At 66.2% G+C, this 109266-nt stretch carries 116 protein-coding genes, 3 tRNA genes and 1 pseudogene (2 of these 120 cut by a window edge); 84 read left to right on the top strand and 36 right to left on the bottom strand.

Features of this window, described 5'->3' with window-relative positions:
- The 4 genes from AC2D9V_RS00850 to AC2D9V_RS00835 form a co-directional block, all read right to left on the bottom strand.
- Positions 1-366, bottom strand: partial view of a lytic murein transglycosylase gene (locus tag AC2D9V_RS00850; protein ID WP_484712137.1) — the 5' end (the start) only. The gene continues 432 nt to the left of window position 1, outside the view; only the first 366 of its 798 coding nucleotides appear in the window; the start codon lies at positions 364-366; the stop codon falls past the left edge of the window.
- Between the two features lie 108 nt (positions 367-474).
- Positions 475-549 (bottom strand) — tRNA-Glu (locus AC2D9V_RS00845).
- Between the two features lie 71 nt (positions 550-620).
- Positions 621-2360, bottom strand: coding sequence for a single-stranded-DNA-specific exonuclease RecJ (recJ, locus tag AC2D9V_RS00840; RefSeq protein WP_484712136.1), 1740 nt, complete (start codon positions 2358-2360; stop codon positions 621-623).
- A 191-nt stretch (positions 2361-2551) separates the two neighbouring features.
- Positions 2552-2635: transfer RNA gene (locus AC2D9V_RS00835), tRNA-Tyr, on the bottom strand.
- Between the two features lie 132 nt (positions 2636-2767).
- Between AC2D9V_RS00835 and rlmB the strand changes: the two genes are divergently transcribed.
- Both rlmB and AC2D9V_RS00825 read left to right on the top strand, forming a co-directional pair.
- The gene (gene rlmB, locus AC2D9V_RS00830; RefSeq protein ID WP_484712135.1) at positions 2768-3556 is read left to right on the top strand and encodes a 23S rRNA (guanosine(2251)-2'-O)-methyltransferase RlmB; all 789 of its coding nucleotides are present in this window, start codon (positions 2768-2770) and stop codon (positions 3554-3556) included.
- A gap of 156 nt (positions 3557-3712) precedes the next feature.
- The gene (locus AC2D9V_RS00825) at positions 3713-4120 is read left to right on the top strand and encodes a CoA-binding protein (RefSeq protein WP_484712134.1); all 408 of its coding nucleotides are present in this window, start codon (positions 3713-3715) and stop codon (positions 4118-4120) included.
- Positions 4121-4133: 13 nt separating this feature from the next.
- Here the strand turns inward: AC2D9V_RS00825 and AC2D9V_RS00820 are convergent, their stop codons facing one another.
- Both AC2D9V_RS00820 and hisF read right to left on the bottom strand, forming a co-directional pair.
- Complete coding sequence (locus AC2D9V_RS00820; protein ID WP_484712133.1) at positions 4134-4442, bottom strand: phosphoribosyl-ATP diphosphatase; 309 nt, start codon at positions 4440-4442, stop codon at positions 4134-4136.
- 7 nt (positions 4443-4449) lie between these two features.
- Positions 4450-5211 (bottom strand): imidazole glycerol phosphate synthase subunit HisF, encoded by a 762-nt coding sequence (gene hisF / locus AC2D9V_RS00815; RefSeq protein ID WP_484712132.1) that lies wholly within the window; start codon positions 5209-5211, stop codon positions 4450-4452.
- A 461-nt stretch (positions 5212-5672) separates the two neighbouring features.
- On the opposite strand from hisF, the gene AC2D9V_RS00810 reads away from it, so the two are divergent.
- A complete protein-coding gene (locus AC2D9V_RS00810) occupies positions 5673-6302 on the top strand; it encodes an HNH endonuclease (protein WP_484712131.1) in 630 nt (209 codons plus the stop codon).
- A gap of 174 nt (positions 6303-6476) precedes the next feature.
- The gene (locus tag AC2D9V_RS00805) at positions 6477-7382 is read left to right on the top strand and encodes a hypothetical protein (RefSeq protein ID WP_484712130.1); all 906 of its coding nucleotides are present in this window, start codon (positions 6477-6479) and stop codon (positions 7380-7382) included.
- Here AC2D9V_RS00805 and hisA read toward each other — a convergent pair.
- Positions 7374-8090, bottom strand: a complete 717-nt coding sequence (gene hisA, locus AC2D9V_RS00800; protein ID WP_484712129.1) for a 1-(5-phosphoribosyl)-5-[(5-phosphoribosylamino)methylideneamino]imidazole-4-carboxamide isomerase — start codon at positions 8088-8090, stop codon at positions 7374-7376. The genes AC2D9V_RS00805 and hisA overlap by 9 nt on opposite strands.
- Before the next feature lie 141 nt (positions 8091-8231).
- Here hisA and AC2D9V_RS00795 point away from each other — a divergent pair, with 141 nt between their 5' ends.
- Positions 8232-8621, top strand: coding sequence for a DUF2147 domain-containing protein (locus AC2D9V_RS00795; RefSeq protein WP_484712128.1), 390 nt, complete (start codon positions 8232-8234; stop codon positions 8619-8621).
- A 65-nt stretch (positions 8622-8686) separates the two neighbouring features.
- Positions 8687-9574 (top strand): DMT family transporter, encoded by an 888-nt coding sequence (locus AC2D9V_RS00790; protein ID WP_484712127.1) that lies wholly within the window; start codon positions 8687-8689, stop codon positions 9572-9574.
- Positions 9575-9586: 12 nt separating this feature from the next.
- Here the strand turns inward: AC2D9V_RS00790 and hisH are convergent, their stop codons facing one another.
- The 5 genes from hisH to AC2D9V_RS00765 all read right to left on the bottom strand — a co-directional run bounded on the left by hisH (position 9587) and on the right by AC2D9V_RS00765 (position 15957).
- Positions 9587-10225: an imidazole glycerol phosphate synthase subunit HisH gene (hisH, locus tag AC2D9V_RS00785; protein WP_484712126.1), complete on the bottom strand. Its 639-nt coding sequence runs from the start codon at positions 10223-10225 to the stop codon at positions 9587-9589.
- A gap of 66 nt (positions 10226-10291) precedes the next feature.
- Positions 10292-10879, bottom strand: coding sequence for an imidazoleglycerol-phosphate dehydratase HisB (gene hisB, locus AC2D9V_RS00780; RefSeq protein ID WP_484712125.1), 588 nt, complete (start codon positions 10877-10879; stop codon positions 10292-10294).
- Positions 10880-10978: 99 nt separating this feature from the next.
- Positions 10979-12064, bottom strand: a complete 1086-nt coding sequence (locus tag AC2D9V_RS00775; protein WP_484712124.1) for an AI-2E family transporter — start codon at positions 12062-12064, stop codon at positions 10979-10981.
- 176 nt (positions 12065-12240) lie between these two features.
- Positions 12241-12315 (bottom strand) — tRNA-Gly (locus tag AC2D9V_RS00770).
- Between the two features lie 180 nt (positions 12316-12495).
- Complete coding sequence (locus AC2D9V_RS00765) at positions 12496-15957, bottom strand: pyruvate carboxylase (protein ID WP_484712123.1); 3462 nt, start codon at positions 15955-15957, stop codon at positions 12496-12498.
- A 195-nt stretch (positions 15958-16152) separates the two neighbouring features.
- On the opposite strand from AC2D9V_RS00765, the gene AC2D9V_RS00760 reads away from it, so the two are divergent.
- Complete coding sequence (locus tag AC2D9V_RS00760) at positions 16153-18525, top strand: ATP-dependent helicase (RefSeq protein ID WP_484712122.1); 2373 nt, start codon at positions 16153-16155, stop codon at positions 18523-18525.
- A 65-nt stretch (positions 18526-18590) separates the two neighbouring features.
- On the opposite strand, the gene AC2D9V_RS00755 is transcribed toward AC2D9V_RS00760, so the two are convergent.
- Together AC2D9V_RS00755 and AC2D9V_RS00750 are read right to left on the bottom strand one after the other, a co-directional pair.
- Positions 18591-19745 carry a benzoate/H(+) symporter BenE family transporter gene (locus AC2D9V_RS00755; protein WP_484712121.1) on the bottom strand — a complete coding sequence of 385 codons (1155 nt, stop codon included), beginning with the start codon at positions 19743-19745 and terminating at the stop codon, positions 18591-18593.
- 352 nt (positions 19746-20097) lie between these two features.
- Positions 20098-20313, bottom strand: a complete 216-nt coding sequence (locus AC2D9V_RS00750; RefSeq protein ID WP_484712120.1) for a DUF1127 domain-containing protein — start codon at positions 20311-20313, stop codon at positions 20098-20100.
- 252 nt (positions 20314-20565) lie between these two features.
- Between AC2D9V_RS00750 and AC2D9V_RS00745 the strand changes: the two genes are divergently transcribed.
- From AC2D9V_RS00745 to mraY, 12 genes are all read left to right on the top strand, one after another.
- The gene (locus AC2D9V_RS00745) at positions 20566-21639 is read left to right on the top strand and encodes an Mrp/NBP35 family ATP-binding protein (RefSeq protein ID WP_484712119.1); all 1074 of its coding nucleotides are present in this window, start codon (positions 20566-20568) and stop codon (positions 21637-21639) included.
- A 136-nt stretch (positions 21640-21775) separates the two neighbouring features.
- The gene (locus tag AC2D9V_RS00740) at positions 21776-22249 is read left to right on the top strand and encodes a VOC family protein (RefSeq protein WP_484712118.1); all 474 of its coding nucleotides are present in this window, start codon (positions 21776-21778) and stop codon (positions 22247-22249) included.
- Positions 22250-22253: 4 nt separating this feature from the next.
- Positions 22254-22853: a dihydrofolate reductase family protein gene (locus AC2D9V_RS00735; RefSeq protein ID WP_484712117.1), complete on the top strand. Its 600-nt coding sequence runs from the start codon at positions 22254-22256 to the stop codon at positions 22851-22853.
- Between the two features lie 23 nt (positions 22854-22876).
- On the top strand, positions 22877-23335 hold the full coding sequence (locus tag AC2D9V_RS00730) for a VOC family protein (protein WP_484712116.1): 459 nt from the start codon (positions 22877-22879) through the stop codon (positions 23333-23335).
- A gap of 16 nt (positions 23336-23351) precedes the next feature.
- A complete protein-coding gene (locus AC2D9V_RS00725) occupies positions 23352-23972 on the top strand; it encodes a TetR/AcrR family transcriptional regulator (RefSeq protein WP_484712115.1) in 621 nt (206 codons plus the stop codon).
- A 600-nt stretch (positions 23973-24572) separates the two neighbouring features.
- Positions 24573-25076 (top strand): division/cell wall cluster transcriptional repressor MraZ, encoded by a 504-nt coding sequence (locus AC2D9V_RS00720; RefSeq protein WP_484712114.1) that lies wholly within the window; start codon positions 24573-24575, stop codon positions 25074-25076.
- A 4-nt stretch (positions 25077-25080) separates the two neighbouring features.
- Positions 25081-26085: a 16S rRNA (cytosine(1402)-N(4))-methyltransferase RsmH gene (rsmH, locus tag AC2D9V_RS00715; RefSeq protein WP_484712113.1), complete on the top strand. Its 1005-nt coding sequence runs from the start codon at positions 25081-25083 to the stop codon at positions 26083-26085.
- Positions 26085-26438, top strand: coding sequence for a cell division protein FtsL (gene ftsL / locus AC2D9V_RS00710; RefSeq protein ID WP_484712112.1), 354 nt, complete (start codon positions 26085-26087; stop codon positions 26436-26438). Before rsmH ends, ftsL begins: the two co-directional genes overlap by 1 nt.
- Positions 26435-28228 (top strand): peptidoglycan D,D-transpeptidase FtsI family protein, encoded by a 1794-nt coding sequence (locus AC2D9V_RS00705; RefSeq protein WP_484713387.1) that lies wholly within the window; start codon positions 26435-26437, stop codon positions 28226-28228. Before ftsL ends, AC2D9V_RS00705 begins: the two co-directional genes overlap by 4 nt.
- A 12-nt stretch (positions 28229-28240) precedes the next feature.
- Positions 28241-29722 (top strand): UDP-N-acetylmuramoyl-L-alanyl-D-glutamate--2,6-diaminopimelate ligase, encoded by a 1482-nt coding sequence (locus tag AC2D9V_RS00700; protein WP_484712111.1) that lies wholly within the window; start codon positions 28241-28243, stop codon positions 29720-29722.
- On the top strand, positions 29722-31158 hold the full coding sequence (locus AC2D9V_RS00695; RefSeq protein WP_484712110.1) for a UDP-N-acetylmuramoyl-tripeptide--D-alanyl-D-alanine ligase: 1437 nt from the start codon (positions 29722-29724) through the stop codon (positions 31156-31158). Before AC2D9V_RS00700 ends, AC2D9V_RS00695 begins: the two co-directional genes overlap by 1 nt.
- Entirely contained in the window at positions 31159-32241 is a 1083-nt protein-coding gene (mraY, locus tag AC2D9V_RS00690; RefSeq protein WP_484712109.1) for a phospho-N-acetylmuramoyl-pentapeptide-transferase, read from the top strand. It abuts the gene before it with no gap.
- A 3-nt stretch (positions 32242-32244) separates the two neighbouring features.
- Here mraY and AC2D9V_RS00685 read toward each other — a convergent pair whose 3' ends face one another.
- The gene (locus AC2D9V_RS00685; RefSeq protein WP_484712108.1) at positions 32245-33048 is read right to left on the bottom strand and encodes an FkbM family methyltransferase; all 804 of its coding nucleotides are present in this window, start codon (positions 33046-33048) and stop codon (positions 32245-32247) included.
- A gap of 140 nt (positions 33049-33188) precedes the next feature.
- Between AC2D9V_RS00685 and murD the strand changes: the two genes are divergently transcribed.
- Positions 33189-34592, top strand: a complete 1404-nt coding sequence (murD, locus tag AC2D9V_RS00680) for a UDP-N-acetylmuramoyl-L-alanine--D-glutamate ligase (RefSeq protein WP_484712107.1) — start codon at positions 33189-33191, stop codon at positions 34590-34592.
- A gap of 191 nt (positions 34593-34783) precedes the next feature.
- Here murD and AC2D9V_RS00675 read toward each other — a convergent pair whose 3' ends face one another.
- Both AC2D9V_RS00675 and AC2D9V_RS00670 read right to left on the bottom strand, forming a co-directional pair.
- Positions 34784-35839 carry a Gfo/Idh/MocA family protein gene (locus AC2D9V_RS00675; RefSeq protein ID WP_484712106.1) on the bottom strand — a complete coding sequence of 352 codons (1056 nt, stop codon included), beginning with the start codon at positions 35837-35839 and terminating at the stop codon, positions 34784-34786.
- Positions 35839-36624 carry a ThuA domain-containing protein gene (locus AC2D9V_RS00670; protein WP_484712105.1) on the bottom strand — a complete coding sequence of 262 codons (786 nt, stop codon included), beginning with the start codon at positions 36622-36624 and terminating at the stop codon, positions 35839-35841. The genes AC2D9V_RS00675 and AC2D9V_RS00670 overlap by 1 nt, the downstream gene beginning before the upstream one ends.
- 143 nt (positions 36625-36767) lie before the next feature.
- On the opposite strand from AC2D9V_RS00670, the gene AC2D9V_RS00665 reads away from it, so the two are divergent.
- The 8 genes from AC2D9V_RS00665 (at position 36768) to AC2D9V_RS00630 (ending at position 44182) form a co-directional block, all read left to right on the top strand.
- The gene (locus AC2D9V_RS00665) at positions 36768-37130 is read left to right on the top strand and encodes a winged helix-turn-helix domain-containing protein (protein WP_484712104.1); all 363 of its coding nucleotides are present in this window, start codon (positions 36768-36770) and stop codon (positions 37128-37130) included.
- Between the two features lie 53 nt (positions 37131-37183).
- Positions 37184-37951: a molybdate ABC transporter substrate-binding protein gene (modA, locus tag AC2D9V_RS00660; RefSeq protein WP_484712103.1), complete on the top strand. Its 768-nt coding sequence runs from the start codon at positions 37184-37186 to the stop codon at positions 37949-37951.
- A 25-nt stretch (positions 37952-37976) separates the two neighbouring features.
- Positions 37977-38675 carry a molybdate ABC transporter permease subunit gene (gene modB / locus AC2D9V_RS00655; RefSeq protein ID WP_484712102.1) on the top strand — a complete coding sequence of 233 codons (699 nt, stop codon included), beginning with the start codon at positions 37977-37979 and terminating at the stop codon, positions 38673-38675.
- Entirely contained in the window at positions 38672-39754 is a 1083-nt protein-coding gene (gene modC / locus AC2D9V_RS00650) for a molybdenum ABC transporter ATP-binding protein (protein ID WP_484712101.1), read from the top strand. Before modB ends, modC begins: the two co-directional genes overlap by 4 nt.
- Positions 39755-40057: 303 nt before the next feature.
- Entirely contained in the window at positions 40058-41185 is a 1128-nt protein-coding gene (locus AC2D9V_RS00645) for an extracellular solute-binding protein (protein WP_484712100.1), read from the top strand.
- Between the two features lie 107 nt (positions 41186-41292).
- Positions 41293-42384, top strand: a complete 1092-nt coding sequence (locus AC2D9V_RS00640; protein ID WP_484712099.1) for an ABC transporter ATP-binding protein — start codon at positions 41293-41295, stop codon at positions 42382-42384.
- Positions 42385-42386: 2 nt separating this feature from the next.
- The gene (locus tag AC2D9V_RS00635; RefSeq protein ID WP_484712098.1) at positions 42387-43322 is read left to right on the top strand and encodes an ABC transporter permease; all 936 of its coding nucleotides are present in this window, start codon (positions 42387-42389) and stop codon (positions 43320-43322) included.
- Positions 43319-44182 (top strand): ABC transporter permease, encoded by an 864-nt coding sequence (locus AC2D9V_RS00630; protein WP_484712097.1) that lies wholly within the window; start codon positions 43319-43321, stop codon positions 44180-44182. Before AC2D9V_RS00635 ends, AC2D9V_RS00630 begins: the two co-directional genes overlap by 4 nt.
- Before the next feature lie 18 nt (positions 44183-44200).
- Here the strand turns inward: AC2D9V_RS00630 and AC2D9V_RS00625 are convergent, their stop codons facing one another.
- From AC2D9V_RS00625 to AC2D9V_RS00615, 3 genes are read right to left on the bottom strand one after another with little or no spacing between them, the layout of a single operon-like run.
- Positions 44201-44998, bottom strand: coding sequence for an alpha/beta hydrolase (locus AC2D9V_RS00625; protein ID WP_484712096.1), 798 nt, complete (start codon positions 44996-44998; stop codon positions 44201-44203).
- Complete coding sequence (locus AC2D9V_RS00620) at positions 44995-45765, bottom strand: class I SAM-dependent methyltransferase (RefSeq protein ID WP_484712095.1); 771 nt, start codon at positions 45763-45765, stop codon at positions 44995-44997. The genes AC2D9V_RS00625 and AC2D9V_RS00620 overlap by 4 nt, the downstream gene beginning before the upstream one ends.
- Positions 45762-47273: a UxaA family hydrolase gene (locus AC2D9V_RS00615; RefSeq protein WP_484712094.1), complete on the bottom strand. Its 1512-nt coding sequence runs from the start codon at positions 47271-47273 to the stop codon at positions 45762-45764. Before AC2D9V_RS00615 ends, AC2D9V_RS00620 begins: the two co-directional genes overlap by 4 nt.
- A gap of 47 nt (positions 47274-47320) precedes the next feature.
- On the opposite strand from AC2D9V_RS00615, the gene AC2D9V_RS00610 reads away from it, so the two are divergent.
- Genes AC2D9V_RS00610 through AC2D9V_RS00600 form a run of 3 tightly spaced genes read left to right on the top strand, consistent with a single transcriptional unit; the run spans position 47321 to position 49952 of the window.
- Positions 47321-48067 carry a GntR family transcriptional regulator gene (locus AC2D9V_RS00610; RefSeq protein ID WP_484712093.1) on the top strand — a complete coding sequence of 249 codons (747 nt, stop codon included), beginning with the start codon at positions 47321-47323 and terminating at the stop codon, positions 48065-48067.
- 6 nt (positions 48068-48073) lie between these two features.
- Complete coding sequence (locus tag AC2D9V_RS00605; protein WP_484712092.1) at positions 48074-49039, top strand: sugar phosphate isomerase/epimerase family protein; 966 nt, start codon at positions 48074-48076, stop codon at positions 49037-49039.
- The gene (locus AC2D9V_RS00600; protein ID WP_484712091.1) at positions 49032-49952 is read left to right on the top strand and encodes a PfkB family carbohydrate kinase; all 921 of its coding nucleotides are present in this window, start codon (positions 49032-49034) and stop codon (positions 49950-49952) included. Before AC2D9V_RS00605 ends, AC2D9V_RS00600 begins: the two co-directional genes overlap by 8 nt.
- Positions 49953-49989: 37 nt before the next feature.
- Here the strand turns inward: AC2D9V_RS00600 and AC2D9V_RS00595 are convergent, their stop codons facing one another.
- Positions 49990-51030 carry an aldo/keto reductase gene (locus AC2D9V_RS00595; RefSeq protein ID WP_484712090.1) on the bottom strand — a complete coding sequence of 347 codons (1041 nt, stop codon included), beginning with the start codon at positions 51028-51030 and terminating at the stop codon, positions 49990-49992.
- A gap of 76 nt (positions 51031-51106) precedes the next feature.
- Between AC2D9V_RS00595 and AC2D9V_RS00590 the strand changes: the two genes are divergently transcribed.
- From AC2D9V_RS00590 to AC2D9V_RS00570, 5 genes are read left to right on the top strand one after another with little or no spacing between them, the layout of a single operon-like run.
- Positions 51107-51919 carry a BtpA/SgcQ family protein gene (locus AC2D9V_RS00590; protein ID WP_484712089.1) on the top strand — a complete coding sequence of 271 codons (813 nt, stop codon included), beginning with the start codon at positions 51107-51109 and terminating at the stop codon, positions 51917-51919.
- Positions 51916-52998: a M42 family metallopeptidase gene (locus tag AC2D9V_RS00585; RefSeq protein ID WP_484712088.1), complete on the top strand. Its 1083-nt coding sequence runs from the start codon at positions 51916-51918 to the stop codon at positions 52996-52998. Before AC2D9V_RS00590 ends, AC2D9V_RS00585 begins: the two co-directional genes overlap by 4 nt.
- On the top strand, positions 52995-54467 hold the full coding sequence (locus AC2D9V_RS00580; protein WP_484712087.1) for an FGGY-family carbohydrate kinase: 1473 nt from the start codon (positions 52995-52997) through the stop codon (positions 54465-54467). The genes AC2D9V_RS00585 and AC2D9V_RS00580 overlap by 4 nt, the downstream gene beginning before the upstream one ends.
- Positions 54464-55009 carry an SIS domain-containing protein gene (locus AC2D9V_RS00575; protein WP_484712086.1) on the top strand — a complete coding sequence of 182 codons (546 nt, stop codon included), beginning with the start codon at positions 54464-54466 and terminating at the stop codon, positions 55007-55009. The genes AC2D9V_RS00580 and AC2D9V_RS00575 overlap by 4 nt, the downstream gene beginning before the upstream one ends.
- 4 nt (positions 55010-55013) lie before the next feature.
- The gene (locus tag AC2D9V_RS00570; RefSeq protein ID WP_484712085.1) at positions 55014-55748 is read left to right on the top strand and encodes a creatininase family protein; all 735 of its coding nucleotides are present in this window, start codon (positions 55014-55016) and stop codon (positions 55746-55748) included.
- A gap of 76 nt (positions 55749-55824) precedes the next feature.
- On the opposite strand, the gene AC2D9V_RS00565 is transcribed toward AC2D9V_RS00570, so the two are convergent.
- The 3 genes from AC2D9V_RS00565 to AC2D9V_RS00555 all read right to left on the bottom strand — a co-directional run bounded on the left by AC2D9V_RS00565 (position 55825) and on the right by AC2D9V_RS00555 (position 57382).
- Positions 55825-56280: an RbsD/FucU family protein gene (locus AC2D9V_RS00565; protein WP_484712084.1), complete on the bottom strand. Its 456-nt coding sequence runs from the start codon at positions 56278-56280 to the stop codon at positions 55825-55827.
- Between the two features lie 113 nt (positions 56281-56393).
- Positions 56394-57074, bottom strand: a complete 681-nt coding sequence (locus AC2D9V_RS00560; RefSeq protein WP_484712083.1) for a glutathione S-transferase family protein — start codon at positions 57072-57074, stop codon at positions 56394-56396.
- Entirely contained in the window at positions 57071-57382 is a 312-nt protein-coding gene (locus tag AC2D9V_RS00555; RefSeq protein WP_484712082.1) for a Rieske (2Fe-2S) protein, read from the bottom strand. The genes AC2D9V_RS00560 and AC2D9V_RS00555 overlap by 4 nt, the downstream gene beginning before the upstream one ends.
- A 104-nt stretch (positions 57383-57486) precedes the next feature.
- Here AC2D9V_RS00555 and AC2D9V_RS00550 point away from each other — a divergent pair, with 104 nt between their 5' ends.
- The gene (locus AC2D9V_RS00550; RefSeq protein ID WP_484712081.1) at positions 57487-57951 is read left to right on the top strand and encodes a MarR family winged helix-turn-helix transcriptional regulator; all 465 of its coding nucleotides are present in this window, start codon (positions 57487-57489) and stop codon (positions 57949-57951) included.
- A gap of 27 nt (positions 57952-57978) precedes the next feature.
- Here the strand turns inward: AC2D9V_RS00550 and AC2D9V_RS00545 are convergent, their stop codons facing one another.
- The 3 genes from AC2D9V_RS00545 to AC2D9V_RS00535 all read right to left on the bottom strand — a co-directional run bounded on the left by AC2D9V_RS00545 (position 57979) and on the right by AC2D9V_RS00535 (position 61083).
- On the bottom strand, positions 57979-58983 hold the full coding sequence (locus tag AC2D9V_RS00545; protein WP_484712080.1) for a DUF1214 domain-containing protein: 1005 nt from the start codon (positions 58981-58983) through the stop codon (positions 57979-57981).
- 79 nt (positions 58984-59062) lie between these two features.
- Complete coding sequence (locus AC2D9V_RS00540) at positions 59063-59983, bottom strand: carbohydrate ABC transporter permease (protein WP_484712079.1); 921 nt, start codon at positions 59981-59983, stop codon at positions 59063-59065.
- A complete protein-coding gene (locus AC2D9V_RS00535; RefSeq protein ID WP_484712078.1) occupies positions 59980-61083 on the bottom strand; it encodes a carbohydrate ABC transporter permease in 1104 nt (367 codons plus the stop codon). The genes AC2D9V_RS00540 and AC2D9V_RS00535 overlap by 4 nt, the downstream gene beginning before the upstream one ends.
- Positions 61084-61277: 194 nt before the next feature.
- Between AC2D9V_RS00535 and AC2D9V_RS00530 the strand changes: the two genes are divergently transcribed.
- The gene (locus AC2D9V_RS00530) at positions 61278-61763 is read left to right on the top strand and encodes a hypothetical protein (protein WP_484712077.1); all 486 of its coding nucleotides are present in this window, start codon (positions 61278-61280) and stop codon (positions 61761-61763) included.
- Positions 61764-61842: 79 nt separating this feature from the next.
- On the opposite strand, the gene AC2D9V_RS00525 is transcribed toward AC2D9V_RS00530, so the two are convergent.
- Positions 61843-62559, bottom strand: coding sequence for a DUF6065 family protein (locus tag AC2D9V_RS00525; RefSeq protein ID WP_484712076.1), 717 nt, complete (start codon positions 62557-62559; stop codon positions 61843-61845).
- A gap of 461 nt (positions 62560-63020) precedes the next feature.
- On the opposite strand from AC2D9V_RS00525, the gene pufB reads away from it, so the two are divergent.
- The 4 genes from pufB to AC2D9V_RS00505 all read left to right on the top strand — a co-directional run bounded on the left by pufB (position 63021) and on the right by AC2D9V_RS00505 (position 65757).
- Complete coding sequence (pufB, locus tag AC2D9V_RS00520; RefSeq protein ID WP_484712075.1) at positions 63021-63176, top strand: light-harvesting antenna LH1, beta subunit; 156 nt, start codon at positions 63021-63023, stop codon at positions 63174-63176.
- 10 nt (positions 63177-63186) lie between these two features.
- Positions 63187-63495, top strand: a complete 309-nt coding sequence (locus AC2D9V_RS00515; protein ID WP_484712074.1) for a light-harvesting protein — start codon at positions 63187-63189, stop codon at positions 63493-63495.
- A gap of 137 nt (positions 63496-63632) precedes the next feature.
- The gene (locus AC2D9V_RS00510; protein WP_484712073.1) at positions 63633-65078 is read left to right on the top strand and encodes a PucC family protein; all 1446 of its coding nucleotides are present in this window, start codon (positions 63633-63635) and stop codon (positions 65076-65078) included.
- A gap of 46 nt (positions 65079-65124) precedes the next feature.
- A complete protein-coding gene (locus AC2D9V_RS00505) occupies positions 65125-65757 on the top strand; it encodes a hypothetical protein (protein WP_484712072.1) in 633 nt (210 codons plus the stop codon).
- 100 nt (positions 65758-65857) lie between these two features.
- Here AC2D9V_RS00505 and AC2D9V_RS00500 read toward each other — a convergent pair whose 3' ends face one another.
- Positions 65858-67486, bottom strand: coding sequence for an extracellular solute-binding protein (locus tag AC2D9V_RS00500; RefSeq protein ID WP_484712071.1), 1629 nt, complete (start codon positions 67484-67486; stop codon positions 65858-65860).
- 280 nt (positions 67487-67766) lie between these two features.
- Here AC2D9V_RS00500 and AC2D9V_RS00495 point away from each other — a divergent pair, with 280 nt between their 5' ends.
- From AC2D9V_RS00495 to AC2D9V_RS00465, 7 genes are all read left to right on the top strand, one after another.
- Positions 67767-68822 (top strand): ABC transporter ATP-binding protein, encoded by a 1056-nt coding sequence (locus AC2D9V_RS00495; protein WP_484712070.1) that lies wholly within the window; start codon positions 67767-67769, stop codon positions 68820-68822.
- Between the two features lie 66 nt (positions 68823-68888).
- On the top strand, positions 68889-69341 hold the full coding sequence (locus AC2D9V_RS00490) for an RbsD/FucU family protein (RefSeq protein ID WP_484712069.1): 453 nt from the start codon (positions 68889-68891) through the stop codon (positions 69339-69341).
- 1 nt (position 69342) lies between these two features.
- Positions 69343-70278 (top strand): ribokinase, encoded by a 936-nt coding sequence (locus tag AC2D9V_RS00485; RefSeq protein WP_484712068.1) that lies wholly within the window; start codon positions 69343-69345, stop codon positions 70276-70278.
- A 114-nt stretch (positions 70279-70392) separates the two neighbouring features.
- Positions 70393-71190 (top strand): phosphate ABC transporter ATP-binding protein PstB, encoded by a 798-nt coding sequence (pstB, locus tag AC2D9V_RS00480; RefSeq protein WP_484712067.1) that lies wholly within the window; start codon positions 70393-70395, stop codon positions 71188-71190.
- 11 nt (positions 71191-71201) lie between these two features.
- Positions 71202-71915: a phosphate signaling complex protein PhoU gene (gene phoU / locus AC2D9V_RS00475; protein ID WP_484712066.1), complete on the top strand. Its 714-nt coding sequence runs from the start codon at positions 71202-71204 to the stop codon at positions 71913-71915.
- On the top strand, positions 71915-72607 hold the full coding sequence (gene phoB, locus AC2D9V_RS00470) for a phosphate regulon transcriptional regulator PhoB (protein ID WP_484712065.1): 693 nt from the start codon (positions 71915-71917) through the stop codon (positions 72605-72607). The genes phoU and phoB overlap by 1 nt, the downstream gene beginning before the upstream one ends.
- Positions 72608-72819: 212 nt before the next feature.
- Positions 72820-73224, top strand: coding sequence for a nuclear transport factor 2 family protein (locus AC2D9V_RS00465; RefSeq protein ID WP_484712064.1), 405 nt, complete (start codon positions 72820-72822; stop codon positions 73222-73224).
- Here AC2D9V_RS00465 and AC2D9V_RS00460 read toward each other — a convergent pair.
- Complete coding sequence (locus AC2D9V_RS00460; protein WP_484713386.1) at positions 73221-74516, bottom strand: aspartate aminotransferase family protein; 1296 nt, start codon at positions 74514-74516, stop codon at positions 73221-73223. The two genes, AC2D9V_RS00465 and AC2D9V_RS00460, sit on opposite strands and share 4 nt — an antisense overlap.
- A gap of 14 nt (positions 74517-74530) precedes the next feature.
- Complete coding sequence (locus tag AC2D9V_RS00455) at positions 74531-75559, bottom strand: phosphotransferase (protein ID WP_484712063.1); 1029 nt, start codon at positions 75557-75559, stop codon at positions 74531-74533.
- Between the two features lie 152 nt (positions 75560-75711).
- Here AC2D9V_RS00455 and AC2D9V_RS00450 point away from each other — a divergent pair, with 152 nt between their 5' ends.
- Positions 75712-75834, top strand: coding sequence for a hypothetical protein (locus AC2D9V_RS00450; protein ID WP_484712062.1), 123 nt, complete (start codon positions 75712-75714; stop codon positions 75832-75834).
- Positions 75831-75989: a hemin uptake protein HemP gene (gene hemP, locus AC2D9V_RS00445; protein ID WP_484712061.1), complete on the top strand. Its 159-nt coding sequence runs from the start codon at positions 75831-75833 to the stop codon at positions 75987-75989. The genes AC2D9V_RS00450 and hemP overlap by 4 nt, the downstream gene beginning before the upstream one ends.
- A gap of 22 nt (positions 75990-76011) precedes the next feature.
- On the opposite strand, the gene moaA is transcribed toward hemP, so the two are convergent.
- Entirely contained in the window at positions 76012-77013 is a 1002-nt protein-coding gene (gene moaA, locus AC2D9V_RS00440; RefSeq protein WP_484712060.1) for a GTP 3',8-cyclase MoaA, read from the bottom strand.
- An 87-nt stretch (positions 77014-77100) separates the two neighbouring features.
- On the opposite strand from moaA, the gene AC2D9V_RS00435 reads away from it, so the two are divergent.
- Entirely contained in the window at positions 77101-77559 is a 459-nt protein-coding gene (locus AC2D9V_RS00435; protein WP_484712059.1) for a D-galactarate dehydratase, read from the top strand.
- A 5-nt stretch (positions 77560-77564) separates the two neighbouring features.
- Here AC2D9V_RS00435 and AC2D9V_RS00430 read toward each other — a convergent pair whose 3' ends face one another.
- The 3 genes from AC2D9V_RS00430 to glmU are packed head-to-tail and all read right to left on the bottom strand — an operon-like array spanning position 77565 to position 81402.
- Entirely contained in the window at positions 77565-78233 is a 669-nt protein-coding gene (locus AC2D9V_RS00430; protein WP_484712058.1) for a DNA alkylation repair protein, read from the bottom strand.
- A complete protein-coding gene (glmS, locus tag AC2D9V_RS00425) occupies positions 78230-80047 on the bottom strand; it encodes a glutamine--fructose-6-phosphate transaminase (isomerizing) (protein ID WP_484712057.1) in 1818 nt (605 codons plus the stop codon). The genes AC2D9V_RS00430 and glmS overlap by 4 nt, the downstream gene beginning before the upstream one ends.
- A 5-nt stretch (positions 80048-80052) precedes the next feature.
- Positions 80053-81402: a bifunctional UDP-N-acetylglucosamine diphosphorylase/glucosamine-1-phosphate N-acetyltransferase GlmU gene (gene glmU, locus AC2D9V_RS00420; protein WP_484712056.1), complete on the bottom strand. Its 1350-nt coding sequence runs from the start codon at positions 81400-81402 to the stop codon at positions 80053-80055.
- A 93-nt stretch (positions 81403-81495) separates the two neighbouring features.
- Between glmU and AC2D9V_RS00415 the strand changes: the two genes are divergently transcribed.
- The 32 genes and pseudogenes from AC2D9V_RS00415 (at position 81496) to AC2D9V_RS00260 (ending at position 108780) form a co-directional block, all read left to right on the top strand.
- The gene (locus tag AC2D9V_RS00415; protein WP_484712055.1) at positions 81496-82146 is read left to right on the top strand and encodes an HAD-IA family hydrolase; all 651 of its coding nucleotides are present in this window, start codon (positions 81496-81498) and stop codon (positions 82144-82146) included.
- Positions 82147-82313: 167 nt separating this feature from the next.
- Positions 82314-83597, top strand: a complete 1284-nt coding sequence (locus AC2D9V_RS00410; RefSeq protein WP_484712054.1) for a TCR/Tet family MFS transporter — start codon at positions 82314-82316, stop codon at positions 83595-83597.
- Entirely contained in the window at positions 83594-84826 is a 1233-nt protein-coding gene (locus tag AC2D9V_RS00405) for a DegT/DnrJ/EryC1/StrS family aminotransferase (RefSeq protein ID WP_484712053.1), read from the top strand. The genes AC2D9V_RS00410 and AC2D9V_RS00405 overlap by 4 nt, the downstream gene beginning before the upstream one ends.
- 1 nt (position 84827) lies before the next feature.
- Positions 84828-85352 (top strand): thermonuclease family protein, encoded by a 525-nt coding sequence (locus AC2D9V_RS00400; protein ID WP_484712052.1) that lies wholly within the window; start codon positions 84828-84830, stop codon positions 85350-85352.
- Positions 85352-86155 carry an MBL fold metallo-hydrolase gene (locus AC2D9V_RS00395; RefSeq protein ID WP_484712051.1) on the top strand — a complete coding sequence of 268 codons (804 nt, stop codon included), beginning with the start codon at positions 85352-85354 and terminating at the stop codon, positions 86153-86155. Before AC2D9V_RS00400 ends, AC2D9V_RS00395 begins: the two co-directional genes overlap by 1 nt.
- 200 nt (positions 86156-86355) lie before the next feature.
- Positions 86356-86721 carry an NADH-quinone oxidoreductase subunit A gene (locus tag AC2D9V_RS00390; RefSeq protein WP_135450650.1) on the top strand — a complete coding sequence of 122 codons (366 nt, stop codon included), beginning with the start codon at positions 86356-86358 and terminating at the stop codon, positions 86719-86721.
- Entirely contained in the window at positions 86712-87242 is a 531-nt protein-coding gene (locus AC2D9V_RS00385) for a NuoB/complex I 20 kDa subunit family protein (RefSeq protein WP_484712050.1), read from the top strand. The genes AC2D9V_RS00390 and AC2D9V_RS00385 overlap by 10 nt, the downstream gene beginning before the upstream one ends.
- A gap of 2 nt (positions 87243-87244) precedes the next feature.
- Complete coding sequence (locus AC2D9V_RS00380) at positions 87245-87865, top strand: NADH-quinone oxidoreductase subunit C (RefSeq protein WP_484712049.1); 621 nt, start codon at positions 87245-87247, stop codon at positions 87863-87865.
- Positions 87862-88302, top strand: coding sequence for a thioesterase family protein (locus tag AC2D9V_RS00375; RefSeq protein ID WP_484712048.1), 441 nt, complete (start codon positions 87862-87864; stop codon positions 88300-88302). Before AC2D9V_RS00380 ends, AC2D9V_RS00375 begins: the two co-directional genes overlap by 4 nt.
- The gene (locus AC2D9V_RS00370; RefSeq protein ID WP_484712047.1) at positions 88299-89537 is read left to right on the top strand and encodes an NADH-quinone oxidoreductase subunit D; all 1239 of its coding nucleotides are present in this window, start codon (positions 88299-88301) and stop codon (positions 89535-89537) included. The genes AC2D9V_RS00375 and AC2D9V_RS00370 overlap by 4 nt, the downstream gene beginning before the upstream one ends.
- Before the next feature lie 46 nt (positions 89538-89583).
- On the top strand, positions 89584-89943 hold the full coding sequence (locus AC2D9V_RS00365) for a hypothetical protein (RefSeq protein WP_484712046.1): 360 nt from the start codon (positions 89584-89586) through the stop codon (positions 89941-89943).
- A gap of 8 nt (positions 89944-89951) precedes the next feature.
- A pseudogene (gene nuoE, locus AC2D9V_RS00360) lies at positions 89952-90782 on the top strand (NADH-quinone oxidoreductase subunit NuoE); the annotation flags it as partial.
- Between the two features lie 72 nt (positions 90783-90854).
- Positions 90855-91535, top strand: coding sequence for an NADH-quinone oxidoreductase subunit E (locus tag AC2D9V_RS00355; protein ID WP_484712045.1), 681 nt, complete (start codon positions 90855-90857; stop codon positions 91533-91535).
- A gap of 2 nt (positions 91536-91537) precedes the next feature.
- Complete coding sequence (locus tag AC2D9V_RS00350) at positions 91538-91765, top strand: DUF5337 domain-containing protein (RefSeq protein ID WP_484712044.1); 228 nt, start codon at positions 91538-91540, stop codon at positions 91763-91765.
- A 10-nt stretch (positions 91766-91775) separates the two neighbouring features.
- Positions 91776-93071, top strand: coding sequence for an NADH-quinone oxidoreductase subunit NuoF (gene nuoF / locus AC2D9V_RS00345; RefSeq protein ID WP_484712043.1), 1296 nt, complete (start codon positions 91776-91778; stop codon positions 93069-93071).
- A 5-nt stretch (positions 93072-93076) separates the two neighbouring features.
- Positions 93077-93316 carry a hypothetical protein gene (locus AC2D9V_RS00340; RefSeq protein ID WP_484712042.1) on the top strand — a complete coding sequence of 80 codons (240 nt, stop codon included), beginning with the start codon at positions 93077-93079 and terminating at the stop codon, positions 93314-93316.
- Positions 93317-93423: 107 nt separating this feature from the next.
- The gene (locus AC2D9V_RS00335; RefSeq protein WP_484712041.1) at positions 93424-93828 is read left to right on the top strand and encodes a DUF5333 domain-containing protein; all 405 of its coding nucleotides are present in this window, start codon (positions 93424-93426) and stop codon (positions 93826-93828) included.
- A complete protein-coding gene (locus AC2D9V_RS00330) occupies positions 93825-94328 on the top strand; it encodes a DUF3291 domain-containing protein (RefSeq protein ID WP_484712040.1) in 504 nt (167 codons plus the stop codon). Before AC2D9V_RS00335 ends, AC2D9V_RS00330 begins: the two co-directional genes overlap by 4 nt.
- Before the next feature lie 4 nt (positions 94329-94332).
- Entirely contained in the window at positions 94333-94515 is a 183-nt protein-coding gene (locus tag AC2D9V_RS00325; protein WP_484712039.1) for a hypothetical protein, read from the top strand.
- Positions 94508-96529: an NADH-quinone oxidoreductase subunit NuoG gene (gene nuoG, locus AC2D9V_RS00320; RefSeq protein ID WP_484712038.1), complete on the top strand. Its 2022-nt coding sequence runs from the start codon at positions 94508-94510 to the stop codon at positions 96527-96529. Before AC2D9V_RS00325 ends, nuoG begins: the two co-directional genes overlap by 8 nt.
- A 106-nt stretch (positions 96530-96635) precedes the next feature.
- Positions 96636-97673, top strand: coding sequence for an NADH-quinone oxidoreductase subunit NuoH (gene nuoH, locus AC2D9V_RS00315; protein WP_484712037.1), 1038 nt, complete (start codon positions 96636-96638; stop codon positions 97671-97673).
- A gap of 3 nt (positions 97674-97676) precedes the next feature.
- The gene (nuoI, locus tag AC2D9V_RS00310) at positions 97677-98171 is read left to right on the top strand and encodes an NADH-quinone oxidoreductase subunit NuoI (protein ID WP_484712036.1); all 495 of its coding nucleotides are present in this window, start codon (positions 97677-97679) and stop codon (positions 98169-98171) included.
- Positions 98172-98186: 15 nt separating this feature from the next.
- A complete protein-coding gene (locus tag AC2D9V_RS00305) occupies positions 98187-98609 on the top strand; it encodes a carboxymuconolactone decarboxylase family protein (protein WP_484712035.1) in 423 nt (140 codons plus the stop codon).
- A complete protein-coding gene (locus tag AC2D9V_RS00300) occupies positions 98606-99220 on the top strand; it encodes an NADH-quinone oxidoreductase subunit J (protein ID WP_484712034.1) in 615 nt (204 codons plus the stop codon). The genes AC2D9V_RS00305 and AC2D9V_RS00300 overlap by 4 nt, the downstream gene beginning before the upstream one ends.
- Positions 99220-99861: a hypothetical protein gene (locus AC2D9V_RS00295; protein ID WP_484712033.1), complete on the top strand. Its 642-nt coding sequence runs from the start codon at positions 99220-99222 to the stop codon at positions 99859-99861. The genes AC2D9V_RS00300 and AC2D9V_RS00295 overlap by 1 nt, the downstream gene beginning before the upstream one ends.
- Positions 99862-99920: 59 nt before the next feature.
- Complete coding sequence (gene nuoK, locus AC2D9V_RS00290; RefSeq protein WP_103258174.1) at positions 99921-100226, top strand: NADH-quinone oxidoreductase subunit NuoK; 306 nt, start codon at positions 99921-99923, stop codon at positions 100224-100226.
- Positions 100227-100230: 4 nt separating this feature from the next.
- On the top strand, positions 100231-102534 hold the full coding sequence (gene nuoL, locus AC2D9V_RS00285) for an NADH-quinone oxidoreductase subunit L (protein WP_484712032.1): 2304 nt from the start codon (positions 100231-100233) through the stop codon (positions 102532-102534).
- A 10-nt stretch (positions 102535-102544) separates the two neighbouring features.
- Positions 102545-104098 carry an NADH-quinone oxidoreductase subunit M gene (locus AC2D9V_RS00280; RefSeq protein WP_484712031.1) on the top strand — a complete coding sequence of 518 codons (1554 nt, stop codon included), beginning with the start codon at positions 102545-102547 and terminating at the stop codon, positions 104096-104098.
- Positions 104095-105531, top strand: a complete 1437-nt coding sequence (nuoN, locus tag AC2D9V_RS00275; protein ID WP_484712030.1) for an NADH-quinone oxidoreductase subunit NuoN — start codon at positions 104095-104097, stop codon at positions 105529-105531. The genes AC2D9V_RS00280 and nuoN overlap by 4 nt, the downstream gene beginning before the upstream one ends.
- On the top strand, positions 105521-106270 hold the full coding sequence (locus AC2D9V_RS00270) for a biotin--[acetyl-CoA-carboxylase] ligase (RefSeq protein ID WP_484712029.1): 750 nt from the start codon (positions 105521-105523) through the stop codon (positions 106268-106270). The genes nuoN and AC2D9V_RS00270 overlap by 11 nt, the downstream gene beginning before the upstream one ends.
- Positions 106271-106333: 63 nt before the next feature.
- Positions 106334-107107: a type III pantothenate kinase gene (locus tag AC2D9V_RS00265; RefSeq protein WP_484712028.1), complete on the top strand. Its 774-nt coding sequence runs from the start codon at positions 106334-106336 to the stop codon at positions 107105-107107.
- Positions 107104-108780 carry a ribonuclease J gene (locus AC2D9V_RS00260; RefSeq protein WP_484712027.1) on the top strand — a complete coding sequence of 559 codons (1677 nt, stop codon included), beginning with the start codon at positions 107104-107106 and terminating at the stop codon, positions 108778-108780. Before AC2D9V_RS00265 ends, AC2D9V_RS00260 begins: the two co-directional genes overlap by 4 nt.
- Before the next feature lie 84 nt (positions 108781-108864).
- On the opposite strand, the gene AC2D9V_RS00255 is transcribed toward AC2D9V_RS00260, so the two are convergent.
- On the bottom strand, positions 108865-109266 hold the 3' portion of the coding sequence (locus tag AC2D9V_RS00255) for a DEAD/DEAH box helicase (protein WP_484712026.1). It continues 1191 nt past the right edge of the window; only the last 402 of its 1593 coding nucleotides appear in the window; the start codon falls outside the window, past its right edge; its stop codon occupies positions 108865-108867.

Below are 109266 nucleotides of genomic sequence, written 5' to 3'. Positions count from 1 at the left end.
GATCGCGATGATCACGCCGGCGGGCACGCCATACTGCGCCTCTAGCGAGGCATAGAACTCCGGGTTCTTCGCCTTGCGCTTGCGCCCCTGCGAGACGATGGCGTCTGCCCCGCGAACCTGCATGAACTTGTCGAGGCTGTACTTGAAGCTTTTCTGATTGCGGTCCGCCCCGATCGTGGCTTTGGAATACGAACTGTCCATCAGCGCCGCGATCCCGCGCTTGCCGACCCCTTCCGCCTTTGCCGCGGCGGCCATCTCGGATTTCCAGGCCTCGTACTGGCCGCCTGTGTCGCTGCAGCTGGTGGCATGGGCGGCAAACGGGAAGGAGACAAGGACGGCGAGCGCCGACAGGCGAAGGGAATGCATCACGGCGGGGACCTCAAAAAAGACTTTTCAGCACTTTATGAAGTAGCGCCAAACAATCAAGCGCGCGACCATTCAGCTATGGCGCGCGCATCTGACATGTTGGTGAAGTGGCAGCCCGTAGGGGAGTCGAACCCCTCTTACCTGGTTGAAAACCAGGTGTCCTAACCGATAGACGAACGGGCCGCGCTGTCGATGGGGGGGTGTCTAATTCGGCTCCAAGGGTTCTGCAAGGGGAATCTTGCGGTGAAATTGCATCACGCGAAGGCAGCGTCATCCAGCCGAAGCTGCACCCGCGTGCGGCCGTTCCAATGGTTCAGTTCCAGCTTGCCGGCAACATGAAACCGCCGATGCCCTGCGGACTCGAGCGCCGGGCCAAGCGGGCCGTCGAATGCGCCGAAGGCGATCGCATCAAGACCCGGCCCACTGCCATCCGACAGCGTCAGCTTCAGATGGCTTTCCCCGATCCGCCGGGTGCTGACGGCGACATCGGCGAAGGCAAAGCGCGGCGCCGGGGCAGCCGATCCGAAGGGACCGGCGTTCTCGATCTCTTCGACCAGCGCGACGGTTGCGCCCCCGGTCGTCAGCAGGCTGTCGATCCACAGTTCGTTCGGGCCGGCCGCACCAGCCCCCTGCCGGCCCAGAAGCTCGCCAAGCCGCGCCATCGCCGGCTGCAACTGCGCGCGGGTCAGTGTCAGGCCGGCGGCCATCTTGTGACCCCCGCCCTTCGTGATCATCCCTTCCGTCGCCAGCCGCTGGATTGCCGCCCCAAGGTCAACGCCCGGAACCGACCGGGCCGAGCCCTTGCCCGTATCGCCCTCGAATCCGATGACTACCGACGGGCGGTTCGACGCCTCTTTCAACCGGGCCGCGACGATCCCGACCACGCCGGGATGCCAGCCATCCGCCGCCGCCCAGACAAGCGGGCCATCCAGCCCCCGCGCCTCTGCCTGGGCAAGGGCCTCGGCGCGCACCGCTTCGGTGATCAGGCGACGGTCCGAGTTCAGCTGGTCCAGACGCGCAGCAAGGGCCGAGGCTTCCTGTTCGTTCGCGGTCGCCAGAAGCCGCGCGCCCAGATCGGCCTGCCCGATTCTGCCGCCCGCATTGACCCGTGGCCCCAGAAGGAAGCCCAGGGCATATGCCGTGGGGGCCTGGTCCATCCGCGCGACATCGGCAAGGGCCCGCAGGCCCGGCCTTTCGCGGCGGGCCATGATCTTCAGACCCTGCCGGACAAAGGCCCGGTTGACCCCGACCAGCGGGGCGACATCGGCCACGGTCGCAAGGGCCACCAGATCCAAGAGGCCCATCAGGTCCGGCACCGGCGCGCCCTCGGCCTTCAGGCGGCGATTGGCCTCGACCAGAAGCAGGAACACCACGCCTGCCGCGCAAAGATGGGCCAGCGCGCCATCCTCGTCCTGACGGTTGGGGTTCACGATCGCAAGGGCATCCGGCAGCGTCTCAAGCGCAAGGTGATGGTCCAGGATCACGACATCAGCCCCTGCCGCCGCGGCAATCGCGCCATGTGAAAGGGTGCCGCAATCGACGCATAGGATCAGGTCATGTGACGCCGCAAGGGCCTCCATCGCCGGGACGTTCGGCCCGTAGCCTTCGTCGATCCGGTCGGGGATATAGAGCGTGGCAGCCAGTCCGAAATGGCGCAGCCAGACCAGAAGCAGGGCGGCCGAGGCACCCCCGTCGACATCGTAGTCGGCGAAGACGGCGATCCTCTCCCTCTGCCTGACCGCGGCAAGCAGGCGTTCGGCGGCCGGTGCCATGTCCCGCAGGGTCAGGGGGTCCGGCAGAAGATCGCGCAGCGAAGGGGCAAGAAAACCCGGGGCAGCCTCGGGCGCGACCCCGCGGGCGGCAAGGACCCGGCACAGGGGCAGGGGAAGCCCGGTTTGCTGGGTCAAAGCCTCGGCCAGCCGGTCCTGTGCCGCATCGGGGCCGGCCCATCGGCAGCCGGTAAGCGAGGTTTCGACATTCAGGAAGGCTTGCATGGGACAGGGGTGCCGCAAAGGCCGGCATCTGGCAAGAGGCACTTTCCGCTTGGCGCACAGGGCGCACAATAATCAATTAATATCAATTGTTTACATCAGAGTGCGGATAGCGGGATGCGATAGGAGTCACGAATACTCCTCGATCCGGAGGTACTGCTGCCGGACGACCGATCATGCCAAAATGAGGAGACTGGTGGGCGACCCTGGAATCGAACCAGGCATGGGTCGCCCCGGGGGAGTTACAGTCCCCTGCCGCACCTTGCAGCTCGTCGCCCGCCGGGGGGTCGTGTAACCAAGGGGGCGGGGGGCGTCAAGGGCAGAACGCGACGCCGGTGGGGTGCTTTTCAGCTTGCATCGGGGCAAGCGGCTGACGCACTGTCCGGGCCGGAATTTCAAAGGGGTCGCCAATGGCAGCGGGCGGAAAGAAGCCGGCCTGGGTGGTAGAGAAAGAGCGCGGCCAGAAGGCCGAGGCGCGCGAAACGCTGTGGCTTTTCGGCCTTCACGCGGTGCGCGATGCGCTTGCCAACCCCCGGCGCGAGAAGCTGCGGCTGGTCCTGACGAAGAATGCGCTCGACAAGCTGGAAGACGCCGTTGCGGCCTCAGGCATGGTGCCGGAAGTGGTGGAGCCGCGCCGCTTCGACGTGCCGATCGACGAAGGCTCGGTCCACCAGGGGGCGGCAGTCGAGGTCCGGCCCCTGAACTGGGGGCGGTTCCAGGACGTCTGCGCCGCGGGCGAGGGCCTGCCCCTGGTCGTCCTTCTCGACCGGGTGACCGACCCGCACAACGTCGGCGCAATCCTGCGGTCGGCCGAAGTCTTCGGCGCCCGCGCGGTGATTGCACCACGGCACCACTCGGCCCCGGAAACCGGGGCCCTGGCGAAGACTGCGAGCGGGGCGCTCGAACGGCAGCCCTACCTGCGGGTGACCAACCTTGCCGAGGCGATGGAGGCCCTGAAGGATATGGGGTTCACGCTGATCGGGCTTGATGGCGAGGCTCCGGTGACTCTCGAGGCTGCGGTCGCCGGCGTGGGTGGCAGGCCCATCGGCCTTGTCCTTGGCGCCGAAGGTCCGGGCCTTCGGGAAAAGACGCGCGAGACCTGTGATGTGCTGGCCCGGATCCCTTTCGCCGGGGCCTTCGGCAGCCTGAACGTCTCCAACGCTGCCGCCGTGTCGCTCTATGCGGCCAGCCGTAAGTGATCACAACTCTGCGACAGGTCTTTAACGGTGGCTGGCCCCTTCCTACATGTCAGTGTGGAGGCACGGGCCGGAACCCCGTCCTTGACTTCACTGTCCCTCGTTCCGCGACTTGGCGCTCAGGGCTAGCTCTGGGCGCCTTTTTCATCGGGTGACTTGATGACCGACGACAGCGAGATCCGCGACATCCTGAGCAGCGCGAAAACGATTGCGGTCGTCGGCTGGTCACCGAAGCGCGACCGGCCCAGCCACGGGGTTGCGGCCTTCCTCAAGCGCCGCGGTTACCGGGTGATCCCGGTCAATCCGGGACAGGCCGGGCAAGAGGCTTTGGGCGAAACCGTTGTTGCAAGCCTGGCCGAGGCCGGGCCGGTCGACATGGTCGACATCTTCCGCCGCAGCGAAGAGGCCGGGGCCGTGGTGGATCAGGCGATTGCCGCAGGAGCCAAGGTGGTCTGGATGCAGCTTGGCGTGATCGACGAGGCCGCCGCTGACCGCGCCCGCGCCGCGGGGCTGAAGGTCGTGATGGACCGCTGCCCTGCGATCGAGATTCCCAGGCTGGGGCTGTGAGGCTCCGCCGCGCCTAGCCCCGCGCGTTCTTTTCGGCGATGCCCGAGGTACCCTCGCGGCGCTCGAGTTCCGCCATGACTTCGGCAAGGGTCACATCGCGTGAGGCGAGCATCACGAGAAGGTGGTAAAGGACGTCCGCCGCCTCGGCCATCAGGCGGGCGCGGTCGCCCTTCACCGCCTCGATGATGGCCTCGACGGCCTCTTCCCCGAATTTCTCGGCGCATTTCTCTGGCCCCTTAGCCAGCAGTTTGGCGGTCCAGGAGGTTTCCGGGTCGGCCCCCTTGCGGGCGGCGATCGTGGCGGCGAGGGTCTCCAGGCTCATGTCGGCCTCACGTCAGTCGAACGGGGATGCCGGCGGCGGCCATGTGGGCCTTGGCCTCGCCGATGGTGAAGGTGCCGAAGTGGAAGATTGAGGCGGCGAGGACGGCTGAGGCATGCCCCTCGGTGATGCCTTCGACAAGGTGCTCCAGCGTCCCGACCCCTCCGCTTGCGATGACCGGGATGTCGACGGCGTCGGCGATGGCGCGGGTCAGGGGGATGTTGAAGCCCTGCTTCGTGCCGTCGCGATCCATCGAGGTGAGCAGGATCTCCCCCGCCCCCTTCGCGGCCACGGTGCGGGCAAACTCCACCGCGTCGATCCCTGTCGCCCGGCGGCCGCCGTGGGTGAAGATCTCCCACTTACCGGGCTCGACCGTCTTGGCGTCGATCGCCACCACGATGCATTGGCTGCCGAACCTGTCAGCGGCACGGGCCACCACGTCGGGGTCGGCAACGGCGGCGGAGTTGAAGCTGACCTTGTCGGCCCCGGCCAGAAGAAGCTTCCGCACATCCTCGGGCGTGCGGACGCCGCCGCCCACGGTGAGGGGCATGAAGCACTGCTCGGCGGTGCGGGTGACGAGGTCGTACATCGTCGCCCGGTTGTCCTCCGTCGCCATGATGTCGAGGAAGCAAAGCTCATCCGCCCCGGCGGCGTCATAGGCCTTGGCGGCCTCGACCGGGTCACCCGCATCGACGAGATCGACGAAGTTGACGCCCTTCACGACGCGGCCATCGGCCACGTCCAGGCAGGGGATGATGCGGGTCTTGAGCATGGGCGGAGGAATGGCCCGGGCGGGCGTCAAAAGCAAGCGGGATTGCAGCGGCGTGGTGACCACAGTGGTCAAGTCTGGATATTTTATGTTAATCAATATGATAGCAGATTTCATTAACCTTTTGGCAAGGTTTGTCCACGCTGCCATCTGAGCCCACCGGGCCGCCATCGGGCTTGCTTTTCCGCCGGGGTCGGATTTCCTGGGGCCATGACCAAGCTTGTTCTGCTGCACAAGGCAGGGTCGATCTACGACGACCTGCCCGATGCGCGCTATGACTTCCCCCGTCAGTATCTGAAGGCGGTCGAGGAGGGCGTGGGCGACTGGGTGGTCCATTACGAGCCGACGAAAGCCGGACCTCGGGGCTACTTCGCGGTGGCGAAGATCGCGGCGGTGATCCCGAAACCGGGCGAGGAAGGGCGGTTTCTCGCGCTGATCGAGGATTACCTGCCCTCGACCGCGAAGTGCCGCGCCTTCTGGACGGGCGACCCTTCGAGACGGCGCTTCAGGAGCCGGACGGAGGCCCGAAGTCGGGCGGGCTTGTCCAATCCGCCGTGCGCCGCCTGCCGGAGGCCGAGTTCGCTACAATCGTCCGACGGGGCCTGCCCGACGATCTGGAGCGGATCGAGGCGCGGGCCTACGATCCCGCTGCCGCTGGCTTTGACGACCCGGTTATCCCCTTCGAACGCCCTGTGATCGAACGCCTGACGAGCCGTCCCTATCGCGATGTCGCGTTCCGAAGGAAGGTGCGCGAGGCCTATGACTACCGCTGTGCCATGTCGGGACTGCGCCTTCGCAACGGCGGCGGACGGCCGGAGGTGAACGCGGCGCATATCATCCCGGTCGAGCGGCAGGGAAGCGATGCCGTCCACAACGGTCTGGCGCTGTCCGGCACGCTGCACTGGATGTTTGACCGGGGTCTCGTCAGCGTGGCCGAGGACTGGAGCATCCTTGTGTCGCGCAACAAGGTGCCGGGGGATGTGATCGACCGGCTGATCGTGCCGGGCGCAGGCTGGTCCTGCCGGCCGAGAGGCGTGATTGGCCGAATCCGCGCTGCCTGCGCTGGCATCGGGAGAATGTGTTCGGACAGATGAGCGCCGAGGGGCCGCAGCCCTGGGACTGATCCCGGGGGCGCTTGTCGGTGACTTCGTCCCTCCTCGCTGGCCTTGCGACGAGAAGACGAAGTTGCACGAGGAGCGGTGATGCGGGGCTTGGCCCGTCCGGCGGACCGGCGCTAGGCTGGCCGGAACGCAAGCGGGCGGGGGGCGATGGAGACTCTGCGCTATGTGCTGGCCTGCCTTGCCTGCGGCATCATCGCCGTCTGGGCGGGGGAGAACATGTTCTGGTTCATCCCGCCAGAGAACCTCCGTCCGTCCGATCTTGTCCTGACGGTCGTCGCCTATTCCATCGCCAGCGGCGTGGGGCTGAGCCTGGTCATCCTGTCCGGCCTCCGGGGTTTGCCTGCGGCCTTCTTGGGCGGGGCGGTCATGGGCTACATGGCCGAAGGCGTGATCGTCGGCACGATCTACGACCCCTTGCCGTTCTTCTGGGTCTGGACACCCCTGGCCTGGCACGCGCTGATCAGCGGCGGGCTGGTCCTTGGCCTTGGCCGGGCGGCGAGGGCGCTGGGCCCGCTGCGGATGGCGCTGATCTGGGGTGCCCTAGGGCTGGCATCGGCCTTCTGGGCGCAATACTGGCCCAGCGAAGCCGACGTCTTGCCGGGCCGTGCCGTGCTGGCGTTGTATCTGATCGGCTTTGGATGCCTTGTCGTGCTGGCGCAGGTGGTGCTCGACCGGATCGGATACCTGCCGCAGCCGCCCAGGGTGGTGCTCTGGATCGCGCCCGGGATCGCGCTGGCCGTCTGGGTGGCGCAGGGGATGGCGGACCTCAACCCGTTGCGGGTGCTTCTACCGCTGGTCATGGCGCTTCTGTGGTGGACCATGCGGCGGCTGGGCCAGCCCGGGGGCCCTGTCCCGCTCGGCCGGCCTGTCCCCGTCTGGCACCATGCGCTGGTGCTGATCGCGCCAGCCGTAGCGGTCGCGCTGGCCCAGCTGGGTTGGGCGCAGGGCTGGGGGACGCTTGGCGCAAATGTGGTGGTGGCGGCCGTTACCTGCCTTCTGTCGCTGGTCTGGCTTGGGCGGCTGATATGGCGAGCTCGCGCCGGGTCAGCCTAGCGCCTTGAGGGCCTGGGCCAGATCAATCGCCCCGTCATAGAGCGCCCGGCCCGAGATCGCCCCGGCGATGACGCCTGTATCGCGGAGCGCGATCAGGTCTTCCATCCGGCTGACGCCGCCGCTTGCGATCACGGGGATCGAGACCGCGCGGGCCAGCGCCTCGGTCGCTTCGATGTTGGGGCCTTGCATCGCGCCGTCACGGTCGATGTCCGTGTAGATGATCGCGGCGACGCCGGCGTCCTCGAAGGAGCGGGCGAGGTCGGTCGCGAGGATGTCGGTTTCGGTCGCCCAGCCCTTGGTCGCAACGCGGCCCTTGCGGGCGTCGATGCCGACGGCGACCTTTCCGGGGAAGGCGCGCGCGGCCTCGCGCACCAGCGCCGGGTTCTCGACCGCGACAGTGCCGAGGATGACCCGGGCAAGGCCCTTTTCCAGCCACATCGCGATGGTGGCCATGTCGCGGATGCCGCCACCAAGCTGGGCGGGGACGCTGATCGCCTTCAGGATCGCCTCGACCGCCGCCCCGTTCACCGGTTGGCCCGCGAAGGCGCCGTTGAGGTCGACAAGGTGGAGCCATGCGCAGCCCGCAGCCTGGAACTTCAGCGCCTGGACGGCGGGGTCATCACCAAAGACGGTTGCCGCCGCCATTTCGCCGCGCAGGAGGCGGACGCATTGGCCATCCTTCAGGTCGATCGCGGGGTAAAGGATCATGGGCGGCGCCTCTCTCGTGGTCGGCGCGTCTTTGGCATGGGGCGGAGCGAAAGGAAAGGTCCGGGTCGCGACCCGACGTCACGCTTGATCGGCAGGCGATCCTTGGCAAAGCCTGACGCATCATTCCGGGAGGAGGACCCCATGAAGACCTATCTTATCGCCGCACTCGTCGCGACATTCGGAACCGCTGCCCTGGCCGACCCCGTCGAGGGTGTCTGGCAGACCCGCAAGGACGACAACGGCAACTTCGGCCATGTCGAGATCAAGCCCTGTGGGCAGGCGTTCTGCGGCACGCTGATCCAGGCCTTCAACGGCGAGGGTCAGCCGATCGAAAGCCCGAATGTGGGGCGGCAGATCGTCTGGGACATGGTGGCCAAGGCGGACGGGCTTTATGACGACGGGCAGATCTATTCGCCCGACCGGGACAAGACCTACAGCGGTGACATGACGCTTTCGGGCGACAGCCTGAAGGTGCGGGGCTGCGTTCTTGGGATCTGCCGCGACGGCGGGACCTGGGCGCGGGTGAAGTAAGCGCAAGGATCGGGTTGCCCGAGGCCCTTGGTCCGGACAGCGTCCGGAGCGAAGGAGATCTCGCAATGGCACGCCCGGACTGGCTTTTTCTCGTGACCCTCTCCATCCTGTGGGGAGGGTCGTTCTTTTTCGTCGAAGTGGCGCTGGAGGGACTTCCCGCGCTGACGATCGTCTGGCTGCGGGTTGCGCTGGCGGCGGTTATCCTGTTCGGGGTGTTGCGGCTGTCCGGCATGGCGCTTCCGGCGCGGCAGGTCTGGCCGGCGATGGTCGTCATGGGCTTTCTCAACAACGCGGTGCCCTTCACGCTTTTCGCGCTGGCGCAGGGCGAGATCAGCGGGGCGCTGGCCTCGGTCCTGAATGCGACGACGCCGCTCTTCACCGTGCTGGTGGCGCATGCCGCGACGCGGGACGAGAAGATCACGCCGGCAAAGGCGGTGGGCCTCGGGTTCGGATTCCTCGGGGTCGTTGTGATGATGGCGGGGGCCGAACTCTCTGGTGCGCTTGCGGCAAAGCTGTTCTGCCTTGTCGCGGCACTGTCCTATGCCTGCGCCGGGGTTTGGGGGCGACGGTTCCGAAGGCTGGGCGTTGCGCCCCTGGCGACGGCTTTCGGGCAGGTCACGGCGGCGGCGCTGCTTTTGTTGCCGCTCTGGCTATGGGTCGACGCGCCCTGGATTCTGGGCTGGCCCGGGGCCCGGGTGGCCGGAGCGGTCGCAGGGATCGCGGCGCTGTCGACGGCGCTGGCCTATCTGATCTATTTCAGGCTCCTCGCCTCGGCCGGGGCGACCAACCTTCTCCTGGTCACCTTCCTGATCCCGGTCAGCGCAACGGTCCTTGGCGCAATGTTCCTGGGCGAGAGGCTTCTGCCCCAGCATCTGGCAGGGTTCGGGCTGATTGTGCTGGGACTGGTCGCAATCGATGGTCGAGTCGTTCGAAAATGGAAAGAAATCCGGTAGCAGACCGCTCTTTCAGGGCTTCCAGCGCAGGAAATTTGCAATAAGGCGCAGGCCGGCGGATTGGCTTTTCTCGGGGTGGAACTGGGTGCCGACGATGGTGTCGAGGCCGATAATGGCCGTGACAGGGCCGCCGTAGTCGCAATGCGCCAGGAGATGCGCAGGATCGGCGACGCGGAAGTGGTAGGAGTGGACGAAGTAGGCGTGATCGCCCGTCGTGATCCCGGCGAGCACAGGGTGCGGGCGGTCGATCACCAGGTCGTTCCAGCCCATATGCGGAACCTTGAGCGTCGCATCGGTCGGATGGATCCGCACGACGTCGCCGGGGATCCAGCCGAAGCCCGCGGTCTCGCGGTACTCATGGCCACGGGAGGCGAGCATCTGCATGCCCACACAGATGCCGAGGAAGGGGCGGGCCTTCATGGTCACCGCTTCGGCGATGGCCTCGTAAAGCCCGCCGTAGCTGCCAAGGGCGGCCCGGCAGGCCGGGAAAGCGCCGTCTCCGGGCAGGACGATCCGGTCGGCGCGGGCGACATCCTCGGGGCGGGAGGTGACAAGGATCTCGCCGCCGTCAACCTCCATCGCCATGCGCTGGAAGGCCTTTTCGGCGGAATGAAGGTTCCCGGAATCGTAGTCGACTAGGACGGTGAGCATCTTGGACCGGCGGGTTGGCGGAGAGGGCGGAGCCTCCGGCGGTGATATTTGGGGACGAAGAATGGGCTAGAGCGCGCCCTTCGTGGACGGCAGCGCGCCGCCGAGGCGGGGGTCGATCTCGACGGCCATGCGCAGGGCGCGCGCGACGGATTTGAACGCCGCCTCGGCGATGTGGTGGCTGTTCAGGCCGTGGGTGAGGTCGACATGGAGCGTAATCCCGCCGTGGGTCGACAGCGCCTGGAAGAATTCGCGCACAAGCTCGGTGTCGAAGCTGCCGATCTTCGGGGTCGGGAAGGACAGGTTCCAGACCAAATAGGGCCGGCCCGAAAGGTCAAGCGCGGTCGTGACCTGCGCGTCGTCCATCGCGAGCGCGAAATGGCCGTAGCGGCGGATGCCGGCCTTGTCGCCAAGCGCCTTTGCCAAGGCCTGCCCGAGGGCAATGCCCGTATCCTCGACCGTGTGGTGGTCGTCGATGTGCAGATCGCCCTTGGCGCGCACCGTGAGGTCGATCAGGCTGTGCCGGGCCAGCTGGTCGAGCATATGGTCGAAGAACCCGACGCCGGTCCTGCAGTCATAGCGACCTGTGCCGTCAAGGTTGACGGTGACCGAAATCTCGGTCTCGGCGGTCTTGCGGGTGATCTCGGCGCTGCGCATGGGCGGGCCTTTCGTCCTGAGTTCAACGGGCTGGTAAACCCTTGGACCCAATGGGGCAAGCCCCAGATCGGCACAATCCTGCAAGGCGTTGCGGCGCGGTCAGCTGGCCGGGTCACGCTCGGGTGTGTTCGAGATCAGAACGGCGATGAAGCGGGTGGCCGGGAAGGCATTGCACAGGATCGCCAGCATCGCGGTCAGGGGCACGGCAAGCAGCGCGCCGGGCAGGCCCCAGAGCGTGGACCAGATGGCAAGGGCCACGAGGATGACGAAGGGGCTGAGGTTCAGCGCGCGGCCCATCATCCGCGGTTCCAGAACGTTCGCCACGTAGGTCTGCACCGCGATGAGGAGGGTTCCAAGCACCGCAGATGTCCCAAGCGAGCCGAACTGGGCCAGCGACAGGATAACCGGCAGCATGACGCCCGCGGCGGACCCGACATAGGGGATATAGTTCAGAAGTCCGATCATCACGGCCCAGAAGACCGCGAAGTCGATGCCCATGTACCACAGGATGACGAAAGACAGCGCGCCGAGGATGACGTTGACCGCCGTCTTGATCGCCAGGTAGTCCCCGATCTTGCCGTTCGCCTCGCTGAGGAGGCGCCAGGTGCGCTCGGCCCGGTCGCCGTGCGGCAGCGCGATCGCCAGCTTGTCGGCGAAGGTGCGCCGCTCGATCATCAGGAATCCCGAGTAGATCAGCACGATGACAAACAGGAGGCCCAGGCTGGAGACCCCGCCCAGGATGCGCAGGGTGAGGGCCTGGAAGTTCAGGTTTCCAAGGGTCATGTCGACGAGTTCGTCCCAGGTCGGACTGTCCATCCCGGCCATGTTGGCGACAGAGTCAGCCAGCAATTCAAGATTCTGCTGGTAGCGCGGCATCGCGGCCACGAGGTCGTTCACGGTCATCGAGACGACAAGGCCAAGCGCCACGAGGATCAGCGCAAACAAGAGCAGCACCAGAGCGTGCACCAGGATCACCGGAACGCGGCGCAGGCCCGGCAGGCGCCGGAGCGCCTGGGCCGCCGTGGTCAGGATATAGACCGCGATGATCGCAAGGATGATCGGCAGGATCACGCCCTTGCCGATGACCAGAAGCCAGCCGACCATCAGGACCAGCGCAAGGGCAAGCACCAGGGTCAGAAGCGGCTGCCCCGCTTCGGCCTTCGCGTGCTGATCCTCTTCCGCCATGGCTCGATTCCCTTCGTTTGGGCGCAGCAGATGACACTTCGCGCCATTGGTCACGCGCAGATGAAGAACGGCAATCGTTTTTGGTGTCAAAGGTGCCGGGGACAACGGATTTGCTGCATCAGGGCCGGCGAAAACGAAAAGACCGCCCGAAGGCGGCCTTGTCGGATGGTCCCAACTGGAGCGGGCGATGAGATTCGAACTCACGACCCTAACCTTGGCAAGGTTATGCTCTACCCCTGAGCTACGCCCGCGCCGGTTGGACGAGGGGTGATTTATTGCGCGGCGCCGGGGGCCGCAAGAGGGAATTTGCACCGCCGGCGGTTTTTTCCGCTGCCCGGCCGGGGACCCGGGAATTTTCGTCGAAAATTCTTGGGCTTGGGCCAGGTCGGCGCGGATCAAGCCTGCCGGGAGGACCGGCAGGGCTGCCCGGCCTACTCCAGCTCCACCAGAAGATCCTTCGCCTCGATCTGCATGCCGGGCTGGACATGGACCGCCTTGACCGTGGCCTCTCGGTCGGCGTGAAGGCCCGTCTCCATCTTCATCGCCTCGATGTTGAGAAGAAGGTCACCGGCGCGGACCTTCTGGCCGACGCTGACCGCGATAGAGGCGATGGCACCCGGCATCGGCGCGCCGACATGGGCGGGGTTGCCGTCCTGCGCCTTGGGCCGGGCGGCGGTCTTGGCCTTGACCGCACGGTTCGGCACCCGGATCACGCGCGGCTGGCCGTTCAGTTCGAAGAACACCCTGACCTCGCCTTCGTCGGTCGTCTCGCCCACGGCCTGCAGACGGATCTCCAGCGTCTTGCCGGGGTCGATCTCGGCGGTGATCTCGTCGCCGGGTTCCATGCCGTAAAAGAAGGTGCGGGTCGGCAGGACGCGGACCGGGCCATAGGTGCGGTGGCGGGCGCGGTAGTCCATGAAGACCTTGGGATACATGAGGTAGCCGTTCAGGTCCTCGTCATCCACCGTCTCGCCTTCGGCTTCCTCGTCGCCAAGACGCAGGTCCTGCGCCAGTTTCTTGCGCGTGGCCTCAAGATCGACGGGGGGCAGGTGCTTGCCGGGCCGGTCGGTCAGGGGCGTTTCGCCCTTGAGCACCTTCTTCAGGATGCCCGCGGGCCAGCCGCCCGGGGGCTGGCCAAGATTGCCGCGCAGCATGTCCACCACCGAGTCGGGGAAGGCCACGTCGACGGCAGGATCCTCGACCTGCGCGCGGGTCAGGTTCTGCGCCACCATCATCAGCGCCATGTCGCCCACGACCTTCGACGAAGGCGTGACCTTCACGATATCGCCAAACATCTGGTTCGCGTCAGCATAGGCCTGCGCCACTTCGTGCCAGCGCTCCTCCAGCCCAAGGGACCGCGCCTGCGCCTTGAGGTTGGTGAACTGGCCGCCCGGCATCTCGTGCAGGTAGACCTCGGAGGCGGGGGCGGGCAGGCCGGATTCGAAGGCGGCGTATTGCGCGCGGACTTTCTCCCAGTAGTTCGAAATCTCGCGGATCGCCTTGATATCAAGGCCGGTATCGCGGTCGGTGTGCTTCAGCGCCTCGACGATCGAGCCAAGGCAGGGCTGCGAGGTCCCGCCCGAGAAGGCGTCCATCGCCGCGTCCACTGCATCCACCCCCGCATCGCAGGCAGCAAGGATCGTGGCGGCCCCGGCACCAGAGGTGTCATGGGTGTGGAAGTGGATCGGCAGGCCCACCTCCTGCTTCAGCGCCTTGATCAGGACGCGGGCCGAGGCGGGTTTCAGTAGCCCCGCCATGTCCTTCAGCCCCAGCACATGCGCGCCCGCGGCCTTCAGGTCCTTGCCCATGGTGACGTAATACTTGAGGTCGTACTTCGACCGGGCGGGATCAAGAATGTCGCCGGTATAGCAGATTGCGGCCTCGCAGACCTTGTTTGCTGCGACCACAGCGTCCATCGCGACGCGCATGTTCTCGACCCAGTTCAACGAGTCGAAGACGCGGAACACATCCACGCCGGCCTTAGCCGACTGGGCCACGAAGGCCTGCACGACGTTGTCGGGATAGTTGGTGTAGCCGACCCCGTTCGAGGCGCGAAGAAGCATCTGCGTCATCACGTTCGGCATTGCGGCGCGCAGGTCGCGCAGGCGCTGCCAGGGGCATTCCTGCAGAAAACGGTAGGCGACGTCGAAGGTGGCCCCGCCCCAGCATTCGACGCTGAAAAGCTGCGGCAGGTTCGCGGCATAGGCGGGTGCGACGCGGATCATGTCGATCGACCGCATTCGCGTGGCGAGAAGGCTCTGGTGCCCGTCGCGCATCGTGGTGTCGGTGATCAGCACCTTCTTCTGCGCGCGCATCCAGTCGGCCACGGCCTGCGGCCCCTTCTGTTCCAGAAGGTTGCGGGTGCCCATCGCGGGTTCCGCCTTCAGGGCAGGCGGCTTCGGCGCCTTTGCCTCGGCATGGGGCTTCGGGCGGCCGGCGGTTTCAGGGTGACCGTTCACCGTGATGTCGGCGATGTAGGTCAGGATCTTCGTCGCCCGGTCCTTGCGGCGCTTGAAGTTGAAAAGGTCGGGCGTCGTGTCGATGAACTTGGTGGTGTAGGTGTCGTTCAGGAAGGTCGGGTGCTTGAGGAGGTTGACCACGAACTCGATGTTCGTCGCCACCCCGCGGATGCGGAACTCGCGCAAGGCCCGGTCCATCCGGGCGATGGCCTTTTCCGGCGTCTGGGCATGGGCCGTGACCTTCACCAGAAGCGAGTCGTAGTAGCGGGTGATGACCGACCCCGCATAGGCCGTGCCGCCGTCCAGCCGGATGCCGTTCCCGGTGGCGGAACGGTAGGCGGTCAGGCGGCCATAGTCGGGGATGAAGTTGTTCAGCGGGTCTTCGGTCGTCACCCGGCACTGGAGTGCATGACCGTTCAGCTTCACATCGGCCTGCGACGCGACGCCGGTCGCCTCAGGCAGGGACTTGCCCTCCTCGATCAGGATCTGGGCCTGGACGATGTCGATGCCGGTCACCTCTTCGGTGACGGTATGTTCGACCTGCACCCGGGGGTTCACCTCGATGAAGTAGAACTTGCCCGAATCCATATCCATCAGGAACTCGACGGTGCCCGCGCATTCGTAGGCCACATGGCTGCAGATGCGCTTGGCCATTTCGCAGACTTCCTCGCGCTGGGCCTGCGTGAGGTAGGGGGCCGGAGCGCGTTCCACGACCTTCTGGTTCCGCCGCTGCACCGTGCAGTCGCGTTCCCAAAGGTGCCAGCAGTTACCCTGCTTGTCGCCAAGGATCTGCACCTCGACGTGGCGCGCGCGCTGGATCATCTTTTCAAGATAGCCCTCGCCGTTGCCGAAGGCGGCCTCGGCCTCGCGCCGGCCCTCGCGCACCTTGGCCTCAAGCTCGTCCTCGTTCAGGATCGGGCGCATCCCGCGGCCGCCGCCGCCCCAGGAGGCCTTGAGCATAAGGGGATAGCCGATGGCCTTTGCCTCGGCCTTGATCGCGGCGAAATCGTCGCCCAGCACCTCGGTCGCCGGGATGACCGGCACGCCCGCCTCCATCGCCACGCGCCGTGCGCTGGCCTTGTCGCCAAGGGCACGCATCGTCTCGGCCCGGGGGCCGATAAAGGTGATCCCGGCCTGATCGCAGGCATCGACGAAATCTGGGTTTTCCGACAGAAGGCCATAGCCCGGGTGGATCGCATCCGCCCCCGCCATGCGGGCCACACGGATGATCTCGGGGATACTGAGGTAGGCACCTACCGGCGACAGCCCCTCGCCGATCCGGTAAGCCTCATCGGCCTTGAAGCGGTGGAGGCCAAGCTTGTCCTCTTCGGCATAGACCGCGACGGTCTTCTTGCCCATCTCGTTCGCCGCGCGCATCACGCGGATCGCGATCTCGCCCCGGTTGGCGATGAGGATCTTCTTGAATTCGGGCATCATGGCCTCCCCAGGCAGGACCCCAGCACATTAGGGGCGCTGCGGTGCGGCGCAAGGGGGATTGCCGCCGATTCCTGACAGAAATGCGACAGCTTGCCCCGCTGTGGTGTTAGCGCCAACATCCCGGGCTTTCATGCCCGAACAATCCGCGAACGCAGGCCTTCCTTCGGGCGCGGTTCAGGCTATACTGGCCAGATGAACGCTTGGGACGAAGACGAGGCTTTTGCCGCCGCCGCCGCACCGATCCCGCTGTCGCAGCGGGCGCTGGCGGGGCGGGGCGCGCCCTATCTCGACGACCTGAACCCTGCGCAGCGCGCGGCGGTTGAGGCGCTGGATGGGCCGGTCCTGATGCTGGCCGGGGCGGGGACGGGCAAGACCAAGGCACTGACCGCGCGGATCGTCCATCTTCTTCGGTTGTCGAAGGCCCGTCCGAACGAGATCCTCGCCGTGACCTTCACCAACAAGGCCGCGCGCGAGATGAAGGAGCGGGTGGGTCGGTTGCTGGGCGAGGTGGCGGAAGGGATGCCCTGGATGGGCACCTTCCACTCGCTGAGCGTGAAGATCCTGCGGCGGCATGCCGAACTGGTCGGTCTGAAGCCGAACTTCACCATCCTCGACACGGATGATCAGCTGCGTCTTCTGAAACAGCTCGTGCTGGCCGCGAACATCGACGAAAAGCGCTGGCCCGCGCGGTTGCTCGCCAGCCTGATCGATGGCTGGAAGAACCGCGCCTGGACGCCCGAGAAGGTGCCGTCGACGGAAGCCGGGGCCTATAACAACCGGGGAACCGAGCTTTACGCGGCCTATCAGGAGCGTCTGAAGACGCTGAACGCGGTGGATTTCGGCGACCTTCTTCTGCACTGCGTGACGATCTTCCAGACCCGCCCGGACGTACTGGAGCAGTACCAGCGCTGGTTCCGCTATATCCTCGTCGATGAGTATCAGGACACCAACGTCTGCCAGTATCTCTGGCTGCGGCTTCTCGCCCTGGCGCACCGGAACATCTGCTGCGTCGGTGACGACGACCAGTCGATCTACGGCTGGCGGGGGGCCGAGGTTGGCAACATCCTGCGGTTCGAGAAGGACTTTCCCGGCGCGCAAGTGATCCGGCTGGAGCAGAACTACCGCTCGACCGGCCATATCCTCGCCACGGCCAGCGGGATCATCGCGAAGAACGCCGGACGGCTGGGAAAGACGCTATGGACGGCGGGTGACCTTGGCGAAAAGGTCCGCCTCATCGGCCACTGGGACGGCGAGGAAGAGGCGCGCTGGATCGGGGAAGAGATCGAGGCGCTTCAGCGTGGCACTCGCGGTCGCGATCCGGTGGACCTGAACCACCAGGCGATCCTCGTCCGCGCCTCCCACCAGATGCGGGCCTTCGAGGACCGGTTCCTGACCATCGGCCTCCCCTACCGGGTGATCGGCGGGCCGCGGTTCTATGAGCGCCAGGAAATCCGCGACGCGATGGCCTATTTCCGGCTGGCGGTCAGCCCGGACGATGACCTCGCCTTTGAGCGGGTTGTGAACCTTCCAAAGCGGGGGTTGGGGGACACCGCGCAGGCAAAGATCAATGTGCTGGCGCGGGCGGCGGGGGTGTCCCTGCTCGACGGCGCGCGGGAGGCCTTTGCGAAGGGGGTGATCCCGGGGAAGGGGGCCTCGCAGCTAAGGGCCTTTGTCGACGGGGTGGATCGCTGGCATCTGGCGACGCTGCACCCGGAATACGACCACATCCGGCTGGCCGAGACGATCCTGGACGAGAGCGGCTACACCGAGATGTGGCAGAACGACAAGACGCCGGAGGCGCCCGGAAGGCTCGACAACCTCAAGGAACTCGTGAAGGCGCTGGAGCAGTTCGACAACCTGCAGGGGTTCCTCGAGCACGTCTCGCTCATCATGGACAATGAGACCGAGGGGGCGGAGGAGAAGGTCACGATCATGACCCTTCACGCCGCGAAGGGGCTGGAGTTCCCCGTCGTCTTCCTGCCGGGATGGGAGGATGGGCTTTTCCCCAGCCAGCGGAGCATGGATGAAAGCGGGCTGAAGGGGCTGGAGGAGGAGCGGAGGCTCGCCTATGTCGGGATCACCCGCGCCGAGGAGGTCTGCACGATCAGCTTTGCCAGCAATCGCCGTGTCTATGGCCAGTGGCAGTCCCAGCTCCCGTCCCGATTCATCGACGAGCTGCCACCGGAGCATGTCGAGGTGCTGACGGCCCCCGGCCTTTATGGCGGGGGCTACGGGGCGGCGGCTCAGGTCGGATTCGGGTCGGGGCTGGAAGAGCGGGTCTCGCGGGCGGACGTCTACAACTCGCCGGGGTGGCGGCGGATGCAGGAGAATGCGGGCAACCGGCCGATGCGGCAGCCGCAGGAGGCGCGGCATGTGGTGATCGATATGGAGGCGGCCTCGCCATACGTCATCGGGGACCGGGTATTCCACCAGAAGTTCGGCTATGGCGAGATCATGGGGATCGAGGGCGACAAGCTGGACGTGGAATTCGACCACGCGGGCACGAAAAAGGTCGTCGCGCGCTGGGTGATCCCGGCGGACCAGGCGGATGACGTGCCGTTCTAGGCCACGGTGACCACAGTGGTCAAAATCGGATTATTTAATGATCGCAAAGGCTTGCTTGTGGGCGTTCAGGAAGCCTTAACCTTTGGCCGCAGCCGTTCCAGCGCCTGAACCGCGATCCCTGCGACCAGCCCCCAGAAGGCCGCGCCGATGCCGAAGGCGGCGACGCCGGATGCCGTGACGGCGAGGGTCAGGGTGGCGGCGAAGCGCTGGTCGGGGGCCGCGAAGGCCCCGGCCAGAGCACCCATGAGGGGCGAAAGCAGGGCCAGCGCGACAAGGGCCAGCACCACGGGGGCGGGAAGCGCCGCGAGAAGCTGGAGGACCATGGGCGAAAGAAGGCCGAGCACCACCCAGGCCCCGGCATAGGCTAGGCCGACGATCCAGCGGCGGTCCTTATCCGGTTGGACGTCGGGGCCAAGGCAGATCGCGGCGGTGATCGCGGCCATGCTGACCGTATGCGCCCCGAACGGCGCGGTCAGGGCCGAGATCAGGCCGGTTACGGTAAGGGCGGGGGCGACGGGCGGCTCATACCCCGCGGCGCGCAGCGTGGCGAAGCCGGGCAGGTTCTGGCTGGCCATGGTCACAAGGTAAAGCGGCAGACCGAGGCCGAGGATGACCGACAGGCGGAACTCGGGGACCACGGGTTCGAGATGGGGCGCGGCGAGGGAGAGGGTCGTCAGGTCGCTGCCGGTGAAGAGTGCCAGGACGATCCCGGCGGCGAAGGCGGCAAGCACGGCCATCGCGGGGTTGAAGAGGCGCACGACAAGGAAGACCGCGACCATCGGCAGGACGACCATCGGCAGGGCCTCGGCCGCGCCGGCACCCTTGAGGCAGAAGGGCAGGAGGACCCCGGCCAGCATGCCCGCGGCGATACCGTCGGGGATCTTTGCCACAAGCGTTCCAAGCGGCCGGATGAGGCCCGTCGCGGCGATCAGGAGGCCAGCAACGACGAAAGCGCCCACGCCTTCGGCCAGCGTGATGCCGGAGGTCGCTGCGATCAGCGCCGCCCCCGGCGTGGACCAGGCCAGCACCACGGGCACCCGCGACTGCCAGGAGAGAAATGCCGAGCCTGCGGCCTTTCCAAGCGAAACGGCCAGCAGCCAGCTTGCGGCCTGTTCGGGCGTTGCCCCGAGCGCGGTGGCGGCGGCCAGCACGATGGCGACCGAAGCCGCGTAACCGACAAGCGCGGCCACGGTTGCCGCCGAAAGTACCGAAAGCCGCATCAGCGCCTCGAACAGGGTGGGCCACTATCGGGGGATGTCCGGGGAGGTGCAAGGGGAGGGGGTGCGGCGGTGCCTGGGAGGAGGAGTGGCACCGCCGCGTTATGGAGCGCCCAGGGAGGAGGAGAGGGCGTCCAATCACGTTGGACCCGAAGGCCCGGTGGGGGTTACGGCGGCGCCAGGGAGGAGGAGAGGCGCCGCCGCAGTGTCAGATGGCCCGAGGGAGGAGGAGAGGGCCATCCGATGACTTGGGGCAGTTTGCCCCGGAGTAAAGAGGCGGCGATGCCAGGGAGGAGGAGGGCATCGCCGCTTATCGCAAAGGTCCCAGGGAGGAGGAGAGGGACCTTACGAAAACTCACTTGCCGTAAGCGGCCTCATGCGCAAGCTCGGGGATCGCGAGGCGCGAAATGCCGAGGTCGTTCAGCTCACGGTCGGTCAGGGCGTTCAGCTCGGCCAGCGTGCGGGAATACACGCGGCGCTGCTGGATGGCGGTTGCGATGCCGTCCTTCAGAAGCGCCAGGCGGGCCATCAGGCCGCCACGAGCAATCTGGGTGGTGTTTGCGTATGCCATGTCTCTCAAGCCTCTATTCAGTCTGGTCAGCAACGTTCTGTCGCGCTGTTAGGGGTAACATGGGCCACTTGCTGCATGTGCACAATAGCGCCCCATCGCAATGCTGCCATGCAGCATCCGCATGGCTGAGGTCACGGAAATGTCATGATTTGTCAGCGGCTTCGCCGGAATTTTGAGCGTTTGGTCAACAGACCTTGCCCTTCTGCGCAAAGATCACGACCTTAGTGGAAATCTTGTGCAGCGAGGAAACAGATGTCGGTAGATCGCGAGGCGGTGATGCGGGTCCTGGCGGGGGTGGCGCACCCCGGTGGCGGCGATCTGGCGGGCCGCGATCTGATTCGCGCCCTGACCGTCGAGGGCGGTCTGGTGCGCTTTGTGATCGAGGCCGCGACCCCGGACGAGGCCCGCGCGCTTGGGCCCGCGCAGGCCGAGGCCGAGGCGCGGCTGAAGGCGCTGCCGGGGGTGACCGGCGTGCAGGTGGTGATGACGGCGCATGGTCCGGCACCCAAGGCCCCGCCGCCGACGCTGAAGATCGGCCAGCATCCGACGCCGCAGCAGGGCGGCCCGCAGCGGATTTCCGGGATCGACCGGATTATCGCCATCGCAAGCGGAAAGGGTGGAGTGGGCAAGTCGACCGTCGCCTCGAACCTTGCGGTGGCGCTGGCGCGGGCGGGGCGGAAGGTGGGCCTTCTGGATGCCGACATCTACGGGCCGAGCCAGCCGAAGATGATGGGCGTGTCGAAGCGGCCCTCGTCGCCCGATGGCAAGATCATCGAGCCTTTGGTCGCGCATGGGGTTACGATGATGTCGATCGGGCTGATGCTTAAAGAGGACGAGGCGGTCGTCTGGCGCGGGCCGATGCTGATGGGGGCGCTTCAGCAGCTTCTGGGGCAGGTGGCCTGGGGCAAGCTTGACGTGCTGATCATCGACCTGCCGCCCGGAACGGGGGATGTGCAGCTGACGCTCTGCCAGCGGACGCAGCTGACCGGGGCGATCGTGGTCTCGACGCCGCAGGACGTGGCGCTTCTGGATGCGCGGAAGGCGCTGGACATGTTCCAGAAGCTGAAGACGCCGGTGCTGGGGCTGGTCGAGAACATGTCGACCTATGTCTGCCCGAACTGCGGGCATGAGGCGCATATCTTCGGGCATGGCGGTGTGGCCGCCGAGGCGGCAAAGCTGAACCTGCCCTTCCTGGGCGAGCTTCCCCTGGCGCTGGATACTCGCGTTGCCGGTGACAGCGGCACGCCCATCGCGGCGACCGATGGTCCCCTGGCCGAACCCTATGCGCGGCTGGCCGAACGGCTGATCGCCGGCGGGATGGGCTGAGCGCCTTTCACCGGATTTTCGTTGCGTGATGGCGGGGTTTTGGCCGATGGCGTGAGTTTGCGTTGAAAACATACCAACTGGTTGGTATTCTGCTCCTCCAGATGATGAGTCGTTTGTCATGGGGGAGGAGACACACATGGCCAACAACATTCGGACCTGCCTTTGGTTCCGCGACGGACGCGGCCCCGAGGCCGCCGCTTTCTATTGCGGCCTGATCCCGGGCAGCCGGGTTGAAAAGACCTTCGCCGGTGACAACGGGATGGGCGGCTTTTCGGTCACCGATTTCACCCTTGGCGGCGTGCCCTACCAGATCCTTGACGCTGGCCCGCATTTCATGCTGACCGAAGCCGTCTCGATCTCGGTCGAGACGGATGACCAGGCCGAAAGCGACCGGCTTTGGTATGCGCTGACGGCCGATGGCGGCGAGGAAAGCGTCTGCGGCTGGCTGAAGGACCGTTATGGCGTGTCCTGGCAGGTCTTTCCGCGCCGGCTGACGGAACTGACGACAAGCACGGACAAGGCGGTCTCGGCGGCGGCGATGGCCGAGATGATGAAGCAGAAGCGCATCGACATCGCGGCCATCGAGGCGGCGGTGCGGGCGGCGGGCTGACGCGATGCGGACGCTGCGGATCATCGAGCATATCTCGCTGGACGGAGTCATCCAGGGGCCGGGCGGGCCGGAGGAGGACCTGTCGAATGGGTTCAACCACGGCGGCTGGGCCTTCCCTCACCACGGCGACGAGGCGGGTGCTGCGATCGATGCCGCACAGGGGCAGGGGTTCGACCTCCTTCTGGGGCGGACGACCTATGACATCTTCGCCAGCTACTGGCCGCAGCAGTCGGGGCCGATGGCCGACAGCCTGAACGGGGCGAAAAAGTTCGTGGCGACGCATCGGCCTGAAAGCCTGGCCTGGGGGCCGGTCGAGGCGCTGGACCGCGACATTGCCACCGGGATCGCGCGGGTGAAGGCGGAAGGTGGGCCCGATCTGATCGTCTGGGGCAGTTCCACGCTGACGCCCCTCCTCATTGCCGAGGGGCTGGCGGACGAGGTCGTGCTGTTGGTCTTCCCGGTGATGATCGGGCGGGGGAAGCGCATCTTTTCCGACCAGGCCGCGGCGAGCGAGCTGCGCCTCGTCGACAGCCGGGCGACGGCTTCGGGGGTCGTCGTCTCGACCTACAAGCCCGCCGGGCCGATGCGGACCGGCAGTTTCTGAACCAAATGCAAGGGAGGACCGACATGGCCGACACGACCCAAGACCAGCGCTACCGACCGGAGGACCGGATCATGCAGGGCGTGATCCCCTATCTCGCGCTGCCCGGCAAGGCAGGCGAGGCGGCGGATTTCTACATGCGCGCCTTCGGGGCCAAGGACATCGGCCGGATGCCGATGGAGAACCAGCCGGGCCAGTTCATGCATGTGCAGGTCGAGATCAACGGCGGCGCCCTGATGCTGACCGACAACGACATGATGTCGAGCGCGCAAGGGGGAACCGATCCGATCCCGCGCGGGCATCTTCAGCTGGTGGTGCCGGACGGGCAGGCCTGGTGGGACCGCGCGGTCGGCGCGGGCTGCACCGTGCTCGCCCCGTTCGAGCGGCAATTCTGGGGTGACACCTGGGGCCTTTTGTCCGATCCCTTCGGGCTGAAATGGGCCGTGTTGACACCCGACCCCGCGCTTTGGGACAAGGAAGCATGACGGCGGTCCCCTTATCTTGACGGCATCCCCGCCCCTCCGCGTTCCCCGGGGCGAGGCGCGCGCGCGGCTGATCGCTGCGGCGCAGACCCTTGTGCGCCATCAGGGATATGCCGGGACCAGTGTCGATGATCTGTGCGCGGCGGCGGGCGTGACGAAGGGTGCCTTCTTTCACCACTTCCCGTCGAAAGAGGCGCTGGCCGTCGCCCTGATCTACGACTGGACCGAGACGACGGGCGCGATGTTCGCCGCGCACCCCTACAACCAGCTGCCCGACCCGCTGGACCGGGTCTTCGGCTATCTTGACCTGCGCCGCGAGATCCTTGGCCAGCCGGTCGCGGACTTCTCCTGCGTTGCCGGAACGACGGTGCAGGAAGCCTTCGAAAGCTCGCCCGCGATCCGCGAGGCGGCGGCGCGCAGCATCGCCTCGGGCGTGGGGCATGTGCTGCGCCACCTTGAAGAGGCTCTGGCCGCCCATCCGGTGCCCGGGGTCACGGCCGAGGGGCTGGCACGGCAGTTCCAGGTCGCGGTTCAGGGCGGGATCATCCTGGCCAAGGCAGGGGCCAGCGCCGACCCGGCGCGCGAGGCCTTCGATCACCTGGAACGCTACCTGCGGCTTCTCTTCGGCAGACCCGTCTGACTACCCGCGATTCGAATCATTCAGGGTGGGATTTCGTGGGAATGGCGCCATTTCCTGGGTGCGATTCTCACTTCTGAACCGGATTCACCTTCAGAAATTCCGCGCGCAGGCTTGCGACACGCTGCATCAGGAAGAATTTTCGGGAAAGCATGGGCCTGCACGGGCTGGCACCATGGATACCATATCTAGCGGATGATTTCACGTTCTGCCCTAGAATTTGCTTACTCTAAGTCAATCCGATCACAACATCCTGCTCTGCGGACCTGTCACACACAACATCTCGCCCATCCACCCCCAACTTTTCCCTTGATTTCCCATCTCATCCCATGCACCTTCACTTCACGACGATGAGATGGGCGAGTGAACGGCAGGGGCGGCTTCAAGACCCCGAACCAAGGCGTAAGGCAGCTTCATACAGGCAGCCCCTTTCATCGAAGTAAGAGATCCGGCGCGCGAGCGAGCAGACATCTCCCCCAGGTGGCGCGCGTAGCTGGACACCCAGCGATGGGACAGCGGCGGATCGGGTAGTGGCAGCAACCCGATCCGCCCTTTTCATTTTCTGGGACTGCGTTTGGAAAATTTGAAGGTCGCGGCAAAGCGATGACAGAGGCATTCAGAGGCGAGTTCTACCAGAAGGTAGACGGGAAGGCCCGGGTTTCGATCCCCGCGGCCTTTCGGGCTGTCCTGAATGCCGACGACCCTCAGAAGACCGAAAAAGGGCTGACGCGGCTGGTCATGGTCTATGGCGGCAAGTCGCGGAATTTCGTGGAATGCTACTCGAAGCGCGGGGCCGACCAACTGGCCGCCGACATCGAGGCGATGGACATGGGCTCGCCCGAGCGGGTGCGGGCCGAGCGTGACCTGATCAGCCGATCGGTGATGGTGGAGATCGACGCCGACGGCCGCATCGTACTGCCGCCCCGTGTGCGCGAGAAGATGGGCTATGCGGGCGACATGCCGGGCGATGCCGAGGCCGCCTTTGCAGGGTTCACCAACCGGTTCCGGCTGTACCGCCGCGAGGTCTATGAGGCCGAGCTGGCCGAGGATGACGACGACGACATCGATCCGCTGACGCTGGTCGGGCGGCACAAGCGCACGGGGTAGCGACATGCAGGGTCCGCTGCCAGGCCACCCGTCCGACACCCCACATGTTCCCGTATTGATTGACGCGATCCTGCGCGAATGCGCGCCGATCCAGGGCGTCTGGCTGGACGGTACGCTGGGTGCGGGCGGATACACGCGCGAATTGCTGAAGGCCGGGGCAGAAAAGGTCATCGGCATCGACCGCGATCCCCTGGCGCTGAAGCTGGCCGAAAGCTGGGCCGCGCCCTATGGCGACCGCGTCCGGCTGGTGGAGGGCACCTTCTCGGACCTCGACCGGCTGGCGGGCGAGGCGCTGGACGGGGTTGTTCTCGACCTTGGCGTCAGCTCGATGCAGCTTGACCAGCCCGAGCGGGGGTTTTCCTTCATGAAGGACGGCCCCTTGGACATGCGGATGAGCCAGCAGGGCGCCAGCGCGGCCGATCTGGTCAACGGGGCAGCCGAGGGCGTGCTGGCCGACATCCTGTACCAGTTTGGGGAAGAACGTGCCTCGCGCCGGATTGCCCATGCGATCGTGGCCGCGCGGGCGGTGGAGCCGATCGTCACCACGGCCCGGCTGGCCGAGATCATCGCGCGCTGCCTGCCGCGTCCGAAACCGGGGCAAAGCCATCCGGCGACACGCAGCTTCCAGGCGATCCGGATCGCGGTGAACGCCGAATTTCAGGAACTGGCCGATGGGCTTGCCGCCGCCGAACGGGCGCTGAAGCCCGGCGGGCTTCTGGCGGTGGTGACCTTCCACAGCCTCGAGGACCGCGTGGTGAAGCGTTTCCTGCAGCTTGCCAGCGGGCATGAGGCGAATGCCAACCGCTACGCCCCGGCCCGCGCCGACACGGCGGCCCGCTTCGACATGGTGACGCGCAAGGCCGTGGCGCCGGATGAGGCCGAGGTGGCGCGGAACCCAAGGGCGCGGTCGGCCAAACTGCGGGTCGCGCGGCGGACGGCGGCGCCCGCAAAAGCCATCGCCGCGGCCGAGCTTGGCCTGCCCGAGATCCGTGAAAGGGGACGCCGCTGATGCGCGCCGTGCTGTATGTGTTGTCCTTCCTTGGGCTGATCGCGCTGGGTTTCTGGGCCTACCGCGAGAACTATGCCACGCAAGCCGCGCTGAAGGAGGTCGAGACCCTGCAGCGCCAGATCGTCGGGCTGCGTGAGGCCCTGTCGGTGCAGCGGGCGGAATGGGCCTATCTCAACCGCCCCGACCGGCTGCGCGACCTCGCGACGGCGAACTTCGACCGCCTGGGCCTTCTGCCGATGGAGCCTTCGCAATTCGGGTCGGCCGCACAGGTCGCCTATCCGCCTGCAAGGCTGCCCGAAATCTACTTTCCGGTCGACACCCAGGGCACGATGGGGACGGAGGAAGGTCTCTGATGCGCACGCCGCTCCGCCCGCTTGCCCGCATCCTGCAGGCCCGCCAGGACGGGCTGAACCCCGACAGCATCGAGCGCGAGAACCTGCGCCTGCGCCACGAGGAAAGCCGTGAAAGGGCGCTGGGCCGGGCGCAGTTCCGGCTGTTCGTCCTTTGCGCCAGCTTTGTCGTGGCATTCCTGGCGATCGGCGGGCGGATGGGCATGATGGCGGCGACCGACCCGGTCGAGCCGCGCGCCTCTGCGCCGGGGGCCGAGATCCTGGCGCAGCGGGCCGACATCACTGACCGCAACGGCCGGATCCTTGCCACCAACATGACGACCCATGCGCTTTACGCCCATCCCAAGGTGATGGTCGACCCGAAGGGCGTGGCGCAGAAGCTGGCGGCGATCTTCCCCGATCTTGATGCCAAGTCGCTGGAGCGTCGGTTCACCGACGGGCGCAGCTTTGTCTGGATCCGCAAGGTCCTGTCGCCCGAACAGATGCAGCTGGTGCACGAGATCGGCGATCCGGGCCTTCTGTTCGGCCCGCGCGAGATGCGGCTTTACCCCAACGGTACGCTGGCCGCCCATGTCCTTGGCGGATCGTCCTTCGGGGCCGAGGGCGTGCATTCGGCGGAACTCATTGGCACGGCAGGGGTCGAAAAGGCGCTGGACGGGCGGCTTCGCGATCCGGGACAGGCGGGAAAGCCCCTGGTCCTGTCGATCGATCTGACGCTGCAGACGGCGGTCGAGGAGGTGCTGGGCGCTGGCATGCAGATGCTGAACGCCAAGGGGGCGGCAGCGATCCTGATGGACGCCCGGACGGGCGAGATCCTGTCGCTGGCCTCGCTGCCGACCTTCGATCCGAACGACCGGCCGAACCCGCTGGCCGACAAGAACGCCGAACCCGGCGACAGCCCGCTCTTCAACCGGGCGGTGCAGGGGGTGTACGAGCTTGGCTCGACCTTCAAGATCTTCGCCGTGGCGCAGGCGATGGAGCTTGGCCTCGTGAACCCGGAATCGATGGTCGACGCCAATGCGCCGATGGTCTGGGGCAGGCACAAGATCAAGGAGTTCGAGAACAAGAACTACGGCCCGCTTCTGTCGGTCACGGATGTGATCGCCAAGTCCTCCAACGTCGGCACGGCGCATATCGCGCTGATGATCGGGCCGCTCAGGCAGCAGGCGTTCCTCAAGGCGCTGGGGTTCTTCGAGCCGACCTCGGTCGAACTGGTCGAGGCGCCGGGGGCAAGGCCCCTCATCCCCCGGCGCTGGCCCGAGATCGTGACCATCACCACCTCGTACGGCCACGGCATGTCGGCAAGCCCGTTGCACCTGGCGGCGGCCTATGCGGCGATTGCCAACGGCGGGGTGATGGTCAAGCCGACACTTCTGAAGCGCGAAGGCGCGACGACAGGCGTGCGGGTGATGAGCGAAAAGACAGCGATGGATTCGGTGGCCATGCTGCGTCGCGTGGTTACCGAGGGCACGGCTTCGCTGGGGGAGGTGCCGGGCTACGAGGTTGCCGGCAAGACCGGCACCGCAGACAAGCCCAAGCGGACGGGAGGCTACTACGAGGACAAGGTGGTGAACACCTTTGCCGCGATGTTCCCGGCCTCGAACCCGCAATATGTGCTGATCGTCACGCTGGACGAGCCGATGGACACCGCGCTTTCGCAACCGCGCCGCACGGCCGGCTGGACGGCGGTGCCGGTGGCGGCCGAGATCATCCGGCGCGTGGCACCCCTGATGGGACTGCGACCGAAGCTTGAACCTGTCGCACCGGATGCGATAACAGCCGCCAGCAACTGAGGAAGGGCGGGCATGGCGGCAGGGGTGAAACGGCTGACGGACCTTGGGCTGACGGCCCGGGCCGGGCGTGACCCAAGCCTGAGCGGCATCACCGCCGACAGCCGCGCCGTCCAGTCGGGGATGCTCTTCGCCGCCCTTCCGGGGACCGCGACCCATGGGGCTCGTTTCATCCCGGCCGCGCTGGAACAGGGTGCGGCGGCCGTCCTGACCGATGCCGAAGGCGCGCGTCTGGCTGCCGAGGCGCTGGCCGACACCGATGTCGCGCTGGTCGTGGCCGAAGACCCGCGCGGCGCGCTTGCCTGTGCCGCTGCGCTCTGGTTCGGCGCGCAGCCCGAGACGATGGTGGCCGTCACCGGCACCAACGGCAAGACCAGTGTCGCGACCTTCACCCGCCATATCTGGGCCGCGCTTGGGCATGAGGCGATCAACATCGGCACCACCGGGATCGAGGGGGCATGGACCGCCCCGTCCGGTCATACGACGCCGGACCCGATCACCCTGCAAAAGCTGCTTGCGGCGGCAGCGGGGGCCGGTGTCACCCATGCAGCGATGGAAGCCTCAAGCCACGGGATCGACCAGCGCCGGCTCGACGGTGTGCGACTGAAGGCGGCGGGCTTCACCAACCTGACACAGGACCACCTCGACTATCACGGCACGATGGAGGCCTATTTCGAGGCGAAGGCCCAGCTTTTCACCCGGCTTCTGCCCGAAGATGGCGTGGCGGTCGTGAACCTGGATGGCGCCAAGGGCTCCGAGATGGCCGAACTCGCGCTTGAGCGGGGTCTGCGCGTCCTGACCGTCGGCAAGGGGCAGGGGGCGGACCTGCAGATCGCCGCGACCCGGCCCGACGCGACGGGGCAGGAGGTGCGCTACCTCTGGCAGGGCCGGGCGTTCCAGACGCGGCTTTCGCTCATCGGCGGCTTTCAGGCCGAGAACGTTGCAGTCGCGGCCGGCCTAGCGATCGCTGCGGGCGATGCGCCCGAGGCGGTGCTGGCGGCCCTGCCCCGTCTGACCGGGGTGCGCGGGCGGATGCAGCTTGCCGCGACGCGGAAGAACGGGGCGGCGGTCTATGTCGACTATGCCCATACGCCCGACGCGATCGCGACCGCGCTTACGGCGCTGCGCCCGCATGTGATGGGGCGTATCATCATCGTCTTCGGTGCCGGCGGCGACCGTGACCGCACCAAGCGCCCGCTGATGGGCGCGGCGGCGCGTGACCATGCAGACGTGCTTTACGTCACCGACGACAATCCGCGGACAGAGGATCCGGCAAGCATCCGCGCCGCGATCATGGCCGCCTGTCCGGAGGCGAACGAGGTCGGCGACCGGGCCGAAGCGATCCTGCGCGCGGTCGATGCGCTGTTGCCCGGTGACGCGCTCTTGATCGCGGGCAAGGGCCATGAAAGCGGGCAGATCGTGGGGACCGACATCTATCCTTTCGACGATGTCGAGCAGGCCAGCGTTGCCGTCGCTGCACTGGATGGGGTGATCTGATGCTGTGGACCTCGTACGAGGCGATTGCCGCCACTGGCGGACAGGGAAAGCGGGCCTGGCAGGCGACGGGGGTATCCATCGACACCCGCACCTTGCAGCCGGGTGACCTGTTTGTCGCGCTGAAGGACGTGCGGGACGGGCATGACTTCGTGGCCCAGGCGCTGGAGAAGGGGGCTGCCGCCGCACTCGTCAGCCGCATCCCGGAAGGCGTGGCGGCGGATGCGCCGCTATTGGTCGTGCCCGACGTCCTTCAGGCGCTGGCCGACCTTGGCCGCGCCGCCCGCGCCCGCACCGCGGCCAAGGTGGTGGGGGTGACCGGATCAGTCGGCAAGACCTCGACCAAGGAGATGCTGCGCGCGATCCTGTCGGGGCAGGGCAAGACCCATGCTGCCGAAGCGAGCTACAACAACCACTGGGGCGTGCCCCTGACGCTGGCCCGGATGCCCGCCGATGCCCGCTTTGCGCTGATCGAGATCGGGATGAACCGGCCGGGCGAGATTGCGCCGCTGTCCAGACTGGCGCAGCTGGACGTGGGCCTTGTCACCACCGTAGCGCCCGCGCATCTCGAGGCTTTCGACAGCATCGAGGGGATCGCTCATGAGAAGGCCTCGATCTTCGACGGGGTAAAGCCCGGCGGGACGGCGATCTACAATACCGACATCGCCACCGCCCAAATCCTGCGTGACCGCGCCATCGCGAACGGCTTGAAGGCGGTCAGCTTCGGCGAGGCGGAGCGGGCGGACTGGCGGCTGCTGGAGGCCCGGCTTCACGACGACACAACCGTTGCCCGCGCCACCCGGGCTGGTGAGCCGCTTCTGTTCAAGGTGTCGAGCCCGGGCCGGCATTTCGTGCCGAACGCGCTGGCGGCCCTTGCCGTCGTCGAAGCGCTGGGGGCCGACCCGATGATCGCGACCCATGACCTTGGCCGCTGGACCCCGCCGAAAGGGCGCGGCCAGCGCGAGCGGATTGTGCTTGATCACGTCGAAGAGACCTACTTCGACCTGATCGATGACGCTTTCAATGCCAACCCGGCATCGATGGCGGCAGCACTTGACGTGCTGATCGCCGCCCGGCCGACCGACGGGATCGGGCGCGTGGGTGGCGGGCGGCGGATCGCGGTTCTGGGCGACATGCTGGAACTTGGACCGACCGAGGGTGAGTTGCACGCGGCCATCGCGTGCCACCCGGGCCTCGAGGCCATCCAGGTGATCCACTGCGTCGGCCCCCGGATGCGCGCGCTGCACGCCGTCCTTCCACGGCGCCAGCGCGGTGACTGGGTCGAGACCGCCGCCGAGCTTGCTCCGCGTGCGCGCACCCTGATCGATGCCGGCGACATCCTGCTGGTGAAGGGATCGAAGGGCTCGAAGGTCAGTCTTGTGGTTGACGCCTTGCGAAAACTGGGGCAGGCGACGTCCCCGAATGAAGGAACCGAATAGATGTTGTTCTGGCTCAGGGATCTCTCGGACGGCGGGGGATTCTTCAATCTTTTCGGGTACATAACCTTCCGTGCTGGGGGCGCCTTCGCGACCGCGCTGATCTTCGGGTTCATCTTCGGGCGGCCCTTGATCGACTTTCTGCGCCGCAAGCAGGGCAAGGGCCAGCCGATCCGCGACGACGGGCCGCAAAGCCACCTTGCCAAGGTCGGCACGCCGACGATGGGGGGCCTTCTGATCCTGTCGGCGCTGATCTTCTCGACCCTTCTCTGGGCGCGGCTGGACAATCCCTTCGTCTGGATCGTGCTCCTCGTCACCGTCGCCTTCGGCCTGATCGGCTTTGCCGACGACTATGCCAAGGTCACGAAGCAGAACACGAAGGGTGTCTCGTCGCGGATGCGGATGGGTCTTGGCCTTCTGATCGCGGCGCTGGCGGCCTATTCTGCCGCGATGTTCCACCCGACCGAGCTGACGAACCAGCTTGCCTTTCCGTTCTTCAAGGACCTCTTGCTGAACCTTGGGCTTTTCTTCATCCCCTTCGGGATGATCGTGATCGTCGGTGCCGCCAATGCGGTGAACCTGACCGACGGCCTCGACGGCCTTGCGATCATGCCGGTGATGATCGCGGCGGCGACGCTGGGCGTGATTGCCTATGTCGTCGGTTCATCCGCCATTGCGAATGACCTTGGCGTCCATGCCGTTCCCGGGACGGCCGAGCTGCTGATCATCACCGCCGGTATCTTCGGCGCGGGCCTCGGGTTCCTGTGGTACAACGCCCCTCCGGCGGCCGTCTTCATGGGCGACACGGGGTCGCTGGCCCTGGGCGGCGCGCTGGGGGCGATCGCGGTCTGCACCAAGCACGAGATCGTGCTGGCGATTGTCGGCGGCCTTTTCGTCGTCGAGGCGCTGAGCGTGATCATCCAGGTCCTCTACTACAAGCGGACGAAGAAGCGGATCTTCCTTATGGCCCCGATCCACCACCACTTCGAGAAGAAAGGCTGGGCCGAGCCGCAGATCGTGATCCGCTTCTGGATCATCAGCCTGATCCTTGCCGTGGTGGGGCTTGCGACGCTGAAGGTGCGCTGAGGCCTAAGGGATCGGCTGGAACGTCCCCGGCAGTCCTTCGGGCAGCGACCGACCGGGCGGAAGGGCGATCAGTGCGCTGCCGCCGGCATTGGGGAAGACGTTTTCCTGCCGGTTCTTGTGGTTTCCGGGCCGGAAGAACCGCGTGTGGTGCAGGGTCAGGCCATAGCCGAGGGGACGGAGCATGGCGACAAGGGTGCGGAGCTTGTCGCGGTCGTGCACCTCGACATAGAGGACCGGCCGGAAGGCCCTGAGGGTCTCGCGTCCGCCCATGATCACCCGGTCCTCGAAGCCTTCGGTATCCACCTTCACAAGGTCGCAGCGCTGAAGGGCGAGGCTGTCGAGCGTGACGAGGGGCACCTCGTCCCAAGCGGTAGCTTCGGCGTTGTCGGCCAGCAGTTGCGTCGCACCAGCGTTGTGGGCCGTCAGCGGGTTGAGGCGCGGGATGCGGCAGTGGCCGGGCGTGTCCCCCAGCGCGGCACGGAGCGGCAGGACCTGGGTGAGCTGGTTAACGGTCAGGTTGGCGCAGAGCAGCTGGAAGCAGTATCGCTGCGGCTCGATGGCCGTCACGCTGCCTTCGGGGCCGACCGTGCGGGCGAGGGCAAGGGTGTGGAACCCGATGTTCGCACCGGCATCGACGACATGGTCCCCGGGTCGGACGAGCGAGAGGATGCTGTCGACCTCGTCCCCCGCGAACTCGCCATAGGCTTGGAGCGAGCGGCCGACCACCGTGTCGCCGCGCAAGGTGAACATGCGGCCGAACCGTGTGTCGGTCAGCGGGAATGGCTGGGGCGCTGCGCTGTCCGGCATCTTCGTCCTCGCATTTGGTCGCGAGGGATGGTTACACGACGCCGGATGCGAAGGATACTGCGGGGCTGGGCGGAGCCGTCCCCCTTTTCCTTCGCCTGATCCTCGCCTATCGGTTGGATGGCAACGCAAGGGGGCAGGCGATGATCCCGGTCAAGGGCTACAAGGGCGCACGAGTGGCGGTTCTGGGGTTGGGGCGGTCGGGCCTCGCCACCGCTGCCGCACTGGCGGCCGGGGGGGCGGAGCCGCTGCTGTGGGACGACAGTCCCGAGGCGCGCGCCAAGGCCGAGGCCGAGGGGCATGTGCTGACTGACCTGACCCGCAACGCCGCCCTTGACGGGGTGGCTTGCCTGGTGACGAGCCCCGGCATCCCGCATCTTTACCCGAACCCCCATCCGGTGATCGCCCGGGCGCTGGAACTGGGCGTGCCGGTCGACAATGACATCGGCCTTTTCTTTCAAAGTGCCGCCGGCCCGGAATGGGACGAGATGGAGACCACGCCGAAGGTGGTGGCCGTCACCGGATCGAACGGCAAGTCGACGACCACGGCGCTGATCCATCACATCCTGCAGGTGGCGGGGCGGCCGACGCAGATGGCGGGCAACATCGGCAAGGGCGTTCTGTCGATCGACCCGCCGCAGGATGGCGAGGTGGTGGTGCTGGAGCTGTCCTCCTACCAGACAGAACTTGCCAGAGCGTTAACGCCGGATGTCGCGGTCTTCACCAACCTGTCGCCGGACCACCTGGACCGGCACGGCGGGATGGGGGGCTATTTCGCGGCCAAGGCGCGGCTTTTCACGCTGGGCGGGCCGGACCGGGCGGTCATCGGGGTGGACGAGGCCGAGGGGCGGTTCCTGGCGGATCAGCTGGGCCAGGGGGCGGCGGATGACCGGGTGATCCGGATCTCGTCCGGGTCGAAGCTTGAGGACTTCGGCTGGTCGGTCTTTGCCCGGAAGGGTTTCCTCGCCGAATGGCGCAAGGGGCGGCAGGTGGCCTCGATAGACCTGAGGGAAGTCAAGGGCTTGCCCGGTGCCCACAACCACCAGAACGCCTGCGCGGCTTATGCCGCCTGCCGGTCTCTGGGGATCGCGCCGAAGCTGATCGAGGGGGCGCTGCACAGCTTTGCCGGCCTGCCGCACCGGAGCCAACTGGTGGGGGAGCGGGGCGGGGTGCGGTTCGTGAACGATTCGAAGGCCACGAACGTGGATTCGGCGGCGAAGGCGTTGCAGGCCTTCCCGAAGATCCGCTGGATCGCTGGGGGACTGGGGAAGGAGGGTGGAATTTCAAGCCTTAAGCCCCTGCTCGGGTCGGTGGTGAAGGCCTATCTGATCGGCCATTCCGCCCGCGAGTTCGCGTTGCAGATCGGCGAAACCCCGCATGAGATCTGCGAAACGATGGAGCGCGCGGTCGCCCGTGCGGCGGAAGAGGCGCAGGCGGGGGAGGTGGTCCTCCTCGCCCCGGCGGCGGCGAGTTTCGACCAGTATCCGAACTTCGAGAAACGGGGCGAGGATTTCACCGCGCGGGTCAGGGCGATTATCGGCGGGTAGGCGCGCGGTGGGTTAAGCGGCTGAAGGGCAAGGGTTTTCGGCGTCTTGCATCGGTCTTCCTTGTGTCTTCCTTCCGTCTCTACGCGCGGAAGACGAAGGCGGGGTTAACCGTGACACGAGTCGACCGGAGGCCCCCCACCCCATCCCCTCCCCACGAGGGGGAGGGGAGGTGCGAGTGGCCGGGTGGCGCGTCAGACGGTGAGGAGCTTGCCGCTTTCAGCGGCTGAAGCCTCGGCCCGGTCGAGGAGCTGCTGGAGGGCTGCGCCCCGGGCGAAGTCAGGCTCGGCCACGCCTTCGCCCCGGATCGCGGCGATGAAGCGCTGGTAGATCGTCGGGACGGGCGGGCAGTCCACCTCGCGCCAGGTGCCGGTCCGGACATCGTCGCCAAGGCAGGAGCGGAGGCGGCTGACGGCATTCTCGAAGCTGACCTCGAGCCCGCCGGTCTGGCCGTAGAGGCGGAGGCGCAGGTCGTTGAGATGCCCGGTGGCGAACCGGGTGGCGGCAACGGTGCCTAGCGCGCCGTTGGCAAGGCGGAGCTGCATCGTGGCGCTGTCATTGGCGTCGAGGATGTAGTCGCCGATCCGCCCGCCGGGGGCCTTGTCGAAGGTCTGGAGGAGGCAGGAGACCTCGGTCGCGTCCATTCCGGCGATGAAGGTGGCGAAGTCGAGGATGTGGATGCCGACGTCGCCCAGCACGCCCTTGGAGCCGTGCTTGGTGGACAGGCGCCAGAGCCATTGCGGCTCTTTGTCCCAGTGACCCCAGGCGGGCTGGGTCAGCCAGCTTTGCAGGTAGGAGGCCTCGAAATGCCGGATGGTGCCGATGGCGCCGTCACGGACCATGCGGGCGGCGTGCTGGAGGGCTGGCACATTGCGGTAGCTGAGGTTGACCATGTTGACGACCCTCGCCCGCGCGGCGGCGGTGGCCATTTCGGCGGCGTCCTTGGCGTTGGTGGCGAGCGGCTTTTCGCAGAGCACATGCTTGCCGGCGGCAAGGAAGGGCAGGGTGGTCGCGTGGTGGGCCGCATCGGGGGTGACGTTGGTCACCGCGTCGAATTCGCCCCATTTGAGGGCCTCATCGACCGAGGCGAAGCCCTGAGGAATGCCGTGGGTCTGGCGGAAGGCGGCGAGTTGTTCGGGCCGGGTGTCGATCCCGGCGGCAAGGGTGACGCCGGGGATGGCGGCGAAGCCTTCGGCATGGTTCTTCGCCATGCCGCCGGTGCCGAGGATCAGGAGACGGACGGGTTGCATCAGCGGAACCCTTCCTCGCCGTCGTGGTGGAGGCGCGGGCCGCGTTCGACGATCGGTTCCAGCGCGCGGGCGACCGGGGTGTTCGGCGCCTCGGTCGGGTTCTGAAGTCGGGCTTCGGGGTTATGCGCCCAGCGGACGGCGTTGGCGATCACCTGCTGGACAAGGGGCTGGTGGTATGTCGGGTAGGTCTCATGCCCCGGGCGGAAGTAGAAGATGTTCCCCGCGCCGCGCCGGTAGGTGAGGCCGGAGCGGAAGACCTCGCCCCCCGCGAACCAGCTGACGAAGACGGTCTCCAGCGGTTCCGGCACGCCGAAGGGTTCGCCATACATCTCTTCGTGTTCCAGCTCGAAATGGTCCGGGATCCCGCGCGCGATGGGGTGCTGACGGGAGGTGACCCAGAGGCGTTCACGCTCACCCGCCTCACGCCAGGTGAGGTTGCAGGGGGCGCCCATCAGCCGCTTGAAGGGTTTCGAGAAATGGGCGGAGTGGAGGAAGATGATGCCCATGCCGGACCAGACGGCCTCGGCCACGCGCTCGACGATCTCGTCCGCGACATCGCCGTGGGCGGCATGGCCCCACCAGATGAGGACATCGGTTTCGGCCAGCTTGGCCTTGGTCATCCCGTGTTCGGGGTCTTGCAGGGTGACGGTGGTGGCGGTGATGCCGTCTTCGCGGTTGAGCGCGGCTGCGATCGTGCCGTGCATGGTCAGGGGGTAGACCTGCGCCACTACCTTGTTCTTCCGTTCATGGACATTCTCACCCCAGACGGTGACGCGGATCGGCATGGAAGAACTCCTTTCGGGGCACCGGCGGGGTGCGGGATGGGGGGTTGCGTGATGCGGCGGACCGTAGTCTCCAAAGCGCTTTGGGTCAAGGTGCGCAGCAGGTGAAGCTTGCAAGATGCGGTGCGCCCGGTGATCCTTCAGAAATGACCTCTGCTGCTTCCTTGCGCCTGCGTTTGCTCTTCGGGGACCGTCTTGTCCTCGGGCCGGGGAAGGCCGAGCTTCTGGCGGGGATCGCCGAGACGGGGTCGATCGCGGCGGCGGGGCGGGCGATGGGGATGAGCTACAAGCGCGCATGGTCGTTGGTGGAAGAGCTGAACGCGGCGTTCCGTGAGCCCCTGGTCACCAGTGCCCGGGGCGGGGCCGGGGGTGGCGGGGCGGTGGTGACCGAGACGGGGCTGGCAGTGCTGAACGCCTACCGGTCGATGGTTGCGGCGACCGACCGGGCCTGTGCCGCTGACATCGCAAGAGTAGCGGCGCTGCTGGTCGATGTGTCCGAACGGAAATAACGCTTGCGTTTCGGGGCGACCTTTGCCGATATGTTCTGGGAAACATATTGGAAGTGCCTGTGTCCCTGCTTCGCCTTGCCCTTGCCGGTTTTCTTGCCGCCGTACCTGCGCAGGCGGGTGAGATCACGGTCTTTGCCGCGGCGAGCCTGAAGACCGCGCTGGACGAGATCGGGGCGAAGTGGCAGGCCGAAAGCGGCAACGCGGCGGTGATGTCCTATGGCGGAAGCTCGGCGCTGGCCAAACAGATCATGGAAGGTGCGCTGGCGGATGTGTTCATCTCGGCGGCCCCCGAGTGGATGGACGCGGTGGCCGATGCCGGGCTGATCGTAACCGAAAGCCGGGTGGATATTCTGGGCAACCGGCTGGTGCTGATTGCCCACGGTGCGGGGGTGGCGCCGGTGGCGCTGGATGGGTCGACCGACCTTCTGGGGATGCTGAAGGGCGGGCGGCTGTCGATGGCGATGGTGGATTCGGTGCCGGCGGGGCAGTACGGGAAAGAGGCGCTGACCGCGCTGGGGCTTTGGGACAGCGTGAAGGACAGCCTTGCCCAGTCGGAGAATGTGCGGGTGGCGTTGCAGTTGGTGTCCCTGGGCGAAGCGCCCCTGGGGATCGTCTATGCTTCGGACGCGATTGCGGACAAGGATACGGTCAGCGTCGTGGCGACGTTTCCCGAGGACAGCCACCGCCCGATCATCTATCCGGCCGCCGTGATCGCCTCCGGGGGGAAGCCCGAGGCGCAGGCCTTTGTCGATTACCTCTCGTCGCCCGAGGCGCGCGTGGTATTCGAGGCGCAGGGCTTTACGTTGCTGGCGCCGGGCTGAGGCGAGTGGCAGGCGAACGGGAAGGATGACGGACTGGCTTTCCCCCGAGGCTTGGGATGCGGTGGCACTGTCCCTGCGGGTGTCGATCTGGGCGACGCTGGCCAGCCTGCCGTTCGGCATCCTGGTTGCGGTGGCGCTGGCGCGGTGGGAGTTTCCTGGGAAGGCGGTCCTGAACGGGATGGTGCATCTGCCGCTGATCCTGCCGCCGGTGGTGACGGGGTATCTTCTTCTGCTGACCTTCGGGCGGATGGGGCCGGTGGGTGGCGTCCTTTACGACTGGTTCGGGATCACGCTGGCCTTCCGCTGGACGGGTGCGGCGCTGGCGGCGGCGGTGATGGCCTTTCCCTTGATGGTCCGGGCGATCCGCCTTTCGGTCGAGGCGGTGGACCCGAAGCTGGAAGAGGCAGCGGCGACGCTGGGCGCCTCGCGGCCGGTGGTGTTCCTGACGGTGACGCTGCCCCTAATCCTGCCGGGGATCATCGCGGGGGCGATCCTGGCCTTTGCCAAGGCGATGGGCGAGTTCGGGGCGACGATCACCTTCGTGTCGAACATCCCCGGCGAGACGCAGACGATCCCGTCGGCGATCTATGCCTTCCTGCAGGTGCCCGGGGGCGATGCGGATGCGTTCCGGCTGGTGGTGATCTCGGTCATCCTGGCGATGGGGGCGCTGGTCCTGTCGGAATGGATGGCGCGGCGGGCGGCTGTCAGGGTGGCGGGGCTATGACGCTGCGGGTGCGGATCAGGCATGAATTCCCGGGCTTTGGGCTGGATGTGGACCTGACGGCGCCGCCGGGGCTGACCTGCCTCTTCGGGCGGTCGGGGTCGGGGAAGACGACGATCATCAATGCGGTCGCGGGGCTGCTGCGGCCGGACGAGGCGGAGATCACGCTGGATGGAGAGGCGCTGCACGACCTGCCGCCGCATCGTCGCCGGGTGGGCTACGTCTTTCAGGACGGGCGGCTTTTCCCGCATATGACGGTGGCGCGGAACCTGACCTACGGCGCGCGGGTCAGGCGGCTGCCCCTGACCGAGTTCGACCGGATCGTGGGGCTTCTGGGGATCGGTCACCTGCTGGACCGGCGGCCGGCGGCCCTGTCGGGGGGCGAGAAAAGCCGGGTGGCGATCGGGCGGGCGCTGATGTCAGGGCCGCGGATCCTGCTGATGGACGAACCCTTCGCCGCGCTGGACGAGGCGCGGAAGGCGGAGATCCTGCCTTATGTCGAGGCGCTGCGGGACGAGACGGGGCTGCCGATCCTTTATGTCAGTCACGCCTTGCCCGAGGTGGCGCGGCTGGCCACGACCATCGCGGTGATCGAAGCGGGGCGGCTGGTGACCATGGGCCCGGCGGCGGAGGTCCTGTCCGACCCGACAACAGCGCCGGTCATGGGGCTGGCGGAGGCGGGCGCGATCCTGACGGCGCGGATCGCGGCGCATGAGGAGGACGGGCTGACCCGGCTGGAGACGGTGGCCGGACCGATCTGGCTTCCGCGCCTTGGCGGAGCGGTCGGCCAGCGGGTGCGTGTCCGGGTGGCCGCGCAGGACGTGATCCTGGCAAGGGCACGGCCAGAGGGGCTGTCGGCGCTGAACATCCTGCCGGTCCGGGTGGCCGAGGTGCAGGAGGGACAGGGGCCGGGGGTGCTGGTGCGGCTGGATCTGGGGGGAGAATCGCTGCTGGCGCGGGTGACGCGGAGGTCGGCCACGGCCCTGGAAATCGCCCCGGGTGCGGCCTTTTTCGCCGTCGTAAAGTCGGTCGCGGTGGCCCAGGGAGACATCGGATCCGAGGCGAGATCGACCCAAGGTTGAGTGCATGCAAACAAATGCCCCCGACTTCCGCTACGTAAACACGCATTAGATACTGAAACAGAACGAAAAAAGATGATGGCCTCTGCTTTCACGCGGCTTTGTCCCGCGAGTGTTCATGTCAGATTGACATGTCAGGTAGGAACCGGAGTAAGGTGTCACCGCCAAGGGGGCTTCAGAAACATGACACGGCCCTGTTACGGGCCAGGGTTAGCCGATGATCCGACGCGACCATGCGTTCTGAATAGGTGCCAAGAAAACCGGGGACAGCCCAAGCCTCTGCCATTCCTAACCAGGGAGACTACCATGAAGAAAACGACCTCTGCTTTCAGCCGCCGCCGGTTCCTGCAAGGCTCTGCCGCAGGCGCGGGTATCCTTGCCGCTCCGGCAATCATCTCGTCAAAGGCGCTTGCCTCGTCGGGTGAGATCAACTTCACCGGCTGGGCCGGCTATCCGGCGCTGGCCGAGAAGGTGTTTCCGGCATTCGAAGCCGCGACCGGCATCAAGGTGAACTTCACCGAAGTTCCCGATCAGGATTCGATGTTCGCAGCCGGCAAGGTCGCGCTTGAAGCCGGTGGCGTCGACGTGATGGAGCCGACAATCGACCGTTGGGGTGGCTGGAACTCGAACGGCCTGCTCGGCGCCTGGGACGAAGCCAAACTGGCGATGGACAACTATCTGCCGGGTCTGGCCGACGGTTCGGCCGGTGAGCGGTCGCGTGCCGGTGGCGCGCTGTTCTACGTGCCGTCCAACTGGGGCACCGAGGCGCTTGTCGCCAACAGCGCCGATGCCAAGCTGTCGTCGCCGCCGTCGCTGGGCGACCTCTTCAACCCGGACAACGCGGTCGTGCTGCGTCCGCATTCCGCGCTGGCCGCGATGGGCCGGTGGCTGGATGCCCAGGGCAAGCTGCCGCGTCCGTGGATGGATGGCTACACCGATATGGGTGCCATGGCCGAGCTTTGGGACATCGCGCTGGCCGAAGCGATCAAGACCAAGGCCAACGTGGTCCAGTGGTGGTCGGGCGAGAACGAAGCCAACGCCGGCTTCACCGCGAACGGTGCCGTGCTGGGTCTGAACTGGGACTCGACCGGCTTCAACCTGCGCAACGACGGCTTCGCCTATCTGGCTCCGGTCGAGGGCGCCTTCGCCTGGCATCAGGGCTTTGTCCTGATGAAGAACGCGACCAACGTCGACCAGGCGCACGAGTTCGCCAAGTTCGTCTCGACCGGCGAAGGCTCGGCCATGTGGGCGACCGCCTTCTCGTCGAACCCGGTCGGCAAGGGCTCGGGCGACTTCCTGTCGCCGGAAGTTGCCGCATACTATGCCGGCACCTTCAACGACGAGGCGCTTGCCAAGCTGTGGTGGTGGCCGGAGCAGACCGCCGAGTTCGTTGCCAAGCGTTCGGAATACGCCGACAAGTACAAGGCCGCCTGAGCGGCGACTGAACCGGGCCCGCCAGAGCACCCTCTGGCGGGCCTTTTTTCCGTTGAACCGCCCAAAGAGGCGGCGATGACAAGACGAAAGCAGGGGACTGGCCGCCGATGAGCGCCGAAATACAACTTGACGACGTTTGCTGCGATTTCGGCAGCTTCCGCGCGGTCGATCATGTGAACGTCACGATCAAGGCGGGGGAGTTCTTCAGCTTTCTTGGCCCGTCCGGTTGCGGCAAGACCACGATCCTGCGGATGATCTCGGGCTTTACCGACCCGTCCTCGGGCGTGATCCGGATTGGTGGCAAGGATGTGAAGGGCACGCGGCCGAACCAGCGGCCCACGGCGCTGATCTTCCAGAACCTGGCGCTGTTCCCGCTGATGTCCGTGGCCGACAACATCGCCTTCGGGCTTGAGATGCGGGGCGTCGACAAGACCGTGCGCCGGGCCAAGGCGGATGAACTGCTGAAGCTGGTCGACCTGCCGGGGGCGGGCGACAAGATGGTGAGCCAGCTTTCGGGCGGGCAGAAGCAGCGCGTGGCAATTGCGCGGGCGCTGGCGGTCGAGCCGCAGGTGATGCTTCTGGACGAGCCCCTGTCGGCGCTGGACCTGAAGCTGCGGCAGAACATGCGGGCGGAACTGCGCGCGATCCAGAAGCGGACCGGCGTGACCTTCATCTTCATCACCCATGACCAGGGCGAGGCGCTGGCCATGTCCGACCGCGTGGGCGTGATGAGCCAGGGCCGCCTGCAGCAGGTGGCTGACCCGCGCGACATCTACAACAACCCGGTGAACGGCTTCGTGGCCGGTTTCGTGGGCGAAAACAACGTCTTCACCGGGACCATCGGGCAGGAGTCGGGCGGCATGGCCAGCTTTGCCTCGCCGCACGGGACGTTCCGGGCCCGGCTGGGGGCCGATGCTGTTTCGGGGTCGTCGAAGCTTTATGTCCGACCCGAGCACACGCGCCTCTCTGCCGCTGCCGAGGCGGAGAACTCGATTGCGGTGACCGTGGGCGACGTGTCCTTCGAGGGTGCCTTCATCGCCGTCTCCGGCCACACCGACAGCGGTGCCAGGCTGACGGCCGAGATCCGCAACGACGGTTCGGCCACGGTGCCGGCGCCGGGGACGAAGCTTTACATGAGCTTCGATGCCGCGCGGGCGGCGATCCTGCCGGACCACGACCGCGCAAAATCCGGGGCCTGACGATGCAGGACCTGTTCCGCCGCTATGGCACCTCGCTGACTTTCCTGTTCGTGCTTCTGACGGCTTTCTGGCTTCTGGTGCTGGTGATCCTGCCGAACATCTCGCTTTTCGAGCAGAGCTTCCGGCCCTATCTGCCCTATACCGAGGTCGGCGGGCCGAAGGACGTCTATTCCTTCGACAACTACCGCACTTTCTTTGATGCGGCTGCGCCGAACACGATCTTCGGGATCCCGGTCACGATCTCGACCCATCTCCTGGCCTTCCTCGACACGGTGTTCTATTCGGCCATCGTGACGGTGATCTGCCTTGTGCTGGCCTATCCGCTGGCCTTCTACCTGGCGAAGGTGGCCAAGCCCCAGTCCTTGCCGATGCTGATGCTGCTGCTCTTCATCCCGCTTTGGGTGTCCGAGGCGCTGCGGGCCTTTGCCTGGTACATCATCCTGACCTTCAACGGCCCGCTGAACCAGCTTCTGACCGGGGTGGGCCTGATCGACCGGGGGATCCGCTGGCAGCAGGGGGTGCTGACCGACTATGACGCCATCGTCGCGGTGCTGGTCTACTGCTACGTCCTTTTCATGCTGTTGCCGGTATACACGGCGATCCAGTCGCTGGACAGCAATCAGATCGAGGCCGCCGAGGATCTGGGTGCGCCCTGGTGGAAGACGCATCTGCGCGTGGTGATGCCGCATGCGAAGCCCGGGATCGCATCGGGCTGCGTGATGGTGTTCATGCTTTCCGCTGGGTCGCTTCTGGTGCCGACGGTGGTCGGATCGACAAGCGCGATCTGGTTCCCGCAGTCGATCTACACCTGGTTCAACGACGCACAGGACTGGCAGACGGGGGCGGCGTTCTCGATGATCTTCCTTCTCCTCTGCATCTTCTTCGTCATCCTGATGATGCGGCTTTTCCGCGTGAAGCTTTCGGATATCGCCAAATGACCCGGCAGCGCGCGTTCCTTGGCCATTTCTACATGGTCCTGTTCCTGATCTACCTGATGCTGCCCCTGATCATCATGGCCGGGGCGGCCTTCAACGACAGCAGGCTTCCCACGGTGGCACCCTGGAAGGGGTTCACCTGGCGCTGGTTCGAGGACCTGTTCGCCGACGAGCGGATGTGGAAGGCCTTTCTGAACTCGATCCTCGTCGCGCTGGCAGTGGTGGCGCTGGCGGTGCCGATCGGGACGGCGGCGGCGATCGTGATCAACTCGGTCTCGGGGCGGATCAGGGCGACGCTTTACGGGTTCATGGTGGCGCCGATCCTGGCGCCGGGACTGGTCATCGGCATCTCGACGGTGCTGTTCTGGAACAGCATGGGCGACATGGTGGGCGCGCATGGGGTGATCCCGTTCTCGCCCGGCCTGCACCTTTCGACGCTGGGGCAGGTCAGCTTCATCGCGGCCTATGTCATGCTTCTAGTGCTGGCGCGGCTGCAAAGCTTTGATCCGGGCCTGGAAGAGGCGGCGCTGGACCTTGGCGCAAGCCATGCGCAGGTGCTGCGCCGGGTGCTTCTGCCGCATCTTTACCCGGCCATCGGGGCGGGGGCTGCGATTGCCTTTTTCCAGTCGATCGAGAACTTCAACGTCACGCTTTTCACGCGCGGCACGATGGACACGCTGACGGTCTATGTCTTCAGCCAGGTCCGGTCCGGGATCACGCCGACGATCAACGCGCTGGCACTTCTGTTGATGCTGTTCACGGTGATCTGTGCGGTGATCTACGAGGTCCGCCGCCGCCGCCGTGCCGCCATCGAGGCCGCGCGTGAGGCCGAGGCGCGCCGGGCGGAAGCGGCACTCTTGTAAGCCGCGCTGAAGCCCGGCCTACAACCCGGCGAGCAGCGCCTGCGTCAGGGAAGAGGCGGGGTCTTCCAGCCCTTCGATCACGTCGAAGTGGTGGCGGCCGGGTTCGGCGGTCCAGGGGCAGTTCCATTCCTCGGCCAGGACCCTGGCCTGCCAGAGGAAGGCCGGGCGCTCGGCGGCACCGACCCAGACGCGGGCCGAAACTTCGGGCCGCTTCGCCAGCCGTGCCGGGCTTTCCCGCGCGGCTTCGTCGGCGTCGATGCCAAGGGTCGCGTTCATCCCGGTCGCGATCAGGGGGCCAAGCTCGGTCAGGGGCGAGATCGGCACCACGCGGTCCACCGGCACCACGACGTCGGCGCAGGCCATGCGGGCGGCGAGGTGACCGCCAGCGGAATGGCCGGTCACCACCATTCTGCCCGATAGCCGTGTGGCCACGAACCAGATCGCCCTGGCAATCTCGGCGGTGATCTCGGACAGACGGGCGTGCGGGGCCAGTGTGTAACTGGGCATGGCCACAGCATAGCCAAGCGCAAGGGGGCCGGCGGCGAGGTGCGACCAATGGGATTTCGAGAAGAGATGCCAGTAGCCGCCGTGGATGAAGACGACGACGCCCAGCGGCGCCTGGTCGGGCAGGAAGAGGTCAAGCCGCTCGCGTGCCCCCGGGCCGTAATGGAGGTCAAGCTCGGCCAGCTCCTGCCGTTCCTCGCGGAAGGCGGCGGCCTTGGCCAGCCAGAGCTCGGGATAGACCGCGCTGCCGGGAATGAAAGCGCCGTTGGCGTAGTCCCGGTCCGGGTCGGGCCAGTGGTAGGGCGGTTTCACGGTTTCCGGCCAGCGAGATGGGTGGGGCAGTGTTCCCCGGTGTCGAGGACCGGGATCATCCGTTCCCAGATGCCAATATTGTGGTCGACGAAGGCCTGGCCGACGATCGCCGCCGCCTTGGCCCCGACGTCGCCGCGCATGCGCGCAACCTCGCGCCGCGCCTCCTCGCGGTACCAGGCATTGCGCGAGGTGATGCGGATGTCGCGGAACCCCTGCGCCTCCATCGCTGCCCGGTAACGCGCCGGGGTGGCCATGCCGAAATCCAGGCCCTCGGCGGCGATATACTCGGCCATCTGTGGCGAGATCTCTTCGGTCCCGATCAGCCAGTCCGAGGCAAGGAACCATCCGCCGGGCTTCAGGACGCGGGCCACCTCGGCCATCAGGGCGTGCTTGTCGGGGATGTGGATGATCGAATCCTTCGAGAAGACGACGTCGAAGGTTCCGGGCGGGAAGGGCAGGGGGCCGGGGGCGACCTTGACGATGCCGATCCGGTCGGTCAGCCCCTTTTCGGCGACAAGCGCGCGGGCGCGGTTGATCACGCCATCCTCGACATCGATCCCGGTGACGTATCCCGCGCCATGGGCGGTAGCGAGGGCCACGTCGATCCCGCCGGCGCCGCTGCCGATGTCGAGCACCGACTTTCCGCGCAGGTCATGGCCTTCCAGCACCCGCGCCACCTCCGCCGGGCCGCCGGGCGAGAGGAACCCTTCGCCCCAGACCGCCTCGAGCATCGCGATCAGATTCTGGGGATAGTGTTCCTCGCTCACATCACGGCTCCGATCTGCCAGGGCACGAATTCGGCGCCGCCGAACCCGAGTTCCTCTGACAATGTCTGCTGACCGGAGGCGACGGCAATGATTTTCTCGAGGATCTCTTCACCTTTCGCAGGGATCGAGACGCCGTCGAGGATGTCACCGCAGTTGATGTCCATGTCCTCCTTCATCCGGGCATACATCTCGGAGTTCGTCGCCAGCTTGATGCAGGGCGAGGGCTTGTAGCCCGAAACCGAGCCGCGCCCGGTGGTGAAGACGATCAGGGTGGCGCCAGAGGCAATCTGGCCGGTGACGCTGCAAGGGTCGTAGCCGGGGCTGTCCATGTAGACGAAGCCGGGCGTGGTGATGGGTTCGGCGAACTTGTAGACGCCGGAGAGGGGGGCGGTGCCGCCTTTGGCGACGGCCCCCAGCGATTTCTCGAGGATCGTTGTCAGACCGCCGCGCTTGTTGCCGGGGCTGGGGTTGTTGTCCATCTCGCCTTCGTTCCGGGCGGTGTAATCCTCCCACCAGCGGATGCGTTCGAGGAGCGTTTCTCCGACCGCCTGGCTGACGGCGCGGCGGGTCAGGAGGTGTTCGGCCCCGTAGATCTCTGGCGTTTCCGAAAGGATCGTGGTGCCGCCCATGCGGACCAGAAGGTCCGAGGCATGGCCGAGCGCGGGGTTCGCGGTGATGCCAGAGTATCCGTCCGAGCCGCCGCATTGCAGGCCGATGACCAGTTTCGACACCGGGGCCGGGGCGCGTTTGACCTGTCCCGCCACCTCGGCCATATCGCGCAGCACCTTCAGCGCGCGGTCGATGGTGGCCCGCGTGCCGCCTTCGCCCTGGATCGTCATGTAGCGGAAGTTGCCGTCAGGGCGGAGGCGGCCCTGGCCGACAAGGTCGGGGACCTGCATCACCTCGCAGCCGAGGCCGACAAGGAGGATGCCGCCGAAGTTCGGGTTCCGCGCATAGCCCTTCAGCGTGCGCATCAGGGTCTGGTACCCCTCGTTCGTACCCGACATGCCGCAGCCGGTGGAATGGACGATGGGGACCACCCCGTCGGTCCCGGGCATGGCGCCGAGGACGGGGTCCTTTTCGGCCGCTTCGGCGATGAAGCGGGCAACCGAACCGGAGCAGTTCACCGAGGTGAGGATGCCCAGGTAGTTCCGCGTGCCGACCGAGCCGTCGGCGCGGTGGTAGCCCATGAACTCACGCGGGGGGAGGGGCGACAGGGGGGTGTACTCCGAGCCAATGGCGTAGTCGCTGGAATGCGGGCCCATCCCGAGGTTGTGGCTGTGCACATGGGAGCCCGCCGCAATCGGTTGGGTCGCCTGGCCGATGATCTGGCCGTAGCGGATGACGGTCTCGCCCGCCGCGATGTCACGGGTGGCGATCTTGTGGCCGCGCGGCACGGGGCCGGGAAGGGCGGCGTCCACCCCGCCAAGGCGGCTGCCGGCGGGCAGATCCTGAAGTGCGATGACCACGTTGTCCGCGCCATGCAACCGGATCACCCCATCAGCCATGGCAGTCCCTTTCTTGACAGCGAGACACAGTCGCCTAACATGTTAGCATGTTACAACCAGCCGCGCCCGCCAAACAAGTGCCCCGCGTCGAAGAGATTGGGACGGCGCAGAGGCTGCGTCCGTTGGCCGGTTTTTCCGGCTCTCTCGGGCAGCGGGTCTATCAGACGCTGCGGCAGGCGATCCTTGCGCTGGAGTACCGTCCGGGCGAGATCCTGCGCAAGCCGGAAATCTGCGAAGCCCTCGGGGTCAGCCGCAGCCCTGTGGCCGATGCGGTGGCGCGGCTGCAGGGTGAGGGGCTGGTCGACGTCGTGCCGCAGGCGGGCACCTTCGTCGCGCGCTTTTCGATGCAGGAGATCCGTGAAGGTGCCTTCCTGCGCGAGGCGATCGAGCTTGCCGCGATCGAGCGGGTGGCCGAGATCATCACCGACGACCAGCTGACGCTTCTGCGCCGGAACCTGACGGTGCAGGCGGCGCTGGTGGCCGATGCCGACATCCCCGGCTTTTACGCGATGGATGCGGCGATGCATGAGCTTCTCCTGTCCTTCAGCGGATTTCCGCGGCTGGCGCAGGTGTCGGAAACCGCCTGGGCGCATGTGAACCGGGCGCGGCAGCTGATCCTGCCGGTGCCGGGGCGTATTCAGGCGACACTCTCGGAGCATCAGGCGATCCTCGCAGCCCTTGAGGCGCGGGACCCGGAGGCCGCGCGTGCGGCTGTGCGCAGCCACCTGAGGCAGCTGATCACCTATCTGGAACCGCTGGAGCGTGACCGGCCCGACCTTTTCAACCCCGCCTGATCCCCGATGAGCCTGCCGAACCGCCCCCGCTATGCCGCGCGCCTGAATGCCTTCAAGACCAAGGGCGGGACGGTGGCCGAGATGATCCGGGGCGCAGGCCAGGTGGGCGGGCTGACTGCGGCCGACCTGAACTATCCCGATCATTTCGCGGCGCATGATCCCGGCCAACTGTCGCGGCTCCTGGCCGACGAAGGAATGGCGCTGAACGGTCTGGCGATGCGCTACTACACCGAGGATGCGTTTCGCCTTGGGGCGTTCACCCATCCTGATGCCAGTGTGCGCCGTGCCGCGATCGACCTGACGAAGCGCGGGATCGATGCCTGTGCGGCGATGGGCGGCAGCCAGATGACGCTCTGGATGGGGCAGGACGGGTTCGACTACAGCTTTCAGGCCGATTACGCGCGGATGTGGGATGATACCATCGCCGCGATTGCTGAGGTGGCCGACCACAACCCCGCGATCGACATCGCGGTGGAATACAAGCCGAACGAACCCCGCGCCCATGCGTTGATGCCGGACATGGCGACGACGCTTCTGGCGCTGGACGAGGTTGGGCGGGCGAATACCGGGGTCACGCTGGACTTTGCCCATATGCTTTACGCGGGCGAGATGCCGGCCAAGGCGGCGATGCTGGCCGCGCGGCACTCGCGGATCCTGGGGCTGCATCTCAACGACGGCTACGGCAAGCGCGATGACGGTCTGATGGCGGGATCGGTGCATCCGGTGCAGACGGTGGAGCTTCTGGTGGCGCTTGCCCGTGCGGGCTATGGCGGGATCATCTACTTCGATACGTTCCCGGACCATTCCGGCCTGAACCCGGTGGAGGAGGCCCGCGCAAATGTGCGCCTGACGGATCGAATGGTGGATGTGGCGGCGCGGCTGGCACAGGACCCCGCCCTTCGGGCCGCGCAGGCCCGGCAGGACGGGGCGGCTGTGACGCTGATTGTGATGGGGGCCTTGCTTGGTGCCTGACGACTTGCCTGCGCCGGTGATCCTTTGCGCCGGCTCCCTGCATCACGACGTGATCGTCGATTCGCCCGGCCTTCCCCGGCTGGACCAGACGCTGACCGGCACCGGGGTGCGGACGGCCTTTGGCGGCAAGGGTGGCAACCAGGCTGCCGCCGCCGCCCGGGCGGGGGCGCGGGTGCATATGGCGGGGGCCGTCGGGTCGGACGACGCGGCGATGACGCTGCGGACGGCGCTGGACGCAGCGGGCGTCCGGCGCGAGGGGGTGCAGACCCATCCCGGACCCTCGGGCATGTCGGTGGCAATCTCCCTGCCAGATGGCAGCTATGGCGCGGTGATCGTCTCGGGCGCGAACCTTCTTTTCCGGCCCGAGGCGGTTGCCTTTCCGAAGGACTGTGCCCTTCTTCTTCTGCAAAGCGAGGTCCCGGAGGCGGCGAACCTGTTCCTTGCCCAGAGGGCCCGGTCAGCGGGGATGCGTGTCGTATTGAATGCGGCACCGGCGCGGAGCGTTTCACCCGCGTTGCTTGGCTGTCTCGACCTGCTCGTGGTCAATCGTGGAGAGGCCGCCGACCTTCTCGACTTCCGCGAGGCGGACCTCGATCCCGTCAAGGCCGCACCGGTGCTGCAAGGGCTGGGTCCGAAGGCGGCGATCGTGACCCTCGGCCATAAGGGGTTGGTGGTCGCCGATGGGCGCGAGGTCCAGCGCCAGCCGGCACACAAGGTGACGCCGATCTCGTCGCATGGGGCCGGGGATGCCTTCATCGGCGCGCTGGCGGCGGAGTGGGCGCGGGGCGCGGCATTGCCGGAGGCGGCAGCATTTGGCCAGGCGGCAGCGGCCCTGCATGTCAGCCTGCCCGTGGATCAGCGCATCGGGATGGACGAAGCGGCGATCCGGGCGCTGCGCGCTACGGTGGGCTAAGCTCAGGACTTCTTGCGAAAATCCCTGGGTCCGCACCTCAGCTCGCGGGAACCAGTCGGGGCGGGATCAGCCCCTCACCCGCCAGTTCCTGCCAGAGTGCGCGGGGGATTGCGGCCCCCGCCGCGCGGGCGTTGCTGTCCATCTCGGCCTTGCCCTGTCCGCCGGGGATCACGCTGACCGTGGCCGGGTGGAGGAGCGGAAAGCGGAAGGCGGCGTCGACCAGCCGGACGCCGTGGCTTTCGCAGATCGCCTGCAGCCGGGCGGCGCGGTCCAGCACCGCTTGCGGAGCGGGTGCGTAGTTGTACTGCGCGCCGGGCCGCGGGCCGGTGGCAAGGATGCCCGAGTTGTAGGGTCCCCCGATCACCACGCCCACGCCCCGCGCGGCGGCCTTGTCCATGAAGGGAAGCGCCCCCTGTTCCAGAAGGGTGAAGCGCCCGGCGAGGAGGAAGACGTCGAATTCCCCCCGCTCCAGCAGCCAGTCGCAGGGCTCCCATTCGTTCACCCCGGCGCCGAAGCCCGCGATCACCCCTTCGTCGCGCAGGCGGGTAAGGGCGCGGTAGCCGCCGGCCATGAACTCTTCAAGCCGGGCCTGCTTGGCGGCTTCGCTGCCATGCGTGAAGACGTCGAGGTCGTGGACATAGACAAGGTCCACCCGGTCCAGTCCCAGCCGTTCGAGGCTATCCTCAAGGCTGCGCAGCACCCCGTCATGGCTGTAGTCGAAGCGTTCGCGCCGGGACGGCACGTCGATCCACTTGTCGGCCCCGTCCCCTTGTCCCGGCGGGATCGCCGACAGAAGCCGCCCGACCTTGGTCGAGAGCACGTAATCCGCGCGCGGCTTTCCCCGGAGAAACTGGTTGATCCGCGTCTCGGACAGCCCGAGGCCGTAAAGCGGCGCGGTGTCGAAGTAGCGCACACCGGCGGCCCAGGCGCCTTCCAGGACGGCCTGCGCCTCGTCCTCGCTGATGGCGCGGAAGAGGTTGCCCAGGGGGGCTGCCCCGAAGCCAAGCTCGGTAAAGGAAATCCCCCCGGTTCCCCGCCCTTTCCAGTGTCGCCGTGCCAGCATCCGCGCCTCCGTCATCTGCTGGCATGCTAGTATGGCAAGGGCTTCCCCGCCACAGTCTTTCACGTTAGCCTGACCGGAAACGGGGGATGAGATGACGCGGTTCGAACGGGTCTTCGGGCGGAAAAAGCCGGTGATCGCCATGGTGCACCTCGGCGCGATGCCGGGCACGCCGCTGCATGATGCCGCTGGCGGGGTCGAAGGTATCCTGCGGGGGGCCGAGGCGGACCTTGCCGCACTTCAGGCCGCCGGGGTCGATGCGGTGATGTTCGGGAATGAGAATGACCGGCCCTATGAACTGAAGGTCGACACGGCCAGCACGGCGACGATGGCCTATGTCATCGGTCGGCTCCGCGACCGGATCACCGTGCCTTTCGGCGTCAATGTGCTTTGGGACCCGATGGCGACGATGGCACTGGCGGCGGCGACCGGGGCGGCCTTCGTGCGCGAAATCTTCACCGGCACCTATGCCAGCGACATGGGCCTTTGGGCGCCCGACGCCGGGGCCGCCCGGCGCTATGCCTCGCGGTTGGGGGTGGGCGAGGTGGCGACGCTTTACAACGTCTCGGCCGAATTCGCGGGCTCGCTCGATCCCCGCCCGCTGGCGGACCGGGCGCGGTCGGCGGTCTTCTCATCGGTCCCCGATGCGGTCCTCGTCTCGGGTGCCATCACGGGTGAGGCGGCGCGGATGGAGGATCTGGAGGCGGTGAAGCGGGTGCTGCCCTCGGTGCCGGTTCTGGCGAACACGGGGGTGAAGCACGCGACGGTGGCCGAGGTGCTGCGGATCGCCGATGGCTGCATCGTCGGCTCGGCCCTGAAGGTCGACGGCGACACCTGGGCGGCGGTGGACCCCGCACGGGCGAAGGATTTCATGGACCGCGCAAGGGCGGCACGGGGCGGCGCATGATCCGGGAGACGCTGACGGAGCTGATGCTGATCCCCGGCCTTTCGGGCCATGAGGAGCGGGTGGCGAAGGCCATCGCCGCGCATCTGGACCGGATGGGGTTGCCGCACCGGTCGGACCGGCTGGGGAACCTGATGACGACGATCCCGGGCGATCCTTCGCGCCCGTCGGTGATGATCTTCACCCATATGGACCAGTTGGGCTTCATCGTCCGCAAGGTCGAGGCGAACGGGCTCATTCGGCTGGAGCGGCTGGGCGGGGTGCCGGAACGCGCACTGCCGGCGCAGGCGGTGGTCCTTTCGACCGACAAGGGCGATGTGAACGGTGTCATCGCAAACAAGTCGCACCATGCGACGGCGCCGGAAGAGAAGTACCGCGTCGTCCCTTACGCCGAGCTTTACGTCGATGCGGGCTTCGCGAGTGCTGCCGAGGCCGAGGCGGCAAGGGTGCGGATCGGCACGCCCGTGACCTATGCGCCGCGTGTCCTGCCGTTGCAGGGGACGCGGCTGGCCGGAACCTCGGTCGACGACCGGGCCGGATGTGCGGTGCTGCTGGCGCTGGCGGCTGCTCGGAAGGGAAAGCCCGGGCCGACGCTGCACCTCGTCTGGTCGGTGCAGGAGGAGTACAACCTGCGCGGCGTGCTGCCGGCGGCCACGGCGCTGCAGCCGGACATCGCGTTGCAGATCGACCTTCTCCTCGCCTGCGACACGCCGGACATGTCCGGGCGGGGTGATGTCCGCCTGGGGGGCGGGCCGGGGATCAGCCTTTACTCCTTCCACGGGCGGGGCACGCTGAACGGGGTGATCCCGCATCCTGCCCTCGTCCGGCTGATGGAGGACGCGGCCGAAGGCGCCGGTCTTCCCCTGCAGCGCTCCGCCCATACCGGCGCGCTGACGGACCTGAGCTACATCCAGTTCATGGGGCCGGAAGGTGTGGCCTGCCTCGATGTCGGTTTCCCGATGCGGTATTCTCATTCGTCGCTCGAGGTGGTGGATACCGATGACCTTGGGGCGCTGGTCCGGCTTCTGGATGCGGGGCTGGACCGGATCACCCCCGGCTTTACCCTGACGCGCAGCCCATGACCCACACCCTTGGCATCGACATCGGGACCTTCGAGACCAAGGGCGTCCTTGTCGCCCATGACGGCACGATCACCGCCACCGCAAGCCGGCCGCACAAGATGATGGTGCCGCGTCCCGGCTGGGCCGAACACCGCGCGGATGAGGATTGGTGGGGCGATTTCGTCTTTGTGACCAAGGCCTTGCTGGCCCAGTCCGGCCTTGACCCGCATGAGATCAAGGCGGTCGCGGCCAGTGCCATCGGGCCCTGCATGCTGCCGGTGGACGCGGACGGCAGGCCGCTGATGAACGGGGTCCTTTATGGCGTCGACACTCGTGCGACCGACCAGATTGCCGCCTTGAATGCCGCCATCGGCGAAGAGGTGATCCTTGCGCGCTGCGGCAACGCGCTGACCTCGCAGTCGGTCGGGCCGAAGATCCTGTGGCTGAAGGAGACGCAGCCGGAGCTTTTCGCGCGGACGGCGAAGGTCCTGACCTCGACCAGCTACCTCACCTGGAAGCTGACCGGAGAGTATGTGATCGACCACTACACTGCCGCGAATTTCTCGCCGCTTTACGATGTGGGGCGGCAGGATTGGACGGATGATCTGGCCGACTTTCTGCCGCTGGAACGTCTGCCACGTCTGATGTGGTCCAGCGAGATCGCGGGGCGGGTGACGGCGGCGGCGGCGGCCGAGACCGGGCTGGCGATCGGCACGCCGGTGACCTGCGGCACCATCGACGCGGCGGCCGAGGCGGTTAGCGTGGGCGTCGCGGCCCCGGGCGAGATGATGGTGATGTATGGCTCGACCATCTTCATCATCCAGGTCACCGCGCAGCCGGTCCGCGACGCACGGCTCTGGTATGCGCCCTGGCTTTTCCCCGGCCAGCACGCCAGCATGGCGGGGCTTGCGACCAGCGGAACGCTGACCCACTGGTTCCGCGACCAGCTGGCGCGCGATGCCGACTTCGGCACGCTGGCGGCCGAGGCGGCGGCCAGTCCGAAGGGCGCGAAGGGGCTGATCTGCCTGCCCTATTTCTCGGGCGAGCGGACCCCGATCCATGACCCCCATGCCAAGGGGGTCTTCTTCGGGCTGGACCTGACCCATACCCGCGCCGACCTTTACCGCGCGGTGCTGGAAGGGATCGCGATGGGGACCGCCCATGTGTTTGAGACCTGCGCCGAGGTTGGTGCCGCGCCGGGGCGGGTGCTCGCGGTCGGCGGGGGAACGAAGAACGCGCTCTGGCTGCAGGCGACGTCGGATATCGGCGGGGTCGTGCAGCACGTCTGCGAAAAGACCATCGGCGCCAGCTATGGCGACGCCTTCCTGGCAGCGCTTGCCATCGGAGCGGTCAGCCCCGGCGACATCCGGGCCTGGAACCCTGACGCCAGCACCGTGACGCCCGAGGTGGTCCCGGCCTATGGCGTGCAGTATCCGATCTGGAAGCAGCTCTACCAGCAGACGCGCGACCTGATGGCGGCGCTGCCGTGAACGCGCTCCTCTCGGCCCTGCGGGAGCTGGAAGCGGTCGCCCTGGCGCTGGACGACGGGCAGGTCGAGGAGGCGTGCCGGACGATCGCCGCGTCCCGCCGGATCGTCGCCTATGGCTGCGGGCGCGAGGGGCTGATGCTGCGGGCTTTCGTGATGCGGCTTCACCACCTTGGCCTTGAGGTGGCGATGCAGGGGGACATGGCGGCCCCTCCACTGGGCGAGGGCGACCTCTTTCTGTGTTCGGCCGGACCGGGAGAACTTTCGACCGTCACCGCGCTGATGGGGGTCGCGCAGCGCGACGGCGCGCGGGTGCTGATGATCACGGCCGAGCCGGAGAGGCCCTCGCCCCGCGCGGCCGACCAGTTGCTGGTGATCCCGGCCCAGACGATGGCGCGGGATCTGGGCGGCGTGTCGACCCTGCCGATGGGCTCGCTGTTTGAAGGCGCGATGTTCCTCGTGTTCGAGGTCATGGTCCTGCGCCTTGCCGCTATCCTGGGCCAGACGCCCGAGGCGATGCGGGCCCGCCATACCAACATGGAGTAGCCGGATGGACTTCGCCCGCCTGCGCCCGCACCAGCTGCAAGAGGCCATCGCGGCGAACACGCCGGTCGTCCTTCCGATCGGGGTGATGGAATACCACGGCGCGCACCTGCCGGCGGGGGTGGACCTCTTGGCGGTGACCGGGGTGCTGGAGCGGCTGGGGGACAGGGTCGTCACGCTGCCGCCTTTCGCCTATGGCGCGGCCAGCCATGCGGTCGCGGGGCCGGAGGGGACGGGGACGCTGCATCTGGACGCCTCGGCCCTGCTGCCGATGATCGAGGCGCTGTTCGCGGCCCTTCTGAAGGCGGGGTTCCGCAACATCCACGGGGTGATCCACCACCAGTCCGAGAACTTCGCGCAAGGGATGCCGACCGACCTTGCCTTCCGCCTGGGCGCGCGGAACGCGATCTTCCGGCATCTGGAGGCCGAGCGGGGTGCAGGCTGGTGGGGGCGGCGCGAGATGGCCGACTACTACGACCGTCACGCGGCGGCCGAGGACCCGTTCAACTGGATCCGCATCCATCCCCTCTTTCCAAAGGGGGCCGACTTTCCCTTCGATCATGCAGGGGTGGGGGAGACGGCCCTGATGCTCGCGCTGGCCCCGGAGACGGTCGCGATGGAGCGGGCGCTAGAGGGCGGGCATTGGTACACCGAGACCGCCCCTTTCGCGACGCGGGAGCTGGGTGAGAAAGGCGTGGCGATCGCGGTGGCGCACCTTCGGGCCGTTCTGGGGCTTGGCTGACGGGCGCTCGTCGTGCGCCTTCGGCTTCTCCTCGCAGGTCCAGCAAGGAGCGGCGGAGCCTGCGACGAGCGGTCGGTCAGAGTTCGGGTAGGTTGACCACGCCCTTCTTCAGGATGAAGCAGCCGTAGGGTCCGCTGTCGGCGGTGCGGATGATCGCGAAGCTGCGTTTCGCGGCCTCGTAGAAGGCGAAGCGTTCGAGGGCTTGCATGCCGACGCGGCGGCCCTCGGCCTCATCGGCGACGGCCTGCATCCGGGCGAAGATCGGCTGGAAGCCGGTGGGATCGCCCACCACCTCCATCCGGGTGATGGGTGTCGGGACGAAGGTATCGAGCGGCATGAGGGAGAGGATCGCCCGCGCGGCGGTGGGGATGTCGCAGCCGGCCATGTCGACGAGCCGGCCGTAGGTCGTCTCGGCGGCGATGGTGGCGGCGGGGTGGTTCACGTCGCAGATCACGAGGTCGTCGCCGTGACCCATCAGCATGAGGATGTGCACCACCTCGGCCGAGAGGCGCTGGTCTATTCCCTTGAGCATCGCGTTTCCCTGTCCACAGTGGTCAGTTTTGAATTATATCATGATATCAGACACTTGCGCGTGGACGTTTACCATCTGTTAAGGACATGCTTAACGAGAGGTAATCGCCTTCGTCATGGTCTAGCATCCGCCGGTTCGGGCGTCATCAGGGTCGAGAGGTGCGAGCCGCGGGCGTGGAGGAACCGGCGCAGGCGGTCCGGGTAGTCGGATGAGACGGCGCCTGCGACCGAGGGGCGGGCGGCGAGGTGCTTGCGCCAGGCGGTGACCTTGGGCAGGCCGGTGAGGATGCCGAAGTCTGCGATGTGGTCGAAGCTGTCGAAGTAGCGGAAGACAGGGCCGAAGACGGCATCGACGAGGCCGAAGCCCGCGCCGCCGAACCAGGGGCCCGGCCCGAGCTCGGCCTCGATGCGGGCGAACTTGGCGTGCAGGGCGGCTACTTTCCCCGTGAAGGCGAGAGCGTCCGGCGCGGCGTAGAGACCTGCGATGTCGTTCAGGATCGCCGATCCGAACTCGATCCAGGCCCGGTGGCGGGCGCGGTCCAACGGGTTGGCGGGGTGGAGGGGATTGGCCTGCGTCTCCTCCAGATACTCAAGGATGACGGCAGATTCGAAGATCGGGGTGCCGTCCACCACGAGGACCGGAGTCTTGCCCAAGGGCGAGAGGCGCAGGAACCAGTCCGGTTTCCGGGCAAGGTCGATGTCGGTCCGGTCGAAGGGAACGCCCTTTTCGGTCAGCGCAATCGCGGCGCGCTGGACGTAAGGGCAGAGCGGATGGCTGATGAGGTGCAGCGTCATGCCGGTTCCCCCCAGACATAACGCACCTCGCCGTCCTCGATGCGGATCGGCAGGAACATGAGGCGCGCGTTGGCAGGTGCCGGGCCGTCGATCCGCCGCCCGTCTTCCAGCGAGAAACGGGCGCCGTGCCAGGGACAGGTGAGCGCGCCGTCCTTGCAGTCCAGCGGCCCGCCGAGGTGGAGACAGGTGTTCGCGGCGGCGCGGATGCGACCGCCCGTGCGCCAGACATGAACTTCGCGCCCGAAGAAGGGGACAAGGAGGGTGCCGTCGGCGGGAACGTCGGCTTCGCGGCAGAGGGGGTGTTTCATGGTCATGCTCCGAGGCTGCGGAAGTAGATGCAAATGCATCGATATGCCTGAGTCGCCGATGAGTCAAGCTTGATGCATATGCATCTATATGCCAGACTGTGGCCATGACCCGACCCGACCCGCCGCTGCCTGCCCCTGATACCGTTGCCGCCTGGACCCGGCTGATGACCGCGTCGCGGGTGCTTCTGGACGAGGTGGAGGCTGCGCTGAAGGCGGCGGGCCTGCCGCCCTTGCCCTGGTATGACGCCCTTTGGGAGCTGGAGCGGGCCGAGGCGGGCCTGCGCCCGTTCGAGTTGCAGGAACGGCTGCTTCTACCGCAGTACGGGACGTCGCGGCTTCTGGACCGGCTGGTGCAGGCGGGTCTGGTGGAGCGGCTGGCCTGCGCGGAGGATGGGCGGGGGCAGTTGGTGCGGATCACCGCCGAAGGTCTGGCGACACGGGCAAGGATGTGGCCGGTCTATGCCGAGCGGCTGTGTGCGCTGGTAGAAGCGCCGCTGCGTGAGGGCGAGGCGGTGGCGCTTGCCGAAGGTCTTGGTCGGTTGATCGGGGCGGCGCGGCGGGGGACATGACCCCGCCGCACAGCTGCGCGTCCGGCTTTACTTCGCTTCCGCCAGGGCCGGCACCGTCCAGGTTCCCTGCAGGACCTCGTCGCGCGGGCGGTAGAGGCGCACGACATAGGTCCAGCCTTCCATCGTCCTGAGGTAGTTCGGCTGCGAGGCGTCGCCGCCGAAGCGCAGCACGACGCTGCCATCCGCCTCGGGCTTGGCGGTGACGCTGTTGAACGAGGCCTGTTCGACCGGGGCCTCGAAGAAGCCGTCCTTATTGTAGACGATCACCGACCAGAACCCGTCGACCGGCACATCCTTGAGGGTCAGGGTGTAGGCCGTCTTGCCGCTGTTGTCGGGCGGGGCGCCGAAGACATAGATCGCCGCCTTGGGCGGGTTCGCGCCCCAGCCGGCCGCGGTGCCGACGAGATGGGCGACGGGGTCGACCTCGCCCTTGTCGCCGAAGGCAATCGCATTCGGGTCCTGATGGGCGGCGAGCTGGTTCAGCAGGCCGCGCACGGCATCGCGCGAGGCGCTGTCCCAGTCCGGCAGGTCGAGCGTGCCGACATTGTCCTGTTTCGCCGTGATCGCGTCCTGCAGCGCATGTGCCTTGGCGAGATCGTCGGGATCGTTGGCGTCGATGAAGTGACGGATGAAGACCTGGACGTAACGGGTGCCGATCGCCTCCTGCGTCAGGGTATAGTCGCCCGCATCGTAGTCGACCCCCTTGATGTAGTGGTCCTGGTCGATCACCAGCATCGACCGGAAGCGGTCGCCCGCATCGGGCAGGGTGATGGTGACGGGCGTTGTCAGGTCGAAGACGGCGGAGCTGTACAGCGTGTCGCGGTTCATGCGGATCACGGTCTGCTTGTCGACCTCGACCGGGGTCCGGACATGGTGGAAGACGCCAAGCTGGCCGTTGTTCGAGTTCTTGACCGCGTAGCCGTCGGTCTCGGCCCTGACGAAGTTGCCAAGGGTGACGACCTGCGGCTCGGCGAAGACGGGAAGAGCGGACAAGGCAAGCGCGCCGAACGCCATCAGAAAACGTCTGGACATTGGAGTCTCCGGGTTGAGGGGGCAGATGATGAGAGCGTATTCGGACGGACCGCAAAAGCAAGCGCATCCTCTGGCTGCTTCACTTCACCGCGCCGGCCGCCATGCCCTTGATGATGAAGCGTTCCAGCACGATCCCGATGATCACGAGCGGCAGGATCGCCATCGTCGAAAGCGCCGCCATCGACCACCAGCTGATGCCCTGCGACCCGGTCTGGCTGGCCACCATCACCGGCAGGGTATTGGCATGGGTGGAGGTCAGGAGGGCGGCGAAGAAATACTCGTTCCAGGTCAGGACGAGGCTGAGGATGAAGGCCGCCACCATGCCGGGCAGCGCGATCGGCAGGATGATGGTGAAGAAAGCCCCCCAGACGCCGAGGCCGTCGACCATCGCCGCCTCTTCCAGCTCGGTCGGGATGCCGGCGAACTGGTCGCGCATGATCCATATGACGATGGGCAGGACGGTGAGGGTGTAAAGGAGGATCAGCCCGATACGGGTATCAAGCAGCCCGAGCGCCTTGTAGAGAACAAGGAACGGAAGGGCGAGGACCACGGGAGGCAGGATCAGCTGCGACAGGAAGAAGAACGAGATGTCGTCGTTCTTCATGTAGCCGAAGCGGTAGGAGAACCGTGACAGGCCATAGGCGGCGAGGCTGCCAAGGAGGACGGCGAGGGTCGAGGAGACGAGGGCGGTGACGGTCGAGTTCCAGAAGCGTTTCAGGAATTCGTCCCGTACGGTCGATTCGCCCCCCCATGTGTCGGGCGAAAGGCCGAGCGAGCGGAAGCCGAGCCAGGCGGGGTCGTAGTCGACCCAAGGCACCATGTTCCCCTTCATCACGTTCGGGGCCATCTTGAAGCTGGTCGTGACGGTCCAGTAGATCGGGAAGAGGCAGATGATCGCCCAGAGGATCAGGACGCCGTAGATCAGGACCCGGCTTGTCACCCATTTGGCGCGGTGGGCGCGGTCGGTGTCGCTGTCCTTGAAGATCGCGGTTTCGGTCATGTGCGCGGCCTTGCGTGGCGGGCGGCGAGTTTCATCAGCACGGTCATGAAGATGATGATGACGACAAGGTAGACCATGGCGAGCATGGTGCCGTAGCCGACGTTCGACCGGTCGCGGTATTCGCGGAAGATGAAGCTGGTCACCGTGTCGGTGGCCCCGCCCGGCCCGCCCGAGGTGACGTTGATGACGATGTCGGCGAGTTTGAGCTTGAAGATGATGCGGATCAGGATCGCGGTGATCGAGACCGGCAGCATCAGGGGGAAGGTCACCTCCCAGAACGACCGCCAGCCGGTGGCACCATCGACGCGGGAGGCTTCGGTCAGTTCCTTGGGGATCGCCTGCAGGCCGGCGAGAAGCATGATCATCATGAAGGGGATGAAGGTCCAGGCGTCCATCACCATGATGGTGAGCTTGGCCATCTCGGGCGAGCCGAAGAAGGACGGGTTCTCCCATCCCAGCCAGCGGGCAAGGCGGGCGATCGGGCCGAAGCGGGGTTCCAGCATCGACTTGCCCACCATCCAGCTGACCGCGACGGGCGAGAGCATCAGCGGCAGAAGGAAGGCGACGCGGAAGAACTTTCGGGCCCGGATCTGGGCGTTGAGGAGGAGCGCAAGGCCGAAGGCGATGGCGTATTCGACAAGGATCGCGAGGACGTACCAGACCATGTTGCCCATGGCGTTCCAGTAGAACGGGTCGTTCCACATCTGGACGAGGTTCGCCATGCCGTTGAACTGGCGGCCGTCGGGGCTGGAGAGGTTCCAGCTGGAAAAGGCGATGACGAGGCCGAAGAGAAGGGGGAAGACGGTGAGCGAGATGACGAAGAGCGCGGCGGGCAGGACGAAGAGGGTGCGTTTGCCCGCCTCGCCCCGCAGAAGTACCTGCCCCCAGCAAAGTGCCACGGCCCAGGTGCAATAGGCGTAAAGCGTGGGCCGCCAGGTCTGGAAGCCGATCTCGACCAGCCCCGCCGAGTCGAGCGTCTGCGCCAGCGCGACGAGGAGCGCAAGGAGCCCCGTGCCCCACATCAGCAGGCGTCCCGTCGCGCGGCGCCGGTCCGAGATCGTGTCGCTGGTGACGACGTGCAGGAGATCGCCTTGACTCATGCTAGCATGTTAGCTGCCCCTGCGGGCCGGGCAAGCCGCAAATTCGACGGTTGGTGGGTGCCCGGTGCATAAACCCAGGTTTATGTCGGGCCGTCCTACCTTTGGTTGAGCGGATTTGGCGTCCGGTTTATGGACGTCGCGTCAAGCGGCCATATCCTCGTCGCCATCTCGCAACCACAGAACGGAGACGGACGATGAAGTTGATTGCCACCATGATCGCGGCGCTTGGCGTTACCCTGACGGGCGGTGCCGCCGATGCCGGGCCTTCGGCTGCCAAGCTGCAGATCGGTGCCGGCAAGGGCGGCGCTGACCGCGCGGTCGAGTTCCGGTCGAAGAGCTACCTCGACGGCAGCGGCGCGGCGATCATCCCGGTCGAGGGTGGAACCAAGCTGAAGCGGGTGATGCGCGACGGCAAGTGGGTCTGGATCGCGAATTCGGGGTCGGACGACGACTCGAACTCGAACAGCAATAGCAACAGCAACTCGAACTCGAACAGCAGCTCGAACTCGAACAGTAACTCGAACTCCAACAGTAACTCGAACTCCAACTCGAACTCGAACAGCAACAGCAATTCGAACAGCAATTCCAACAGCAACAGCAACTCGAACAGCAATTCGAACTCCAACTCGAATTCGAATTCGAACTCCAACTCGAACTCGAACGACGATTCCGACGACTGATCAGGCGAAGCGAGCAGCACAAAAGGAAGGGGGTCACCCTGTCGGTTGGCCCCCTTCTGCGTTCCCGGCCCCGGTCGCGTTACTTGCGGGGGGCGCGGGCGTCCGTGCGGTACCAGCCGGTTCCGGCTCGGGTGTTGCGGTTCACCTTGTCCCGGGCCTCGGCGTCCTCGGGGGTTTCCGGCCCGATGTCGGCCGTGATCTCGGCGGCGTCGCGGCGGAAGGGGATGACTTGGACCATGGGCGAGCCCTTCTCGATCACATGGAGGCCGTCGGAGCCTGTGGCGAAGAAGGGGAAGTGCACCGGCGCGGTGTAGGTGTCGGTGTCGACGACGCCCGAGATCACCTCGAAAAGGCCATTCGGCCGGTTCAGCGGGCTGACGAAAAGGCAGGACCAGCCGGGCGGCGTGACGATGGTCCAAAAGTTGTGGAACTTGCAGGGCGGGCGGTCGCCCCAGGGATTGCCCCTGACCTGGTGCATCCCGTGGCCCGAAGCCATGGCGCGGTCGAAGTCCCAGCCGGTCTCCACATGGGTGCCGTTCCCCGAGATCGTCATCCGCAGTTCGGCGGCGAATGGGATGATCCAGCCGGTGGTCATCGCGTCCAGAAACGGCATGCAGCGCTTGACGGTGAGGCCCGTGTCGGTAGCCGAGACCTTTTCGGGATCGACGGCGGGCAGGCGGCGGAACCAGGCGGGCAGGTAGTCCCTGGCCGGAATGGGCGGCGCAATCACCCCATGGTCGCGCGGTTCGCAGAGAAAGCGGATCCGGGGCGGCGGGCTTGGCTTGCGGCCGAACATGGGCGAACTCTCCTGGTGTTGCGCTTGGCCGAAGCCTAGAGGCCGCGTCCGCCAAGGCAATAAACGGAAGGTAGAAATGCTGCGGTTTTGCGCTGTTCGGGCGGCGTTCAAGCGCGTGGCCGGGCGCGACTCGCCGCCGGGCAGCGCGGGGCGGCTGCGACAGCTGTCAGGTGCCTGATCGAATTCTTGCAGCAGAATTTTCGAAGGCTATAGGTCAAGGGCGCGGCCTCAGCGCCCCAGGCTGCCGCCAGACTTCTGAAACAATTAGATTTTCCTGAAGATGTCGCAGGACTGATCTTTCGTTCAGTCAAATCAACGTTACAGTTGCTAATGTTGCGACAAGATGTCACATATGGAGTCAGGTGTTTGCGTGGGCTTGCCGACGCGGGCTCTCTGGGCGGACAGGATGTCGTCGATCCGCCTTGCGCAGTACCAGACGACGCAGGCAAGGAGGTGCCTCCATGTCCAATGATCCTGACAAGGTCTGGCCGACAGGTCTGACCCTTCGGGAAGCTGAGGAAGTCCACAGCTACCTGATCGACGGCACGCGCGTGTTCGGGGTGATCGCCCTGATCGCGCATCTGCTGGTCGCCGTTACCACCCCGTGGCTTGGCTGAGGGGGACAGAATGAACAACGCAAAAATGTGGCTTGTCGTTAAGCCGACTGTCGGAGTTCCGCTGTTCCTTACCGCTGTTGCGGTCGGGTCGTTCGCCGTCCATGTCGCTGTTCTGAGCAACACGACCTGGGTTTCGGACTTCCTGTCGGGCAAGCCCCTGGGAACCGGGGCCATGGCCTCGGCGGTCCTGCCGGAGACGGATGCCGCGAAAGTGGCCTACATCCCGGGCGTGTCGAACGAAGTGCTTATCACGATGCCCGACGGCACCACAGCACGGGCCGTGCTGCAGATGCCGCAGGACATGGCGTCGCTGAACTGAAGCAAAATCCGCGCGCGGCCCTGTCATGGGGCCGCGCGCGGCTATCCTTTCAGGGCGCGGCTACCGGCCTTGCGCCCTGCACGACAAGGCTTCACGGGCCGTCACGGCGTGGCGTGTCAAGGCATGGGTGCCCGGTGATGTTCGACTACAAGCGTTTCGCCCTGACCAAGCTTTCCGGCATGGCCCCGCGATGGCTGCCCTTTGCCGACGTTGCTTCGGAGGAGGTACCGCTGGGGCGCCTGCTGCGGCTGTCGCTGTTTCAGGTGACGGTCGGCATGGCGCTGGTCCTGATGGTCGGCACCCTGAACCGGGTGATGATCGTCGAGTTGAAGGTGCCGGCGACGCTGGTCGCGGTGATGCTGGCGCTGCCCCTGGTCTTTGCCCCGTTCCGCGCGCTGATCGGCTTCAAGTCGGACACGTTCCGCTCGGCGCTTGGCCTTCGGCGGCTGCCGTTCATTTTCAAGGGCACGATGTACCAGTTCGGCGGCTTCGCGATCATGCCTTTCGCGCTTCTGGTGCTGTCGGGCTATGGCGAGGCGGTGGATGCCCCGCGGTGGATCGGGCTGACCTCGGCGGCGCTGGCTTTCCTTCTGGTCGGGGCGGGCGTGCACATCGTGCAGACCGTCGGCCTTGCGCTGGCGACCGATCTCGTGCCCGAGGAGGACCAGCCCAAGGTCGTGGGCCTGATGTATGTGATGCTGCTGGTGGGCATGATCGTCAGCGCCTTTGTCTATGGTGCGCTCTTGGAGAATTACACGCCGGGCCGGCTGATCCAGGTGATCCAGGGAACGGCAGTGGTCACGATCGTGCTGAACGGCCTTGCGATGTGGAAGCAGGAGGCGCGGAACCGCGCGCGGGCGCAGACGCCGCAGCCGGCGGTGAGCTTCGGCCAGGCCTGGGCTAGGCTTTCGGCGCGGCCCGGGATCCTGCGGCTTCTGGTCGTGATCGCGCTGGGGACGGCAGGGTTCGGCATGGCGGACGTCCTTTTGGAGCCGTTCGGCGGGCAGGTCCTGCAGATGTCGGTGGCCGAGACGACGCGGCTGACGGTGGTGCTGGCCTTCGGCAGCCTCTTGGGCTTTGGCCTGGCCTCGCGCTGGCTGGGGCGGGGTGGCTGGCCGATGAGCGTCGCGGCCACCGGGGCGATGATCGGGGTGCCAGCCTTCGTGATGGTGCTGGTATCGGCGGCGATCCTTTCGGTGCCGCTGTTGATCCTTTCGACACTGGCGGCGGGGTTCGGGGCCGGGCTTTTCGGCCATGGGACGCTGACCGCCACGATGCGGAGCGCGCCGCGCGACCAGATCGGCCTCTCGCTTGGTGCCTGGGGGGCGGTGCAGACGACGGCCGCCGGGGTGGCGATTGCGATTGGCGGGGTGATCCGGGACGCGATGCTTCTGGTCCCCGGCGAGATGGCCGCAAGTGCGGGACCCTATGTGCCGGTCTTCGCGCTGGAGGCCGGTCTTCTGGCGCTGGCGCTGATCGCGGCGCTGCCACTTCTGCGGCGTGGGGTCGACAGCGACTGCGGGGCCGCTATCTCCAAGGGTTTAGGGGCGGCGCAGGACGATCTTGCGGGAACCAAGGCATGACGGAACGGCAAGGCTCAGGTTGGGCCACAGAGCAACGGGGTGAAACATGACCACCATCATCACAAGGCTTTACAAGGACCTGGCAACGGCCCAGGCGGTCGCGGCGGAACTGATTTCGGCCGGACATGACAGTGCGACGGTCGACGTGATCGGGCGCGACGGGGAGGGAACGGCCGAGGCGCGGATGGCCGAAGCGCGGGTGCCGAAGGCCTCGGCGGCGGCCTATGCCGGGGGCATCGCCAAGGGCGGGGCCCTTCTGGTGGTCCGCGCGCCCTTCGCCCCGATGGGAACCGCGCGCCATGCGATGCGGGTCGTCAACCGGACGCCGGCGATCAACGTGGGGCTGGCGGACGAGGACGTCTACATCCGCGAGCAGCCTAAGCTGGAGAGGTCCGGCAAGGTCCTGCCCGGCACGGTCTTCTACATGTCGAACCCGCACCGGTCCCTGACGCATGGCCACATCTTCGGGAAGAACCCGATCCTGCCCGCGAAGGAGCGGACCTCGGCCATCCGGGGCGGGGCCTACATGTCGACCAAGTTCTGGCCGGGCAAGCTGATCTCGGCACCGAAGGAACGGACCTCGGCGATCCGGGGGGGCATGCTGATCTCGTCGATCTTCGGCATCCCGACCCTGTCCGGTGACACGCCGTCGCGTGAGCTGATCCCGACCATCATCTGATCGGCGACCCCAAAGCAGAACCGGCGCGCGGGCCTCCCCGAGCGCCGGTTCTTTTCTTGGCGGAGAAGGATGGGCATTTCTGCCCATCCTGCCCCTTGGGTCACATCCCGAGCGATGCCTTGTAGAGCGCGATCTGGCTGTCGCGGCCGATCTCGTCGGTGATCTTCTCCCAGGCGGCGGCGATGGCGTCTGCCGTCTCCTGCGCGGATGCGTACTGGCCGGCGAAACCCTTGGCCAGTTCGTCCTCAGCGACCGAGTAGTACTGGAAGATGCCGGGAATGCGCGGTTCGATCGCGGCATTCGGGTGGTTGTAGCTGTCCGCGTTCGAGCCGAGGTAATCCTCGACATAGGCGCGGTCGTAGCCTGCGGCTTCCCACTCTTCGTAGTTGAAGTGCGAGTTGCGGTAGGGCTGGAAGCCCGACGGATAGGCTGCGGTCCAGAGCGACAGGTCCTTGCCGCCAAGATGGGCGGCGGCGGACCATGCGGCCTTGCGCTTTTTCTCGTCACCCGAGACGCGGCTCGTCACATAGATGCCCCAGCCGATATAGGCCATGAGCGGGGCCTCGTTCGCGGTCTCTTCCCAGGCACCGGCGGCCGAGTTGTAGCGGCGGGTCGAGCCGGGGTTGATCCCGAAGCCCACCACATCGCCCACGACCGAGGTGTCCGAAGTGCGCGCCGACGAGCCCACGTCGCCCCACCACATCAGCATCGAGCCGGTGCCGGCGAGGAACTGGCTGAAGGCCGTCGTGCCGGGGTCGGCGTTGATCTGGTCGGCGGGATAGGCGCCTTCGGTCGCGATGAGGTCCATCACGTCCTGGATCGCCTGGACCCAGCCCGGGTTGTTGACGCGGGGCTTCATCGTGTCGGGATCAAAGAGCCAGGCCGGATCGTCCGGATGCTTGACGTAAGCCGTCGCACGGTTGGCGATGAAGTACATCCCGAAGCCGCCCCAGCCCTTCAGCGGGTCGAGGTAGCCGTGCGCCGGGAGCCCGGTGAGCGGGTCGGTCTGTCCGACCAGCGCCTTCGACACGGCATTGACGTCCTGCCAGGTCTTCGGCACCTCGGCTCCGCCGATCGCACCCTCGCCGAAATAGTCCTTGCGGTAGGCGAAGGTGTGGCAGTCGCCGTCGATGGTGATGCGGTACTTCTTGCCGTTCCAGGTCCCGACCGGGGGCTTCAGATAGCCCACGAGGTCATCCTCCTCGATCTGGGCGGAGACCCAATCGGGCATCTCGTCCAAGAGGCCCTTGCCGGCAGTGTCGCCTTCGAAGGGGGCGCCCATCTCGATGATGTCGAAGTCGACGGTTCCCGTCGCGATCGACTGCTGGAGACGCGCGTTGTAATCGGCCTGCGCAAGGTCGATCCAGTTGATCTTGGCGCCGGTATAGGCCTCCCACGGTTTCAGGAAGCCGCGGAACAGGAAGTTGTGCAGGTTCTGGTTGTTGAGCCCCATGAAGGTCAGCTCGACCCCGGCAAACTCGCCCTCGGCGACGCTGGCCTTGGTGGCACCAAGGCAAAGCTCGCCGACCTGCTGCCAGTGCGCGTCGGTGGGCGAGCCCATGCCCACGCCCGGGATTTTCAGGATTTCGGCGCGCAGATTGTCCTGTGCCGAGGCCATGCGGGCCGACATCGGCAGCGCCGCCATCGCGGTCAGGGCGGTCGCCCCCTGCAGCATGCGCCGGCGGCTCATCTGCGCCGACATGAGCGTATTGTAGATTCCAAGCTTCACGTTCAGTCCTCCCTGTGTCGGGACATGCATGGCAAGGGCATCCGGCCCACCAGGTCCCTGGTCGTTGCGATTGCGGTCTTGTGGAACTTTCCCGCCGCGTTGACCTTGCGGCAGGCAGGATTGCGGGGCCTCCCCTCCCCGGCGGCAGCGGTCCTCGGATGGCAGCTTGGCAAGGGGAGGGGGGCCTGTCAAGATTCTAACATGTTAGTATGATCAGCCGGTGGACAGCCCGGCGGCGGGCCGCTAGCCTTCCGGGCGAAATGACGATAGGGGCGGGCCGATGGCCGAAGTGACGATCCGCAAACTGACGAAGTCCTACGGCGGGATGCAGGTCATCCACGGGCTGGACCTCGACATTCCCGACGGGGCCTTCGTCGTGCTGGTCGGCCCGTCGGGCTGCGGCAAGTCCACGCTTCTGCGGATGATCGCGGGGCTTGAGGAAATCTCGGGCGGCGACATCCGGATCGGCGAGCGGCGGGTCAACAACCTTCCCCCGTCCGAGCGCGACATCGCCATGGTCTTTCAGAACTACGCGCTTTACCCGCACAAGACCGTGGCGGCCAACATGGGCTTTGCGCTGAAGATGCGCGGCATGGACAAGGCGGTGATCGCCGAAAAGGTTGGCCGTGCCGCCGAAATCCTGGGCCTGACGCCTTATCTTGACCGCTATCCCCGCGCCTTGTCCGGCGGCCAGCGCCAGCGGGTGGCGATGGGGCGGGCGATCGTGCGCGACCCGCAGGTGTTCCTTTTCGATGAGCCGCTCTCGAACCTGGATGCGAAACTGCGCGTGCAGATGCGGACCGAGATCCGCGAGCTGCACCAGCGGCTGAAGACGACGACGGTCTATGTCACCCACGACCAGATCGAGGCGATGACGATGGCCGACAAGATCGTCGTCATGCAGGGCGGGCGGATCGAACAGGTCGGCTCGCCGCTTGAGCTTTACGACCGGCCGGCCAATACCTTCGTCGCAGGCTTCATCGGCAGTCCGGCGATGAACATGCTGCCCGCGGTGATCCGGGGCGGCAAGGCGGTGCTCGAGGATGGCACCGCGCTGCCCCTGCCGCTCGGTGTCGCGGCGGGCGAAGGGGCCGAGATCACCTATGGCGTCCGGCCGGAACATCTTGGCGTTGGGACGTCCGGCCTTGCCGGCACCGTATCGGTCGTCGAGCCTACGGGGTCAGAGACGCATGTCGTCCTGCGGGTGGGCGCGCGTGACGTGGTGGCGATGTTCCGCGACCGGGTCAGCTTCCGGCCCGGCGACAGCCTGACCTTTGCGCCGGAGGCCGAAAAAGTGCATCTCTTCGACCGGGCCACCGGCGCGCGGCTTGACTGACGGCGGAGTGGGGGTTTCACACCCCCACACTCCCGTGGGAAATTTGTACCGAAAGGATGACAGGGGATGCTGAAAGGGATCGACAACCGGCTGAATGCCGAGGTGCTGGCAACCCTGCGGGCCATGGGCCATGGCGACGTGGTGATCGTGGCCGACACCAACTTTCCGTCCGACAGCGTGGCGCGGGCCACGGTGACGGGCAAACTTCTGCGCATGGAGAACCTGACCTGCGCCGAAGCGGTCAACGCGATCCTGTCGGTCCTGCCGCTGGACACTTTTGTCGACGATTTCGCCGGGCGGATGGAGGTTGTGGGCAAGCCCGACGAGATCCCCCCCGTGCAGGCCGAGGTGCAGGCCGAGATCGACCGAGCGGAGGGGCGGCCGCGCAAGATGGTCTCGATCGAACGCTTCGCCTTCTACGACATGGCTCGGCAGTCCTATGCCGTGATCCAGACCGGGGAGCGGCGCTTCTACGGCTGCTTCATGTTCCGCAAGGGCGTGATCCCGCCGGAGGCTTAGGATGAGCAAACCGATTGTAATCCTTGGCATCTTCGTCGCAGACACCGCCTATCGCGCCGAGCGGCAGCCGAAGATGGGCGAGACGATCCTGGGGAAGAGCTTTGTCCTTGGTCCGGGCGGGAAGGGGTCGAACCAGTCGGTCGCTGCGGCCATGGCCCAAAGCGGAACGGAGGGGCGCACGCATTTCATCACGCGTCTCGGCAAGGACGCTTTCGCCGACATTGCCCGGGCGACTTGGGCAAAGGCCGGGGTGGTGCCCGAGGTGACCGAGGATGCCGAAAGCTATACCGGGGCAGCCTATATCTTCATCGAGGAGGCGACAGGCAACAACGCGATCATCGTGGCCCCCGGCGCAGCGGGTCGGGTGTCGGTCGCCGATGTCGAGGCGAAGGCGGACCTGATCCGGGGGGCTTCGCTCTTCGTGACGCAGCTCGAGCAGCCGATCCCCGCCGCCCGCCGGGCGCTGGAGATCGCGAAGGGCGCGGGGGTCCGCACGATCCTGAACCCCGCTCCGGCGGCACCCCTGGACGACGCGTTGCTGGCGCTGTGCGATTTCGTAACGCCGAATGAAAGCGAAGCCGAGACCTTGACCGGTCTGCCTGTGACCAGCGTTGCCGAGGCCGAAAGGGCAGCCGATGCGCTTCTGGCGCGCGGGGTGGGTGCCGTGGTGGTGACGCTGGGCGGGAACGGGGCGCTCTACCGTGACCGGACCCGCAGCGTGCATGTCCCGGTGATCAGCGCCGGTCCGGTGGTCGAAACGACGGGGGCGGGCGACGCCTTCAACGGTGGCTTCGCCGTGGCACTGTCCGAGGGCCGGGATGTGGTCGAGGCCGTGCGCTTCGGCTGCGCCACCGCCGGTATTTCGGTGACGCGCCCGGGGACGGCGCCCGCAATGCCGTCACGGGCGGAAATCGAGGCGCTGCTATCCCGCAGCTAGAAAACGCCTGGCCGCGTCATCTGACTGTTACAAATCCTTCGCATATAGGTCACCATGCCATCCTAAGGCAGGGTCGTGGAAAGACTGCCGGATGGCCGGGCGCGGGAGACGTCTATGGATGACATGCGGGTGGCCGGACAGAGCGTCGGCGATATGGCCTCGAAGATCTCGGCCACCGGGGTTCAGGTCTACTACGGCACGAACCATGCGCTGAAGGATGTCTCGGTCGAAATTCTGGACCGCGCGGTCACGGCGTTCATCGGGCCGTCGGGCTGCGGCAAGTCCACCTTCCTGCGTTGTCTCAACCGGATGAACGACACCGTCGCCTCGGCAAGGGTCGAGGGGAAGATCCTTCTGGAAGGCGAGGACATCTACGACAAGCGGGTCGACCCGGTGCAGCTTCGTGCCAAGGTGGGCATGGTGTTCCAGAAGCCGAACCCCTTCCCGAAAAGCATTTACGACAACGTGGCCTACGGGCCGCGCATCCACGGCCTGACGCGCAACAAGGCCGAGCTTGACGCCATCGTCGAGGACAGCCTGCGCAAGGCCGCGCTCTGGAACGAGGTGAAGGACCGGCTCGATGCCTCGGGCACCGGGCTTTCGGGCGGCCAGCAGCAGCGGCTCTGCATCGCGCGGGCGATCGCCACCGGGCCGGAGGTCCTGCTGATGGACGAACCCTGCTCGGCGCTTGACCCGATCGCCACGGCCCAGGTCGAGGAGCTGATCGACGAGCTGCGCAGCCAGTTCAGCGTGGTGATCGTCACCCACTCCATGCAGCAGGCGGCCCGCGTCAGCCAGAAGACGGCGTTCTTCCACCTCGGAAACCTCGTCGAATACGGCGACACCACGCAGATCTTCACCAACCCCAAGGACTCGCGCACCGAGGCCTACATCACCGGCCGCATCGGCTGAGGAGAGACGAGATGAATTCGGTCCACATCCTTTCCGCCTTTGACCGCGACCTTGAATCTGCCCAAGCCCTGGTGATGCGGATGGGCGGGCTGGTCGAGGCCGCCCTTCTGGACGCGGCCGAGGCGCTGGAGGCGCGCGACGAGGACCTGGCCGAACGGGTTCGTGCCGGCGATGCGGCGGTCGATGCCTTGGAAGAGCAGATCAACAGCGAATGCGCCCGGCTGATCGCGCTGCGCGGGCCGACGGCGGGCGACCTGCGCACCGTCTTGACCGTGATGAAGATTGCGGCCGCGCTGGAGCGGTCGGGGGATTATGCCAAGAACCTTGCCAAGCGGTCGATCGTGCTGGGCAAGATGCCCCAGGTGCAGGGGGCTGCGGGCTCGATCCGGCGGCTGGCGAAGGCGGTGGTGCAGATGCTGGCCGACGCGCTGGATGCCTATATCCGCCGCGATGTGAAGCTGGCCGAGGACGTGCGGATGCGCGACCGCGAGATCGACCAGATGTACAACTCGATCTTCCGCGAGTTCCTGACCCACATGATGGAGGACCCCCGCCTGATCGGGCCCTGCATGCACCTCCATTTTATCGCCAAGAATATCGAGCGGGTGGGGGATCATGCGACTTCGGTCGCCGAACAGGTGATCTACCTCGTGACCGGGTCAATGCCGGAAGAAGCGCGGCCGAAGGTGGACAGCACCGGCACGGCATCGGCAAGGGGGCAGTGATGGCACGGAACGGACAGCCGAGGGTTCTTCTGGTCGAGGATGAACCGGCGCAGCGGACGGTGCTGGCCTACAACCTCGAGGCCGAGGGCTTTGCGGTCACGCAGGCCGACAATGGCGAGGACGCGATGGTCCTGGTCGATGAAGAGGACCCCGACATCATCATCCTCGACTGGATGATGCCGAAGGTTTCGGGGATCGAGGTCTGCCGGCGGCTGAAGATGCGGCCCGATACGCGGGCGATCCCGATCATCATGCTCAGCGCCCGGGCCGAGGAGGTGGACCGGATCCGGGGGCTGGAGACCGGGGCGGATGATTATGTGATCAAGCCCTATTCGGTCCTCGAACTGATGGCCCGCGCCCGGGCGCAGCTGAGGCGGGTGCGCCCCTCGACCGCCGGGGTGGTTCTGGAGCATGAGGATATCCGGCTCGACCCCGAGACGCACCGGGTCTACCGGGGGGACAAGCTTCTGAAACTCGGGCCGACCGAGTTCAAGCTGCTGGTCACGCTGATGGAACGCCCCGGCCGGGTCTTTAGCCGGGAACAGCTCCTGGACCTCGTCTGGGGCCGGGACATCTATGTCGATACAAGGACGGTGGATGTCCATGTCGGACGGCTGCGGAAAAGCCTGATGCAGTTCGGCGGCGAGGACCCGGTCCGGACGGTCCGGGGGGCAGGCTACGCGCTGGGGTAGGCCTGACCACTGTGGTCACTTTTGAAGAGTGATTTTGAATCAATATCTTGCCGAATTCCGTTAGGGATTTGGTAAGGTTTCAGATCGCGCCACCGACCCCCGAGTTTTCGCAGAAAACTGGTGCATGCGGGAACGCGTTGTCTGCGAAAACTCTGCGCAGCGACAATCCTGCGGTGCTACAGTCAAACTGACGTGGCGACAGGAGAAACAGGATGGACTGGGGAGCAGAGCATGATGCCGTGCGTGCCGTGGTCGTGGACTACCTGGAGGGAATGTGCTGGGGCGATGAGGCCAAACTGCGCCGGGCCTTCCATCCCGGCGCCTTGCAGGTCGGACATTTCGCCGATACCTACGAGTTCTTTCCGCTTGAGGAGTTCATTGCCTGGCTGAATGCCGAGGCGACCGAACCCGAAGGGTCGCCCATCGTCGCGGAGCTCTTGTCGATCGAAGTGACCGGAACGGTGGCGGTGGCGAAGCTGACCGACACCTGCTTTGGCACTGATTTCACCGATTACCTCGTCATGGTGAAGGATCGCCCGGATGCATCGGGGCGCTGGCAGATCGTGACCAAGGCCTATCACGTCCATGCCGGTCGCGGACTGCCGCCGACAGGCTAAAGCGTCGGCAGCAGCCGGTCGAGCGTCGTCAGAACCTGATCGACATCGGCAAGGCTGAACGGAAGCGGCGGGCGGATCTTCAGGTTGTCGCCCTTCGGGCCGGTGGAGCTGATCAGGATACGTTCGTCCCGGAGCGCATTCACGAGGCGTGCGGTGCGAACCGGGTCGGGGCGACCGCCGGTCTGGATGGTCTGGCCGATGAAGAGGCCGGCGGCGCGGGTTTCGCCAAGGGATTCATGCCGCTTTGCGAGGTCACTCAGGCCTTCGGCGAAGACCCGGCCCACGGTCTCGGCGTTCTCCACCAGCCCTTCGTCGCGGATCACGTCCAGAACGGCAAGGCCCACGGCTGCGGCCACGGCATTGCCGCCGAAGGTGTTGAAATAGCGCGCCTTTGCGCCGAAGTCGGCAATGACCTCGGGCCGGATCGCAAGGCCGGCGAGTGGGTAGCCGTTGCCCATCGGCTTGCCCATGCTGACCATGTCCGGGATCACCCCGTGGCGCTGGAAGCCCCACATGTGGCTGCCGGTGCGGCCAAAGCCGGGCTGAACTTCGTCGGCAAGGAAGAGGCCACCGGCCTTGCGGATCGCGGCGGCTGCCGGGGCGAGGAAGCCTGCGGGATCGGGGTAGACTCCATCGGAGGAGAAGATCGTGTCGACGATGAGCAGGGCCGGGCGGATGCCCTGTTCGGCCATCCGGTTGCAGGCGGCGGTGACGGACCGGGCGAGGCCTTCAGCGATGCCGTCCGGATAGTTCTCAACCGACGGGGCGGGGACCGGGAACACCGTCGGGCCGGGGGCGACGGCGGGGCCGATGGACATCGACATCTCGGCGGTGGCCAGCGTCACGCCGTGATAGGCATTGTCGGTGACAATCACCCCGGTTCCGCCGGTCGCGGCGCGGGCGAGGCGGAGGGCGAGGTCGTTCGCCTCAGACCCCGTGCAGGTGAACATCACGTGGGAAAGCGCGGGCGGGAAAAGGGCCAGAAGCCGTTCCGCATACTCAAGAATTCCGTCGTGGAGATACCGGGTGTGGGTGGCAAGGGTGGCGGCCTGCCGCGCCATCGCCTCGACCACGCGCGGGTGGCAATGGCCGACGGATGCCACGTTGTTGTAGCAGTCGAGATAGGCGTTGCCCTGCGGGTCGAAAAGGTGGACGCCCTGGCCCCGGACAAGGTGGACCGGGGTTTCGTAGAAGAGCCTGTAGGCGGGGCCGAGTGCCTTGGCACGGCGGTCGGCGAGGGCTGCATCCCCGGGCGAAAGATGCCCGGCGCCGGGGACATAGGCGTTCAGCATCGTTGTCTGGCGTGTCACGGCGAAAAGCTTTCAAGCGGCTGCGACAGGGCCTGCGCCAGAAGGGCAGGGTCGAGTCTGGAAAGGGCAAGAAGCCCCATGCGCGACACCGGGGCATTGCGCAGGATATAAGCGGCATTCTCGGGGTAGCGGGCGGCGCGCCAGGCCGAGATCGTGAGGGTGGTGACAAGGCGCGCCGTGATGAGGTCGGGGAGAAGGTCAAGCTCTTCCGGCAAAAGCGGGTTCGCGCTGGTGTAGCCCGCGACAAGGGGCAGAAGCAGGCGGGCGGGATCCTCGGGGTCGATGAGGTAGGACCCGGCGACGGCAAGGTCGCAGATCCGGTGGCTGAGAGTCATGTCGCCGAAGTCGAGAATCCCCGTGAGGTGCCGGGGGTCGTCGGGGTCCGCCAGAAGGTTGTGCGGGTTGAAATCGCCGTGGATCACCTGCCGGGGCAGGCGGGCAAGGGCGGGGGCGATGTCGGTCCGGAACCGGGCGAGGAAGGTTTCGACTTGCGGAAGAAGCTCGGCCGGCAGGGCGGGCATGAGGGGAGCGAGGTCCGGGGTGTTCTTGATGTCCCACAGGAGGTGATGGTCGGCGGCGGGGTGGTCAAAGCCGGAGAGGGCGGCGTCAAGCTGGCCAAGCGCGGTGCCGATCGCGGCGGCGAGGTCGGGGCTGCGCGGCAGGTGGGCCAGCGGCGTGCCGGAAAGCCATGTCAGCAGCCGCAAGGCGCCGTCCGGTGTCGTGACGATGGAGCGACCGTCCAGAGCCGGGACCACGCGGGGGATGGGAAGTCCGGGGGCGGCGCTGGCCACATGCTGAAGGGCGAGGGTCTGGAACACGGTCAGTTCCGGCGATTCGGCGGGGTTTGCGAGTTTCAGCGTGAAGCTGCCCTGCGGGGCCTCGAGCCGGTGGTTCTGGTCGCGCTCGGAGGTCAGGGGATGCAGCGTGCCGTTCAGCCCCCAGTGTTCGCGTGCGAGGTCAGCAAGCGCTGCAGCCGAAAGGCAGGGCGGGGGAAGACTGAGAAGCTGGCCGGCGGGATCAGACATGGGGGCATCCGTCACGCAGGATAGCGGCTGTGGCGCGGGGGGCCAGAAGAATATGCGTTGACAAGTCTTACTGAATTACTCAGGATATAGCCATCAACCCAGCCAGCCCTTCGTGGCGCGCCCGGTGTCCTTCAAGCACGGTGGAGTTCACCATGACACGTCAGACTGCGGCACCCTGGGCCGACCTTCTGGATATCCTCCTGACAGCGGCCAACGATGTCTTTCCGGGCCCGGTCCTGGAACGGCTGATCGACCGGATGGAGGGGCGGGCATGAACGCTCAGGTCGATTTCTGGCTGACGACGGATGCGACCCCGGTGCATGATGCGCGGGCGCTGACCGAAGGCGGATCGCTGGCGCGGATCGTGCTGGACGGGCAGGTCTATGCCCTGCGGATCACCCGGGCCGGGAAGCTGATCCTGACGAAGTAGGGAGGCGGCGGCAGGGGCTGCCTCAACCGCCGGTATGGCTCATGTGCCGGGTGATCTGGCCCCGGACGGTCTGGCGGCTGTAGTCGAAATCATGCCCCTTGGGCTTGCGCGCGATGGCGGCGCGGATCGCCGCTTCGACCACCGCGTCGTCGGGGCTGGCGCGCAGGGGGGCGCGGAGGTCGGCCATGTCTTCCTGCCCGAGGCACATGTAAAGCTCGCCCGTGCATGTCAGCCGCACGCGGTTGCAGCTTTCGCAGAAATTGTGGGTGAGGGGCGTGATGAACCCGAGCTTCTGGCCGGTTTCCTCGATCCGCACATAGCGGGCCGGTCCGCCCGTCCGTTCGGCAAGGTCAGTCAGGGTGAAGCGTTCGGCCACCCGGGCGCGGAGGTCCTTGAGCGGCCAGTACTGGTCCAGACGACCGGCGGTCATATCCTCGCCCATCGGCATGACCTCAATGAAGGTGAGGTCATGGTCTTCGCGCGCGCACCAGTCGAGAAGCGGGAAAAGCTCGTCCTCGTTGAAGCCCTTCAGCGCCACGGCGTTGATCTTGACGCGAAGGCCCGCAGCCTTGGCCGCGGCGATCCCGTCCAGCACCTGGGGCAGCCGGCCCCAGCGGGTTATGGCGGTGAATTTCTCGGGTTGCAGCGTATCAAGCGAGACGTTGACCCGCCTGACACCCAGATCCGCCAGCGGCTGCGCGAATTTCGCCAGCTGGCTGCCGTTGGTGGTCAGCGTCAGTTCCTTCAGCGCACCCGTCTCAAGATGCCGCGACATGGCTTCGAAGAATGTGAGGATGCCCTTGCGGACCAGGGGCTCGCCCCCGGTGATCCGCAGCTTCCTGACCCCGAGGCGCACGAAGGTGGAGCAGAGGCGGTCAAGTTCCTCGAGGCTCAGAAGGTCGGCCTTCGGCAGGAAGCTCATGTGTTCCGACATGCAGTAGGTGCAGCGGAAATCGCAGCGGTCGGTGACCGACACCCGCAGATAGCTGATCGCGCGCGCGAAGGGGTCGACAAGCGGTTCCATGCCGGAAAGGTAGGGGTGAGCGGTGCCCCGCACAAGGCGCAAAAGCGGCAATTGCCGGGGCAGGGGGGACGGGGTAGGCTTTCAGGCATGAAAGCTCTGGTCCTTTCCGCTGTCCTTGCCACGGGCCTTGCCGGCTGTGCGTCGCTGCAGCCGGGGTCTGGTGCTGCACCGACCACCGAACCTGCCACCGAATTCGCCCCGGCGGTTGCCACCACGGCGCTTGGCGCAAGCTCGGCCACGGCAGCGGCCCTGGACACCACGACGGCAGAGGAGAAGGCGGCGGCCCTTGCCGCACCCGCCGCCGCGGGCGAGCGTGTGCTGGGCAAGGCCGTTGTGGCGCTGGGTCCGCCGGCCGAGACGGGGCTGTGGCTGTCGTCATCCCTGGTGACGACGGTGACGCAGGGCCGGGTCGTGACCGCATCGGGCCAGAGCCTTGCGCTGGAACTGCGGCCCGGGACAGGGGCGGCACTTCTGTCGCTGGCAGCCTTCCAAGCGTTGCAACTTCCGCTGACCGGACTGCCGGAGGTGACGGTCTACGGACCGTGACCCCTTCAATTAAGGTTCCGGGCGGCTTCCTTCCGGGCGAAGGGCTTCAGGCGGAGGCCGTGGGCCTCAAGGAACGCGCGGGCGCGCGGCGCGTCGTGTTTCGAGAGATCCCGCACCCACCAGGCCACGGCCTTCTGGATGAACCAGTCGGGATCGTCGGCCAGCGCGGCGCACCAGCCCAGCACCCGGTCGCGCACGGCAAGTTCGGCTGGCTTCGGGAAGTTCTGCTTGGTCCAGGGCAGGGTCATCACCAGCGCCGCCCGCCGCGTCCACATATGGGGGGAGGTAACCCATCCTTCCACCGTGTCGAGGCGCGCAGGGTCAGCCACCAGCCGCTTCTGGCCCGCGATGCTGGCATGGTCGGCGATGGCCCAGGCATCGAAATCCGGGACCCAGGATTGGATCAGCGCCCAGGCGGCGGCATCGGGGCGGATGCGGGCCTGGGTCAGGAGTTTCGCCGCCGCAACCCGCGCCTCGTGAACGTCTGTCCGCCAGAGGTCGGCCGCCAAGGCCAGGCGGTCGTCCAGCGAAAGCTCGGCCCGCCAGCGGTCGGTCAGTTCCTCGATCGCAGGCACCGGAACGCCCAGATAGGGGCGGGCCACCTTGTGATAGGCGGCCATTTCGGCGGCCTTTGCGGGGTCGGCCAGGGCCTGAAGCTCTTCCAGCGGGGTCATTCTACCGTGACCGACTTCGCCAGGTTCCTCGGCTGGTCCACGTCGGTGCCCTTGGCGATGGCGGTGTGATAGGCCAGAAGCTGCGCCGGCACAGCATAAAGGATCGGGGCCCAAAGCGGGTCGACCGTCGGCAGGGTCAGGGTCTTCCAGGTCCCTTGCCCGGCAGCCTCGATCCCGGCGGCGTCGGACAGGAGAAGCACCTTGCCGTTCCGCGCCATCACCTCTTGCATGTTCGAGACGGTCTTGTCGAAGAGCGCATCCTTCGGGGCGAGCACGATCACCGGAACCGCGGCGTCGATCAGCGCGATCGGGCCGTGCTTCAGTTCACCCGAAGCATAACCTTCGGCGTGGATGTAGCTGATTTCCTTCAGCTTCAAGGCACCTTCCAGCGCCAGCGGGAACATCGCGCCGCGGCCGAGGAAAAGGATGTCCTTGGCCTTTGCAAGGTCCTTGGCGACAGCGGCAATCGGGTCGGAGAGCGCAAGGGCCGCGTTCATCAGCCCGGGAAGGGCGCGCAGTGTGGCAAGCCGTTCGGAAAGCGTCGCCGAGTCGATCCGGCCCCGGTCGTGAGCTGCCTTGAGCGCGAGAAGGGCCAGCACGGTCAACTGGCAGGTGAAGGCCTTGGTCGAGGCGACGCCGACCTCGACCCCCGCAAGGATCGGCAGCGCAAGGTCGCTTTCGCGGGCGATGGAAGAGGTGGGGACGTTGATGACGGCAACGACCTTGGCAACCTTCTCCTTCACGTGGCGCAGGGCCGCGAGGGTGTCGGCCGTCTCGCCTGACTGGCTGACGAAGATCGCCATCGAGGCGGGCGAAAGCACCGGGTCGCGGTAGCGGAACTCCGACGCGATATCGATGTCGGCAGGCAGGCCCGCGATCTGCTCGAACCAGTATTTCGCCACGTGGCAGGCATAGGAGGCCGTGCCGCAGGCGACCAGCGTCACGCGGTCGATCGCTTTGAAATCAAGCTCTTGCGGCAGTTCCAGCGTGCCCTTGGACGAGGTGTAGTGTTTCAGCGCATCGGCCACGACCACCGGCTGTTCGGCGATTTCCTTGGCCATGAAATGCTTGTAACCGGCCTTTTCGATCCGGGTGGCATCAAGCTGGACACGGGTTTCGGGGCGGTTCGCGCGGCGGTCATTCGCGTCGAAGATCTCGGCCCCGGCGCGGGTGACGACGGCCCAGTCGCCCTCTTCCAGATAGGTGATCCGGTCGGTCATCGGCGCAAGGGCGATGGCGTCACTGCCCACGAACATCTCGCCCTCGCCCCAGCCGATGGCAAGCGGGCTGCCCTTGCGGGCGGCGATCATCAGGTCGTCCTGCCCGTCGAACAGGAAACACAGCGCGAAGGCCCCATGCAGGCGTTTCAGCGTGGCGCGCGCCGCCTCCACCGGCGTGGCACCCCGGTCCATCTCACGCCGGGCCAGAAGGGCGACCGTCTCGGTGTCGGTTTCCGATTCCTGGGTATAGCCCGTGGCCGCAAGGTCCTGACGCAGCTCGCGGAAATTCTCGATGATGCCGTTGTGGACGACGGCGACCGAGCCCGCGCGATGCGGGTGGGCATTGGTGACAGTCGCCGCGCCATGGGTGGCCCAGCGGGTATGGCCGATGCCGGCCTTTCCGGCGAGCGGCTGGTGGACGAGGAGGTCGGAAAGGTTGACGAGCTTGCCGACAGCGCGGCGGCGGTCGAGCCTGCCATCGTTCACCGTGGCGATGCCGGCGCTGTCATAGCCGCGATACTCCAACCGTTTCAGCGCCTCGACCAACAGAGGCGCGGCCTCATGGTTTCCCAGGACCCCTACAATACCACACATTTCAATTACCCTTTTGCCTTGGCGGCCTTGATTGCTTTTAACTTTTCGAACATTCGCGTGGCCAGGCCCGGTTTCGTGACCTGCCTCGCCCGACCAATGGCGACAGCCTCTGGCGGGACATCCTCGGTAATGACCGACCCGCTTGCCGTCAGTGCGCCGTCGCCCACCGTGACCGGGGCGACGAGCATGGTGTCCGACCCGATGAAGGCCCGCTTGCCGATGGTGGTGCGGTGCTTCATGACCCCGTCATAGTTGCAGGTGACGGTTCCGGCGCCGATGTTGGTATGCTCGCCGATCGAGGCGTCGCCGATGTAGGTCAGGTGGCCGACCTTTACGCCTTCGTCGAGGATCGCGTTCTTGATTTCCACGAAGTTGCCGACATGGACGTCCTCGGCCAGTTCGGCGCCGGGGCGGAGCCTGGCAAAGGGGCCGACGGTCGCGCCGCGGCTGATGTGGCAGCCTTCGAGGTGGCAGAAACCCTTGATCTCGGCCCCGGATTCCACGGTGACGCCGGGACCGAAAAGGACGTTCGGCCCGATGATCGCGTCGCGGCCGACATGGGTGTCGAGGGCGAAGAACACGGTTTCGGGGGCGGTCAGGGTGACGCCGTTCTCCAGCGCCGCCGCGCGGGCGCGGGTCTGGAAGGCAGCCTCGGCCTCGGCGAGCTGAGCCCGCGTGTTGACGCCCAGCGTCTCGGCCTCCTCGCAGAGGACCACGCCGGCGGAAAGGCCGCGCTTGCGGGCAAGCTCGACGATGTCGGTCAGGTAGTATTCGCCGGCGGCGTTGTCGTTCTTCACCTCGGCGACGAGGGAGAGGAGGGTCGAGGTCTCGGCGCAGACGACGCCGGAGTTGCAGAGGGTGACCGCCCGTTCTTCCGGAGTGGCATCCTTGAATTCGCGGATCGCGAGGAGTTCGTCGCCTTTTGTCAGAAGGCGGCCATAGCGGCCGGGGTCGCGGGCATGGAAGCCGAGGATGACGACGGCATGGCGGGACCGCGCCTCCAGCATCGCGCGGAGGGTTTCTTCGCGGATCAGGGGGGTGTCGGCGTAAAGGACGATCGCCTCGCCTTCCGCACCTGCAAGGAGAGGTGCTGCCTGGGCGACGGCGTGGGCGGTGCCGAGCTGCGGGTCCTGCAGGACGGTCTCGACCGCCTCGGACCAGCCGAGGGCGGAGGCGGAGACGGCCTCGCCACCGTGACCGGTCACCACGACGATGCGGGAGGGATCGAGGGTCTGGGCGGTGGCGAGCGCGTGATGGAGGAGGGGTGCTGCGGCCATCTGGTGCAGGACCTTGGGCGTATCGGAATTCATCCGCGTGCCCTGACCTGCTGCCAGAACGATGACTGAAACCTGCATTCTGCCCCTTTCCTTATCGTTGCGCCCGTTTTACGCCCGCAGCACGGGGTGGCAAGGGGGTGGGCCTCACGCCACGTTACAGGATTTTCCGGCATGCGCTGCGTGGTTTTCGATCTGGACGGGACCTTGGCGGACACCTCGACCGACCTTCTGGCTGCGGCGAATGCCTGCCTGCCCCGGGCGGTGCTGGGGCCGGAGGACCGGCTGACGGCATTCCATGGCGGGCGGGCGATGCTGCGGCTGGGGTTCGACCGGCTGGGGATGGAGTGGTCGGAGGCGGACGTGGACGCGGCCTATCCGGTGCTTCTGGAGGCCTACCGGGGCGGGATCGCCACCCATACGCGCCTCTATCCCGGCGCGATGGCGGCGGTGGAGGCGCTGAAATCGGCGGGCTTCGCCGTCTCGATCTGCACGAACAAGCCTGAGGGACTCGCGGAGTTGCTGTTGCGGGAGTTGGGGGTGCGGGAGGCCTTCGGGGCGCTGGTCGGGGCGGATACCTTTCCGGTCAGGAAGCCCGACCCGATCCCCTACCGGGCGGCGGTGGAGCGGGCGGGGGGCGTAGTCGGGCGGTCGATGCTGGTGGGCGATACCGAGACGGACGCAAGGACCGGGGTGGCGGCGCAGGTGCCGGTTGCGCTGGTGACCTTCGGGCCCGAGGGGCGGGGGGTGGAGCGGTTCCGTCCGGCGGCCCTTCTGGACCGGTTCGAGGACCTGCCGGGGCTGGCGGGGCGGCTGATCGCGTGATCTGACCACAGTGGTCAAATTCTGATTATATATAAATATCAAGTAGTGGCTGATTTCCATTCAGCTTCTGTTAACGTTTGAGCACATGCCTCGAGTGACCGCTGACGCCCGCCCGAAGCGGCCGCAGCGGTTTGACAGGACCGGCCGCGGCCCATAGGGTCCCGCACATGACCAAGGTCGCCGAACCCATCCCGACCGATGCCACTGCGACCGCGCCGGCGACGGTCAGCCGCCATGCCGTCACCTTTGTCCTGATCACGGTGTTTCTGGACATGGTGGGCTTCGGGCTGATCATGCCGGTCCTGCCGCGGCTGATCGAGGATGTGGGCGAGGTCGATATCGCTGAGGCGGCGGTCATCGGCGGCTGGATGTTCGCGGCCTTCAGCCTGGCGCAGTTCGTCTTTGCGCCGCTGATGGGCAACCTTGCCGACCGGTTCGGGCGGCGACCCCTGCTTTTGCTGGCGATCTTCGGCCTGGGGATGGACTTCATCCTGATGGCGCTGGCGCCTAACCTGGTCTGGCTGTTCGTCGGACGGATCATCGCGGGTGTCTGCGGTGCAAGCTGGATCATCGCATCCGCCTTCATCGCCGATGTCACGGCCCCGGAAGAGCGCGCCAAGGCCTATGGGCTGATGGGGGCGGCCTTCGGGGTGGGGTTCGTCATCGGTCCGGCAATCGGCGGGCTGCTGGGCGAGCTTGGGCCGCGTGTCCCGTTCTGCGTGGCGGCGGGGATCAGCCTGATCAACTTCGTCTACGGCTGGCTGGTCCTGCCCGAGTCGTTGCCCCCCGAAAAGCGGCGGAAGTTCGAGCTGTGGCGGGCCAATCCCTTTGGGGCCTTCCGGGTTTTCGCGACCTATCGCGGGGTCCTGCCGATGGTCATGGTGATGGGCCTTTTCTTCTTTTCGACCAGCGTCTACCCGGCGATCTGGGCCTTCTGGGGGATCGCCAAGTTCGGCTGGTCCGAGGCGATGGTCGGGGCGACGCTGGCGGTCTTCGGGCTGATCGCGGGCGGCTTTCAGGGGTTCCTGACCGGTCCGGCGGCGAAGCGGTTCGGTGAGTGGAACGTGGCCTTCTTCGGGCTGATCTGCGCGACACTGGTTCTTTTGGGCTATGGCTTTGTCGGCAGCCTTGGTGCGGTGATCGCGCTGATGATCCTGCACGGGCCGGAGGGTTTCGTGCATCCCCTGATGACATCCATGCTGACCAAGAAGGTGCCCGAGGACGCTCAAGGTGAATTGCAGGGCGGCATTTCGGCCGTGACGAATGTGGCGATGCTGTTCGGCACGGTCTTCTTTGCCTGGACCTTCGGGCATTTCATGGCCGAGGGGCGGGACTGGCAGTCGCCCGACGTGGCCTACTGGATCGCGGCGGGCTGTGTTCTGGTGACGACCGTGCTATTTGCCGCCGTGACGCGGGGCGCGACGCGCGGAGAGACGGGCGAGACGACATGAGCGAGCGATTCACCGGCAGTTTCACCCAGCAGGAACCGATCCCGGAGGAAGGGATTGCGGCGGCATTGGCGGTGCTGCGCCACGGGCGGCTGCACCGCTATAACACCGCGCCGGGCGAAGTGGCCGAGACGGCGCTGCTGGAAGAGGAATTCGCGGCCTATGTCGGGGCGCGCTACTGTCTGGCGCTGGCCTCGGGCGGGGCGGCGATGGCCTGCGCGCTGAGGGCCTTGCAGGTGAAGCCCGGTGATCCGGTGTTGTCGAATGCCTTCACGCTGGCGCCGGTGCCGGGGGCGATCGCGTCCATAGGGGCGAAGCCGGTCTTTGTCGAGGTGACAGAGGATCTGACCATCGATCTTGGGCATCTGGAGGCGCAGGCGAAGGCCACGGGGGCCACGGTGCTGCTTCTGTCGCACATGCGTGGGCATGTCTGCGACATGGATGCGCTGGTGGCCCTGTGCGACCGGCTGGGGGTGCGGGTGATCGAGGATTGCGCGCATACCATGGGGGCGAAGTGGAAGGGCGTTCCGTCCGGTCGGCATGGGGTGATCGGTTGCTATTCGACGCAGACCTACAAGCACATGAACTCGGGCGAGGGCGGGTTTCTGGTCACGGATGACGCGGAGCTTGCCGCGCGGGCGGTGCTGCTGTCGGGGTCCTACATGCTTTACGCGCGCCACCGGGCCGCGCCCCCGCCGGAGGTGTTCGAGGCGCTGAAGCTGGATGTCCCGAATGTCTCCAGCCGGATGGACAACTTGCGCGCGGCGATCCTGCGGCCGCAGATCGGGATGCTGGAGGACCGGCGCGCCCGCTGGCGGGTTTTGTACCAGGGGATGGAGGCAGGGCTGGCGAGCGTGCCGGGGCTGCGGCTGATCCCGCGCCCGCAGGTCGAGGATTACGTGGGCTCGAGCTTTCAGTTCCTACTGCCGGATTGGGAGCCCGCGCGCGTGGCCGCGCTGGTCGCCGCCTGTGCGGCGCGGGGTGTGGAGCTGAAATGGTTCGGCGCGGCGGAGCCCCTTGGGTTCACCAGCCGCTATACGGATTGGCGCTATGCGGGTCCGGTCCCCTTGCCCCGGACAGACCGGGTGCTGGCCGGGCTGATCGACATGCGGCTGCCGCTGACCTTTACGCCAGCGGACGTGGCGCTGATCGCCCGGATCATTGCCGAGGAGGTGCCGCGGGCGGCGGTGACCGCGCCTGCTGCGCGGGTTCCCGTGACGGCGGCGGACTGACGTGCCGCGGAGGGGTATCGGCCTGCCGCAACGCCGCGCGCCGGGGCCGCTAACGCGGGTGTTGCAGCGGATCTTCAACCCGCTCTTCTACCTCAAGACCGCGATCGGGCTGGCGCTGATCGGGCTATTCATCGTGCCGGCGATTGCCGACCTGACCAATGCGGCGATGAAGCCGGTCACGGCGGATGACGGCACCTGCCGCATCCTGCGGGTGGTCGATGGCGACACGGTCACGCTGATGTGCGGCGAGGAGGGGATGGTCAGCGCGCGGCTTCTGGGCTTCGACACGCCCGAGAAGTTCTCGCCCGGGTGCACGGCCGAGTTCCTGGCGGCGGAACGCGCCGGGTGGGCCTTGCGGACGATGATCCAGAAGGCGGACCGGCTGCGGCTGGAGCGCGAGGGGGTGGACCAGTATGGCCGGGCCTTGGTGCGGCTGGAGCTGGATGGGCAGGATGTGGCGGACCGGATGATCCGCGAGGGGCATGCGCGGCGCTATGGCGGCGGGCCGCGGGGGAGTTGGTGCTGATGCGGCTGGGACGCGAGACGGATCTGTCGGTCGAGGTGGAACTGGGGGAGCTGATGGTCACCATGCTGCTTGATGGCGAGACGGTGATGCCGGTGACCCATCTGATCGGCGCGGAGGGTGCTCCGCTGGAGGACCTGGCCGGGGCGGACCTGGTGGAGGGTAAGCTGCGGTTGCCGGTGCGGGCATACCTCGTGCGGGGGCCGGGCGGATGCCTTCTGATCGACGCGGGCGCGGGTGATGCCTGGCACCGGACGCTGGGCCGGCTGCCCGAGGCGATGCTGGCGGCGGGCGTCTCGGCCAATGAGGTGACGGCGGTGGCGCTGACGCATACCCATGTCGACCATATCGGTGGGCTGGTGACGAGGGACCGCGCGCCGGCCTTTCCGAATGCCGCGCGGGTATTCGTGGCGGTCGAGGAGCTGTCCGCGTTCCGGGCCGAGCCGCGGATGATTCCGGTTATCCCGCGGCTGATCCCGCTGGAGCAGGGGGACGGGCCGATGCGCGGGGTTTCGGCGATCAACGCTCCGGGCCATTCGCCGGGGCATATGGCCTATCTGGTCGAGGGGCGGATGCTGATCTGGGGCGATCTTGTGCATCAGGCCGGGGTGCAGTTCCCGCGGCCCGAGGTGACCTGGGCGCATGATCATGAACCCGCCGCCGCGCGGGCCAGCCGCCTTGCCCTGATGGAACAGGCGGTCGAGGCGGGCTGGATCGTCGCTGGCGCGCATCTGCCGGGGCCGGGGATCGGCCGGATCGAACGCCAAGGCAGCGGCTATGCCTTCCGCCCGGTGACCCGGGCCTGAGCGGCCATCGGTCGCGGCGGGGCTGGCTTGGCCATCTCTGAGAAAAATGCTAGGATTTCCCGCGTTTCTGCGACTGCGAAGTCCGGATTTTCCCCGACCTTCGGTTGACCCCGTCCGGGGGCCAGAGTAAACGAACGGGTGAGATCAGGCGGACCGCAAGAGTCTGCACGCTCGCATGTCGCCAGCATCAGGAGTCCCTCGTGGATCTGCTTCTCCGAGAGTACCTTCCCATACTCATCCTTCTGGGCATCGCCGTAGGTCTTGGCCTTGTCCTGATCCTGGCTGCTGCGGTCCTTGCCGTGCGCAATCCGGACCCGGAAAAGGTCAGCGCCTATGAATGCGGGTTCAACGCCTTTGACGACGCGCGGATGAAGTTCGACGTGCGTTTCTACCTCGTGTCGATCCTGTTCATCATCTTCGACCTGGAAGTCGCGTTCCTGTTCCCCTGGGCGGTTGCCTTCGGCGAGCTGAGCATGGCGGCCTTCTGGTCGATGATGCTGTTCCTGGCGGTGCTGACCGTGGGCTTTGCCTATGAATGGAAGAAGGGGGCCTTGGAATGGGAGTGATGACCGGAAACACCGCCGGTGCCGACCATGAGGTCACCGTCCAGGCGCTGAACCGCGACTTGCAGGACAAGGGGTTCATCCTGACGTCCACCGAGGACATCATCAACTGGGCCCGGATCGGGTCGCTGCACTGGATGACCTTCGGGCTTGCCTGCTGCGCCGTCGAGATGATGCATACCTCGATGCCGCGCTATGACCTGGAACGCTTCGGCACGGCCCCCCGCGCCTCGCCCCGGCAGTCGGACCTGATGATCGTCGCGGGCACGCTGACCAACAAGATGGCCCCGGCGCTGCGCAAGGTCTATGACCAGATGCCGGAACCCCGCTATGTGATCAGCATGGGCTCCTGCGCCAATGGCGGCGGCTATTATCATTACAGCTATTCGGTGGTGCGCGGCTGTGACCGGATCGTCCCGGTTGATGTCTACGTGCCGGGCTGCCCGCCCACGGCCGAGGCGCTTCTGTACGGCATCCTGCAGCTGCAGCGGAAGATCCGCCGCACCGGGACCCTGGTGAGGTAATCATGAGCGAAGCCCTGCAGGAACTGGCCGGGATCATCGAGTTGAAACAGGCCGATGCCGTGGTTTCGACCAAGGTCGCTTTCGGCGAACTGACAGTGACCGCGACGCTGGCGAACCTGGAAGCGCTGGTCGAAGTCCTGCGCGACGATGCGTCCTGCCGGTTCTCGACGCTGGTCGACATCACCGCGATCGACCATCCGGATCGCCCGCAGCGGTTCGACGTGGTCTACCACTTCCTGTCGATGTACCGGAACCACCGCATCCGCGTGAAGGTTGCCGTGCGCGAGGACGAGATGGTGCCGTCGCTGACCGGGCTTTTCCCGGCGGCGAACTGGTTCGAGCGCGAGGTCTTCGACATGTTCGGGATCCTCTTCAGCGGGCATCCCGACCTGCGGCGGATCCTGACCGACTACGGGTTCCGGGGCTACCCGCTGCGCAAGGATTTCCCGACCACGGGCTATACCGAGGTTCGCTATGACGAGGCGCTGAAGCGCGTGGTCTATGAGCCGGTGAAGCTGGTGCAGGAATACCGGCAGTTCGACTTCATGTCCCCCTGGGAGGGTGCCGAATACATCCTGCCGGGCGACCAGAAGGCCGGTGACCAGAAGTCGGGGGCCAAGTGAAGCCCGGACTTGCCATCGGCGACCGGGCGGTCTTTTCGCACCGGATCGGCCCGCAGCACACGGTGCCGGCGCTTTATCCCGAGGCCGTGACCTTCCAGTCGATGCCGGCGGTGCTGGCCACGGGCTATTTCGTCGGGCTGATGGAATGGGCCTGTGTCGAGCAGCTTGCACCTTACTATGAGGAGGGCGAGGGCTCGCTGGGCACGCATGTCGATTTCAGCCATGTCGCCCCGACACCGCCCGGCCTGACGGTCACGGTGGAAAGCGAAGTCACCGGGATCGATGGCAAGTTCATCTGGTTCAAGTGCCGCGCCCATGACGGCGTGGACATGATCGGCGAGGGGCGTCATCAGCGCGCCGTCGTCTGGTGGGAAAAGTTCGTGCCGAAGGCGATGGCAAAGGCCGGGGCCGCGGCGCAAAAGGAGATGGCGGGATGATGGACGGCGACATCCGCGTGAACACCTATGACGACGGCTCGACCGATTTCGAGACGGGCGAGCAGCGCATTCGCAACTTCAACATCAACTTCGGCCCGCAGCACCCGGCGGCGCATGGCGTGCTGCGGCTGGTGCTGGAGCTGGACGGCGAGATCGTCGAACGCTGCGACCCGCATATCGGTCTGCTCCACCGCGGGACCGAGAAGCTGATGGAAAGCCGGACCTATCTGCAGAACCTGCCCTATTTCGACCGGCTGGACTACGTGGCGCCGATGAACCAGGAACATGCCTGGTGCCTCGCGATCGAAAAGCTGACCGGGACGGTGGTACCGCGCCGCGCCTCCCTGATCCGCGTGCTGTATTCCGAGATCGGCCGGGTGCTGAACCACCTGCTGAACGTGACCACGCAGGCGATGGACGTGGGCGCGCTGACCCCGCCGCTTTGGGGCTTCGAAGAGCGCGAGAAGCTGATGGTCTTCTATGAGCGGGCCTGCGGCGCGCGGCTGCACGCGGCCTATTTCCGGCCCGGTGGCGTGCATGTCGACCTGCCCGACCAGCTGGTCGCGGATATCGACGCCTGGGCCGAGGCCTTCCCGAAGGTGCTGGACGATATCGACGGCCTGCTGACGGAAAACCGGATCTTCAAGCAGCGGAATGCCGATATCGGGATCGTCACCGAAAAGGACATCCTGGAGTGGGGCTATTCCGGGGTGATGGTACGCGGGTCGGGCCTTGCCTGGGACCTGCGGCGCGCCCAGCCCTATGAATGCTACGACGAGTTCGACTTCCAGATTCCGGTCGGCAAGAACGGCGACTGCTATGACCGCTATCTTTGCCGGATGGCCGAGATGCGGGAATCGACCAAGATCATCCGCCAGGCCTGTGCAAAGCTGATGGTCGAGCGTGGCGACGTGTTGGCGCGCGGAAAGATCACGCCGCCGAAGCGGGCTGAGATGAAGACCTCGATGGAGGCCTTGATCCACCACTTCAAGCTTTACACCGAAGGATTCCACGTCCCGGCGGGTGAGGTCTACGCCGCCGTCGAGGCGCCGAAGGGCGAGTTCGGGGTCTACCTTGTGGCTGACGGGACGAACCGGCCCTACCGCGCGAAGATCCGCGCGCCGGGGTTCCTGCACCTGCAGTCGATGGACTGGATCTGCAAGGGGCATCAGCTGGCGGATGTGAGTGCGATCATCGGGACGATGGACGTCGTCTTCGGGGAGATCGACCGGTGACGATGCAGCCGCATCAGGGCGCGGTCGGGAACGCGGAGGCGGGGCGATGACGCTTGCCACGCTGGTCACGGTCTGTGCGCTGATCACCTTCGTGATCCTGAGCGGTCTGGCCTTTGCCTTCTGGTCCAATCCGGCGCGGGGACTTGTGCAGACAACCCACCGGATCGAGCTTTTGCCGCTGGTCATGGCGGATCGCTACACCGCCTTTGCAGCTCTGACGCTGGCCATCCTTGTGTTCGGCGACCTGCGGCTCATGGCTGCCTTCTTTGCCGTCTGCGCCTTCATGGGGTTTGCCGATGGCGTCATCTATGCCCGCGCCGGGCATCCACATATGAAACACACCTTGTCGGGTGTTCTGTCGGTCGTCGCGCTGGGCGTGACGCTGGCTGCCCTGATTGCCGGATAGGACCCACGATGCTGCGCCGCCTTCACCACGAACAGCCCGCCTCCTTCGCCTTCACCCCGGCGAACCTGGCCTGGGCCCGTGCCCAGATCACCAAGTATCCGGAAGGCCGGCAGGCATCCGCGATCATCCCGCTGCTGTGGCGCGCGCAGGAGCAGGAGGGGTGGCTCTCGAAACCCGCGATCGAACATGTCGCCGACATGCTGGGGATGGCGCATATCCGGGCGCTGGAGGTGGCGACCTTCTACTTCATGTTCCAGCTGCAGCCGGTAGGGTCCGTGGCCCATGTGCAGATCTGCGGCACGACCTCTTGCATGATCTGCGGCGCGGAAGAGCTGATCGCGGTCTGCAAGGAGCTGATTGCCAAGACGCCGCACACGCTGTCGGGGGACGGGAAGTTCTCGTGGGAAGAGGTCGAGTGCATGGGGGCCTGCGCCAATGCGCCGATGGCCCAGATCGGCAAGGATTATTATGAGGACCTGACCCCGGAAATCCTGCGCGACCTGATCAGCCGCTTCTCGATGGGTGACGTCGCGGTGCCGGGGCCGCAGAACGGGCGCTACGCGGCGGAACCGATCGGGGGGCTGACCAGCCTGAAAGAGTTCGAGAGCGGGCGGAAGCAGTATAACGCCAGCGCCCAGGCGGCGGTGGACCAGAAGGACACGATCCGCCGGATCGACGGGACCGAAGTGCCGCTGACGACGCCCTGGCTCGGCAAGGCGGCCGCGGCGGCGAAGCCGAAGGCCGTGAAACCGAAGGTGGCGGCGTCGGCAGAGACTGCGCCGCCAGCCAAGGCGAAGGCACCGAGGGCCAAGGCGGCCCCAAAGGCGAAGGCCGAACCGAAGGCGTAAGGGAAGGACGACGGAACGGAGAAGGTCCGCAAGGGGCCGGGACAAGAGGGATGGAGACGGGAAATGCGCAAGGCTGAAAACAGGAATGCCCCGAATCTCTGGGGCTGGGTGATCGGGGCGGCCGCCGGGCTGGTCGCCTTTGGCGTGCTGGTTGTTGTCGGCAAGTTCGATCTGTTCCCCGCAGCGGCATTGGCCTCTGTCGTGGCCGGTGGTGCGGGCCTTGTCCTCGGGATGCCTTGGGGCGCACGCACGACCGGCCCGGTGGCTCCGGCTGCGGTGAAATCCGCTCCTGTGACGATCCATGCCTCGGCCCCTGCAGCACCTGCGACCGTGGCCGAGACGGTTGCCCAGCCGGCCGCATTCATGTCCGCCCCGGCGCCGAAGCCGAAGGCCGCGCCGAAGCCGAAGGCAGATAAACCCGCAACTGCGAAGGCAGCGCCAAAGCCGAAGGCGGCCAAGCCTGCCGGCCCGGAGCGCCTGAAAGCGCCGCGTAAGGGCCAGGCCGACGACCTTAAGGAGATCGAAGGGATCGGCCCGGCGATGGAGAAGCTGGTGAACAGCCTTGGCTTCTATCACTTCGACCAGATCGCAAGCTGGTCGGATGCGGATGTCGCGGTCGTTGATGCCGAGATGAAGACCTTCAAGGGCCGCATCACTCGCGACAAGTGGGTGGCCCAGGCCAGGATCATCGTGAGCGAAGGGCTTGAGGCGTTCCGCGAACGTGCCAAGACCAACAACTATTAGGAATGACCATGCAGCGCCCCGATCCCAAGGACCAAAGGCGGGCGGCGCAGGCGCGCCTCGTCGCATTTGTCCTTGCCGGGACGATGATCCTGTGGATGGGGGCGCAGTGGCTGGGTGGAGAGATGGGCTGGGACACGCGGTACGTGTTCCTGTTCGACTTCGCTGCCATTGCCGCCTTCTTCTGGGCGCTGGTGGTGACGTATCAGATCTGGCGCGGACGCCAGGGTTAGGGACGACGACATGCTGAAGGATCAGGACCGCATCTTCACCAACCTTTACGGGATGCATGACCGCTCTCTGAAAGGCGCGATGAAGCGCGGGCATTGGAACGGCACCGCCGAGATCATCAAGCGCGGCCGCGACACGATCATCGAGCAGGTGAAAGCGTCCGGGCTGCGTGGCCGGGGCGGCGCAGGGTTCCCGACGGGCCTGAAGTGGTCCTTCATGCCCAAGCAGTCGGACGGGCGGCCGTCCTACCTTGTAGTGAACGCCGACGAATCCGAACCCGGCACCTGCAAGGACCGCGAGATCATGCGGCACGATCCGCATACGCTGATCGAGGGATGCCTGATCGCCAGCTTCGCGATGGGGGCCAACACCTGCTACATCTACATCCGCGGCGAATACATCCGCGAGCGCGAAGCGCTGCAGGCCGCGATCGACGAGGCCTATGACGCGGGGTTGCTTGGCAAGAATGCCGCGAAGTCGGGCTGGGACTTCGACCTTTACCTGCATCACGGGGCAGGGGCCTATATCTGCGGCGAGGAAACGGCACTTCTCGAAAGCCTTGAGGGCAAGAAGGGCATGCCCCGGATGAAGCCGCCGTTCCCGGCGGGGTCCGGCCTCTATGGCTGCCCGACCACGGTGAACAACGTGGAATCCATCGCTGTGGTCCCGACGATCCTCCGCCGCGGGGCGGACTGGTTTGCGTCCTTCGGGCGGCCGAACAACACCGGGACGAAGCTTTTCGGCATCTCGGGCCACGTCAACCAGCCCTGCGTCGTCGAAGAGGCGATGTCGATCCCGCTGAAGGACCTGCTGGAGCGGCATTGCGGCGGAGTGCGGGGCGGCTGGGACAACATCAAGGCGGTGATCCCGGGGGGGTCCTCGGTTCCGCTTCTGACCAAGGCGCAATGCGACGATGCGATCATGGATTTCGATTGGCTGCGCGAGCAGCGGTCGGGTCTTGGCACGGCGGCGGTGATCGTGATGGACCAGTCGACCGACATCATCAAGGCGATCTGGCGGCTGTCGAAGTTCTACAAGCACGAATCCTGCGGCCAGTGCACGCCCTGCCGCGAGGGCACGGGCTGGATGATGCGGGTGATGGACCGGCTGGTCCGGGGCGATGCGGAGGTCGAGGAGATCGACATGCTTCTGTCGGTCACGAAGCAGGTCGAAGGTCACACGATCTGCGCCCTGGGCGATGCGGCAGCCTGGCCGATCCAGGGCCTGATCCGTGCGTTCCGGGACGAGATCGAGGACCGGATCAAGGCCAAGCGCACGGGCCGCGTCTCGGCGGTCGCGGCGGAGTGATGCGGATGGCGCTGGCCCTGTCCCTGACGCTTGCCCAAGGCGCCTGCGTGGCAACGGCCCCCGCCGTTTCGCCCTCGCAGGAGACCGTGCGCGTCTCGAACAACGGCCAGCCCTTCCAGATGTGGGAGGGGGCGGCGGCCCGGAAGGCGGCGGATGCGGCCTGCGGCGGCAAGGTCCGGTCGTCGATCTATGACCGCTATGACCGCGCAACGGGGGAATGGGTCTATCCGGGGGGCTGTGCATGACCCGGGCGGCTGTTTCTCATCGCGAACGGATGAGCCGAGGCGCTTGTCATGGCATATCAGCCGGCATCGGCCCTACCTCTCAGGCAAGAGCAGCCAAGGAGGCCATGATGCGCCCGTTCAAGACCCTGACCCTTGTCACCCTTCTGTCGGCGACCCCCGCCGTTGCGCTGGTGCCGATCAGTGAGGAGCCGACGATCATCAACACCCTGTTGCAGGGGTTCATCGGCGATGCGATCGACGACAATTGCGACACGATCGAGGCCCGGAAGCTGCGGGCGCTGAGTGAGCTGAACAAGCTGCGCGACTATGCCTTGGCGCAGGGCTACACCGCCGAGGAAATCCGCGCGCTGGTCACCTCGAAGGAGGAAAAGGCCAAAGGCAAGGCGCTGGCCGCAGAATGGCTGAAGGAACGCGGGGCCGAGCCCGGCAACCCCGAAGCCTATTGCCGGATCGGCGAAGAGGAAATCGCCAAGGAAAGCCTGATCGGTTATCTTCTGAGGTCCACCAAATGATCCAGCCCGCCGGACATCATCTGGCCGAGTTGAACGTGGGGCGCCTTCTGGCCCCCACGGACGACCCGCGCGTGGCCGAATTCATGGGCGCACTTGACCGGGTGAACGGTCTTGGCAAGCGGATGCCGGGGTTCGTCTGGATGATGGAAGGCTCGGGCGCGCCGGGGACCGGAAACACCGAGGCGAAGATTGACGGCGACCCGCAGTATGTCTCGAACCTGACGGTCTGGGAAAGCGTCGAGACGCTGGAGGCCTTCGTCTGGAACACGGTGCACCGCGCCTTCTACGAGCGGCGGCAGGAGTGGTTCCAGGTGCTCGGCCAGATGCTTTTCGTCATGTGGTGGGTGCCTGCGGGTCACCGGCCCACGCTGGACGAGGCGCTGGCGCGGCTCGATCACCTTCGGGCGCATGGCGACAGTGACCATGCCTTCGGGTGGAAATGGCTGAAGGAGGCGCAGCTGTGGAAAGCCCATCGCTGCACCCAAGTAGCGGCGGAGTAGGGCCATGTGTTACGGTAACCTCGACCCCAAGCTCCAGATGCGCGAGATCGACGCGCGTGTGAAACACCTGTCATTCGAACAGGATAGGACGAAACAGGCAGCCCCCGGCACGCGCCAGGCGGGGCTTTTCGCCCGGCTGCGTGACGCGCTTCTCGGGCTGCTGCGGAAGGACCGGGCCCATGTCTAACCTCAAGAAGATCAGCATCGACGGCATCGAAGTCGAGGTCGATGGCGCGATGACCATCATCCAAGCGGCCGAGGTCGCCGGGATCGAGATTCCGCGCTTCTGCTATCACGAACGCCTGTCGATCGCCGGGAACTGCCGGATGTGCCTCGTTGAGGTCGTGGGCGGGCCGCCGAAACCCGCGGCCTCTTGCGCGATGCAGGTGCGCGATTTGCGGCCCGGGCCGAACGGCGAGGCGCCGGTGGTGAAGACGAAGTCGCCGATGGTCAAGAAGGCGCGGGAAGGGGTGATGGAGTTCCTGCTCATCAACCACCCGCTCGACTGCCCGATCTGCGACCAGGGCGGCGAATGCGACCTGCAGGACCAGGCGATGGCCTATGGCGTCGATTTCAGCCGCTACCGCGAGCCGAAGCGGGCGTCGGAGGACCTGAACCTTGGGCCGCTGGTGGCGACGACGATGACGCGCTGCATCAGCTGCACCCGCTGCGTGCGCTTCACGACCGAGGTCGCGGGGATCACCCAGATGGGCCAGACGGGCCGGGGTGAGGATGCCGAGATCACCAGCTACCTCAACATGACGCTGGATTCGAACCTGCAGGGCAACATCATCGACCTTTGCCCGGTCGGGGCGCTGACCTCGAAGCCCTATTCCTTCACCGCCCGGCCCTGGGAGCTGACCAAGACCGAGACGGTCGATGTGATGGACGCCCTTGGCAGCAATATCCGCGTCGACACCAAGGGGCGCGAGGTGATGCGCATCCTGCCGCGCAACCATGACGGCGTGAACGAGGAGTGGATCAGCGACAAGACCCGCTTTGTCTGGGATGGCTTGCGCCGGCAGCGGCTGGACGTGCCCTATGTGCGCGAGAACGGCAAGCTGCGAAAGGCAAGCTGGGGCGAGGCTCTGGCGGCTGCGGCTGCGGCTATGAAGGGGAAGAAGGTCGCGGCACTGGTCGGCGATCTGGCCCCGGTCGAGGCGGTCTTCAGCCTGAAACAGCTCGTCGAAGGCGCGGGCGGGCATATCGAATGCCGGACGGATGGCGCGAAGCTGCCTGCCGGCAACCGGTCGGCCTATGTCGGCACGGCGACGATCGAGGATATCGACAGCGCCAAGATGATCCAGCTGATCGGCACCAATCCGCGCGTCGAGGCCCCGGTCCTGAACGCGCGCATCCGCAAGGCCTGGAGCCTTGGGGCGACGGTCGGGCTGGTGGGCGAAGCCGTTGATCTGACATATGATTACGTCCATGTCGGCACCGATCGCGCGGCGCTGGAGAAGCTGTCGGGCCAGGCGATCAGCGAGGAGACCAAGGCCAAGCCTACGCTGGTGATCGTCGGTCAGGGGGCCATCAACGAGGCGGATGGCGAGGCGGTGCTGGCCCATGCGATGAAGCTGGCCGAGAACTCGAACTCGAAGCTTCTGATCCTGCACACGGCGGCCTCGCGCGTCGGCGCGATGGATGTGGGCGCGGTGACCGAGGGCGGGCTTGCTGCGGCCACCGAGGGGGCCGAGGTGATCTACAACCTTGGTGCCGATGAGGTCGAGATCGCGCCGGGTCCATTCGTGATCTACCAGGGGAGCCATGGTGACCGGGGCGCAAACCGCGCAGACGTGATCCTGCCGGGTGCCGCCTGGACCGAGGAGAACGGCCTCTTCGTCAACACAGAAGGGCGGCCCCAACTCGCGCTCCGCGCCGGTTTCGCGCCGGGCGAAGCGAAGGAGAACTGGGCGATCCTGCGGGCGCTTTCGGCCGAGCTGGGTGCGACCCTGCCTTGGGACAGCCTTGCCGGCTTGCGGAGCGCGCTTGTGAAGGCGCATCCGCATCTGGGCCGGATTGACGACGTCGCGGAGAATGCGTGGGTTGCGCTGCCGGTCAGGGCGATGGGCAAGGCCACTTTCCGAAACGCGATCAAGGACTTCTACCTGACGAACCCGATCGCCCGCGCCTCGCAGGTGATGGCAGAGCTTTCGGCTATGGCCAAGGCGCGGGCTTCGGCCCCGCTAGCGGCAGAATGACCCGTCGTTTGGGCGGGATGCGCCGCGTTCGGGGCTTGCGCGGCCCGGGCGGAGGTGCCAGAGGAACGGCGGCCGGGAAACCGGCGGAAGGACAAGAGGGACGGCGATGACGGAGTTTCTTTCCACGGGGTTCGGAACGCTGGTGCTGATCGCGGCACAGGCGCTTCTGATCGTGGCCTTCGTGATGATCAGCCTGCTGTTCCTCGTCTACGGCGACCGGAAGATCTGGGCTGCGGTGCAGATGCGGCGGGGGCCGAACGTGGTGGGCCCCTTCGGCCTGCTCCAATCGGTGGCCGACGCGTTGAAGTATGTCGTCAAGGAAATCGTGATCCCGGCGGGCGTCGACCGTCCGGTGTTCTTCCTGGCGCCGATGCTGTCCTTCGTGCTGGCGATCCTCGCCTGGGCGGTGATCCCCTTCGATGACGGCTGGGTCCTGGCCAATATCAATGTGGCGATCCTCTTCGTCTTCGCCGTCTCCTCGTTGGAGGTCTATGGCGTGATCATGGGCGGCTGGGCCTCGAACTCGAAATACGCGTTTCTTGGGTCCTTGCGGTCGGCGGCGCAGATGATCTCTTACGAGGTGTCGCTGGGCCTGATCATCATAGGTGTCATCATCTCCACCGGGGCGATGAACTTTGGCGCGATCGTCGCCGCGCAGGACGGGGACTGGGGCCTGTTCAACTGGTACTGGCTGCCGCACCTGCCAATGGTGGTGCTGTTCTTCATCTCTGCCCTGGCCGAGACGAACCGCCCGCCCTTCGACCTGCCGGAAGCGGAATCGGAACTCGTCGCCGGGTTCATGGTGGAATACTCCTCCACCCCCTACCTTCTGTTCATGGCGGGCGAATACATCGCCATCTTCCTGATGTGCGCGCTGATCAGCCTTCTTTTCTTCGGCGGCTGGCTGTCGCCCATCCCCGGCCTGCCCGACGGCTGGTGGTGGATGGTCGCCAAGATGTGGCTCTTCTTCTTCATGTTCGCCATGGTGAAGGCCATCGTCCCCCGCTACCGCTATGACCAGCTGATGCGGATCGGCTGGAAGGTGTTCCTGCCCCTGTCACTGGGCTGGGTCGTGCTGGTGGCGTTCCTGGCGAAATTCGAGGTGCTTGGCGGCTTCTGGGCTCGCTGGGCGGTTGGAGGCTGACGGATGAGCAACATCGACTGGAACCGCGCGACCCGCTACTTCCTCCTGATGGACTTCATCAAGGGTTTCGGCCTGGGGATGAAGTACTTCTTCGCGCCGAAGACGACCGTGAACTACCCGCATGAGAAGGGGCCGCTTTCCCCCCGTTTCCGCGGTGAACATGCGCTGCGCCGCTATCCGAACGGCGAGGAGCGCTGCATCGCCTGCAAGCTCTGTGAAGCCGTCTGCCCGGCGCAGGCGATCACCATCGACGCCGAACCGCGCGAGGACGGCAGCCGCCGCACCACGCGCTATGACATCGACATGACGAAGTGCATCTACTGCGGCTTCTGCCAGGAGGCCTGCCCGGTCGATGCCATTGTCGAAGGCCCGAACTTCGAATTCTCGACCGAGACCCGCGAAGAACTGTTCTACACCAAGGAAAAACTCCTTCAGAACGGCGAGCGCTGGGAGGCCGAGATCGCCCGGAACCTTGAAATCGACGCGCCCTACCGCTGAGCCCCCATAGCGCCCATGACCGACGACCTCGCCAAGATGTTTGCCGCCTGGATGGAGCAGGGCCAGAAAATGGCCCAGGCCTTCATGCCGGGCATGGAAAGCTTCGACGCGAAGGCGATGGAAAAGTTCTTTCCGACCATGCCGAAAGAGCTTCTGGAGATGTGGTTCGGCAAGACCTTCAACCCCGAAGGCCTGGATGCGCGGACGCGGTTCCTTGTCACAATCGCGGCGCTGACCGTGCTGGGACCGGTCGGGGAGCCGCAGTTGCGGCTGACGATCAAGAACGCGTTGTCCGCCGGGGCCACGAAACGGGAAATCGCCGAAGTGATCTGGCAGATGTCGATGTTCGGCGGGTTGCCCGCCACGCAGAAGGCGCTTGAGCAGGCTCAGGCGGTCTTCGCCGAAGTCGCCGAAAAGTCTGAGGAGAAGGACGCATGACTGCCGCCGAATTTGCCTTTTACATGTTCGCCGTCGTGACGGTATCGGCGGGCCTGATGGTCACGATCAGCCGCAACCCGGTGCATTCGGTGTTGTGGCTGATCCTCGCGTTCCTCTCCACCTCGGGCCTTTTCGTGCTTCTGGGGGCCGAGTTCGTGGCGATGCTTCTGGTCATCGTCTATGTCGGCGCGGTGGCGGTGCTGTTCCTGTTCGTCGTGATGATGCTGGACATCGACTTTGCCAGCCTGAAGGGCGAGCTTGCGCGCTACATGCCTCTGGGCCTCCTGATCGGCCTTGTCCTCGTCATGCAGATCGCCATCGGTGTCGGCGTCTGGTCGGCGGCACCCGAGGCCGAAGGTCTGCGGCAGGCCGTGACGCCCTCGCCAAGCGAGGTCGAGAACACCCGGGCCCTGGGGCTGATCCTTTACGACCGCTACTTCCTTCTGTTCCAGTTGGCGGGCCTGATCCTTCTGGTCGCGATGATCGGCGCGATCCTTCTGACGCTGCGGCACCGCAAGGACGTCAAGCGGCAGAACGTGCTGCAACAGATGTGGCGCGACCCGGCCAAGGCGATGGAGCTGAAGGACGTCAAGCCGGGGCAGGGGTTGTGATGACGCGGCTTCGTCTGACGACGGTCTTGCTGTTTGTGTCCCTCCCTGGCTCAGCCTTGGCCTGCTCTGAAGTTTTTTCTGTGCTCGAGCCAAACCCGCGCCAAAGCGCTGGCGACTGTAGCTTCTCGGCGTTCGGGGTGACCGGTCAATGGAGCGGACGACCCGTCATGGACTTTGGCAATGGAAGAACAGGGCAATTGATCGTGTCGAGCATGAGCTGCCCCTATCAGGAGAAACTCCATTTCGTCGATTGCACTACGGGGGAGTCAGTAAGCGTCGACGGTGTCTATGAACAGGCAATCCAGCAGGCGGTCGATGATGGTGACTATCTGATGCTAGGAGGTGACCTCCTGATCAAGTACATTCAGCCGCCCTTCGGCGCGGTTGGGATTTCAAGTCAGTCCACTGCGGAAAGTGTAACCGCGGCGGCAAAAGCTGCTGGTTACAAATGGTCATCTGATATTCTAAGTGACCTAAGAAGCGACAATGTAAGCAGGATGGAGTGGCTCGAGATGGGTGGTGTTTACCCTGAGATGGAGCCACATCGTCGCTACGCAAAATCCCGCAAGGCTCGTCGGGAGTTTGACGCAATGTGTGGTTGCAAAATCTTCTATCCAGACAGTCCGGGCGCGCAGAATTAAGTCAACAGCGCAAGGCAGAACGGAACGAAAAGGCCATACGGCCACGAGGGAACGAGACGATGGTGGGACTTGAACATTACCTGACGGTGGCGGCAGCGCTTTTCGTCATCGGGATCTTCGGGATCTTCCTCAACCGGAAGAACGTGATCGTGATCCTGATGTCGATCGAGCTGATGCTTCTCGCCGTCAACATCAACCTCGTCGCCTTCTCCAGCTTCTCGGGCGATCTGGTGGGGCAGGTCTTCACCATGTTCGTCCTGACCGTCGCGGCGGCTGAGGCCGCGATTGGCCTTGCCATCCTCGTCGTGTTCTTCCGCAACCGCGGCACGATCGAGGTGGAAGACGTGAACGTGATGAAAGGCTGACCAGATGGAAACGATCATCCTCTTTGCCCCTCTGGTCGGGGCGATCATCTGCGGCTTCGGCTGGCGGCTGATCGGCGAGAAGGCCGGGCAGGTCATCACGACCTCGCTCATCTTCTTGGCCGCTGCGCTGAGCTGGTACATCTTCCTGACCTTTGACGGCGAAACCCAGCGCATCGTTATCCTGCGCTGGATCGAAAGCGGCACGTTGGGAAGCGAATGGGCGATCCGGCTGGACCGACTGACCGCGATCATGCTGGTCGTGGTTAACTCGGTCTCGGCGCTCGTCCACCTCTACAGCTTCGGCTACATGGCGCATGACGACAACTGGCACGAGGGCGAGCATTACAAGGCGCGCTTCTTTGCGTACCTGTCGTTCTTCACCTTCGCCATGCTGATGCTGGTGACCGCGGACAACCTGATCCAGATGTTCTTCGGCTGGGAAGGGGTGGGCGTCGCATCCTACCTGCTGATCGGGTTCTACTATCGCAAGGCCAGCGCCAATGCCGCCGCGATCAAGGCCTTCGTGGTCAACCGGGTGGGCGATTTCGGCTTTGCGCTGGGTATCTTCGCGCTCTTCTACCTCACCGACTCTGTCCGCTTCGATGATGTCTTCGCCGCCGCGCCGGCGCTGGCCGAGACGAACCTGACCTTCCTCTGGACCGAGTGGAATGCGGCAAACCTGGTCGGTGTGCTTCTTTTCATCGGCGCGATGGGGAAATCGGCGCAGCTGATCCTGCACACCTGGCTGCCGGATGCGATGGAAGGCCCCACGCCGGTGTCCGCGCTGATCCACGCGGCGACGATGGTGACGGCGGGCGTGTTCCTCGTCTGCCGGATGTCGCCGGTCTATGAATACGCGCCCGATGCCTCGTCGCTGATCGTGGTGATCGGGGCGTTGTCGGCCTTTGTCGCGGCGACCATCGGCCTCGTGCAGAACGACATCAAGCGAGTGATCGCCTATTCGACCATGTCGCAGCTGGGCTACATGTTCGTGGCCGCGGGTGTCGGCGTCTATTCGGTGGCGATGTTCCACCTCTTCACCCATGCCTTCTTCAAGGCGATGCTGTTCCTTGGCGCGGGCTCGGTGATCCACGCGACGCACCATGAGCAGGACATGCGGAACTACGGCGGCCTGCGGAAAAAGATCCCCTACACCTTCGCCGCAATGCTGATCGGGACGCTGGCGATCACCGGGGTCGGCATTCCTCTGACGCATTACGGGTTCGCGGGTTTCCTGTCGAAGGACGCCGTCATCGAAAGCGCCTATGTCGGGTCGGACTTTGCCTTCTGGCTGCTCGTGGTCGCTGCCTGCTTCACCAGTTTCTATTCCTGGCGGCTGATGTTCATGACCTTCTATGGCGAGAGCCGGGCACACGGGCACGACGCGCACGGTCACGGCCACGATGCGCAGGGGCATGGTCATGATGACCACGGTCACGGCCACCACGAGCCGCACGAAAGCCCGATGGTCATGCTGATCCCGCTGGGCGTCCTTGCACTCGGCGCGATCTTTTCGGGGATGCTCTGGTACAAGGTCTTCTTTGGTGAGGACACGGCGGTCCGCGACTGGTTCGGGATGGAACAGATCGCCCATGCCGAGGGGCATGGCGACGAACACGCTGCTACCGAGGACCATGCGACTGAGGCCGCACCGGCCGAAGGCACGGCCGGCGCGACCGAAGGCGAGGCCGCCCCGGCCGGGGGCGAGGCTGCCGCGACCGCAGCCCATGGTGACACCGGCACAGAGGTCGCTGGCCATGCGGCAATAACCGCGAATGCACCGCCGCAGGGGGCGCTGGTGATGCTGCCCTTCACTCCCGAGGAACAGGCCGCAGTCGAGACGCGCCTTGATGCCGCCAAGGTGAAAAAGGCCGAGCACGCGCCGAACACGATGATCAACGCGGCCCACCTGGTGCCGTCCTGGGTCAAGGTTTCGCCCTTCATCGCGATGCTGATCGGTTTCGCGATGGCCTGGCTCTTCTACATCAAGGACCCGAGCCTGCCGCGCCGCCTCGCCCAGCAGCAGCGCCCGCTGTACCTGTTCCTTCTGAACAAGTGGTACTTCGACGAGCTTTACGACTGGATTTTCGTCCGCCCCGCCAAATGGCTGGGGGGCTTCCTCTGGAAGAAGGGTGACGGGGCGGTGATCGACGGCTCGCTTAACGGTGTGGCGATGGGGATCATCCCCTTCTTCACCCGCCTCGCCGGGCGCGCACAGTCCGGCTACCTCTTTCATTACGCCTTCGCGATGGTCCTTGGGATCGTGATCCTGGTGACCTGGATGACGATCTTCGGCGGCGCGAAGTAAGGGCGCATCCATGGAAAACCAGCTTCTCTCGATCATCACCTTCCTGCCGCTGGTCGCGGCGGTGATCCTGGCGCTCTTCATGCGCGGCGACGATGCGGCGGCGCGGCAGGGGGCCAAGTGGCTTGCGCTCTTCACCACCAGCGCGACGTTCCTGATCTCGCTGTTCATCCTCTTCCGCTTTGACCCTTCCGACACCGGGTTCCAGTTCGTCGAAGAGCGGGAATGGATCCTCGGCCTGACCTACAAGATGGGCGTGGACGGGATCTCGATCCTGTTCGTGATGCTGACGACCTTCCTGATGCCGATCACGATCTGGTCGTGCTGGAACGTCGAGCATCGGGTGAAGGAATACATGATCGCCTTCCTGGTGCTCGAGACGCTTATGCTGGGCGTCTTCATGGCGCTGGACCTTGTCCTCTTCTACCTCTTCTTCGAGGCGGGCCTGATCCCGATGTTCCTGATCATCGGCATCTGGGGCGGCAAGGACCGGATCTACGCTGCGTTCAAGTTCTTCCTCTACACCTTCCTCGGGTCGGTCCTGATGCTGGTCGCGATGATCGCGATGTATCTGGACGCAGGCACCACCGACATCGTCCAGCTTCTGCAGCACGACTTCGGGCATGAGACTTTCAGCCTTCTCGGCTTCCAGGTCGTGGGCGGGTTGCAGACGATGCTGTTCCTCGCCTTCTTCGCCAGCTTCGCGGTGAAGATGCCGATGTGGCCGGTGCATACCTGGCTGCCCGATGCCCACGTCCAGGCCCCGACCGCGGGGTCCGTGGTGCTGGCCGCGATCCTGCTGAAAATGGGGGGATACGGCTTCTTGCGCTTCTCGCTGCCGATGTTCCCGGTGGGGTCGGACGTGATGGCGCCGCTGGTCCTGTGGATGTCGGCCATCGCCATCGTCTATACCTCGCTGGTCGCCTTGGCGCAGACCGACATGAAGAAGCTGATCGCCTATTCGTCCGTCGCCCACATGGGCTACGTGACCATGGGCATCTTCGCCGCCAACCAGCAGGGCGTCGATGGCGCGATCTTCCAGATGATCAGCCACGGCTTCATCTCCGGCGCGCTCTTCCTTTGCGTCGGCGTCATATACGACAGGATGCACACGCGCGAGATTGATGCCTATGGCGGCCTCGTGAACCGGATGCCGGCCTATGCGCTGGTGTTCATGTTCTTCACCATGGCAAACGTCGGCCTGCCGGGGACCAGCGGGTTCATCGGTGAGTTCCTGACGCTGATGGGCATCTTCCAGGTCAACACCTGGGTTGCCGCCGTGGCCACCACCGGGGTGATCCTGTCGGCCGCCTATGCGCTTTGGCTTTACCGCCGGGTCGTCTTCGGCGACCTGATCAAGGAGGCGCTGAAGTCGATCACCGACATGGACCGCCGCGAGAAGGCGATCTTCGCCCCCCTTATCGCCATGACCCTGATCCTGGGCGTCTACCCGAGCCTTGTGACCGACATCATCGGGCCCTCTGTCACCGCCCTTGTCACCGACTACCAGGCCGCTCTGCCCGCTGACCCGGCGGAACTGGCCCTGAACGAAGGACATTCGGAATGACCTCCGCCGATTTCCAGACACTGCTGCCCGAGATCGTCCTTTCGGGATATGCAATGGCCGCGCTGATGGTCGGGGTCTACACGACCAAGGACAGGCTTGCCCCCACGCTGGTCTGGGCGACAGCGGGGCTGTTCGTTGCGCTGGCGCTCTACATCGGCGGCACGGGCGAGGGCGCGCGGACCGTGTTCAACGGCCTTTTCACCGACGATCCCTTCGCGCGGTTTGCCAAGGTAACCATCCTCATCTCCGCAGCTGCCGTCCTGGTGATGAGCCAGGACTATATGGCCCGCCGCGACCTCCTGCGCTTTGAATACCCGATCCTCGTGACGCTGGCCGTGGTCGGCATGATGGTCATGGTCTCCTCGGCCGACCTCATCACGCTTTACATGGGGCTGGAGCTGCAGTCGCTGTCCCTCTACGTCGTGGCCTCGCTTCGCCGCGACAGCGCGAAGTCTTCGGAGGCGGGTCTGAAGTACTTCACCCTCGGCGCGCTGTCCTCGGGGCTTCTTCTTTACGGGGCCTCGCTGGTCTACGGCTACGCCGGAACCACCCAGTTCGCGGGCATCCTCTCCACGGTGCAGGACGGCGTGCCCCTGGGCCTTCTCTTCGGCCTTGTCTTCATGCTCGCGGGCCTTGCCTTCAAGGTCTCGGCGGTGCCCTTCCACATGTGGACGCCCGACGTCTACGAAGGCTCGCCCACGCCCGTGACCGCCTTCTTCGCCACCGCGCCAAAGGTTGCCGCCATGGCCCTGATCGCGCGGCTGGTGCAGGACGCCTTCGGTGGTGTGCCGGGCCAGTGGGGCCAGGTGCTGGCGGGCCTGGCTGTCGCCTCGATGTTCCTTGGGGCCACCGCCGCGATCGGCCAGCGCGACATCAAGCGGCTGATGGCCTATTCCTCGATCGCCCACATGGGCTATGCCCTGATCGGCCTTGCCGTCGGCACCGCCTACGGGGTGCAGGCGACGCTGATCTACATGGCGATCTACGTCACCATGAACATCGGCACCTTCGCCTTCATCCTGTCGATGGAGCGGGACGGGCGGCCGGTGTCGGACATCGCCGGCCTGAACCAGTTCGCCAAGAAGGAACCCCTGAAGGCGCTGGCCATGCTGGTCCTTCTGTTCTCGCTGGCCGGTGTCCCGCCGATGGTCGGCTTCTTCGGCAAGTTCTACGTGCTGAAGGCGGCGGTTGATGCGGGTATGGTCTGGCTGGCGGTGGCCGGTGCCATCGCATCGGTCATCGGGGCCTTCTACTACCTGCGCATCGTCTACTTCATGTATTTCGGTGCCGAACAGGACCCGGTCGAAAGCCGCATGGCCCCGGTGCAATGGGCGATGCTCGTCGGCGTGGCGGCGATCATGGTCATCGGGATCGTGAACCTCTTCGGGATCGAGGCCCCCGCGGCACTGGCCGCCGAAGCGCTTGTCCGCTGACGGCAAGAGGGCAGGGCGCATCGTCCTGCCCGAAATCGACAGCACCAATGCCGAGGGCTTCCGGCGCGCGCCTGCGCTTTCCGGCCCCACCTGGATCATCGCCGGGCTCCAGACCGCAGGGCGCGGCCGCCGGTCCCGGCCGTGGAACAGCCCGCGCGGCAACTTCCATGGCACGCTGGTCCTGAAGCCGCATGAGCCGCCCGAGACTGTCGCGCTGCGGTCCTTCGCCGCCGCCCTGGCCCTTCGCGATGCACTCGTCACGCTGACCGGCCTTCCAGCAAGCTTCACCCTGAAATGGCCGAACGACGTCCTTTGCAACGGCGGCAAGCTTGCCGGGATCCTTCTGGAATCCCAGGGCCTCGCCGGACCGGATCCGGTCCTCTGCATCGGGATCGGGGTGAACCTGATCGCCGCCCCAGACGCCACAGAGGTTGAGCCTGGCGCCACTCCGCCCGTCTCGCTGCTTCAGGAAACCGGCCTTCGGATCACGCCCGAAGGATTTCTTGACGCCCTCGCGCCTGCCTATACCACCTGGGAGACCACCTTCACCACCCAAGGCTTCGGCCCCTTGCGCGAAGCCTGGCTGGCCCATGCCGCTCGCATCGGCGAAAGGGTCCGCGCCCGGACCGGAGAGACGACGCGCGAGGGCCTCTTCGAGACGATCGACGAAGGTGGCAACCTGATCCTCAGGACACCCCAGGGCACACTTGCCATCCCCGCCGCCGAGGTGTTCTTTTGACCTGTCCCGGCCAAAAATTTTCGTCGAAAATTTTTGGCCCCCGCGCATCACTGGGGGCCTGAGATGCTTCTCGCCATCGACTGCGGCAATACCAACACCGTCTTCTCGATCTGTGACGGCACCCGCTTCATCGCCACTTGGCGCATCGCGACCGACCACAAACGCACGGCGGACGAATACTTCGTCTGGCTCTCTTCGCTCATGACCATGCGCAAGGTCGAGGTGACGGTGACCGAGGCGATCATCTCTTCCACCGTCCCGCGCGTCGTCTTCAACCTGCGGGTCCTCTGCGACCGCTATTTCGGCTGCCGCCCGCTGGTCGTCGGCAAGCCCGACTGCAAGCTGCCAGTCCCGCCGCGTGTCGACCAGGGCACCACGGTCGGCCCCGATCGCCTCGTGAACACCGTCGCCGGCCATGACCGCCACGGTGGCAACCTGATCGTCGTCGATTTCGGCACCGCCACCACCTTCGACGTGGTGGACCATGACGGTGCCTATGTCGGCGGGGTGATCGCGCCGGGCGTGAACCTTTCCCTCGAGGCGCTGCACATGGCCGCCGCCGCCCTGCCGCATATCGACGTGGCGAAACCCGCGAAGGCGATCGGCACGAATACCGTAGCCTGCATGCAGTCGGGCGTGTACTGGGGCTATATCGGGCTGATCGAAGGCATCGTGCGCGAAGTCCGGCGCGAACGCGACCAGCCTATGAAAGTCATCGCGACGGGGGGCCTTGCCTCCCTGTTCGCGCAGGGAACCGAGCTATTTCATAGCATCGAGGACGATCTGACCATGCACGGCCTCGTCCTCATCAACGCCTACAACAAGGACCATCCATGACCGCGAACCGCCTGATCTACCTTCCGCTCGGCGGTGCCGGTGAAATCGGCATGAACTCTTATGTCTTCGGCTACGGCCCGGCGGGGAAGGAGCGGCTGATCCTTGTCGACCTCGGCGTCGCCTTCCCGGACATGGACACCTCGCCCGGGGTCGACCTGATCCTGCCGGATGTCAGCTGGCTGCATGACAAGCTTGACCGGCTAGAGGCGATCTTCATCACCCATGCGCATGAAGACCATATCGGGGCCTTGGCACCGCTTTGGCCGCAACTCCAGAAGAAGGTCTACTGCCGCCGCTTCACCGCGACGATCGGGAAGCTCAAGTTCGACGAGGCAGGCCTTCCGAAGGACCAGATCGTCACGGTGGAGCCGCGTCCGGCAGCGGTCGAGGTCGGACCGTTCAAGGTCCAGTTCGTCCCGGTCTCGCATTCGATCCCCGAAAGCTCGGCCCTGGTGATCGACACGCCGGCGGGGCGCATCTTCCATTCCGCCGACTTCAAGATCGACCACAACCCGGTGGTGGGCGAGGCCTGGGATGACGCGCGCATCGCCGATATCGTCGCCGAGCGGCCCGTGAAGGTGATGACCTGCGATTCCACCAACGTCTTCTCGACGCATCAGGGACGGTCCGAAAGCAGCCTTGGCCCTGCTTTGACCGACCTTATCCGGGGCGCGAGCGGGATGGTCGTTGCCACCACCTTCGGCTCGAACGTCGCCCGGCTGAAGACCCTTGCTGAGGCCGCGCGCGGCGCCGACCGCACGATCTGTGTTCTCGGCCGGTCGATGAAACGGATGCTCACGGCCGCCGAAGAGGCCGAGGTCCTGTCCGGCTTTCCGAAAACCGTCACGCCGGAAGAGGCGCTGGAGGTGCCGCGCCGGAACCTGATGCTCCTCGTCACCGGCAGCCAGGGCGAACGGCGCGCGGCGGCGGCACAGCTGAGCCGCGGCAAGTACCTCGGGATCGAATTGAAAGAGGGCGATACCTTCCTCTTCTCCTCGAAGACCATTCCGGGCAACGAGCGTGACGTCCTGCGGGTCTGGAACGCCTTTTCGGAAAAGGGTGTGCAGGTCATCGACGACCAGGGCGGCAAGTACCATGTCTCGGGCCACGCAAACCGCCCGGACCTGGAACATGTCCACCGGCTGATCCTGCCGGACATGCTGGTGCCGATGCATGGCGAACACCGTCACCTGACCGAACATGTCCGCATCGCGACCGAAGCCGGGATCGCGGCCGCCGTGGCGCCGAACGGGACGATGCTGGACCTTACGGGCGACGTTCCCGAGGTCGCGGAATATGTCGAGACGGGGCGACTTTACCTAGACGGGACGGCGCTGATCGGTGCCCTCGACGGGGTGGTGCGGGACCGCATCCGGATGGCGCTGAACGGCCATGTGCTGGTGACCGTGATCCTCGACGAATCCGACACACCGATGGGCGAACCCTGGGTCGAGCTTATGGGCCTGCCGCCCACCGGTCGTGGCGGGCGCCCCCTGGGCGAGACGATGGAGGCCGACCTTGCCGAGTTCGCCGACCGCGCCGGCCGCAAGCTTCTGAAGGATGACACCAAGCTTGAGGAAGAAGTCCGCAAGCTCGTGCGCCAGGTTGCGATGGAAGAGATCGGCAAGAAGCCCGAGGTCACCGTGGTCGTCAGCCGTCTCGTGGCCGAATAGCCCCTGCGACCCGCTCGTCGTCGACTTCGTCACTCCTCGCCGGCGCAAGGCCGACGAGAAGACGAAGGCGCACGAGGAGGCGGGTCAGCCTTCGGTACCGGTTGCGGCTTCCTCGACCTCTTCGGTCGGGGCCTGGGTCAGGGCGAAGCTGCGCAGGATGAAATCCGGCACATGGTCGCCCATGCCAACGACGGCGGGGCCAAGGTCGCGGTCACGGCGATGGTCGCGGCGGTCATCTCGGGGATCACGACGTTCCCCGCGGGACTCCGTCCTTTGCTCGGGGCGGGGTTCGCGGCGGTCGCGGCGGTCCCCCCGACGCTCTTCGCGGCGCTCTTCGCGCATCGGCTCGACCGTCTCGGCGACTGGCTCAACCACGGACGCTACGACGATCGGCTCCATCGGGGCCACTTCGTCATGCGCCTTCACCGGACGTTCCCGGTCACGGCCCCGCCCGCCACGGTCGCGGTCACGGCCCTTGCGCTCTTC

The sequence above is a fragment of the Tabrizicola sp. T46 genome (assembly GCF_057219895.1).
Note: the sequence above shows the minus strand (reverse complement) of the source record. Positions and strands in the feature narration are given on the sequence as shown.

Bases quoted from the DNA above. Each gene is read 5' to 3' on its own strand.
- nuoI (WP_484712036.1), top strand. From the start codon at position 97,677: ATGAGCAACATCGACTGGAACCGCGCGACCCGCTACTTCCTCCTGATG.
- AC2D9V_RS00615 (WP_484712094.1), bottom strand. From the start codon at position 47,273: ATGGCTGATGGGGTGATCCGGTTGCATGGCGCGGACAACGTGGTCATC.
- nuoN (WP_484712030.1), top strand. From the start codon at position 104,095: ATGACCTCCGCCGATTTCCAGACACTGCTGCCCGAGATCGTCCTTTCG.
- hemP (WP_484712061.1), top strand. From the start codon at position 75,831: ATGAACGCTCAGGTCGATTTCTGGCTGACGACGGATGCGACCCCGGTG.
- murD (WP_484712107.1), top strand. From the start codon at position 33,189: ATGATCCCGGTCAAGGGCTACAAGGGCGCACGAGTGGCGGTTCTGGGG.
- pufB (WP_484712075.1), top strand. From the start codon at position 63,021: ATGTCCAATGATCCTGACAAGGTCTGGCCGACAGGTCTGACCCTTCGG.
- hisB (WP_484712125.1), bottom strand. From the start codon at position 10,879: ATGCGCAGCGCCGAGATCACCCGCAAGACCGCCGAGACCGAGATTTCG.
- glmS (WP_484712057.1), bottom strand. From the start codon at position 80,047: ATGTGTGGTATTGTAGGGGTCCTGGGAAACCATGAGGCCGCGCCTCTG.
- AC2D9V_RS00430 (WP_484712058.1), bottom strand. From the start codon at position 78,233: ATGACCCCGCTGGAAGAGCTTCAGGCCCTGGCCGACCCCGCAAAGGCC.
- AC2D9V_RS00465 (WP_484712064.1), top strand. From the start codon at position 72,820: ATGGACTGGGGAGCAGAGCATGATGCCGTGCGTGCCGTGGTCGTGGAC.
- AC2D9V_RS00695 (WP_484712110.1), top strand. From the start codon at position 29,722: ATGCTGTGGACCTCGTACGAGGCGATTGCCGCCACTGGCGGACAGGGA.
- AC2D9V_RS00395 (WP_484712051.1), top strand. From the start codon at position 85,352: ATGCGGCTGGGACGCGAGACGGATCTGTCGGTCGAGGTGGAACTGGGG.
- AC2D9V_RS00510 (WP_484712073.1), top strand. From the start codon at position 63,633: ATGTTCGACTACAAGCGTTTCGCCCTGACCAAGCTTTCCGGCATGGCC.
- AC2D9V_RS00325 (WP_484712039.1), top strand. From the start codon at position 94,333: ATGTGTTACGGTAACCTCGACCCCAAGCTCCAGATGCGCGAGATCGAC.
- AC2D9V_RS00280 (WP_484712031.1), top strand. From the start codon at position 102,545: ATGGAAAACCAGCTTCTCTCGATCATCACCTTCCTGCCGCTGGTCGCG.
- AC2D9V_RS00450 (WP_484712062.1), top strand. From the start codon at position 75,712: ATGACACGTCAGACTGCGGCACCCTGGGCCGACCTTCTGGATATCCTC.
- AC2D9V_RS00410 (WP_484712054.1), top strand. From the start codon at position 82,314: ATGACCAAGGTCGCCGAACCCATCCCGACCGATGCCACTGCGACCGCG.
- AC2D9V_RS00755 (WP_484712121.1), bottom strand. From the start codon at position 19,745: ATGCGGCTTTCGGTACTTTCGGCGGCAACCGTGGCCGCGCTTGTCGGT.
- AC2D9V_RS00540 (WP_484712079.1), bottom strand. From the start codon at position 59,983: ATGACCGAAACCGCGATCTTCAAGGACAGCGACACCGACCGCGCCCAC.
- AC2D9V_RS00530 (WP_484712077.1), top strand. From the start codon at position 61,278: ATGAAGTTGATTGCCACCATGATCGCGGCGCTTGGCGTTACCCTGACG.
- AC2D9V_RS00580 (WP_484712087.1), top strand. From the start codon at position 52,995: ATGACCCACACCCTTGGCATCGACATCGGGACCTTCGAGACCAAGGGC.
- AC2D9V_RS00585 (WP_484712088.1), top strand. From the start codon at position 51,916: ATGATCCGGGAGACGCTGACGGAGCTGATGCTGATCCCCGGCCTTTCG.
- AC2D9V_RS00340 (WP_484712042.1), top strand. From the start codon at position 93,077: ATGGCGCTGGCCCTGTCCCTGACGCTTGCCCAAGGCGCCTGCGTGGCA.
- ftsL (WP_484712112.1), top strand. From the start codon at position 26,085: ATGCGCGCCGTGCTGTATGTGTTGTCCTTCCTTGGGCTGATCGCGCTG.
- AC2D9V_RS00745 (WP_484712119.1), top strand. From the start codon at position 20,566: ATGTCGGTAGATCGCGAGGCGGTGATGCGGGTCCTGGCGGGGGTGGCG.
- AC2D9V_RS00515 (WP_484712074.1), top strand. From the start codon at position 63,187: ATGAACAACGCAAAAATGTGGCTTGTCGTTAAGCCGACTGTCGGAGTT.
- AC2D9V_RS00550 (WP_484712081.1), top strand. From the start codon at position 57,487: ATGACCCGACCCGACCCGCCGCTGCCTGCCCCTGATACCGTTGCCGCC.
- AC2D9V_RS00380 (WP_484712049.1), top strand. From the start codon at position 87,245: ATGAGCGAAGCCCTGCAGGAACTGGCCGGGATCATCGAGTTGAAACAG.
- AC2D9V_RS00265 (WP_484712028.1), top strand. From the start codon at position 106,334: ATGCTTCTCGCCATCGACTGCGGCAATACCAACACCGTCTTCTCGATC.
- AC2D9V_RS00825 (WP_484712134.1), top strand. From the start codon at position 3,713: ATGACCGACGACAGCGAGATCCGCGACATCCTGAGCAGCGCGAAAACG.
- AC2D9V_RS00495 (WP_484712070.1), top strand. From the start codon at position 67,767: ATGGCCGAAGTGACGATCCGCAAACTGACGAAGTCCTACGGCGGGATG.
- AC2D9V_RS00735 (WP_484712117.1), top strand. From the start codon at position 22,254: ATGCGGACGCTGCGGATCATCGAGCATATCTCGCTGGACGGAGTCATC.
- nuoL (WP_484712032.1), top strand. From the start codon at position 100,231: ATGGAAACGATCATCCTCTTTGCCCCTCTGGTCGGGGCGATCATCTGC.
- phoU (WP_484712066.1), top strand. From the start codon at position 71,202: ATGAATTCGGTCCACATCCTTTCCGCCTTTGACCGCGACCTTGAATCT.
- AC2D9V_RS00670 (WP_484712105.1), bottom strand. From the start codon at position 36,624: ATGCCGATCCGCGTCACCGTCTGGGGTGAGAATGTCCATGAACGGAAG.
- AC2D9V_RS00760 (WP_484712122.1), top strand. From the start codon at position 16,153: ATGAACGCTTGGGACGAAGACGAGGCTTTTGCCGCCGCCGCCGCACCG.
- glmU (WP_484712056.1), bottom strand. From the start codon at position 81,402: ATGCAGGTTTCAGTCATCGTTCTGGCAGCAGGTCAGGGCACGCGGATG.
- modB (WP_484712102.1), top strand. From the start codon at position 37,977: ATGACGGACTGGCTTTCCCCCGAGGCTTGGGATGCGGTGGCACTGTCC.
- AC2D9V_RS00535 (WP_484712078.1), bottom strand. From the start codon at position 61,083: ATGAGTCAAGGCGATCTCCTGCACGTCGTCACCAGCGACACGATCTCG.
- AC2D9V_RS00405 (WP_484712053.1), top strand. From the start codon at position 83,594: ATGAGCGAGCGATTCACCGGCAGTTTCACCCAGCAGGAACCGATCCCG.
- mraY (WP_484712109.1), top strand. From the start codon at position 31,159: ATGTTGTTCTGGCTCAGGGATCTCTCGGACGGCGGGGGATTCTTCAAT.
- nuoK (WP_103258174.1), top strand. From the start codon at position 99,921: ATGGTGGGACTTGAACATTACCTGACGGTGGCGGCAGCGCTTTTCGTC.
- AC2D9V_RS00635 (WP_484712098.1), top strand. From the start codon at position 42,387: ATGCAGGACCTGTTCCGCCGCTATGGCACCTCGCTGACTTTCCTGTTC.
- hisF (WP_484712132.1), bottom strand. From the start codon at position 5,211: ATGCTCAAGACCCGCATCATCCCCTGCCTGGACGTGGCCGATGGCCGC.
- AC2D9V_RS00295 (WP_484712033.1), top strand. From the start codon at position 99,220: ATGACGCGGCTTCGTCTGACGACGGTCTTGCTGTTTGTGTCCCTCCCT.
- AC2D9V_RS00605 (WP_484712092.1), top strand. From the start codon at position 48,074: ATGAGCCTGCCGAACCGCCCCCGCTATGCCGCGCGCCTGAATGCCTTC.
- AC2D9V_RS00260 (WP_484712027.1), top strand. From the start codon at position 107,104: ATGACCGCGAACCGCCTGATCTACCTTCCGCTCGGCGGTGCCGGTGAA.
- AC2D9V_RS00485 (WP_484712068.1), top strand. From the start codon at position 69,343: ATGAGCAAACCGATTGTAATCCTTGGCATCTTCGTCGCAGACACCGCC.
- AC2D9V_RS00305 (WP_484712035.1), top strand. From the start codon at position 98,187: ATGACCGACGACCTCGCCAAGATGTTTGCCGCCTGGATGGAGCAGGGC.
- AC2D9V_RS00335 (WP_484712041.1), top strand. From the start codon at position 93,424: ATGCGCCCGTTCAAGACCCTGACCCTTGTCACCCTTCTGTCGGCGACC.
- AC2D9V_RS00460 (WP_484713386.1), bottom strand. From the start codon at position 74,516: ATGCTGAACGCCTATGTCCCCGGCGCCGGGCATCTTTCGCCCGGGGAT.
- AC2D9V_RS00435 (WP_484712059.1), top strand. From the start codon at position 77,101: ATGAAAGCTCTGGTCCTTTCCGCTGTCCTTGCCACGGGCCTTGCCGGC.
- AC2D9V_RS00505 (WP_484712072.1), top strand. From the start codon at position 65,125: ATGACCACCATCATCACAAGGCTTTACAAGGACCTGGCAACGGCCCAG.
- phoB (WP_484712065.1), top strand. From the start codon at position 71,915: ATGGCACGGAACGGACAGCCGAGGGTTCTTCTGGTCGAGGATGAACCG.
- AC2D9V_RS00640 (WP_484712099.1), top strand. From the start codon at position 41,293: ATGAGCGCCGAAATACAACTTGACGACGTTTGCTGCGATTTCGGCAGC.
- AC2D9V_RS00675 (WP_484712106.1), bottom strand. From the start codon at position 35,839: ATGCAACCCGTCCGTCTCCTGATCCTCGGCACCGGCGGCATGGCGAAG.
- AC2D9V_RS00300 (WP_484712034.1), top strand. From the start codon at position 98,606: ATGACTGCCGCCGAATTTGCCTTTTACATGTTCGCCGTCGTGACGGTA.
- AC2D9V_RS00570 (WP_484712085.1), top strand. From the start codon at position 55,014: ATGGACTTCGCCCGCCTGCGCCCGCACCAGCTGCAAGAGGCCATCGCG.
- AC2D9V_RS00805 (WP_484712130.1), top strand. From the start codon at position 6,477: ATGGAGACTCTGCGCTATGTGCTGGCCTGCCTTGCCTGCGGCATCATC.
- AC2D9V_RS00545 (WP_484712080.1), bottom strand. From the start codon at position 58,983: ATGTCCAGACGTTTTCTGATGGCGTTCGGCGCGCTTGCCTTGTCCGCT.
- AC2D9V_RS00790 (WP_484712127.1), top strand. From the start codon at position 8,687: ATGGCACGCCCGGACTGGCTTTTTCTCGTGACCCTCTCCATCCTGTGG.
- nuoF (WP_484712043.1), top strand. From the start codon at position 91,776: ATGCTGAAGGATCAGGACCGCATCTTCACCAACCTTTACGGGATGCAT.
- AC2D9V_RS00365 (WP_484712046.1), top strand. From the start codon at position 89,584: ATGACGCTTGCCACGCTGGTCACGGTCTGTGCGCTGATCACCTTCGTG.
- AC2D9V_RS00720 (WP_484712114.1), top strand. From the start codon at position 24,573: ATGACAGAGGCATTCAGAGGCGAGTTCTACCAGAAGGTAGACGGGAAG.
- AC2D9V_RS00385 (WP_484712050.1), top strand. From the start codon at position 86,712: ATGGGAGTGATGACCGGAAACACCGCCGGTGCCGACCATGAGGTCACC.
- AC2D9V_RS00750 (WP_484712120.1), bottom strand. From the start codon at position 20,313: ATGGCATACGCAAACACCACCCAGATTGCTCGTGGCGGCCTGATGGCC.
- AC2D9V_RS00685 (WP_484712108.1), bottom strand. From the start codon at position 33,048: ATGCCGGACAGCGCAGCGCCCCAGCCATTCCCGCTGACCGACACACGG.
- AC2D9V_RS00565 (WP_484712084.1), bottom strand. From the start codon at position 56,280: ATGCTCAAGGGAATAGACCAGCGCCTCTCGGCCGAGGTGGTGCACATC.
- AC2D9V_RS00700 (WP_484712111.1), top strand. From the start codon at position 28,241: ATGGCGGCAGGGGTGAAACGGCTGACGGACCTTGGGCTGACGGCCCGG.
- rsmH (WP_484712113.1), top strand. From the start codon at position 25,081: ATGCAGGGTCCGCTGCCAGGCCACCCGTCCGACACCCCACATGTTCCC.
- AC2D9V_RS00490 (WP_484712069.1), top strand. From the start codon at position 68,889: ATGCTGAAAGGGATCGACAACCGGCTGAATGCCGAGGTGCTGGCAACC.
- AC2D9V_RS00330 (WP_484712040.1), top strand. From the start codon at position 93,825: ATGATCCAGCCCGCCGGACATCATCTGGCCGAGTTGAACGTGGGGCGC.
- modC (WP_484712101.1), top strand. From the start codon at position 38,672: ATGACGCTGCGGGTGCGGATCAGGCATGAATTCCCGGGCTTTGGGCTG.
- AC2D9V_RS00630 (WP_484712097.1), top strand. From the start codon at position 43,319: ATGACCCGGCAGCGCGCGTTCCTTGGCCATTTCTACATGGTCCTGTTC.
- rlmB (WP_484712135.1), top strand. From the start codon at position 2,768: ATGGCAGCGGGCGGAAAGAAGCCGGCCTGGGTGGTAGAGAAAGAGCGC.
- AC2D9V_RS00595 (WP_484712090.1), bottom strand. From the start codon at position 51,030: ATGACGGAGGCGCGGATGCTGGCACGGCGACACTGGAAAGGGCGGGGA.
- AC2D9V_RS00560 (WP_484712083.1), bottom strand. From the start codon at position 57,074: ATGACGCTGCACCTCATCAGCCATCCGCTCTGCCCTTACGTCCAGCGC.
- AC2D9V_RS00370 (WP_484712047.1), top strand. From the start codon at position 88,299: ATGATGGACGGCGACATCCGCGTGAACACCTATGACGACGGCTCGACC.
- AC2D9V_RS00525 (WP_484712076.1), bottom strand. From the start codon at position 62,559: ATGTTCGGCCGCAAGCCAAGCCCGCCGCCCCGGATCCGCTTTCTCTGC.
- AC2D9V_RS00555 (WP_484712082.1), bottom strand. From the start codon at position 57,382: ATGAAACACCCCCTCTGCCGCGAAGCCGACGTTCCCGCCGACGGCACC.
- recJ (WP_484712136.1), bottom strand. From the start codon at position 2,360: ATGCAAGCCTTCCTGAATGTCGAAACCTCGCTTACCGGCTGCCGATGG.
- AC2D9V_RS00645 (WP_484712100.1), top strand. From the start codon at position 40,058: ATGAAGAAAACGACCTCTGCTTTCAGCCGCCGCCGGTTCCTGCAAGGC.
- AC2D9V_RS00775 (WP_484712124.1), bottom strand. From the start codon at position 12,064: ATGGCGGAAGAGGATCAGCACGCGAAGGCCGAAGCGGGGCAGCCGCTT.
- AC2D9V_RS00455 (WP_484712063.1), bottom strand. From the start codon at position 75,559: ATGTCTGATCCCGCCGGCCAGCTTCTCAGTCTTCCCCCGCCCTGCCTT.
- hisH (WP_484712126.1), bottom strand. From the start codon at position 10,225: ATGCTCACCGTCCTAGTCGACTACGATTCCGGGAACCTTCATTCCGCC.
- AC2D9V_RS00590 (WP_484712089.1), top strand. From the start codon at position 51,107: ATGACGCGGTTCGAACGGGTCTTCGGGCGGAAAAAGCCGGTGATCGCC.
- AC2D9V_RS00795 (WP_484712128.1), top strand. From the start codon at position 8,232: ATGAAGACCTATCTTATCGCCGCACTCGTCGCGACATTCGGAACCGCT.
- AC2D9V_RS00415 (WP_484712055.1), top strand. From the start codon at position 81,496: ATGCGCTGCGTGGTTTTCGATCTGGACGGGACCTTGGCGGACACCTCG.
- pstB (WP_484712067.1), top strand. From the start codon at position 70,393: ATGGATGACATGCGGGTGGCCGGACAGAGCGTCGGCGATATGGCCTCG.
- AC2D9V_RS00820 (WP_484712133.1), bottom strand. From the start codon at position 4,442: ATGAGCCTGGAGACCCTCGCCGCCACGATCGCCGCCCGCAAGGGGGCC.
- moaA (WP_484712060.1), bottom strand. From the start codon at position 77,013: ATGGAACCGCTTGTCGACCCCTTCGCGCGCGCGATCAGCTATCTGCGG.
- AC2D9V_RS00665 (WP_484712104.1), top strand. From the start codon at position 36,768: ATGACCTCTGCTGCTTCCTTGCGCCTGCGTTTGCTCTTCGGGGACCGT.
- nuoG (WP_484712038.1), top strand. From the start codon at position 94,508: ATGTCTAACCTCAAGAAGATCAGCATCGACGGCATCGAAGTCGAGGTC.
- AC2D9V_RS00610 (WP_484712093.1), top strand. From the start codon at position 47,321: ATGTTACAACCAGCCGCGCCCGCCAAACAAGTGCCCCGCGTCGAAGAG.
- hisA (WP_484712129.1), bottom strand. From the start codon at position 8,090: ATGATCCTTTACCCCGCGATCGACCTGAAGGATGGCCAATGCGTCCGC.
- AC2D9V_RS00765 (WP_484712123.1), bottom strand. From the start codon at position 15,957: ATGCCCGAATTCAAGAAGATCCTCATCGCCAACCGGGGCGAGATCGCG.
- AC2D9V_RS00740 (WP_484712118.1), top strand. From the start codon at position 21,776: ATGGCCAACAACATTCGGACCTGCCTTTGGTTCCGCGACGGACGCGGC.
- AC2D9V_RS00350 (WP_484712044.1), top strand. From the start codon at position 91,538: ATGACCATGCAGCGCCCCGATCCCAAGGACCAAAGGCGGGCGGCGCAG.
- AC2D9V_RS00355 (WP_484712045.1), top strand. From the start codon at position 90,855: ATGCGCAAGGCTGAAAACAGGAATGCCCCGAATCTCTGGGGCTGGGTG.
- nuoH (WP_484712037.1), top strand. From the start codon at position 96,636: ATGACGGAGTTTCTTTCCACGGGGTTCGGAACGCTGGTGCTGATCGCG.
- AC2D9V_RS00730 (WP_484712116.1), top strand. From the start codon at position 22,877: ATGGCCGACACGACCCAAGACCAGCGCTACCGACCGGAGGACCGGATC.